Source organism: Amycolatopsis sp. cmx-4-61 (assembly GCF_046548775.1).
GTDB lineage: Bacteria > Actinomycetota > Actinomycetes > Mycobacteriales > Pseudonocardiaceae > Amycolatopsis.
Genome location: NZ_JAEBEI010000001.1, coordinates 1,455,261 through 1,565,310 on the forward strand (window position 1 = coordinate 1,455,261; position 110,050 = coordinate 1,565,310).

Annotated in this window: 113 protein-coding genes (2 of these 113 only partly in view); 54 read left to right on the forward strand and 59 right to left on the reverse strand. The window is 71.4% G+C overall.

Annotation, left to right across the window (positions count from 1 at the left end; translation table 11 throughout):
• Both ACLJOU_RS07170 and ACLJOU_RS07175 read left to right on the forward strand, forming a co-directional pair.
• Window positions 1–99, forward strand: partial view of a MarR family winged helix-turn-helix transcriptional regulator gene (locus tag ACLJOU_RS07170; RefSeq protein WP_410564292.1) — the end only. Its footprint begins 333 nt before the window's first position; the window shows 99 of its 432 coding nt (coding positions 334–432); its start codon lies beyond the left edge, outside the window; the stop codon is at window positions 97–99.
• Window positions 100–212: 113 nt separating this feature from the next.
• Window positions 213–1,469, forward strand: coding sequence for an MFS transporter (locus ACLJOU_RS07175; protein WP_410564774.1), 1,257 nt, complete (start codon window positions 213–215; stop codon window positions 1,467–1,469).
• Between the two features lie 238 nt (window positions 1,470–1,707).
• Here ACLJOU_RS07175 and ACLJOU_RS07180 read toward each other — a convergent pair whose 3' ends face one another.
• The 5 genes from ACLJOU_RS07180 to ACLJOU_RS07200 form a co-directional block, all read right to left on the reverse strand.
• Window positions 1,708–2,517 carry an arylamine N-acetyltransferase family protein gene (locus ACLJOU_RS07180; protein WP_410564294.1) on the reverse strand — a complete coding sequence of 270 codons (810 nt, stop codon included), beginning with the start codon at window positions 2,515–2,517 and terminating at the stop codon, window positions 1,708–1,710.
• A 104-nt stretch (window positions 2,518–2,621) separates the two neighbouring features.
• Complete coding sequence (locus ACLJOU_RS07185) at window positions 2,622–3,245, reverse strand: superoxide dismutase (protein ID WP_003088226.1); 624 nt, start codon at window positions 3,243–3,245, stop codon at window positions 2,622–2,624.
• A 189-nt stretch (window positions 3,246–3,434) separates the two neighbouring features.
• The gene (locus ACLJOU_RS07190; protein WP_410564297.1) at window positions 3,435–4,094 is read right to left on the reverse strand and encodes a heme oxygenase (biliverdin-producing); all 660 of its coding nucleotides are present in this window, start codon (window positions 4,092–4,094) and stop codon (window positions 3,435–3,437) included.
• A gap of 73 nt (window positions 4,095–4,167) precedes the next feature.
• Window positions 4,168–4,764, reverse strand: coding sequence for a TetR/AcrR family transcriptional regulator (locus ACLJOU_RS07195; RefSeq protein WP_410564299.1), 597 nt, complete (start codon window positions 4,762–4,764; stop codon window positions 4,168–4,170).
• A gap of 21 nt (window positions 4,765–4,785) precedes the next feature.
• The gene (locus tag ACLJOU_RS07200) at window positions 4,786–6,285 is read right to left on the reverse strand and encodes a glutamate-cysteine ligase family protein (protein WP_410564300.1); all 1,500 of its coding nucleotides are present in this window, start codon (window positions 6,283–6,285) and stop codon (window positions 4,786–4,788) included.
• A 210-nt stretch (window positions 6,286–6,495) separates the two neighbouring features.
• Between ACLJOU_RS07200 and ACLJOU_RS07205 the strand changes: the two genes are divergently transcribed.
• Both ACLJOU_RS07205 and ACLJOU_RS07210 read left to right on the forward strand, forming a co-directional pair.
• Window positions 6,496–7,305, forward strand: coding sequence for a TrmH family RNA methyltransferase (locus ACLJOU_RS07205; RefSeq protein ID WP_410564302.1), 810 nt, complete (start codon window positions 6,496–6,498; stop codon window positions 7,303–7,305).
• Window positions 7,306–7,334: 29 nt separating this feature from the next.
• Window positions 7,335–7,946, forward strand: coding sequence for a DUF2537 domain-containing protein (locus ACLJOU_RS07210; RefSeq protein WP_410564304.1), 612 nt, complete (start codon window positions 7,335–7,337; stop codon window positions 7,944–7,946).
• 35 nt (window positions 7,947–7,981) lie between these two features.
• Here ACLJOU_RS07210 and ACLJOU_RS07215 read toward each other — a convergent pair whose 3' ends face one another.
• Window positions 7,982–8,119 carry a hypothetical protein gene (locus ACLJOU_RS07215; protein ID WP_410564306.1) on the reverse strand — a complete coding sequence of 46 codons (138 nt, stop codon included), beginning with the start codon at window positions 8,117–8,119 and terminating at the stop codon, window positions 7,982–7,984.
• Window positions 8,116–9,414 (reverse strand): hypothetical protein, encoded by a 1,299-nt coding sequence (locus tag ACLJOU_RS07220; protein ID WP_410564308.1) that lies wholly within the window; start codon window positions 9,412–9,414, stop codon window positions 8,116–8,118. The genes ACLJOU_RS07215 and ACLJOU_RS07220 overlap by 4 nt, the downstream gene beginning before the upstream one ends.
• Window positions 9,415–9,454: 40 nt before the next feature.
• Here ACLJOU_RS07220 and ACLJOU_RS07225 point away from each other — a divergent pair, with 40 nt between their 5' ends.
• Window positions 9,455–9,808 (forward strand): MmcQ/YjbR family DNA-binding protein, encoded by a 354-nt coding sequence (locus tag ACLJOU_RS07225; RefSeq protein WP_410564310.1) that lies wholly within the window; start codon window positions 9,455–9,457, stop codon window positions 9,806–9,808.
• Here ACLJOU_RS07225 and sepH read toward each other — a convergent pair.
• The 3 genes from sepH to ACLJOU_RS07240 form a co-directional block, all read right to left on the reverse strand.
• Entirely contained in the window at window positions 9,805–10,650 is an 846-nt protein-coding gene (gene sepH, locus ACLJOU_RS07230) for a septation protein SepH (protein ID WP_410564776.1), read from the reverse strand. The two genes, ACLJOU_RS07225 and sepH, sit on opposite strands and share 4 nt — an antisense overlap.
• 236 nt (window positions 10,651–10,886) lie before the next feature.
• Complete coding sequence (locus ACLJOU_RS07235) at window positions 10,887–12,035, reverse strand: sensor histidine kinase (RefSeq protein WP_410564312.1); 1,149 nt, start codon at window positions 12,033–12,035, stop codon at window positions 10,887–10,889.
• Window positions 12,032–12,694, reverse strand: coding sequence for a response regulator transcription factor (locus tag ACLJOU_RS07240; RefSeq protein ID WP_410564314.1), 663 nt, complete (start codon window positions 12,692–12,694; stop codon window positions 12,032–12,034). Before ACLJOU_RS07240 ends, ACLJOU_RS07235 begins: the two co-directional genes overlap by 4 nt.
• A 112-nt stretch (window positions 12,695–12,806) precedes the next feature.
• Between ACLJOU_RS07240 and ACLJOU_RS07245 the strand changes: the two genes are divergently transcribed.
• The 6 genes from ACLJOU_RS07245 to ACLJOU_RS07270 all read left to right on the forward strand — a co-directional run bounded on the left by ACLJOU_RS07245 (window position 12,807) and on the right by ACLJOU_RS07270 (window position 19,336).
• Complete coding sequence (locus ACLJOU_RS07245; protein ID WP_410564315.1) at window positions 12,807–13,349, forward strand: hypothetical protein; 543 nt, start codon at window positions 12,807–12,809, stop codon at window positions 13,347–13,349.
• The gene (locus ACLJOU_RS07250) at window positions 13,346–14,440 is read left to right on the forward strand and encodes a peptidoglycan-binding protein (RefSeq protein WP_410564317.1); all 1,095 of its coding nucleotides are present in this window, start codon (window positions 13,346–13,348) and stop codon (window positions 14,438–14,440) included. The genes ACLJOU_RS07245 and ACLJOU_RS07250 overlap by 4 nt, the downstream gene beginning before the upstream one ends.
• On the forward strand, window positions 14,437–15,123 hold the full coding sequence (locus ACLJOU_RS07255) for an ABC transporter ATP-binding protein (RefSeq protein ID WP_410564318.1): 687 nt from the start codon (window positions 14,437–14,439) through the stop codon (window positions 15,121–15,123). Before ACLJOU_RS07250 ends, ACLJOU_RS07255 begins: the two co-directional genes overlap by 4 nt.
• 71 nt (window positions 15,124–15,194) lie before the next feature.
• Window positions 15,195–16,391 carry an ABC transporter permease gene (locus tag ACLJOU_RS07260; RefSeq protein ID WP_410564778.1) on the forward strand — a complete coding sequence of 399 codons (1,197 nt, stop codon included), beginning with the start codon at window positions 15,195–15,197 and terminating at the stop codon, window positions 16,389–16,391.
• 141 nt (window positions 16,392–16,532) lie between these two features.
• Window positions 16,533–18,053: an amidohydrolase family protein gene (locus ACLJOU_RS07265; protein ID WP_410564320.1), complete on the forward strand. Its 1,521-nt coding sequence runs from the start codon at window positions 16,533–16,535 to the stop codon at window positions 18,051–18,053.
• A gap of 47 nt (window positions 18,054–18,100) precedes the next feature.
• A complete protein-coding gene (locus ACLJOU_RS07270; RefSeq protein ID WP_410564322.1) occupies window positions 18,101–19,336 on the forward strand; it encodes a glycosyltransferase 87 family protein in 1,236 nt (411 codons plus the stop codon).
• On the opposite strand, the gene serC is transcribed toward ACLJOU_RS07270, so the two are convergent.
• Window positions 19,329–20,453, reverse strand: a complete 1,125-nt coding sequence (serC, locus tag ACLJOU_RS07275) for a phosphoserine transaminase (protein ID WP_410564324.1) — start codon at window positions 20,451–20,453, stop codon at window positions 19,329–19,331. The two genes, ACLJOU_RS07270 and serC, sit on opposite strands and share 8 nt — an antisense overlap.
• 68 nt (window positions 20,454–20,521) lie before the next feature.
• Here serC and ACLJOU_RS07280 point away from each other — a divergent pair, with 68 nt between their 5' ends.
• Both ACLJOU_RS07280 and ACLJOU_RS07285 read left to right on the forward strand, forming a co-directional pair.
• The gene (locus ACLJOU_RS07280; RefSeq protein WP_410564325.1) at window positions 20,522–21,406 is read left to right on the forward strand and encodes a hypothetical protein; all 885 of its coding nucleotides are present in this window, start codon (window positions 20,522–20,524) and stop codon (window positions 21,404–21,406) included.
• 92 nt (window positions 21,407–21,498) lie between these two features.
• Entirely contained in the window at window positions 21,499–21,816 is a 318-nt protein-coding gene (locus tag ACLJOU_RS07285; RefSeq protein WP_410564326.1) for a hypothetical protein, read from the forward strand.
• Window positions 21,817–21,856: 40 nt separating this feature from the next.
• Here the strand turns inward: ACLJOU_RS07285 and ACLJOU_RS07290 are convergent, their stop codons facing one another.
• From ACLJOU_RS07290 to ACLJOU_RS07310, 5 genes are all read right to left on the reverse strand, one after another.
• Window positions 21,857–23,197 carry a serine hydrolase domain-containing protein gene (locus ACLJOU_RS07290; protein ID WP_410564327.1) on the reverse strand — a complete coding sequence of 447 codons (1,341 nt, stop codon included), beginning with the start codon at window positions 23,195–23,197 and terminating at the stop codon, window positions 21,857–21,859.
• Window positions 23,198–23,388: 191 nt separating this feature from the next.
• Complete coding sequence (locus ACLJOU_RS07295) at window positions 23,389–24,009, reverse strand: response regulator (RefSeq protein ID WP_410564329.1); 621 nt, start codon at window positions 24,007–24,009, stop codon at window positions 23,389–23,391.
• Complete coding sequence (locus ACLJOU_RS07300) at window positions 24,006–25,163, reverse strand: sensor histidine kinase (protein ID WP_410564330.1); 1,158 nt, start codon at window positions 25,161–25,163, stop codon at window positions 24,006–24,008. Before ACLJOU_RS07300 ends, ACLJOU_RS07295 begins: the two co-directional genes overlap by 4 nt.
• Window positions 25,160–26,026 (reverse strand): ABC transporter permease, encoded by an 867-nt coding sequence (locus ACLJOU_RS07305; RefSeq protein ID WP_410564332.1) that lies wholly within the window; start codon window positions 26,024–26,026, stop codon window positions 25,160–25,162. The genes ACLJOU_RS07300 and ACLJOU_RS07305 overlap by 4 nt, the downstream gene beginning before the upstream one ends.
• Window positions 26,023–26,859 (reverse strand): ABC transporter ATP-binding protein, encoded by an 837-nt coding sequence (locus tag ACLJOU_RS07310; protein WP_410564334.1) that lies wholly within the window; start codon window positions 26,857–26,859, stop codon window positions 26,023–26,025. Before ACLJOU_RS07310 ends, ACLJOU_RS07305 begins: the two co-directional genes overlap by 4 nt.
• A gap of 216 nt (window positions 26,860–27,075) precedes the next feature.
• On the opposite strand from ACLJOU_RS07310, the gene ACLJOU_RS07315 reads away from it, so the two are divergent.
• Both ACLJOU_RS07315 and ACLJOU_RS07320 read left to right on the forward strand, forming a co-directional pair.
• A complete protein-coding gene (locus tag ACLJOU_RS07315; protein ID WP_410564779.1) occupies window positions 27,076–28,473 on the forward strand; it encodes an SDR family oxidoreductase in 1,398 nt (465 codons plus the stop codon).
• A 23-nt stretch (window positions 28,474–28,496) separates the two neighbouring features.
• Entirely contained in the window at window positions 28,497–29,099 is a 603-nt protein-coding gene (locus tag ACLJOU_RS07320; RefSeq protein ID WP_410564781.1) for a TetR/AcrR family transcriptional regulator, read from the forward strand.
• 7 nt (window positions 29,100–29,106) lie between these two features.
• Here the strand turns inward: ACLJOU_RS07320 and ACLJOU_RS07325 are convergent, their stop codons facing one another.
• Window positions 29,107–30,255, reverse strand: coding sequence for a citrate synthase 2 (locus ACLJOU_RS07325; RefSeq protein ID WP_410564335.1), 1,149 nt, complete (start codon window positions 30,253–30,255; stop codon window positions 29,107–29,109).
• Window positions 30,256–30,544: 289 nt separating this feature from the next.
• On the opposite strand from ACLJOU_RS07325, the gene ACLJOU_RS07330 reads away from it, so the two are divergent.
• Genes ACLJOU_RS07330 through ACLJOU_RS07355 form a run of 6 tightly spaced genes read left to right on the forward strand, consistent with a single transcriptional unit; the run spans window position 30,545 to window position 34,945 of the window.
• Window positions 30,545–30,847: an urease subunit gamma gene (locus tag ACLJOU_RS07330; RefSeq protein ID WP_020641633.1), complete on the forward strand. Its 303-nt coding sequence runs from the start codon at window positions 30,545–30,547 to the stop codon at window positions 30,845–30,847.
• A gap of 11 nt (window positions 30,848–30,858) precedes the next feature.
• Window positions 30,859–31,164 (forward strand): urease subunit beta, encoded by a 306-nt coding sequence (locus ACLJOU_RS07335; RefSeq protein WP_410564336.1) that lies wholly within the window; start codon window positions 30,859–30,861, stop codon window positions 31,162–31,164.
• Window positions 31,164–32,879 (forward strand): urease subunit alpha, encoded by a 1,716-nt coding sequence (locus tag ACLJOU_RS07340; protein ID WP_410564337.1) that lies wholly within the window; start codon window positions 31,164–31,166, stop codon window positions 32,877–32,879. Before ACLJOU_RS07335 ends, ACLJOU_RS07340 begins: the two co-directional genes overlap by 1 nt.
• 14 nt (window positions 32,880–32,893) lie before the next feature.
• Window positions 32,894–33,565 (forward strand): urease accessory protein UreF, encoded by a 672-nt coding sequence (locus tag ACLJOU_RS07345; RefSeq protein ID WP_410564338.1) that lies wholly within the window; start codon window positions 32,894–32,896, stop codon window positions 33,563–33,565.
• Complete coding sequence (gene ureG / locus ACLJOU_RS07350; RefSeq protein ID WP_410564340.1) at window positions 33,555–34,241, forward strand: urease accessory protein UreG; 687 nt, start codon at window positions 33,555–33,557, stop codon at window positions 34,239–34,241. Before ACLJOU_RS07345 ends, ureG begins: the two co-directional genes overlap by 11 nt.
• Complete coding sequence (locus ACLJOU_RS07355; protein ID WP_410564342.1) at window positions 34,238–34,945, forward strand: urease accessory protein UreD; 708 nt, start codon at window positions 34,238–34,240, stop codon at window positions 34,943–34,945. Before ureG ends, ACLJOU_RS07355 begins: the two co-directional genes overlap by 4 nt.
• 92 nt (window positions 34,946–35,037) lie before the next feature.
• On the opposite strand, the gene ACLJOU_RS07360 is transcribed toward ACLJOU_RS07355, so the two are convergent.
• Window positions 35,038–36,138, reverse strand: a complete 1,101-nt coding sequence (locus ACLJOU_RS07360; RefSeq protein ID WP_410564344.1) for a lipase family protein — start codon at window positions 36,136–36,138, stop codon at window positions 35,038–35,040.
• A gap of 88 nt (window positions 36,139–36,226) precedes the next feature.
• Between ACLJOU_RS07360 and ACLJOU_RS07365 the strand changes: the two genes are divergently transcribed.
• On the forward strand, window positions 36,227–36,931 hold the full coding sequence (locus ACLJOU_RS07365) for a TetR/AcrR family transcriptional regulator (RefSeq protein WP_410564345.1): 705 nt from the start codon (window positions 36,227–36,229) through the stop codon (window positions 36,929–36,931).
• A 52-nt stretch (window positions 36,932–36,983) separates the two neighbouring features.
• Here ACLJOU_RS07365 and ACLJOU_RS07370 read toward each other — a convergent pair whose 3' ends face one another.
• On the reverse strand, window positions 36,984–38,651 hold the full coding sequence (locus ACLJOU_RS07370) for a purine-cytosine permease family protein (protein WP_410564347.1): 1,668 nt from the start codon (window positions 38,649–38,651) through the stop codon (window positions 36,984–36,986).
• Between the two features lie 229 nt (window positions 38,652–38,880).
• On the opposite strand from ACLJOU_RS07370, the gene pdxH reads away from it, so the two are divergent.
• From pdxH to ACLJOU_RS07385, 3 genes are all read left to right on the forward strand, one after another.
• On the forward strand, window positions 38,881–39,558 hold the full coding sequence (gene pdxH / locus ACLJOU_RS07375) for a pyridoxamine 5'-phosphate oxidase (RefSeq protein WP_410564348.1): 678 nt from the start codon (window positions 38,881–38,883) through the stop codon (window positions 39,556–39,558).
• Window positions 39,559–39,730: 172 nt separating this feature from the next.
• Window positions 39,731–40,999, forward strand: coding sequence for an MFS transporter (locus ACLJOU_RS07380; RefSeq protein ID WP_410564783.1), 1,269 nt, complete (start codon window positions 39,731–39,733; stop codon window positions 40,997–40,999).
• Window positions 41,000–41,022: 23 nt separating this feature from the next.
• The gene (locus ACLJOU_RS07385) at window positions 41,023–41,568 is read left to right on the forward strand and encodes a DUF3558 family protein (RefSeq protein WP_410564349.1); all 546 of its coding nucleotides are present in this window, start codon (window positions 41,023–41,025) and stop codon (window positions 41,566–41,568) included.
• A gap of 32 nt (window positions 41,569–41,600) precedes the next feature.
• Here ACLJOU_RS07385 and ACLJOU_RS07390 read toward each other — a convergent pair whose 3' ends face one another.
• From ACLJOU_RS07390 to ACLJOU_RS07405, 4 genes are read right to left on the reverse strand one after another with little or no spacing between them, the layout of a single operon-like run.
• Window positions 41,601–41,987 carry a DUF5958 family protein gene (locus tag ACLJOU_RS07390; protein WP_410564350.1) on the reverse strand — a complete coding sequence of 129 codons (387 nt, stop codon included), beginning with the start codon at window positions 41,985–41,987 and terminating at the stop codon, window positions 41,601–41,603.
• Window positions 41,984–42,808 carry an MBL fold metallo-hydrolase gene (locus ACLJOU_RS07395; protein WP_410564351.1) on the reverse strand — a complete coding sequence of 275 codons (825 nt, stop codon included), beginning with the start codon at window positions 42,806–42,808 and terminating at the stop codon, window positions 41,984–41,986. The genes ACLJOU_RS07390 and ACLJOU_RS07395 overlap by 4 nt, the downstream gene beginning before the upstream one ends.
• Window positions 42,805–43,641, reverse strand: a complete 837-nt coding sequence (locus tag ACLJOU_RS07400; RefSeq protein ID WP_410564352.1) for an MBL fold metallo-hydrolase — start codon at window positions 43,639–43,641, stop codon at window positions 42,805–42,807. The genes ACLJOU_RS07395 and ACLJOU_RS07400 overlap by 4 nt, the downstream gene beginning before the upstream one ends.
• Entirely contained in the window at window positions 43,641–44,219 is a 579-nt protein-coding gene (locus tag ACLJOU_RS07405; protein ID WP_410564354.1) for a TetR/AcrR family transcriptional regulator, read from the reverse strand. The genes ACLJOU_RS07400 and ACLJOU_RS07405 overlap by 1 nt, the downstream gene beginning before the upstream one ends.
• A gap of 66 nt (window positions 44,220–44,285) precedes the next feature.
• Between ACLJOU_RS07405 and ACLJOU_RS07410 the strand changes: the two genes are divergently transcribed.
• From ACLJOU_RS07410 to ACLJOU_RS07420, 3 genes are read left to right on the forward strand one after another with little or no spacing between them, the layout of a single operon-like run.
• Complete coding sequence (locus tag ACLJOU_RS07410) at window positions 44,286–45,191, forward strand: aldose 1-epimerase family protein (protein ID WP_410564355.1); 906 nt, start codon at window positions 44,286–44,288, stop codon at window positions 45,189–45,191.
• Entirely contained in the window at window positions 45,158–45,652 is a 495-nt protein-coding gene (locus ACLJOU_RS07415; protein ID WP_410564357.1) for a GNAT family N-acetyltransferase, read from the forward strand. The genes ACLJOU_RS07410 and ACLJOU_RS07415 overlap by 34 nt, the downstream gene beginning before the upstream one ends.
• A gap of 20 nt (window positions 45,653–45,672) precedes the next feature.
• Window positions 45,673–46,890, forward strand: coding sequence for an amidohydrolase (locus ACLJOU_RS07420; protein WP_410564358.1), 1,218 nt, complete (start codon window positions 45,673–45,675; stop codon window positions 46,888–46,890).
• A 52-nt stretch (window positions 46,891–46,942) separates the two neighbouring features.
• Here ACLJOU_RS07420 and ACLJOU_RS07425 read toward each other — a convergent pair whose 3' ends face one another.
• Together ACLJOU_RS07425 and ACLJOU_RS07430 are read right to left on the reverse strand one after the other, a co-directional pair.
• A complete protein-coding gene (locus tag ACLJOU_RS07425; RefSeq protein ID WP_410564359.1) occupies window positions 46,943–47,488 on the reverse strand; it encodes a Uma2 family endonuclease in 546 nt (181 codons plus the stop codon).
• Between the two features lie 49 nt (window positions 47,489–47,537).
• Window positions 47,538–48,674 carry an acyl-CoA dehydrogenase family protein gene (locus ACLJOU_RS07430; protein ID WP_410564360.1) on the reverse strand — a complete coding sequence of 379 codons (1,137 nt, stop codon included), beginning with the start codon at window positions 48,672–48,674 and terminating at the stop codon, window positions 47,538–47,540.
• Between the two features lie 165 nt (window positions 48,675–48,839).
• Here ACLJOU_RS07430 and ACLJOU_RS07435 point away from each other — a divergent pair, with 165 nt between their 5' ends.
• From ACLJOU_RS07435 to ACLJOU_RS07450, 4 genes are all read left to right on the forward strand, one after another.
• Window positions 48,840–49,421 (forward strand): TetR/AcrR family transcriptional regulator, encoded by a 582-nt coding sequence (locus tag ACLJOU_RS07435; RefSeq protein ID WP_410564362.1) that lies wholly within the window; start codon window positions 48,840–48,842, stop codon window positions 49,419–49,421.
• A 41-nt stretch (window positions 49,422–49,462) separates the two neighbouring features.
• On the forward strand, window positions 49,463–50,404 hold the full coding sequence (locus ACLJOU_RS07440; protein ID WP_410564364.1) for a carbohydrate kinase family protein: 942 nt from the start codon (window positions 49,463–49,465) through the stop codon (window positions 50,402–50,404).
• Window positions 50,405–50,601: 197 nt separating this feature from the next.
• A complete protein-coding gene (locus tag ACLJOU_RS07445; RefSeq protein WP_410564366.1) occupies window positions 50,602–51,918 on the forward strand; it encodes a citrate synthase in 1,317 nt (438 codons plus the stop codon).
• Between the two features lie 60 nt (window positions 51,919–51,978).
• Window positions 51,979–53,325 (forward strand): cryptochrome/photolyase family protein, encoded by a 1,347-nt coding sequence (locus tag ACLJOU_RS07450; protein WP_410564368.1) that lies wholly within the window; start codon window positions 51,979–51,981, stop codon window positions 53,323–53,325.
• Here ACLJOU_RS07450 and ACLJOU_RS07455 read toward each other — a convergent pair.
• The 7 genes from ACLJOU_RS07455 to ACLJOU_RS07485 all read right to left on the reverse strand — a co-directional run bounded on the left by ACLJOU_RS07455 (window position 53,315) and on the right by ACLJOU_RS07485 (window position 59,105).
• Window positions 53,315–53,803, reverse strand: a complete 489-nt coding sequence (locus tag ACLJOU_RS07455) for a GNAT family N-acetyltransferase (protein ID WP_410564370.1) — start codon at window positions 53,801–53,803, stop codon at window positions 53,315–53,317. The genes ACLJOU_RS07450 and ACLJOU_RS07455 overlap by 11 nt on opposite strands.
• Entirely contained in the window at window positions 53,796–54,986 is a 1,191-nt protein-coding gene (locus ACLJOU_RS07460) for an ABC transporter permease (RefSeq protein ID WP_410564372.1), read from the reverse strand. The genes ACLJOU_RS07455 and ACLJOU_RS07460 overlap by 8 nt, the downstream gene beginning before the upstream one ends.
• Complete coding sequence (locus ACLJOU_RS07465) at window positions 54,983–55,897, reverse strand: ABC transporter ATP-binding protein (protein WP_410564374.1); 915 nt, start codon at window positions 55,895–55,897, stop codon at window positions 54,983–54,985. The genes ACLJOU_RS07460 and ACLJOU_RS07465 overlap by 4 nt, the downstream gene beginning before the upstream one ends.
• On the reverse strand, window positions 55,890–56,438 hold the full coding sequence (locus tag ACLJOU_RS07470; RefSeq protein ID WP_410564376.1) for a hypothetical protein: 549 nt from the start codon (window positions 56,436–56,438) through the stop codon (window positions 55,890–55,892). The genes ACLJOU_RS07465 and ACLJOU_RS07470 overlap by 8 nt, the downstream gene beginning before the upstream one ends.
• Window positions 56,435–56,704: a helix-turn-helix transcriptional regulator gene (locus ACLJOU_RS07475; RefSeq protein WP_410564378.1), complete on the reverse strand. Its 270-nt coding sequence runs from the start codon at window positions 56,702–56,704 to the stop codon at window positions 56,435–56,437. The genes ACLJOU_RS07470 and ACLJOU_RS07475 overlap by 4 nt, the downstream gene beginning before the upstream one ends.
• A gap of 302 nt (window positions 56,705–57,006) precedes the next feature.
• Window positions 57,007–58,545 (reverse strand): glycerol-3-phosphate dehydrogenase/oxidase, encoded by a 1,539-nt coding sequence (locus ACLJOU_RS07480; RefSeq protein ID WP_410564380.1) that lies wholly within the window; start codon window positions 58,543–58,545, stop codon window positions 57,007–57,009.
• Window positions 58,542–59,105: a TetR/AcrR family transcriptional regulator gene (locus ACLJOU_RS07485; protein WP_410564784.1), complete on the reverse strand. Its 564-nt coding sequence runs from the start codon at window positions 59,103–59,105 to the stop codon at window positions 58,542–58,544. The genes ACLJOU_RS07480 and ACLJOU_RS07485 overlap by 4 nt, the downstream gene beginning before the upstream one ends.
• 97 nt (window positions 59,106–59,202) lie before the next feature.
• Here ACLJOU_RS07485 and ACLJOU_RS07490 point away from each other — a divergent pair, with 97 nt between their 5' ends.
• Window positions 59,203–60,822, forward strand: a complete 1,620-nt coding sequence (locus ACLJOU_RS07490) for an FAD-binding oxidoreductase (protein ID WP_410564382.1) — start codon at window positions 59,203–59,205, stop codon at window positions 60,820–60,822.
• Here the strand turns inward: ACLJOU_RS07490 and ACLJOU_RS07495 are convergent.
• The 3 genes from ACLJOU_RS07495 to ACLJOU_RS07505 form a co-directional block, all read right to left on the reverse strand.
• A complete protein-coding gene (locus tag ACLJOU_RS07495) occupies window positions 60,800–61,354 on the reverse strand; it encodes a gamma-glutamylcyclotransferase family protein (protein ID WP_410564383.1) in 555 nt (184 codons plus the stop codon). The genes ACLJOU_RS07490 and ACLJOU_RS07495 overlap by 23 nt on opposite strands.
• Before the next feature lie 65 nt (window positions 61,355–61,419).
• A complete protein-coding gene (locus ACLJOU_RS07500; protein WP_410564385.1) occupies window positions 61,420–62,517 on the reverse strand; it encodes an S-(hydroxymethyl)mycothiol dehydrogenase in 1,098 nt (365 codons plus the stop codon).
• Window positions 62,518–62,726: 209 nt separating this feature from the next.
• Window positions 62,727–63,587 carry a sigma-70 family RNA polymerase sigma factor gene (locus ACLJOU_RS07505; RefSeq protein WP_410564387.1) on the reverse strand — a complete coding sequence of 287 codons (861 nt, stop codon included), beginning with the start codon at window positions 63,585–63,587 and terminating at the stop codon, window positions 62,727–62,729.
• 77 nt (window positions 63,588–63,664) lie between these two features.
• On the opposite strand from ACLJOU_RS07505, the gene ACLJOU_RS07510 reads away from it, so the two are divergent.
• On the forward strand, window positions 63,665–64,114 hold the full coding sequence (locus ACLJOU_RS07510; protein ID WP_410564389.1) for a carboxymuconolactone decarboxylase family protein: 450 nt from the start codon (window positions 63,665–63,667) through the stop codon (window positions 64,112–64,114).
• 37 nt (window positions 64,115–64,151) lie between these two features.
• Here ACLJOU_RS07510 and ACLJOU_RS07515 read toward each other — a convergent pair whose 3' ends face one another.
• From ACLJOU_RS07515 to ACLJOU_RS07540, 6 genes are all read right to left on the reverse strand, one after another.
• A complete protein-coding gene (locus ACLJOU_RS07515) occupies window positions 64,152–65,414 on the reverse strand; it encodes a peptidase C39 family protein (RefSeq protein ID WP_410564390.1) in 1,263 nt (420 codons plus the stop codon).
• A gap of 169 nt (window positions 65,415–65,583) precedes the next feature.
• Complete coding sequence (locus ACLJOU_RS07520; protein ID WP_410564391.1) at window positions 65,584–67,308, reverse strand: TIGR03767 family metallophosphoesterase; 1,725 nt, start codon at window positions 67,306–67,308, stop codon at window positions 65,584–65,586.
• Between the two features lie 160 nt (window positions 67,309–67,468).
• Window positions 67,469–68,251, reverse strand: a complete 783-nt coding sequence (locus ACLJOU_RS07525) for a carbohydrate ABC transporter permease (protein WP_410564786.1) — start codon at window positions 68,249–68,251, stop codon at window positions 67,469–67,471.
• Between the two features lie 29 nt (window positions 68,252–68,280).
• Window positions 68,281–69,180: a carbohydrate ABC transporter permease gene (locus ACLJOU_RS07530; protein ID WP_410564393.1), complete on the reverse strand. Its 900-nt coding sequence runs from the start codon at window positions 69,178–69,180 to the stop codon at window positions 68,281–68,283.
• Complete coding sequence (locus ACLJOU_RS07535; RefSeq protein WP_410564394.1) at window positions 69,177–70,466, reverse strand: ABC transporter substrate-binding protein; 1,290 nt, start codon at window positions 70,464–70,466, stop codon at window positions 69,177–69,179. The genes ACLJOU_RS07530 and ACLJOU_RS07535 overlap by 4 nt, the downstream gene beginning before the upstream one ends.
• A 100-nt stretch (window positions 70,467–70,566) precedes the next feature.
• Window positions 70,567–72,195 (reverse strand): long-chain fatty acid--CoA ligase, encoded by a 1,629-nt coding sequence (locus ACLJOU_RS07540; protein ID WP_410564396.1) that lies wholly within the window; start codon window positions 72,193–72,195, stop codon window positions 70,567–70,569.
• A 444-nt stretch (window positions 72,196–72,639) separates the two neighbouring features.
• Between ACLJOU_RS07540 and mihF the strand changes: the two genes are divergently transcribed.
• Together mihF and ACLJOU_RS07550 are read left to right on the forward strand one after the other, a co-directional pair.
• The gene (mihF, locus tag ACLJOU_RS07545) at window positions 72,640–72,951 is read left to right on the forward strand and encodes an integration host factor, actinobacterial type (RefSeq protein WP_051767699.1); all 312 of its coding nucleotides are present in this window, start codon (window positions 72,640–72,642) and stop codon (window positions 72,949–72,951) included.
• 141 nt (window positions 72,952–73,092) lie between these two features.
• Window positions 73,093–74,250 (forward strand): isochorismate synthase, encoded by a 1,158-nt coding sequence (locus ACLJOU_RS07550; RefSeq protein ID WP_410564787.1) that lies wholly within the window; start codon window positions 73,093–73,095, stop codon window positions 74,248–74,250.
• Here ACLJOU_RS07550 and ACLJOU_RS07555 read toward each other — a convergent pair.
• Complete coding sequence (locus ACLJOU_RS07555) at window positions 74,247–74,933, reverse strand: 4'-phosphopantetheinyl transferase family protein (protein ID WP_410564397.1); 687 nt, start codon at window positions 74,931–74,933, stop codon at window positions 74,247–74,249. The two genes, ACLJOU_RS07550 and ACLJOU_RS07555, sit on opposite strands and share 4 nt — an antisense overlap.
• A 196-nt stretch (window positions 74,934–75,129) precedes the next feature.
• Between ACLJOU_RS07555 and ACLJOU_RS07560 the strand changes: the two genes are divergently transcribed.
• On the forward strand, window positions 75,130–76,299 hold the full coding sequence (locus ACLJOU_RS07560; protein WP_410564398.1) for an acyl-CoA dehydrogenase family protein: 1,170 nt from the start codon (window positions 75,130–75,132) through the stop codon (window positions 76,297–76,299).
• 124 nt (window positions 76,300–76,423) lie between these two features.
• Here the strand turns inward: ACLJOU_RS07560 and ACLJOU_RS07565 are convergent, their stop codons facing one another.
• From ACLJOU_RS07565 to ACLJOU_RS07580, 4 genes are read right to left on the reverse strand one after another with little or no spacing between them, the layout of a single operon-like run.
• A complete protein-coding gene (locus ACLJOU_RS07565) occupies window positions 76,424–76,744 on the reverse strand; it encodes a hypothetical protein (RefSeq protein WP_043789177.1) in 321 nt (106 codons plus the stop codon).
• A gap of 58 nt (window positions 76,745–76,802) precedes the next feature.
• A complete protein-coding gene (locus ACLJOU_RS07570) occupies window positions 76,803–77,438 on the reverse strand; it encodes a TetR/AcrR family transcriptional regulator (protein WP_410564789.1) in 636 nt (211 codons plus the stop codon).
• Window positions 77,435–78,958, reverse strand: coding sequence for an ATP-dependent acyl-CoA ligase (locus ACLJOU_RS07575; RefSeq protein ID WP_410564399.1), 1,524 nt, complete (start codon window positions 78,956–78,958; stop codon window positions 77,435–77,437). The genes ACLJOU_RS07570 and ACLJOU_RS07575 overlap by 4 nt, the downstream gene beginning before the upstream one ends.
• The gene (locus ACLJOU_RS07580) at window positions 78,955–79,692 is read right to left on the reverse strand and encodes an enoyl-CoA hydratase/isomerase family protein (RefSeq protein WP_410564400.1); all 738 of its coding nucleotides are present in this window, start codon (window positions 79,690–79,692) and stop codon (window positions 78,955–78,957) included. The genes ACLJOU_RS07575 and ACLJOU_RS07580 overlap by 4 nt, the downstream gene beginning before the upstream one ends.
• A 48-nt stretch (window positions 79,693–79,740) precedes the next feature.
• On the opposite strand from ACLJOU_RS07580, the gene ACLJOU_RS07585 reads away from it, so the two are divergent.
• A complete protein-coding gene (locus ACLJOU_RS07585; protein WP_410564401.1) occupies window positions 79,741–81,372 on the forward strand; it encodes an amidohydrolase in 1,632 nt (543 codons plus the stop codon).
• A 4-nt stretch (window positions 81,373–81,376) separates the two neighbouring features.
• On the opposite strand, the gene ACLJOU_RS07590 is transcribed toward ACLJOU_RS07585, so the two are convergent.
• Entirely contained in the window at window positions 81,377–81,544 is a 168-nt protein-coding gene (locus ACLJOU_RS07590; RefSeq protein WP_410564402.1) for a hypothetical protein, read from the reverse strand.
• 55 nt (window positions 81,545–81,599) lie between these two features.
• Between ACLJOU_RS07590 and ACLJOU_RS07595 the strand changes: the two genes are divergently transcribed.
• The 6 genes from ACLJOU_RS07595 to ACLJOU_RS07620 all read left to right on the forward strand — a co-directional run bounded on the left by ACLJOU_RS07595 (window position 81,600) and on the right by ACLJOU_RS07620 (window position 86,081).
• Window positions 81,600–82,040, forward strand: coding sequence for a GNAT family N-acetyltransferase (locus tag ACLJOU_RS07595; RefSeq protein ID WP_410564403.1), 441 nt, complete (start codon window positions 81,600–81,602; stop codon window positions 82,038–82,040).
• Window positions 82,041–82,080: 40 nt separating this feature from the next.
• The gene (locus ACLJOU_RS07600) at window positions 82,081–82,764 is read left to right on the forward strand and encodes a metal-dependent transcriptional regulator (RefSeq protein WP_410564405.1); all 684 of its coding nucleotides are present in this window, start codon (window positions 82,081–82,083) and stop codon (window positions 82,762–82,764) included.
• A gap of 68 nt (window positions 82,765–82,832) precedes the next feature.
• Entirely contained in the window at window positions 82,833–83,651 is an 819-nt protein-coding gene (locus tag ACLJOU_RS07605) for an LLM class flavin-dependent oxidoreductase (protein ID WP_410564406.1), read from the forward strand.
• 72 nt (window positions 83,652–83,723) lie between these two features.
• Window positions 83,724–84,056 carry a transcriptional regulator gene (locus ACLJOU_RS07610; RefSeq protein WP_410564408.1) on the forward strand — a complete coding sequence of 111 codons (333 nt, stop codon included), beginning with the start codon at window positions 83,724–83,726 and terminating at the stop codon, window positions 84,054–84,056.
• A gap of 91 nt (window positions 84,057–84,147) precedes the next feature.
• Window positions 84,148–85,206 carry a zinc-binding dehydrogenase gene (locus ACLJOU_RS07615; RefSeq protein ID WP_410564409.1) on the forward strand — a complete coding sequence of 353 codons (1,059 nt, stop codon included), beginning with the start codon at window positions 84,148–84,150 and terminating at the stop codon, window positions 85,204–85,206.
• A 248-nt stretch (window positions 85,207–85,454) separates the two neighbouring features.
• Window positions 85,455–86,081, forward strand: a complete 627-nt coding sequence (locus tag ACLJOU_RS07620) for an alpha-ketoglutarate-dependent dioxygenase AlkB family protein (RefSeq protein WP_410564411.1) — start codon at window positions 85,455–85,457, stop codon at window positions 86,079–86,081.
• Here the strand turns inward: ACLJOU_RS07620 and ACLJOU_RS07625 are convergent.
• Window positions 86,078–86,656 (reverse strand): ArsR/SmtB family transcription factor, encoded by a 579-nt coding sequence (locus ACLJOU_RS07625; RefSeq protein ID WP_410564413.1) that lies wholly within the window; start codon window positions 86,654–86,656, stop codon window positions 86,078–86,080. The genes ACLJOU_RS07620 and ACLJOU_RS07625 overlap by 4 nt on opposite strands.
• 81 nt (window positions 86,657–86,737) lie before the next feature.
• Between ACLJOU_RS07625 and ACLJOU_RS07630 the strand changes: the two genes are divergently transcribed.
• Entirely contained in the window at window positions 86,738–87,091 is a 354-nt protein-coding gene (locus ACLJOU_RS07630; RefSeq protein ID WP_410564414.1) for a hypothetical protein, read from the forward strand.
• Window positions 87,084–87,323 carry a hypothetical protein gene (locus tag ACLJOU_RS07635; RefSeq protein WP_410564415.1) on the forward strand — a complete coding sequence of 80 codons (240 nt, stop codon included), beginning with the start codon at window positions 87,084–87,086 and terminating at the stop codon, window positions 87,321–87,323. Before ACLJOU_RS07630 ends, ACLJOU_RS07635 begins: the two co-directional genes overlap by 8 nt.
• A gap of 15 nt (window positions 87,324–87,338) precedes the next feature.
• On the opposite strand, the gene ACLJOU_RS07640 is transcribed toward ACLJOU_RS07635, so the two are convergent.
• The 5 genes from ACLJOU_RS07640 to ACLJOU_RS07660 are packed head-to-tail and all read right to left on the reverse strand — an operon-like array spanning window position 87,339 to window position 91,582.
• A complete protein-coding gene (locus ACLJOU_RS07640; RefSeq protein ID WP_410564416.1) occupies window positions 87,339–88,175 on the reverse strand; it encodes a biotin-dependent carboxyltransferase family protein in 837 nt (278 codons plus the stop codon).
• Complete coding sequence (locus ACLJOU_RS07645) at window positions 88,172–88,783, reverse strand: 5-oxoprolinase subunit B family protein (RefSeq protein WP_410564418.1); 612 nt, start codon at window positions 88,781–88,783, stop codon at window positions 88,172–88,174. The genes ACLJOU_RS07640 and ACLJOU_RS07645 overlap by 4 nt, the downstream gene beginning before the upstream one ends.
• Entirely contained in the window at window positions 88,780–89,532 is a 753-nt protein-coding gene (locus ACLJOU_RS07650; RefSeq protein WP_410564419.1) for a LamB/YcsF family protein, read from the reverse strand. Before ACLJOU_RS07650 ends, ACLJOU_RS07645 begins: the two co-directional genes overlap by 4 nt.
• A gap of 1 nt (window position 89,533) precedes the next feature.
• A complete protein-coding gene (locus ACLJOU_RS07655) occupies window positions 89,534–90,328 on the reverse strand; it encodes a putative hydro-lyase (RefSeq protein ID WP_410564421.1) in 795 nt (264 codons plus the stop codon).
• Between the two features lie 9 nt (window positions 90,329–90,337).
• The gene (locus ACLJOU_RS07660) at window positions 90,338–91,582 is read right to left on the reverse strand and encodes an MFS transporter (protein WP_410564422.1); all 1,245 of its coding nucleotides are present in this window, start codon (window positions 91,580–91,582) and stop codon (window positions 90,338–90,340) included.
• A gap of 105 nt (window positions 91,583–91,687) precedes the next feature.
• Between ACLJOU_RS07660 and ACLJOU_RS07665 the strand changes: the two genes are divergently transcribed.
• The gene (locus ACLJOU_RS07665) at window positions 91,688–92,422 is read left to right on the forward strand and encodes a GntR family transcriptional regulator (RefSeq protein ID WP_410564791.1); all 735 of its coding nucleotides are present in this window, start codon (window positions 91,688–91,690) and stop codon (window positions 92,420–92,422) included.
• A gap of 270 nt (window positions 92,423–92,692) precedes the next feature.
• Here ACLJOU_RS07665 and ACLJOU_RS07670 read toward each other — a convergent pair whose 3' ends face one another.
• The 5 genes from ACLJOU_RS07670 to ACLJOU_RS07690 form a co-directional block, all read right to left on the reverse strand.
• The gene (locus tag ACLJOU_RS07670; RefSeq protein WP_410564424.1) at window positions 92,693–94,051 is read right to left on the reverse strand and encodes a ricin-type beta-trefoil lectin domain protein; all 1,359 of its coding nucleotides are present in this window, start codon (window positions 94,049–94,051) and stop codon (window positions 92,693–92,695) included.
• The gene (locus tag ACLJOU_RS07675) at window positions 94,048–95,907 is read right to left on the reverse strand and encodes a ricin-type beta-trefoil lectin domain protein (protein WP_410564425.1); all 1,860 of its coding nucleotides are present in this window, start codon (window positions 95,905–95,907) and stop codon (window positions 94,048–94,050) included. The genes ACLJOU_RS07670 and ACLJOU_RS07675 overlap by 4 nt, the downstream gene beginning before the upstream one ends.
• Entirely contained in the window at window positions 95,904–96,971 is a 1,068-nt protein-coding gene (locus ACLJOU_RS07680; protein WP_410564426.1) for an RICIN domain-containing protein, read from the reverse strand. The genes ACLJOU_RS07675 and ACLJOU_RS07680 overlap by 4 nt, the downstream gene beginning before the upstream one ends.
• Before the next feature lie 56 nt (window positions 96,972–97,027).
• Window positions 97,028–98,239 carry a family 16 glycosylhydrolase gene (locus ACLJOU_RS07685; protein WP_410564427.1) on the reverse strand — a complete coding sequence of 404 codons (1,212 nt, stop codon included), beginning with the start codon at window positions 98,237–98,239 and terminating at the stop codon, window positions 97,028–97,030.
• A gap of 836 nt (window positions 98,240–99,075) precedes the next feature.
• Window positions 99,076–100,311 (reverse strand): ROK family protein, encoded by a 1,236-nt coding sequence (locus ACLJOU_RS07690; RefSeq protein ID WP_410564428.1) that lies wholly within the window; start codon window positions 100,309–100,311, stop codon window positions 99,076–99,078.
• A 133-nt stretch (window positions 100,312–100,444) separates the two neighbouring features.
• Between ACLJOU_RS07690 and ACLJOU_RS07695 the strand changes: the two genes are divergently transcribed.
• From ACLJOU_RS07695 to ACLJOU_RS07725, 7 genes are all read left to right on the forward strand, one after another.
• Entirely contained in the window at window positions 100,445–101,701 is a 1,257-nt protein-coding gene (locus tag ACLJOU_RS07695) for an ROK family protein (RefSeq protein WP_410564430.1), read from the forward strand.
• Between the two features lie 205 nt (window positions 101,702–101,906).
• Window positions 101,907–103,577: an ABC transporter substrate-binding protein gene (locus tag ACLJOU_RS07700; RefSeq protein WP_410564432.1), complete on the forward strand. Its 1,671-nt coding sequence runs from the start codon at window positions 101,907–101,909 to the stop codon at window positions 103,575–103,577.
• Between the two features lie 17 nt (window positions 103,578–103,594).
• Window positions 103,595–104,662 carry an ABC transporter ATP-binding protein gene (locus ACLJOU_RS07705; RefSeq protein ID WP_410564434.1) on the forward strand — a complete coding sequence of 356 codons (1,068 nt, stop codon included), beginning with the start codon at window positions 103,595–103,597 and terminating at the stop codon, window positions 104,660–104,662.
• Window positions 104,659–105,639, forward strand: a complete 981-nt coding sequence (locus tag ACLJOU_RS07710; protein WP_410564435.1) for an ABC transporter permease — start codon at window positions 104,659–104,661, stop codon at window positions 105,637–105,639. Before ACLJOU_RS07705 ends, ACLJOU_RS07710 begins: the two co-directional genes overlap by 4 nt.
• Before the next feature lies 1 nt (window position 105,640).
• Window positions 105,641–106,627, forward strand: coding sequence for an ABC transporter permease (locus tag ACLJOU_RS07715; protein ID WP_410564436.1), 987 nt, complete (start codon window positions 105,641–105,643; stop codon window positions 106,625–106,627).
• Window positions 106,627–107,616 carry an ABC transporter ATP-binding protein gene (locus tag ACLJOU_RS07720; RefSeq protein WP_410564793.1) on the forward strand — a complete coding sequence of 330 codons (990 nt, stop codon included), beginning with the start codon at window positions 106,627–106,629 and terminating at the stop codon, window positions 107,614–107,616. Before ACLJOU_RS07715 ends, ACLJOU_RS07720 begins: the two co-directional genes overlap by 1 nt.
• Before the next feature lie 35 nt (window positions 107,617–107,651).
• The gene (locus tag ACLJOU_RS07725; protein ID WP_410564437.1) at window positions 107,652–109,055 is read left to right on the forward strand and encodes a GH1 family beta-glucosidase; all 1,404 of its coding nucleotides are present in this window, start codon (window positions 107,652–107,654) and stop codon (window positions 109,053–109,055) included.
• A 444-nt stretch (window positions 109,056–109,499) separates the two neighbouring features.
• Here ACLJOU_RS07725 and ACLJOU_RS07730 read toward each other — a convergent pair whose 3' ends face one another.
• Window positions 109,500–110,050: the 3' portion of an acyl-CoA dehydrogenase family protein gene (locus ACLJOU_RS07730; protein WP_410564439.1), read on the reverse strand. 610 nt of this gene lie beyond the right edge of the window; the window shows 551 of its 1,161 coding nt (coding positions 611–1,161); its start codon lies beyond the right edge, outside the window — the gene reads right to left on this strand; it ends in the stop codon at window positions 109,500–109,502.

A 110,050-nucleotide genomic window follows, 5' to 3' on the forward strand; every position in this document is an offset into this window, starting at 1 on the left:
GAGGCCTGGCTGGACCGGCAATTGGCGGAACTCGGCGACGAAGAGCGGGAAGTGCTCTCGAAAGCCGCCGAAATCATCGACAGGATGGCGGGGAACTAACCACGGTGACGACCACGGGTAGCGAAACCAAGCGTTCGATCCAGACCACTGCTACCCGGGAAACGGCCTCACCGCCGTCGGCGTCACCCCCTTCCGAAGCCAAGCGCGGCAGCATGTTCGCCTCGCTGCGCGTCCGCAACTACCGGCTGTTCTTCACCGGCCAGGTCATCTCGAACATCGGCACCTGGATGCAGCGCATCGCCCAGGACTGGCTGGTGTTCACCCTCAGCGGCAACAACCCGATCGCCCTCGGGGTCGCGGTCGCGCTGCAGTTCACGCCGACGCTCTTCCTCTCACTGTGGGCCGGTGTCCTCGCCGACCGCGTCGACAAGCGGCGGCTGCTCACCTGGATCCAGGTGGCGGCGTGTTCGCAGGCCGTGCTCCTCGGCGTGCTCGACCTGAGCGGGATCGCCGCGTTGTGGCACGTCTACGTCCTGTGCTTCACGCTCGGCGTGACGGCGGCGCTGGAAGTCCCGACGCGGCAGTCGTTCGTCGCCGAGATGGTGGGCCGCGACCAGGTGGCCAACGCCGTCGCGCTCAACTCCTCGATCTTCAACATGGCGCGGATCGTCGGCCCGGCGATCGCCGGGTTCGCGATCACCTGGATCGGCACCGGCTGGCTCTTCATCGCGAACGCGCTGAGCACGGTCGCGGTGATCACCGGGCTGATCCTGATGAACCCGGACAAGCTGTTCCGCGTCGCGGCCGTGCCGCGCGAGAAGGGCCAGCTGGCCGAGGGCCTGCGGTACGTCCGCCGCCGGTCGGACCTGATGACGGTGATGGTGCTCGTGCTCTTCGTCAGCACGTTCGGCATCACGTACTTCAGCTCGCTCCCGATCGTCGCGGCGAACGTCTTCCACACCGCGGCCGACGGCTACGGCCTGCTCTCGACGCTGGTCGCGGTCGGCACGTTCACTGGCGCGCTGATGTCCGCCCGCCGCGGCACCAAGGGACGTCCGCGGGTGCGGCTGATGCTGGTGTCGGCGTTCTTCCTCGGCGTGTTCGAGCTGCTCACGGCGTTCATGCCGACGTACCTGACGTTCGGCCTCGGCCTGATCCCGCTCGGCTTCGCCACGATGACCTTCCTCAACACGGCGAACGCGCTGGTGCAGACGTCGGTCAGCCCGGAGATGCGGGGACGCGTGATGGGCCTGTACGTCCTGGTGCTGATCGGGGGGAACCCGATCGGCGGGCCGATGGTCGGGTGGATGGCCCAGGAGTTCGGCGGGCGGTCTCCGTTCTACATCGGCGGGGCGGTCTCGGCGGTGGCCGCGGTGGTGTGCGCCCTGGTGCTGATCCGGCGGGGCGGGGTGTCGTGGCCGGTGAAGCGGGGATTCGGGCTGCGAGTGCTGAAGCGGGCGAAGGCCTGACGAGTGGTAGCGGGTCGTGTTCATAGGGCGACAGTAGCGACGGCCACCGACAGAAACCGGCCGTTCAGGACCCGGATGTCACCCGCAAGAGTGAGATCGGGGTCTCCCAGCCGAATCTCTTGCCCGAGCAGATGAGGTTAGGCTAACCTCATGCATGTCCGCTTCGTGGTGGGAGCGGCAGTCAGTTCGGGAACGGACGGAGCCTCGGTCCTGGGAAAACCCCAGGCCGGGGCTCCGTTCATGTCAGCGCAGTGTCCGGCTGCGGCGCACCGCTGGTCAAGGGGCTCCCGCCCGGTGGTACCGGCAGTTTCGTCAACGTCATCCCGAAGTACACGCGGTACGCCGTGCGGATCGCCTCCGGGGACGCCAAGCGGACCTCGTTCCGCACCCCGTCCACCGTCTCGATCAACCGGTCGCCCGACAACGTCACCCGGCCCTGGGAGGTCGGGCGGGAGCACGTCAGGGACTGCGTGAAGTGGGATTCCGGGGACGTCGTCTGCCACCACGCCATCGGGACGAAGTCGGTCAGTGGGCGCGGGCGGCGCTCCAGGCGGTACTGCGGCTTGCCGTCCAGGAGCACGTCGAAGTCGCCGTGCGGGGCGTCGAGCACCAGGAACTCGCCGTCCGGGTCCGGCTGGGCGTCCACCGCGGACAGCCGCAACGGGTGCCGGGAGAACCGGCCGAAACCGACGTCCACCAGCCAGTCGTCCGCCAGGGAAACCACGATCGCCGCGTGGTCGAGGGGCGGACCCGGCGTGCCGTCGGCGTCGAACACCTGCGCCGCGTGCAGTGAAGCGTCGTACCCCAGCGCGCGCAGCAGCGCCGCGAACAGGCCGTTGAGCTCGTAGCAGAACCCGCCCCGCCGGCGGTGCACGATCTTGGCGAACAGCGCGTCCTCGTCCAGGACGACGGGCTCGCCGAGATGGCTGCTCAGGTTCTCGAACGGCACCGCGGCCAGGTGGCGTTCCTGCAGGTGGCGCAGCGTCGCGAGGTCGGGCGCCGCCGGGCGGCCGACGCCGAGGCGGTCCAGGTACGCGTCGATGTCCATGCGCCCACTCAAACACCTCGACCGCGCTCGAGGTCAAGGGATTTTCACCCGGCGACGAAAAACGGGGCCCTCCGGGAGGAGGACCCCGTTCGACGAGGAACGGCTCAGCCGAGCAGCAGGCCGTTGCCGCCCGCGACGGCGTTGTCGAAGCGCTTGCTGATCTCCGCCCAGTTGAAGATGTTCCACAGGGCCTTGACGTAGTCCGGCTTCACGTTCTTGTAGTCCAGGTAGAACGCGTGCTCCCAGACGTCGACCAGCAGGATCGGCACGGTCGGCAGGATCAGGTTGTTGTGGTGGTCGCGCAGCTGCTGGGTGATCAGCGTCTTGCCGATCGGGTCCCAGGACAGCGCGCCCCAGCCGTTGCCCTGGATCGTGGTCGAGACGGCGGTGAACTGCGCCTTGAACTTGTCGAAGGAGCCGAACGCCTCGTCGATCGCCGCGGCCAGCTCGCCGGTCGGCTTGTCGCCGCCTTCCGGCGACAGGATCTTCCACCACACGACGTGGTTGGCGTGGCCGGCCAGGTTGAAGGCCAGCGTGGTCTCCAGGCCGACGATCGAGCCGAAGTCGTTCGCTTCGCGGGCGGCTTCGAGCTTGTCGAGCGTGTCGTTCGCGCCCTTGACGTAGGTCGCGTGGTGCTTGCTGTGGTGCAGCTCGTTGATCTCGCCGGAGATGTGCGGCGCGAGGGCGCCGTAGTCGTAGTCGAGATCGGGCAGCTCGTAGCGGGCCATTGGCCCTCCTTCTGTCTTCGACACAAGTTTCCGGTACCGAACCTAGTAGCACACGCTCCTCCGCGGCGAGCGGGGGCGTGTCGTGATCACCGCCTGGGATGACCGGCTCGTGGGTGGCGTACCCGGGGGTCCGGCACCCGAAACCGAGCCTGCAACCTGCAGTTAACTGGAGGTCAACGGCCTGTGAGATCAGGCACGGAACTCGTCCAGCCGGGCCGCCAGCTCGTCGAAGACGGCGACGTTGCACTCGAAGGCCACCACGGTCTCGTCGATCACGCGGGCGCGCTCGGCCTCGTCCCAGGGCGCGTTGTCCAGCTTCGCCCGGTACTGATCGCGGAACCGGGGCGCGCTGCCGATGCCGTCGAAGTGGTAGAAGAGCGCGCCCGCCTCGGCGAGGTCGTACTGGCGCTCCAGCAACCGCCGGATCGCCTGACCGCCGGCGATGTCGCCCAGGTAGCGCGTGTAGTGGTGCGCCACGTACCCGCCGGCCCACGTCGACGCTTCGCGCACTCGATCCACGTACGCCTGCGTCGAAGCGAGCGGCGTGACCGTCGAGCGCCAGTTCGGGCCGACGAGGTGGGCCAGGTCGCGTTCGAGGTTCGGCAGCCGGCGCAGCTCGTCGAAGACGAACTCGCCCCCGACCGGGTCGCCGGCCATCGCGTCGCTCGCCGCCTCGATCGCGCCGTAGACGAAGTAGTACTGGACGGCCAGCTGGGCGTAGCCCTCCTGCGTCAGCTCGCCGCCGAGCAGGGCGCGCATGTACGTCGAGTAGTTCGCCTTCTCGTGCACCTCGAGCGTCGAGGCGCGCAGGGTCGCCGAGAACGGGCGGGCGTCCGTGGTCACCGACATGGGCAGGCCTCCCGGCGATCGATCTGACACGCTGTCAGAAAGATCGTAGGGCATGATCGGGACTTAGGCCACCCTAAACTGTCGCGCCCACCGCCCGCAGGACGAACCGCACCGCCGCTTCGACGACGTCTTCGAGCCGGCCGGCGGGCCCGTCGACCAGCGCCCGGTTGCCCAGGGCCGCGGTGATCATCGGGATCAGGACGTCCGGGTCCTCGGCCGGCCAGCGGCCCAGGTCGACACCGCCGGTGAGGATCGCGCGCAGCCGGTCGGTGATCGGGTCCGCGTGCGCGCTGATCCGCCGGTACGCCGCGGGCGCCAGCGCCGACGCGAGGGCCGTGCCCGGCGGCATGTGGTATTCGGCCAGCACCCGCAGCTGCAGCCGGACGAAGGTGGCCAGCTGGTCGACCGGGTCGGCCTGGGCCTCGACGGCTTCGGTCAGCCGCTTGACGTACTGCGCCGCTTCGTCCTCGACGAAGGCGACGAGCAGGCTTTCCTTGTCCGGGAAGTGGTTGTACAGCGCCGTCCGGCCCACCCCGGCCGCCGACGCGACCCCGGCGAGGGTGATCGCGTCGAAGCCGCGCTCGTAGAGCTGCGCACGCAGGACGTCGAAGACCCGGGCCCGCACCTCACGCCGGTGCGCCTCCAGCGACTCACCGAGAATCTTCGGCATCCACCCAGGCTAGCGGGAAGCTCAGTCCGCCACCGGCCACGTGTGCACCGGCTCGCCGGACTCCGACAGCTCGAGGTAGCGCCCCAGCATCAGGCTGAGCGCCGCCTCGCGGTCCAGCCCGCGGTCCTGCGCCCGCACGACGTAGTCACGCTGCCAGGTCGCTCCGGTCCGCCGCGCGAGGCACCGGCGCTCGATGATCCCGAGGTAGCGCTCGCGAGCCTCGTCGGACACGTCGGAACGGCGCAGGCCCTCGTGGGCGAGCGGCAGCAGCACGCGCAGCGCCAGCTCGTCCGGCGGGATCCACCCGATGCCCGGCCAGTACAGCTGCCCGTCGAAGCCCCGCCGCGCGCCCGCGTAGAGGTTTTCCTCGGCGGCCTGGAACGACATCTGGCTCCACACCGGGCGTTCCGCCTCGGCCAGGGCGCGCTGGGCACCGTAGAAGAAGGCGGCGTTCGCCACCGTGTCGACCACCGTCGGGCCGGCCGGCAGCACCCGGTTCTCGATGCGCAGGTGCGGCAGGCCGTCGACGACGTCGTACACCGGCCGGTTCCAGCGCCAGATCGTGCCGTTGTGCATGCGCAGCTCGGTGAGCTTCGGCGCCTGGCCCGCGTCGAGCGCCTCGATCGGGTCCTCGGCGTCGGTTTCCGGGAGCAGGCCGGGGAAGTAGCGGACGTTCTCCTCGAACAGGTCGAAGATCGACGTGATCCAGCGCTCGCCGAACCACACCCGCGGCCGCACGCCCTGGTTCTTCAGCTCCTCCGGCCGCGTGTCGGTCGCCTGCAGGAACAGCGGGATCCGCGTCTCGTGCCAGAGCGCCTTGCCGAGCAGGAACGGCGAATTCGACGCGAGGGCGATCTGCAGCCCGGCCAGGCACTGCGCCGCGTTCCAGTGCGCGGCGAACTCCTCGGGCGCGACCTGCAGGTGCAGCTGCACGCTGGTGCACGCGGCCTCCGGCAGGATCGACTCCGCGTAGCTGCGCAGGCGCTCGGGCTGCTGGCCCGGCAGCCCCGAGCCTTCCATGGCGAGCACCGTGCGCTCGCCGCGCGCGGCGAAGATCTGGTCGTTCAGCGTGGAGTACCGGGTCTTGTTCGTGAGCCACTTCTGGTCGAAGTGCTCGTGCTTCAGCGTCGGCAGGATGCCGATCATCGCCAGCGACGACCCGGTGTCGCGGGCTTTCGTCGCCGCGGTGTCGAGGTAGGCGCGCAGGTCGTCTTCGAGCTGAAGCGCGGAATCGCCGGCCAGCGGCCGCGGCGGGACGTTCAGCTCGATGTTGTGCTGGCCCAGTTCGGTGGTGAACGAGGGGTCGTCGAGCGCCTCCAGCACCGCGGTGTTCGTCATCGACGGGCGCAGCTCGCGGTCGACGAGGTTCAGCTCGACTTCGAGGCCGATGTTCTTGCGGGGGAACGAAAAACTGCCGTCGGTGAGCATCCGGGCCAGCGTGTCCAGACAACGCTGCACCTTGCGGCGGTACCTCCCTCGGTCCAGCGTGTTGAACGACTGAGCCTCGAGGTCCATCCCCATGACCATCCCTGCTTCGTGTCGGCGTGGACTAGGACGTGTTTCAGGCCCCGGCGGACAACCGTTACACAGCCGATGCACCCGGGCTAGCGGCCAAACTGGTGCTCTCCGTCACTGGCGGTTAACCGAAAGCAAAATGGCCCCGTTCGTACCACCCGGGGGTGGACGTTCGGACGAGTGAAGCACCCGGCAAGCGGATGACAGACTGACCGGATGGGCGTGATCCACATCGACCACTCCGGCGATCCCCGCGTCGACGATTTCCGCGACCTGTCCACTGCGGACCGTCGGCCCGACCGGCCCGGCGGACGGGGGCTCGTCATCGCCGAAGGCACCGTCGTGGTGGCCCGGCTGCTGGCGTCCCGCTATCCGGTACGGGCGCTGCTGGGCGTGTCGCGGCGGTTCGCCGAACTGGCCGGTGACCTGGCCGGATTCGAAGACGTGCCCCAGTACGTCGCCTCCGCGGAGACGATGGCCGACGTCGTCGGGTTCCACCTCAACCGCGGGATCCTCGCCGTCGCCGACCGGCCCGCACCGCTGACGGTTTCCGAAGTGACCGGCGGCACCGGGCCGATCGCCGTGCTGGAAGGCGTGGGGGACCACGAAAACCTCGGCGCGCTGTTCCGCAACGCGGCGGCGCTCGGCGTCGGCGGCGTGCTGCTCGGCCCCGGCTGTTCCGACCCGCTGTACCGGCGCAGCGTGCGCGTGTCGATGGGCCACGTCCTGCGCGTGCCGTTCGGGCACCTGGCGGACTGGCCGGGCGGCCTCCACGACCTCCGGGCGCGCGGGTTCACCGTTGCGGCGTTCACCCCGCGGCCGGGCTCGATCCCGCTGCCCGCGCTGCGCGAGCACGCGCCCGGGCGCGTGGCGTTGCTGTTCGGCGCGGAAGGTCCCGGACTGACCGAGACGGCGCTCGCGGCGGCGGATCATGCCGTCCGGATACCCATGCCGGCCGGAGTCGATTCACTGAACATCGCCACAGCCGCCGCCGTTGCCTTCTACGAACTGGCCCGGGGCGGCTAAAGTTCTGCTTTCGAGGTGGGGAGGGACACATGGAGCTGCGGATCCGCGGCGAGCGCGCCGTGCTGGCCGGACCGGGCGGGGAGCACGCGCGCGAGGTGGACCCGCACAAGCTCGCGATCGGCGCCGACCTGGCCCAGGCCCTGCACGAGTGGGCGCGCGTGGCGTCCGCGGTCACCGCCGATCCCGGCGCGGAGGCGGGCGCGGTCGTCTCGCAGCGCGGCCGCCAGCTGGCCGGCCGGCTGGCGGCGGTGATGGGCACCGCCGTGCGGTTCGTGGACCCGGTGACCGGGGCCGACACGGTGGTCGAGCCGCCCGCGCCGTCCACCGAACCCGGCCAGCGGTTCCTCCGCTCGGTGCTCGGGCCGCCCGGCCCGCCCGGCGAGCCGACGCCGTGGCTGACCGGCCTGACCGTCTCGGCGTTCATGGCGGCCGTGGTCGTCGTGGCCATGCTGGCGCTGGCGTCCACGCTGGCGCGCGAAACCAGCGGCTGGCTGGCGCTGGTGGCCTCGGTGATCGTGACGGCCGGGATCACGCCGTCGCTGTGGCTGATCCGCCGCACCCCGATCCTGCGCTGGGCCGCCTACGGCGCGGCGGGCGGTGTCGTCGTCGCGTGGATCGGCGTGCTGGTCATTGCCTTTTGACACAGCTTTCTGACACAGCTTTCTGACACAGGCTGCTAGCGCAGCCGGGCGTACGTCACGAGCGTCCCCTGGGCCCTGGTCGCCGTCTGACCGCGGAAGAAGTAGCCGTGGAACGCGGCGATCTGGCGGGTCAGTTCCGGGGAGACGTCGAACTGGCCGGAGAAGAACGTCACGCTGGCGCTGCCGTCGAACTCCTGCGCGAGCCAGCCGACGCGCGTGGACCGCGGAAGGCCCGCAGCACCCACAGCAGCGGGGGGACTCCCAGCACGGTCAGGCCGAACCCGATCGCGGCGAGGCGTTCCTCGCCGGTCGACGCCGCGGTGATGACGCCACCGCCCAAGCACAGCACCGCCCACACCGCGGGCGCGACGAAGCCGGTGAACGACATCCGGAACTTCCGCGCGGGGACGGGCGAATCGCCGCGCAGCAGCAGGATCCGGTCCGTGCGGTCGGCGAAGTCCGCCGCGGGGCGCAGCCCCTCGCCGCTCGCGATCTCGACGATCCGGGCCGGGGTCAGCTTCGCGTGCCGGACGCTGACCCAGAGCTCGTGGCGGCCGTCGAGGTGGTTGCGCAGCCACTGTTCCCGGTCCGGCGAGCCGGCCGGAACCTCGAAGGACGGCGGGGTCCGCGGCGCCGGCGTGCCGAAAACCAGGCCGGGGCGGGTTTTCCGGAACAACAGGTCGCGCCGGTCGCGGGTCGATTCGCAGGGGCCGGCGCAGAAGTAGCCGTAGCACGAGGCGACTTCGCCCAGCAGCTCGGCGGACACCGACGGCGGCGGCACCACGATCACCTGGGGACTGCCGTCGAACGGCTCGTCCAGCCACGGCATGCGCGGCGACCGGCCGGCGATCGCGCGGACCAGCAACGGCAACGCGACCACGGCGACCACCGCGACCGGGAGGAGCAGGACCGGCCACGTCCGCTCGGCCGTGGCCGCGAACCAGGCGCCCACGACCACCGCGGCGAGGCCGAGGCCGGCGGCCAAGCCCTGCATGGTGCCCAGGCCCGGCCGGCGTCCGGCCGCGCGGGGCCGCAGCTCCTCGTCGGGCAGGCCGGTGCGGCGCAGCAGCAGGAGCCGGTCGGTCACGTCGGCGGTTTCGGCGACCACGGTCATCCCGGCCGCCGCCGCGGCTTTGCCGATGTCGTCACGGCCAAGCCGCAGCCGCCGCGAGCTCGCCCAGAACTGCTCGTGTTCGCCGAGCAGCTTCGCGAGCCGGCGGCGGTCGGCGTCCGTGCCCGGGCCGCGGTCGAACTGCGGCGGGAACACCCCGGGTGCGAACTCGAACCGCAGCGAATCCGGCCGGTCCGGGACGGTTTCGCGGTACCGGCGCGCGTGTGCGGCCTGCCGGATGGTCGCCGGGTCGAGGCCCCACTGCGCCGGCGCCACCTCCGCCACCGGTGCGCCGGCGAAGGCGCGGTACCGCAGTTCGTTGAAGCGCACGAGCCAGGCCTGCTGGTCACGCCGCATGATCGATCCCTCCCACAGCGTGACATCGTAGCCTGACGGGATGGAGCAGCTGGACGCTTTGCGGAAGTTGTGCCTCGCCCTGCCGGAGGCGACCGAGCGGCTGAGCCACGGGTCGCCGGCGTGGTTCGTGCGCGGCAAGAAGACGTTCGTGATGTTCGCCGACGACCACCACGGCGACGGCAGGCTCGCCTTCTGGTGCCCGGCACCGCCCGGAGCGCAGGAGGAGCTGGTGCGCACGGAGCCCACCCGGTTCTTCCGGCCGGCGTACGTGGGGCACCGCGGCTGGATCGGCGTGCGGCTGGACGTCGACGTCGACTGGGCGGAGGTCGACCGGATCGTGCGCGAGGCGTACCGGCAGGTGGCGCCGAAGACGCTCGCGGCGCGGGTGGATTAGCCGCGCTGCGAGCGGACCCCGAGCAGCACGTCCTCCCAGGACGGCACGATCGGGTGGTTCTTCTTGGCCTTCGGCCGCGGTTCCGGCACCGCCGCGTCCTCGTCCGGCTCCGTCGGCACGCGCGGGATCTCGCGGGTGTCGTCGTCCGGATCCGGCTCGGCCGAGGGCAGCTCGGCGCGCTCCGGCTCGACCGAGTCCAGCGTCGGCTGGAACTCCGTTTCGCGGGCCGGCGGGAGGGCGCGGACCGTGCGGGGCGCGCGGTAGGCGTTCGGGTCGAGGAGGACCTCGGCGTTCTCGTCGAGCGCCGTCACCGTGCCGCCGTGCGCACCCGGCGAGAAGGCCCAGTGCGCGCGGTTGTCCGACCGGCCGGCCTTCCACCGGAGCACGACGACCCAGCGGCCGTCGTCGCCCTTCCAGGAGTCCCAGGTGGCCTGCGAGTAGTCGTGCCCGCGGACGCCGAAGCTGTACGCGACGACCTCGCCGAGCGTCTGCACGTCGGGGCCGTCCTCGCGGACCGGGTGGGCGCTCTGCGCCAGTTCGGCGGTCCGGGACCGCTCGAGCAGCACGGGGTAGGCGTAGCGCTCGACGCGCTGCGTCGAGACACCGGCGCTCGCGGCGACCTGCTCGACGGACTCGCCGGCCCGGATGCGCTGCTGGATCTCGCGTGGCCGCATCTGGCTCTCCAACTCGATTTCGATCTGGCCGAGGCGGGTGATGTCACCCCGCGCCGCCGCGCGCAGTCGTTCATCAGCCGGGAGCAGGAAACGAGTACGGCTCGCCGGGTCTTCGAGCACGATGGACTTCCCGTCCTCGTGCAGTCCGACGACTCGCAGCGCCCGCATTGTTCTCGCCTCCCCGATCTTCTTCACCGTTGTGGGTGCCCACGTTAGAACGGCGCGTCGGCTTGACGTGCGAGGCGCGCCGAGTCCGCACCGAACTGCTCACTGTTCATGTTGTGTCCTCCGCATCCTCACCGACCCAGGTCAGCGGCGAAGGGGTGACACGCCGGGCACGCAAAGTCACGATCGAGTGGATCAAGGCGGTTGTTCCTGCCGAGGCGCGGGTTCCGGGCGCTCGGTCAAGACGGCGCGAGCCGCACCGTCACCGCGAGGCCGCCCCGCCGGCCGGGCTGGGCCTCCGCGCGGCCGCCGTGGGCCTGGGCCACCGAGCGGACGATCGACAACCCCAGCCCCGCATTGCGCGGGTCACCAGTCCGCTCCGCGCCGCCCAGCCGGCGGAACGGCTCGAACAGCGTCGGGACCGCTTCGGGCGGGACCACCGGACCCGAGTTCCGCACCTCCAGCGCCGGGTCGCCGCGCACCTCCACGTACACCCAGCCGCCGGAAGCGTTGTACGTGATCGCGTTGACCAGCAGGTTCGTCACCAGGCGCTCGAGCAGCACCGGGTCGCCCGCCACCGTCCGGGGCCGCAGCCGCGTCTCCACCGTCACCCCCGCCGCCTCGGCCTGGGCCGCCGTGGCCCGGACGACCGAAGCCGCGATTTCGTCGAGGCGCACCGGTGTGCGCGCGTGCAGCCCGCGGTCGCTGCGGGCCAGGACCAGCAGGCCCTCGATCATCCGCTCGCTGCGCTCGTTCGTGTGGAGCAGGTGCGTGCCCAGCTTCTTCAGCTCCGCGGGGACGTCGGGGTCGGCCATCGCCACCTCGATCAGCGTCCGCTGCACCGCCAGCGGCGTCCGGAGCTCGTGGGACGCGTTCGCGACGAACCGCTTCTGGCTGTCGAACGACTCCGCGAGCCGGTCGAGCATGCCGTCGAACGTGTCCGCCAGCTCCTTCAGCTCGTCCGGTGGCCCGTCGAGGTTGATCCGCCGGTCGAGCTTGCCCGCCTCCAGCCGCCGGGCGGTGGCGGTGATGTCGTGCAGCGGCCGCAGCGCGCGACCCGCCATCAGCCAGCCGAACAGGACCGCCAGCGCCGCCGTCGCCACCAGCGCGATCGCCGAACCGACCACCAGCGTCGACAGCGTCGAGGAGCGGTACTCGTCGAGCGAGCCGCTGAGCAGCTGCACCGCGGCACCCGGGGACGCGATCGCCTGGGCCGCGACGCCGAAGGTCACGTCGGCGGAGTCGATCGTCGTCGAGGCGACCCGCACCGGGTCCGGGAGCGAGCTCTGCACCAGCAGGTAGTCGATGACGACCAGCGCCAGGCCCGCGAGCAGGAAGAGCGCGCCGTACCAGGCGGTCAGCTTGGTCCGGACGGACAGGCCGGTCACAGCGTGCCGAACCGGTAGCCGGCGCCCGGCACGGTCTCGATCACCGGCGGATCACCCAGCTTGCGCCGCAGCGTCATCACCGCGACCCGCACCGCGTTGGTGAACGGGTCCGCGTGCTCGTCCCACGCCTTCTCCAGCAGGTCTTCGGCGCTGACCACGGCGCCTTCCGCCCGCATGAGCACTTCCAGCACGGCGAACTCCTTCGGCGAGAGCAGCAGGAACCGCCCGTCGCGGGCGGCCTGGTGGCGGGGCAGGTCCAGCACGACGCCGTCGCGCTCCAGCACCGGCGGCAACGCCGGCCGCGCGCGCCGCGACAGCGCCTGCACCCGGGCGACCAGCTCGGCGAACGCGAACGGTTTCGTCAGGTAGTCGTCGGCGCCGAGGCCCAGGCCGGCGACCCGGTCGGTGACGTCGGCGGCCGCGGTCAGCATCAGCACGCGGGCCTCGCCGCCCGCACGGACCACGGCGGCGCAGACGTCGTCGCCGTGCACCTTGGGCAGGTCGCGGTCGAGCACCACGACGTCGTAGCCGTGCACGCCGACGCGTTCCATGGCCTGCTCGCCGTCGTAGCAGACGTCGACGGCCATCGAGAAGCGCCGCAGTCCCTCCGCGACCGAGTCGGCCAGCAACCGCTCGTCCTCCACCACCAGCACCCGCACCGGCCCAGTCTGCGCAGGCAGGCCATAAGGACCGCATAAGCGACGTCGCTTAGCGCGCCCGAATCCCCCGATCCGTAGACCTGGTCCCCATCCGGACGAAAGGAATCGAGCCATGCGGACACGGATCGCCGTCGCGGCGCTCGGGACGGCGCTGCTGCTCGGCGGCTGCGGGGCGAAGGCCGACGACGGGTCGAAGGTCGCCTCGATCTCGACGCCGCCCAAGACGGGCGGCCCCAGCGCCGCCGACAACAGCGGCAAGAGCGACGAGGACAAGATGCGCGACTTCGCCAAGTGCATGCGTGAGCACGGCGTCGACATGCCCGACCCGAAGCCGGCCGGTGACGGCAAGGGCATGGCCATCACGCTGGGCGGGGAGGGCGTCGACACCTCGAAGCTCGACGCCGCGCAGAACGCGTGCAGGCACTTCATGCCCAACGGCGGCGAGATGAAGCCGCCGAGCGCCGAGGAACTCGACAAGATGCGCAAGGACGCCAAGTGCATGCGGGAGCACGGCATCGACATGCCCGACCCGGACCCGAGCGGCAAGGGCGGGATGCGGATCGGCGGGCCGGGCGACGACCCGAAGAAGTTCGAAGCGGCCGCCAAGGCGTGCGGGATGGGCGCGAGCGTGAGTGCCCGAGGGGCGGACAAGTGAACGACGTGACCCACCTGAAGCCACGGCGCCGCGGCCGGACGCGCTGGCTCGTCGCGGCCGCCGTCCTGGTCGTGGTGCTGGGCACCGGCTCCGTCGTCATCCTGACGCGGGTGTCGAGCGCGACCCCCGTCAAGGAGGCCGCGCCGCCCGCGGTCGAGACCGCGGAGGTGGCCAAGACCGACGTGAGCGAAGAAGAAGAGGCCGACGGCACGCTCGGCTACGGCGACGAATCGGTCGTCCAGGGCCGCAAGCCGGGCACGATCACGTCGCTGCCGGCCGCCGGCGCCACCCTGACCCGCTGCCAGGCGGTGTACGGCGTGGACGCGAAACCGGTGCCGCTGTTCCACGGCACGCTGCCGTTCTACCGCGACCTCGCGCTCGGCGTGGACGACGGTGCCGACGTCAAGCAGCTGGAGGAGAACCTCAAGGCGTGCGGCTTCGGCGGGTTCGGGACACCGGACAAGAAGTTCACCGCCGCGACGGCGGCCGCGCTGAAGAAGTGGCAGAAGTCCCTCGGCCTGGCGCAGACCGGCGCGTTCGGCCAGGGCGACGTCGTGCTGACCGCGGGCGAAGTCCGCGTGTCGGCACTGGCGGCCAAGCCGGGCGCGCCCGCGCAGGGCGAGATCCTCAAGACGACCGGCACCGTCCGGTCGGTGCAGGTGAAGCTCGACGCGGCCAAGCAGAGCCTCGCCCAGCCGGGCGCGAAGGCGTCGGTGACGATCAACGGGAAGACGACGCCGGGCACGATCACCGACGTCGGCCGGACCGCCGTCGAGGGCAAGGACCAGGCGGGCCAGGACGACGGCAAGCCCAAGATCACCGTGACCGTCCGGCTCGACGACCCGGCCGCGGCCGGCAGCCTCGACTCGGCTCCCGCGAGCGTCCGGTTCACCAAGGACGTCCACTCCGGCGTGCTCGCGGTCCCGGTCGGCGCGCTGCTCGCGCTCGCCGAAGGCGGGTACGCGGTCGAGGTCGACGACAACGGGCAGCGACGGCTGGTCGCGGTCCGAACGGGACTGTTCAGCGGCGGGAAGGTCGAGGTCAGCGGCACCGGGCTGGCCGCGGGCATGCGGGTGGTGACGACGTCGTGACGCCCGTGCTGCGCGTGCACGAGGTCACGCGCACCTACCCCGGCGGGGTCGCCGCGCTGGACGGCGTCTCCCTCGCCCTGGAAGACGGCGAAATGGTGGGGATCGTCGGGCCGTCCGGGTCCGGCAAGTCCACCCTGCTGCACCTGATGGGCACGCTCGACCGGCCGTCGTCGGGCCGGGTGGAGCTGCGCGGCCACGACGTCGCCGCGCTGCCGGACCGCAAGGTCTCGGCGCTGCGCTCCCGCTGGATCGGGTTCGTGTTCCAGCAGTTCTTCCTCGACGAAGGGATGAGTGCCGTGGACAACGTGTGCACCGGCCTGCTCTACGCCGGGGTGCCGCGGCGACGGCGGCGTGCGCGGGCCTTGGCCGCGCTCGACCGGGTCAAGCTCGGGCACCGGGCGTGGCACCGGCCCGGCGAGCTCTCCGGCGGCGAACGCCAGCGCGTCGCGATCGCCAGGGCCGTGGTCAACGACCCGGCGATCCTGCTGGCCGACGAGCCGACCGGCAACCTCGACACCGGGACCGGCGCGTCCGTGCTCTCGCTGCTGGGGGAGCTGTCCGCCGGCGGCACCACGATCGTCGTGATCACCCACGACCGCGAGATCGCCGCGGGCATGCCCCGCCGGATCGAGCTGCTCGACGGCCACCTGCGGCTCGACACGGGCCTGGCGGGTGTGCGGTGACCGCGGCGGTGAAGCTCCCGGAACCGGCCCGGCTCAAGCCGCCGGACGTCGTCGCGCTCGGCGCGCACGGCATGCGCACGCGACCGGTGCGGGCGGTGCTCTCGGCGCTGGGCATCGCGATCGGCGTCGCCGCGATGGTGGCGGTGCTGGCGATCCCGGCGTCGGGCGCGCAGGCCCTGCACGACCGGCTGGCCGCGCTCGGCCCCAACCTGCTCACCGCCGGGCCGGGGCAGACCCTGTTCGGCGCCAACGCGACGCTGCCGGACGACGCCGTCGCGATGGCCAAGCGGATCGGCCCGGTGCGGGCGGCCGCGGGTACCGGGACGACGTCGGCGAGCGTCCGCCGCAGCGACAAGATCGCCCCGGACGACACGTCCGGGCTGGCGGTGTACGCGGCGCGGCCGGACCTGCTCGCCGTGCTGGGCGGCAAGGTGCGGGCCGGCGCGTTCCTCGCCGCGGGCAACCAGGACTACCCGGTGGCGGTGCTCGGGTCACAGGCGGCGGCCCGCTTGGGCATCGACCACTGTGACATCGGGGGCTTCGCCCCCGGCCGGGGGCTCCGCCACCCGGAACCCCCGAAATGCATCGGTGACCCCGCCCGGCCCCCGCAAGTGCTCATCGGGACCCAGTGGTTCACCGTCGTCGGCATCCTCGCGCCGATGCCGCTCGCGCCGGAGGTCGAGCGTTCGGCGCTGGTCGGCTGGGACGTCGCCAAGCGGCTCCTCGGGTTCGACGGCCATCCGTCCACTGTGTACGTGCGCGCCGAGGAGTCCCAAGTGGACGGTGTGCGGTCGGTGCTGGCCGCGACGCTGAACCCGCAGGCGCCGAACGAGGTCCAGGTGCGCCGTCCGTCGGACGCCCTCGCGGCGCAGAAGCTGACGGACACGACCTACAGCGCGTTGTTCCTCGGCCTCGGCGGGGTCGCACTCCTGGTCGGCGGGGTCGGGGTGGCGAACACGATGGTGATTTCGGTGCTGGAACGGCGGCGTGAGATCGGCCTGCGCCGGGCGCTCGGGGCGACGAAACGGCAGATCCGGGGCCAGTTCCTGGCCGAGTCGGTGCTGTTGTCCGGGCTCGGCGGGCTGGCGGGGGTGCTCGCCGGCGTCCTGGTGACGGCGGGCTACGCGCTCAGCCAGGGCTGGCCCGCGGTCCTGCCGGTGGGGACGCTGGCGGGCGGCGTGGGGGTCGCGGCGCTGGTGGGTGCGGTGGCGGGGGCGTATCCGGCGGTCCGGGCGGCCCGCCTGGCCCCCACCCAGGCCCTCGCCTGAGGAGTTCGCGCGCGTGAGGATGCACTGCTGCCGGGTGGGGAGTTGCTCCTCACCCGGCAGTCAGCACGTTCGAAGATTCCCCACCGCCTCCGCCCGGGTGTTGGATGACCGCAAGGGAGCCGATCGAAGGGCGGAGCGGCTGTGCGAGTCGAGGCGAACCGGCGTGAATTCCTGCGGTGGCTCACGACAGCGGGCGCGGGGCTCGCCGCCGCCGGGGTGGCCCCCGCCCTCTTCGCCCAGGAGGCCGCGGCGGCCGGCAGTGACGTCGTCGTCGTGACCGGGGCGACCGTGGTCGACGGGACCGACGGCCCGGCCCGGCCGGGCTCGGCCGTCGTGCTCGTCGGGGACCGGATCGCCTGGGTGGGACCCGCCGCCGAGCTGCCGCGCTGCGCGGGTGCGCGGGTCGTCGACGGCCGTGGCCGGTTCCTCGTGCCCGGCCTCTGGGACATGCACGCCCACGGCATCGACTACGAAGACATCTGGCCGCCGCTGTTCCTCGCCAACGGCGTCACCGGCATCCGCGAAATGCAGGGTTACGAAGAAAACCGCGTCACCCGCGACAAGATCGCCCGCGGCGAGCTGCTCGGTCCGCGGGTGGTGCTGGCCAGCACCATCCTCGACGGTCCGGTGTCGCTGCTCGGGCCGTCGACCACCAGGGTCGGCACCGTCGCGGAGGCACGGGCCGCGGTCCGGACCGCCATCGCCCAGCGCTCGGACTTCGTGAAGGTGTACTTCTACCTGCCGCGGGACGTGTTCGCCGCGATCGCCGACGAATGCCGCCGCCACCGCCTGCCGTTCGCCGGGCACTGGCCCTACCGGATCCGCCAGCTCGACGCCGCCCGGGCCGGGCAGCGCAGCTTCGAGCACTCCTTCGGGCTGCCGATCGCCACCTCGCGGTACCGGGACGAGTTCCTCGGCCGGCTCGACGCGGAGCCGTTCGACCCGAAGGCCCCGCGCGACTTCTTCAACCTGGCCCGCGAGCTCGACCGGCAGGCCGCGCAGGCCTACGACCCGGCCGCGGCCGCCCGCCACTTCGCCGGTCTCACCGCCCACGGCAGCTGGCTCAGCCCGACCTTCGCGGTCAACCGCGTCATCTCCAAGCCGGCCGGCGCGTTCGCGCACGACCCGCGGAACAAGTACGTCCCGCGGGAGGTCCTCGACCTGTGGGCCGACCGGCTGCCGCTGCTCGCGCCGGCCACGCCCGAGCAGGCCGCCCAGCAAGACGTCTACTTCGAGGCCCAGCTGCGGCTCGCCGGGGAAGCGCACCGCGCCGGAGTCGGGCTCCTCGGCGGGACCGACTGCCTGAACCCGTACGTCTACCCGGGGTTCAGCCTGCACGACGAGCTCGACTTCCTGGTCGCGGCCGGGCTCGGCCCGCGGAAGGCGCTGCAGACGGTGACCCGGGACGCGGCCGCGTTCCTCGGCCGGGCGGACGCCGGGACCATCGCCCCCGGCAAGGCCGCCGACCTGGTGCTGCTCGACGCCGACCCGCTCGCCGACATCCGCGCGGTCCGGCGGATCGACACGGTCGTCACCGCCGGCCGGGTGCTCGACCGGGCCGCGCTCGACAAGCTGCTCGCCGCCGCCGAAGCCGCCGCGAACCGGCGCGCCGGGGCGGCGAACGCCAGGTCAGTGCGGTTGCCGGTGCACGGCTGCTGCTGAGCGCCCGGTAATCTCGGCCGGTCGAAGACCTGGTTCGAGGGGGACGCGTGGCGCTGGCGGGGTGGTCCGGGCGGAAGCTCGCGGGAGCGCTGGTCGTCCTCGAGGTCGCCGCCGTCGTCCTGGTCCTCGTGCTGAAGCGCTTCGACGGCCTCGACCTCGAGGTCTACCTGGGCGGCGCGAAGGCGCTGGCCGAGCAGGGCTCGCCGTACGACGCCTGGGTGCCGACCACGCACCACATCCTGCTGCCCTTCACCTACACGCCGTTCGCCGCCGCGATGTTCCTGCCCGGGACGTTGCTGCCCTTCGCGGTGACGATGAAGCTGCTCAGCATCGCGTCGATCCTCGCGACCGGCGTCGTCGCCTACCTCTACGTCGCGACGCTCAACGGCTCGCTCACCGACGCCACGAAGGTCCGCGGCCGGGCGGTGGCCGCGCTGGTCGCCATCGGCGCCCAGCTCGCCGGGGCCCTGCTCGAGCCGGTGCGCTCGACGCTCGGCTTCGGCCAGATCAACGCGCTGCTCATGGTGCTGGTGGTGCTCGACGTCCTGCTGCCTGGCGAGCGGAAGCGGACGAAGGGCCTGCTCATCGGCGTGGCGGCGGCGATCAAGCTGACGCCGGCCGTCTTCGTCGTGTACTTCCTGTTCCGCCGCGACTTCCGGTCGGCCGCGCGGGTGGTCGCCGGGTTCGTCGTCGCGGGGGCGCTGCTGTGGCTGCTCCGGCCGTCGGCGTCCTTCACGTACTGGACGAAGCTCGTCTTCGACGCGGGCCGCATCGGCGGCGTCGACTACGTCGGCAACCAGTCGCTGCACGGCCTGGTCACCCGGGCGGCGCTGCCGGAGATCGGGTGGGTGCTGGCCGCGCTCGTCGTGATGGCCGTGGTCGCGGTGGTCATCGTGCGCGCCGCCGAGCCGGTGCTCGGGCTCACCGCGTGTGCGCTCGGCGGGCTGCTGGTCTCGCCGATCTCGTGGACCCACCACTGGACGTGGTGCGTGCCGGTCCTCGTCCTCGCCGGGTGGTACGCGTGGCGCTGCGACCGGGCGGTCCGCTGGGTGGCGGCCGCGGTCGTCGTCGCGGGACTGGCGTTGTTCATCGCCGGCCCGATGTGGTTCGCCCCGCGCCCGGCGCCGTCCCTCGGCTGGTGGCTGGCGACGGAGTCCTACGAGCTGTTCGGGCTGCTCCTGCTGGCCCTGGCCGCGTTCGGCGCCCGCCGCCTGACCACGAAGAAGGGGGCCTCCGCCACCGAAGCGGCGAAGGCCCCCGCCAAGGAGCCCCAGGTCAGCTGAGCCGCTCGACCACGTACTCGACGGCCTGCGTCAGCTTGGTGACGTCGTCCGGGTCGATGGCCGGGAACAGGCCGACGCGCAGCTGGTTGCGGCCCAGCTTGCGGTACGGCTCGGTGTCGACGATCCCGTTGGCGCGCAGCACCTTCGCCACCGCGGCGGCGTCGACGTCGTCGGCGAAGTCCACCGTGCCGACGACCTGCGAGCGCAGCTCCGGGTCCTTCACGAACGGCGTGGTGTAGCTCGCCTTCTCGGCCCACTCGTACAGCCGCGACGAGGAGTCCTTCGTGCGCGAGGTCGTCCAGGCGAGGCCGCCCTGGCCGTTCATCCACTCGATCTGCTCGGCGAGCAGGAACAGCGTGGCCACGGCCGGGGTGTTGTACGTCTGGTCCTTGCGGGAGTTGTCCAGCGCGGTGGTCAGCGACAGGAACTCGGGGATCCAGCGGTCGCCGCCGCCGATCTCGCCGATCCGCTCGACCGCGGCCGGGGAGGCCAGCGCGATCCACAGGCCGCCGTCCGCGGCGAACGACTTCTGCGGCGCGAAGTAGTAGACGTCGAAGTCCTCGGCCTTGACCGGGAGGCCGCCGGCGCCGGAGGTGGCGTCGATCGCGACCAGGGCGCCTTCGCTGCCCTCGGGGCGGCGGACCGGCACGGCCACGCCGGTGGACGTCTCGTTGTGGGCCCAGCCGACCAGGTCGGCGCCGGCTTCGTAGGCGATGTCCGGGGCGCTGCCCGGCTCGGCCTTGACGACGATCGGGTCGGCCAGGAACGGCGCGCCCTTGGTCACGGTGGCGAACTTCGAGGAGAACTCGCCGTAGGTGAAGTGCTGCGCGCGCTCGCGGACCAGGCCGAAGGCGGCCGCGTCCCAGAACGCCGTGGTGCCGCCGTTGCCGAGGATCACCTCGTAGCCCTCGGGCAGGGAGAACAGCTCGGACAGACCCGCACGGACGCGCCCGACGAGGGACTTGACCGGCTTCTGCCGGTGCGACGTGCCGAGGTAGGTGGAGCCGGACTCCGCCAGCGCACTCAGCTGCTCGGCGCGGACCTTCGACGGGCCGCAGCCGAAGCGGCCGTCGGCCGGCTTGAGGTCGGCGGGGATGGTCAACTCAGCGTCGGTCATGTGGCCAGTCTCTCAGGTCGGGACGAGGCAGCTAACGCAGGTGGTGCGGGTTCCGACATGTGGAACCGATGAAACCTCGTTGGTACTTCTTCGCGTGGTTCGCCGTGGTGGCCGCGGCGCACCTCGCGGTCCAGGGCTGGACGGACACGACCGCGATCGGGTTGCCGGTCGGGTTAGCCGTGACGCTCGTGCTGGTTTTCGTCCGCCCCCTGCCGTGGTGGGCGACCGGCGAGGCCCGCACCGGCGCGCCGCGCCGCCGCCCGAAGGTGGCCGTCTTCGCGGTGCTGTGGCTGCTGGTGGCCGCCGCGATCCTCGACGGGCTCGTCGAGCACCCGCCGCACGGCGCCGACGTCGTGTACGCCGGGGTGTTCGTCGCCCTCTTCCTCGGCGGGTCGGTGTACGGCCTGGCCAAGCTGCTGCCGAAGCGGCCGGTGACGCGGCGGACCGTCCTGCGGCGACGGCTCGTGTTCGCCACCGCGTCGGTGTGGGCGGTCGGCGTCTTCGCGCTCGCGGCCGAGGTCGCGGCCGTCGTCGTGACCGGTGGCTGGCTGCCGTGGTTCCTGCCGGTGCCCGGCGTGGTCGCCGTGGTGGCGCTCGCGCTGTGGCGCTCGGACCTCCTCTTCGCGGCCCGGCCCCTGGCGAGCGGCACCTGGACACCGGTCACGGCCGCGGCCTTCGACGTGCGGGCGGACGAGCCGGTCGACGGCTGGGCCGTGCTGCCCGGGGACGTGCGGATCAAGTTCCACCTGCCCGCGGTGCCCGCCGACATCGCCGCCGAGCTGCGGGACCGGCGCCGGCTCTGGCTCGCCGGCTGGCCTTCCCCGGGGTTGATCGTCGGCCTGCCGGACGGTGACAGCTACGCCATCGGGCTCATCGGCGAACACCGCCGTGGCGGTACTGCGCCGACCTTTGCCGGTCCCGCCGGCAGCCACGGCGGAACAAGGCGCCGGTAAGCGGGCCGGCTCCGGATCGCGTCCGCCTGCCCTCGGCCGGACCGGCAAAAATACGGTTACCGACCCGGTCGGCCACCGGTAGCCTCCCGGCCGTGACGACTGTGCAGCAAAGGTTCCCCGTACCGCCGCAAGTGCTCTGGAACGCGCTCCCGGCCGGGGTCGCGGCGATCGGCGGGCAGCAGCCGGTGTACGACGGGCCCCGCGCGTTCGCCACCTGCCGCACCGGGATGTCGCTCCTGAGCTGGGGCCAGCACGTGAACGTGACCGTGTCGCACGCCGACGGCGGCTCGGCCCTCACGATCATGACGGTGCTCAAGCTCGGCGTCTGGGACTGGGGCGAGGGCAAGCGCATCGCCAACCGGTTCGCCGCCGCCGTCGCGTACGCGGCGGGCACGGCCGCCCTGAACTGAGGGTCCCGCTCGCCACCCTGGGGGTGCGAGCGGGGCCCGGTCAGCGCCAGTCTTCGACGCCGCCCGGCACCGGCGCGGCCGGGTCGTACGGCGTGCGGGTGAAGACGAACGTCGCCAGGTCGAGGTGGGTGGCGACGCCGTCGGCGTTCCGGCCCACCCGGAGCGTCTCGCCGGCGTAGTAGCCGTCGAGGCCGACGTAGGTGTCCTCGCCGGTGGCGCGGAAGCGCGAGCTGCGCCCGGCGCTCTCGACCGGCGCGAGCTGCAGCAGCCCGTCGCCCTGGATGCGCAGGTGGTACGGCGTCGGCCCCCAGTGCCAGAGCCCGGTCAGCGCGAGCAGCCCGGAGCCGACCGGCGACGGCAGCCACTCGGCGGGCAGCCGCGGCTCCAGCTCGTCGGTCATCGTGACGAGGTCGAGGCAGAGCTGCGTGATGCCGACGCCGGACGTCGAGTTGGTGAACACGAGCGCGCCGGTCTGCGCGGCCGGGTCGACCAGCGTCACGGCGAGGAACCCGGGCATCGAACCGGTGTGCCCGGCGAACCGGCGGCCCTGGTAGCGCACGAGCATCAGGCCGAGCCCGAACCCGGTCGTCCAGACGTCGGTGTCGTCGACGGTGACCATGGTCCGCATCTCGGCGACGGTCTCCGGCGCGAGCACACCACCGGTGTCGCCGCCGAGGAACGCCGTCCAGCGGCCGAGGTCCTGCGCGGTCGACCACAGCTGCCCGGCGGGGGCCATCGCCCCGGCGTCCGGGCTGGGCTCGGGGAGCAGGACGTCGGCGAAGGGGTGCACGGCGAAGCCTTCGGCGTGCGCGCCGGCCGGGTGCGGGGTCGTGCGGGTCATCCCGAGCGGGCCGAGGACCTCTTCGTCGAGCACGGAAAGCCAGCCCTTGCCGCGGTGGCGGGAGAGCAGCTCGCCGAGGACGCCGTAGCCGACGTTCGAGTAGTGGAACCGCGCGCCCGGCCGGTGCTTGGTCGCGCCTTCGGCGAGGCTGCCGACGAGGGTGTCCCAGTCGGCGCCGGGGGTGCGCTCCCACCACAGGCCCGGCGACTCGGACGTCAGGCCGGAGGTGTGGGACAGCAGCTGGGCGACGGTGGCGGCCCCGAACGGCGTGCCGGGGACGTGCTTCTCGAGCGGGTCGTTGAGGTCGAGGACGCCTTCGTCGCGCAGCCGCATGACGGCGGTGGCGACGAGGGTCTTGGTGATCGAGCCGAGCCGGTACTGGGTGTCGGTGCCCGGGGTCTCGCCGCCGACGCGTCCCCGGCCACCGGACCAGACGATCCCCCCGTCCCGCACGACGGCGGCGACCAGCGACGGAGCCCGGCAGACGGCCTGCTCGTGGGCGATCCGGCGGAGCAGGGCGAGTTCGGTCGAGGCAAGCATGGGGGCATTCTGCCGCGCCCAGCCGGCCCAAGCAGGTCCTGGCCCGTGCAGGAGAGGTCGACACGCGTGATTGGAGGGTCGACACGCGTGATTGGAGGGTCGACACGGCGGATGCCCGGGGTGTGGCCGTGTCGGCTGCCCAATCACGCGTGTCGGCTGCCCAATCACGCGTGTCGACCCTTCCGACACGGTCAGCCGAGCAGGTTGCGGGCCATTGCTGTCGTCACCGCGGCGGTGCGGTCCGAGACGCCGAGCTTGCCGAAGACCCGCAGCAGGTGGGTCTTCACCGTCGCTTCGCTGATGTGCAGTGCGCGGCCGATGTCCGCGTTCGTGCCGCCCTTCGCGACCAGCCGGAGCACTTCCACCTCGCGGGCCGACAGTCCTTGCGGCTCCGGGTTGCGGACCCGGTTGACCAGCTTCCCGGCCACCGACGGCGCCAGCACCGTCTCCCCGCGGGCCGCCGCGCGGATCGCGTTCGCCAGCTCCGCGCGGGACGCGTCCTTCAGCAAGTACCCCGACGCGCCGGCCTCGACCGCGCGCAGGATGTCCGCGTCCGTCTCGTACGTCGTCAGCACCACGATCCGGCGCCCGGGCCGCTCGCGCAGGATCCGCTTGGTCGCGCCGACGCCGTCGAGACCGGGCATCCGCAGGTCCATCAGCACGACGTCGGGGAGCGCGACCCGGTCGAGCGCGACCGCCTCGTCGCCGGACCCGGCTTCGCCGACCACCGTCAGGTCCGGTTCCGCTTCGAGCATGCCGCGGAGGCCTTCGCGGACGACCGGGTGGTCGTCGACGAGCATGACGCGGATCAAGCCGGCACCTCCAGGGTGAGTTCGGTGCCGCTCGGGCCACTCCGGACGCTCAGTCTGCCACCGACCTGCTCGGCCCGGGACCGCATGCCGCGCAACCCGAACCCGGTGGCGCGATCCGGGGCGAAGCCGGTGCCGTCGTCGCGCACCGACAGCCGCACCGCACCGTCCACAGCGGACAGCCGCACCGAGACGGCCGACGCGGCCGCGTGCCGCCGCACGTTGTTCAGCGCCTCCTGCGCGCCGCGCAGCAGGACGACTTCCCCGGCCATGCCGAGCGCGGGCAGCGGACCGTCCACTTCGTACCGGACCACCACGTCGGACGAATCGGCCAGCCGGTCGGCCTGCCGCCGGACGGCGTCCACCAGCGAGCCGGTGGCGAGGTCCGCCGGGGCCAGCGCGGCCACCATCGCGCGGGCCTCCGTGAGGTTGTCGCGCGCGGTGCGGGCGGCCAGTTCCGCGTGCCGCCGCGCCGCGGCGGGATCGGTGTCCAGTTCGGACTCGATGGCCTGGGCGAGGGTGACGATGCTGGTGAACCCCTGCGCGAGCGTGTCGTGGATTTCGCGGGCGAGCCGTTCGCGCTCGGCCGCGGTGCCCGCCTCCCGGGAGAGCCGGGCGACTTCCGCCTGGCTCGCTTCGAGCTGCGTGATCAGGCCCGCCCGCGCCCGGCTCTCCTCGACGACGTGCAGGATGAACTTCCCGGACAGCACGCCGAAGACGACGAGGATCGCGGTCATCGGCAGCAGGATGTGCAGGGCCGGCCCGCGCAGGCCCTCGTTGGCGATCGACGACGTGGGGCTCAGCAGGATCGCCACGGTGGTCAGCACCGCGGCCGGCCGGAACTCCAGCGTCGAGAACACGAGCGGGCAGACCATGAACAGGATGAAACTCGAGGTCGTGTTGGCGAACATCGCCACCGCGACCAGCGCCAGCACGACGAGGGAGAGGGCCCACCGCGCCCGCACGTGCCCGTCGTCGCGGACGATCCGGCGGCCCCACAACAGGTAGGTCAGCGCCAGCCCGGTCAGCGCCCCGACCGCGACCGCCGTGCGCACCGGGTTCTTTTCGTCCAGCACCACCAGCAGCGTCGTGGCCAGGTACGCCACCGCGAAGAGGATTTCCCAGAGCCAGTTGAACCGGTCCCAGGCGTCGGTCACTTCGCGTCGGTCCACCGGAAGGTCAGCCGCGCCAGCACCGCGCCCACCACGCACCAGATCGCCAGCACCAGCGCCACCCGCGGAAGCTCCCATGACCCGGCCATCTCCATCCTCACGGCGCCGTCCGGCAGGAAGACCGACCGGAAACCCTGGCAGATCCACTTCAGCGGGAAGAACGACGCGATGTCCACCATAACTTTCGGCAGGTTCGTGATCGGGGAGACGAACACGCCGGAGATGAACTGCAGCACCAGGTACAGCATCTGCACGATGGCGACGGCGCCGTTGGTGGACTTCGCGAGCGAGCTGACCGCGATCCCGAGCAGGGTGCACGAGACGATGCCGAGCGCGAACACCCACAGCAGCGTCAGCCACTTCGCCGGGGCGGACGGCAGCCGCAGCCCGAACAGCAGCACGGCGACCGTGGCCATCAGCACGGTCTGGGCCAGGCTGGACACCGCGACCAGCGCCATCTTGCCGACGAAGTACGACGCCGGCGACATCGGCGTACCGCGCAGGCGCTTGAGGGCCCCGGTTTCGCGGTCGGCCGAGACGCCGGTCGCGATGCTGTTGAACGACGTCGAGACGATGCCGGAGCCGATCATCCCGGCCGCCAGCAGCTGGCCGGACGTGACGCCGTCGAGCCGGGTCGGACCGTCCAGGATGGACCCGAGCAGGATCATCAGCACCGCGGGCAGGGAGAAGGTGAAGACCACCTGTTCCCGGCTGCGGAAGAACTGCCGCAGCTCGGTGCCGCCGCGAGCCAGCCCGAGCGCCAGCGGGCCGGGCAGCGTCGCGGTTGCTCTTCGGGGGTTCCGGGTGGCGGAGCCGGCCTGGGGCGAAGCCCCGGATGGCGCAGTCATGCCTTGTCTCCGATCAGGTCGAGGTAGATGTCTTCCAGGCTCGGCCTGGTCACGGTCAGCCCGGCGAGCTCTCCACCCCCAGCGGAGAGCTCGGTGACGAGCTTGGTCGGGTACGCCGTGCGCTCGACGTGCTCGCCGCGTTCGTCGACCCAGCGCACGGTGGCCTCGGCGGCCGCCCGGCCGCCCAGGTTCTGCGGGGTGCCCTGGGCGACGATCTCGCCGCGCGCGATCACCGCGACCCGGCCGGCGAGCGCTTCGGCCTCGTCGAGGTAGTGGGTGGTCAGCAGGATGGTGGTGCCCTCGGCGGCGAGGTCGCTGATCAGCGTCCAGAACTGCCGCCGCGCCTCGGGGTCGAAGCCGGTGGTCGGCTCGTCGAGGAAGAGCAGTTCGGGCCGCCCGATGACGCCGAGCGCGACGTCGACGCGGCGGCGCTGCCCGCCGGAGAGCGCCTTGATGCGCGTCCCGGCCTTCTCGGTGAGCCCGACCTTCTCAATCACTTCGTCGGGGTCGCGGGGATCGGGGTAGTACTTCGCGAAGTGCCGGACGGTCTCGGCGACGCTCAGCTCGGCGGCGTCGGTCGCCGTCTGCAGGACGATGCCCAGGCGCGCCCGCCACGCGCGGCCGGCCCTGCCGGGGTCCTCGCCGAGGACACTGACCTCGCCGTCCGTCCGCGGCCGGTGCCCTTCGAGGATCTCGACGGTCGTGGTCTTCCCGGCGCCGTTCGGGCCGAGCAGGGCGAAGACCTCGCCCTGTTCGATCTCCAGATCGAGCCCGGCCACCGCGAGGTGACCCGGGTACTGCTTGCGCAGGCCGCGCACGCTCACTGCTGTCATGGCCCCAGCCTGGCGGCTCGAGGCGCCGGAACCGACCAACAGGCGGCTGAATCCGGCTGTCCACCGTTCGGTGGACACGAGGTGCCTTGGTTCCACGGGAAACCACGAAAACGCTGTCATGCCAGCAAAAATCCGAACATCCACGCTCGCGGAACCGCCGCGCGGGTGAACCATTGTTGACAACTTGTCTAACATGACAGAATGTCTCACAAGTGGGTGACCGCCAGCGACGGTGTCCGTCTCTCCGTCACCATCGACGGCCGGAGCGACGGGCCCACGGTCGTGCTCGTGCACGGCTACCCGGACAACAGCTCGATGTGGGGCGGGGTAGCCGCGTCGCTCGAGGTGAAACACCGGGTCGTCACCTACGACGTCCGCGGAGCAGGACAGTCGGACAAGCCGCCGGGACGCGCGTCCTACCGGCTGGACCAGCTGGCCGACGACCTGCGGGCGGTCGTCGACGCCGTGCAGCCCACCGGCCGGGTGCACCTGGTCGCCCACGACTGGGGCTCGATCCAGACCTGGCACGCCGTCACCGGCGACGGCCTGCGCGGGCGGATCGCCTCCTACACATCCCTCTCCGGCCCGAGCCTCGACCACGCCGGCGCGTGGTTCCGCGCCCAGCTGCGGCGTCCGACGCCGAAGCGGCTCAAGAACGCGCTGAGCCAGTTCCTGCACTCGTGGTACATCCTCGCGTTCCAGGTGCCGCTGATCCCGGACCTGCTGTGGCGCACCGGTTTGCTGGGCAAGCAGATCCAGCGGATGGAACCGGACGCGGCGCCGCCGGAGAAGTCCGACGGGCTGCACGGCCTCCAGCTCTACCGGGCCAACATGTTCACCCGGCTTTCGCGGCCCGCGCCGCGGCCCGCCGGCATCCCGGTGCAGGTGCTCGCCCCGACCGGCGACGCCTACGTCACGACGCCGCTGCAGACCGAGGTCGCCCGCTGGGTGCCCGACCTGCGGATCCGGCGGATCGTCGGCACGCACTGGGTGACCAGGGCGCGGCCGGAGGTGGTGGCCGCCGCGGCCGCCGAGCTGATCGACTACGCCGAGACCGGCGCCGAAAGCCGCGCGCTGCGCCGGACCCGGGTCGGCGCCGGGCCGTTCGAACACAGGCTCGTCGTCGTCACCGAAGCGGGCAGCGGGATCGGCCGCGCCACCGCGCTCGCCTTCGCCGAGCAGGGTGCCGACGTCATCGTCACCGACACCGACGCGTCCAGCGCCGCGAAAACGCTGGAACTGCTGGGAGATCACGGCCTTGCCGAGTACACAGTGGACCCCGCGGACGGCGAGGCCGTGCACCGCTTCGCCGACCGGGTCCGCGCCGAGCACGGCGTCCCGGACATCGTGGTCAACAACGCGGGCATCGAGCCGCCCGGCTCGAACCTCGACACAACCTTCACGGCTTGTGAGCGCGTGGTCCACAGCTGCCGGGCGTTCGTGCCGATGCTCGTCGCGCGGGCCGAGGGCGGCCGGATCGTCAACCTCGGTTCGGCGGCGGTGCGGATGCTGAGCGCCGGCCTGCGGGCCGAGCTGGCTGCGCACCACATCGGTGTCACGGCGGTGGGCCGGGGCGGCGCGCGAGATGTCCTGCGTGCCGCGGAAACCCCGTGACCACCGGCCGCCGGCCGCGGCGGATGTCGCCGCAGGCCCGCCGCGACGACCTGATCCGCGCCGCGCTCGACCTGTTCGGGTCGCGGGCACCGGAGCTGGTCACCGTGGACGACATCGTCGGGCGCGCCGAGGTGTCGCGGCCGTTGTTCTACCGGTACTTCGCCAACCTGCGGGAGCTGCAGGTCGAGGCGCTGCGCACGGTCACCGACGGGCTGATCGACGGGCTGGCCGGGCTCGAGGAGGGCCCGCCGGAGGTGCGGCTGCGCGCGGCCGTCCGCGGCCTGATCGACGTCGCCGACCACTATCGCGCGGGGTACATCGCCCTGCTGCGCAGCGGGTCGGTGATCGCGACGTCCGAAACGGACGCGGCGATCGACGAGGTCCGCAACCGCGCGGTGGCCCTCATCGTGGACGCCCTCGGCGTCACCGAGCCCTCACCGCTGCTGTCGTTGACCCTGCGCTGCTGGACGGCGGTGGTCGAAGGCGCCCTGCTGAGCTGGCTGCAGGAACGCACGGTGCCACGCGAGTCCCTGGACGGCTGGCTGGTCGACCAGCTCACGGCCATGCTCGGCGCCACCGCCCAGCACGAACCGGCCGGTACCACGGGGGTAACGGCCGGTTCGTGAGAAGGCGTCAGTGCTTGGTGACGAGCTCCCAGCCCTCGACGTCCTCGGGGCTGCGCGGGGCCGGGCCGACGTACTTGGCCGACGGCCGCACCAGGCGTCCGGTCCGCTTCTGCTCCAGGATGTGCGCGGCCCAGCCGGCGGTGCGGGCCGAGCTGAACATCGCGGGCATCATGTGCGGCGGAACCTGCGCGAAGTCCAGGATGACCGCGGCCCAGAACTCGACGTTGGTCTCGATCGGGTGGTCCGGACGCCGCTCGCGCAGCTCCTTCAGCGCGGCCTGTTCCAGCGAGGCGGCCGCCTCGTAGCGGGTCGCGCCGAGCTCCTGGCAGGTCCGGCGCAGCACGCGCGCCCGCGGGTCCTCGGCGCGGTAGACGCGGTGGCCGAAGCCCATCAGGCGTTCCTTGCGGTCGAGGATGCCCTTGACCAGGCCTTCGGGGTCGCCGGTGCGTTCGACCTCTTCGATCATCGGCAGCACGCGTGCCGGCGCGCCGCCGTGCAGCGGGCCCGACATGGCGCCGATGGCACCCGACATGGCCGCCGCGACGTCCGCGCCGGTGGAGGCGATGACGCGGGCGGTGAAGGTCGAGGCGTTGAGGCCGTGCTCGGCGGCCGACGCCCAGTAGGCGTCCAGGGCCTTGACGTGCGCGGGGTCCGGCTCGCCGCGCCAGCGGACGAGGAACCGCTCGGTGATCGAGTGGGCCTCGTCGACGCGGGCCTGCGGCACCGCGGGCTGGCCGATGCCGCGCGCCGACTGGGCCACGTAGGACAGCGCCATCACGGACGCGCGGGCCAGCTGCTCGCGGGCTTCTTCGTCGGTGATGTCGAGCAGCGGGCGGTAGCCCCAGATCGGGGCGAGCATGGCCAGCGCGGCCTGGACGTCCACCCGGACGTCACCGGTGTGCACCGGCAGCGGGAAGGGCTCGGCGGGCGGGAGTCCGTGCCCGAACCGGCCGTCCACGAGGAGGCCCCACACGTCACCGAAGGTCACCTTGCCGGCGAGGTCCTCGATGTCGACGCCGCGGTAGCGCAGGGCACCGCCGTCCCGGTCGGGTTCGGCGATTTCGGTGTGGAAGGCGACGACGCCCTCCAGGCCCGGTCGGAAGCCGTCGTCGGGTTGGCCGGACGGCTGAGGCTTGCTGATCGTGGAGGTAGTCACTGTTTCGCGGAACCTTTCGGTGCGCTTTTCCCCGGCTGGTTGTTGCTGGTCGCGCGGTTGGGACAGAGCGCACTGAACGCGCGCCACATCGCACGGATGGATAGACCTTGCTCTCTTGACCGGCCACTGGCAATCGAAAGAAGTGGTGGTTTCGGTCACGATTACGAGAACGATTCAGTCACACGTCCGGCCTGACCGGAGAATTTTCACCACTCAGTGTGACGAGGCGCAGGTAAATCCTGTGTTTCCGATCCCGGCGCCCCCGGGTTTCGGGTGATAGACCTAGCGGATGCACCTCAGCCCGCAGGAGCGCGACAAGCTGCTCATCCACGTGGCGGCCGACGTCGCGCGGAAGCGGCTGGACCGCGGCGTCCGGCTCAACTACCCGGAAGCGGTCGCGCTGATCACCGACCACGTCCTCGAGGGCGCCCGCGACGGCCGCACGGTCAGCGAGCTGGTGGCGAGCGGCCGGACCGTGCTCTCCCGGGCGCAGGTGCTCGACGGCGTCCCCGAAATGGTGGACTCCGTGCAGGTCGAGGCCACTTTCCCGGACGGCACCAAGCTGGTGACCGTGCACGACCCGATCGTGTGAGGAGCCGCGGCATGCGCCCTGGCGAGATCATCCCCGGCGACGAGCCGGTCGAGCTGAACCCCGGCCGCGCCCGCGTCCGGCTGCTGGTGCGCAACCTCGGCGACCGGCCGGTCCAGGTCGGCTCGCACTACCACTTCGCCGCGGTCAACCCCGGCCTCGAGTTCGACCGGGACGCCGCCCGCGGCCACCGGCTCGACGTGCCGGCCGGGACGTCGGTCCGGTTCGAGCCGGGGGTCGAACGCGAGGTCGACCTGGTCCCGCTGGCCGGCGCGCGGCGCGTCCCGGGCCTGCGGTCCGGATTCGCGGGGGACTTCTGATGCCGCAGATCGACCGCGAGCGCTACGCCGAGCTGTTCGGCCCGACCACCGGCGACCGGATCCGGCTCGCCGACACCGACCTGCTGATCGAGGTCACCGAGGACCGCTCGATGGGGCCCGGCGGCTCCGGCGACGAGGTGCTCTTCGGCGGCGGCAAGGTGATCCGCGAGTCCATGGGCCAGGGGATGGCGACCCGCGCCGAGGGCGCCCCCGACCTGGTCATCACCGGTGCGGTGATCCTCGACCACTGGGGTGTCGTGAAGGCCGACGTCGGCGTGCGCGACGGCCGGATCGTCGGCATCGGCAAAGCGGGCAACCCGGACACGATGGACGGCGTGGACCCGGCCCTGGTGATCGGGCCGTCCACCGAGGTGCTTTCCGGCAACGGCAAGATCCTCACCGCGGGCGGCATCGACTGCCACGTCCACTTCATCTGCCCGCAGCTCGTCGACACGGCGCTGGCGGCCGGACTGACCACTTTGGTCGGTGGCGGCACCGGGCCCAACGAGGGCACGAAGGCCACCACCGTCACGCCCGGTGCGTGGAACCTGGGCCGGATGCTGTCCGCCATGGACGGTTATCCGGTGAACGTCCTGCTGCTGGGCAAGGGGAACACCGTCCGGCACGAGGCCCTGCGCGAGCAGCTCGCCGCGGGCGCGGGCGGGTTCAAGCTCCACGAGGACTGGGGCACCACGCCGGCCGCCATCGACGCCTGCTTGACGGTCGCCGACGAGGCCGGGGTCCAGGTGGCCATCCACACGGACACGCTGAACGAGGCCGGCTTCCTGGAATCCACTGTGGACGCCATCGGCGGCCGCTCGATCAACGCCTACCACACCGAAGGCGCCGGCGGCGGGCACGCGCCGGACATCATCCAGGTCGTCTCGCTGCCGAACGTGCTGCCGTCGTCGACCAACCCGACGCGGCCGCACACGGCCAACACCCTCGACGAGCACCTCGACATGCTGGTGGTCTGCCACCACCTCAACCCCTCGGTGCCCGAGGACCTCGCCTTCGCCGAGAGCCGGATCCGGCCGACGACGATCGCCGCCGAGGACGTGCTGCACGACATGGGCGCGATCTCGATGATGAGCTCCGATTCGCAGGCGATGGGCCGGATCGGCGAGGTGATCATCCGGACCTGGCAGACCGCGCACGTGATGAAACGCCGCCGCGGCGCCCTGCCCGGCGACGGCGCGGCCGACAACCTGCGCGCGCGTCGCTATGTCGCCAAATACACGATCAACCCGGCCATCGCGCACGGCATGGAGACCGAAATCGGCTCGGTCGAGGTCGGCAAGCTCGCGGACCTCGTGTTGTGGGAGCCGAAGTTCTTCGGCGTCCGCCCGCACGTGGTCCTCAAGGGCGGCTTCCCGGCGTGGGCGGCGATGGGCGACGCGAACGCGTCCATCCCGACGCCGCAGCCGGTGCTGGCCCGGCCGATGTTCGGCGCGTCGATCGGGGCCGCGCTGAGCCTGCACTTCGTCGCTCCGTCCGCTTTGGACAGTGGGCTGCGCGAGACGTTCGGCATCACGCGCCCGCTGGTCGCCGTGTCGAACATGCGCGCGCGGACCAAGGCGGACATGGTGCTCAACGACACCACGCCGGACGTCCGCGTCGAGCCGGACAGCTTCGCGGTGCACGTCGACGGCGAGCTGATCGAGCCGCAGCCGGTGACGGAACTGCCGATGGCCCAACGGTACTTCCTGTTCTGATGGAGCCTGTTCCGATGGACCTTTCGGCGCTGATCCTCGCGGACTCCCGCTTCCCCGGCGGTGGTCACGTCCACAGTGGCGGGATGGAGGAAGTCGTGTCCCGTCGCTCGGTGACTTCCGTGCGCGATCTTCCGGGCTTCCTTTCCGGACGGTTGCGGACGGCGGGCTTCCTGGCGGCGGTTTTCGCGGCGGCATCCGCGCACGCGGCTGTCGCGCACGGGAATTGGTCGCTGTTGGACAGTGAGCTGGACGCGCGCACCCCGTCGCTCGCGCAGCGCGAGGCGTCCCGCGCGCAAGGCCGCGGGACCGCGCGGGCCGGGCGGATCGCCTGGCCGTCGCCGGTTCTCGATGCGTTGCTGGCCGAGACCCCGCGGCCGCACCACCCGATCGTGCTGGGTGCGCTGGTCGGCGTCGCGGGCGGCTCGCCGTACGACGCCGCGATGGCGGCCGCGTACCTGTCGGTCAGCGGGCCCGCGAGCGCGGCCGTGCGGCTGCTGGGACTGGATCCCTTCGCGGTCAACGCCGTCGTGGCGCGGCTGGATCTCGCCGCTGTCTGTTCGGAAGCGGCCGCCGTGGCGGGGGACGACCCGGCGTCGCTGCCGTCGCCGGGGTCGCCCGCGTTGGATCTGTTCGCCGAGGCGCACGCCCGGCACCACCAGGAAGAGGTGCGTCTCTTTGCCAGCTGAGCACGGTCATGGACACTTCCACGCCGTCAACTTCGACCCGACGGCCAGCGAACCGGACCACTACGACGCGGCGCCGTCCGCGGGGCGCGCGTACCGGATCGGCATCGGCGGCCCGGTCGGCTCCGGCAAGACGGCGCTGACCGCGGCGCTGTGCCGCGCGCTCGGCGACGAGCTCCGGCTCGCCGTGGTCACGAACGACATCTACACGACGGAGGACGCGGACTTCCTGCGCCGCGCGGGAGTCCTCGACCCCGAGCGGATCGAGGCGGTGCAGACCGGGGCGTGCCCGCACACGGCGATCCGCGACGACATCACGGCGAACCTCGACGCGGTCGAGCGGCTGGAGGAGAAGTTCCCCGGGCTCGACCTGGTGATCATCGAGAGCGGCGGCGACAACCTCACGGCGGTGTTCAGCCGCGGCCTGGCCGACAGCCAGATCTTCGTGGTCGACGTCGCGGGCGGCGACAAGGTGCCGCGCAAGGGCGGCCCCGGCGTCACGACGGCGGACCTGCTGGTGATCAACAAGATCGACATCGCGCACCTGGTCGGCGCGGACATGGCGGTGATGACGTCGGACGCGCACCGGATGCGGGGGTCGCTGCCGGTGATCACCCAGTCCCTGGTGGACACCCCGGACGCACCGGCGGTCGCCGACTGGGTCCGTTCCCTGCTGTGAAGGCCCACGCACGGCTGACGGCGTGCTTCGACGGTTCGCGGACGGTGTTGCGCGAGCTGCGGTCGATGGCGCCGCTGACGTTGTTCCCCCGCCGCGGTTCCGGTGCGACGGCGGTGGTGCACCTGGTCAACTCGGCGACGTCGCCGCTGGGCGGGGACGATCTCCTGCTGTCCATCCACGTCGGCCCCGGGGCGTCGCTCCGGGTGTCCGGCGTGGCGGCGACCCTGGCCCTGCCCGGTCTGCACGGTGAAGTTTCGCTGTCCACCGTGGATGTCGTGGTCGAATCGGGTGGCGCGCTGGAGTACCTGCCCGAGCCGACGGTGGTGACCGCGCGGGCGCGGCACCGGGCGGTTTTCCGGGCGTCGCTGGCGTCCGATGCGTATCTGCACACGCGTGAGGTGCTGGTGCTGGGACGGGCCGGCGAAAGCCCGGGTTCTCTGGTGACCACTTCGGACGTGGTGCGGGCCGGGACTCCCGTGCTCCGGCAGACCCTGCCGGTCGGGGACTCCGCCTTGGACGGCAGCCTGGCGGTGCTGGCGGGCCGCCGGGTGCTGGCCACGGACCTGGAGGTCGGCGGCCCCGAGCGCCCGGCGGCCTCGGGTGAGTGGTGGTCCCGCAGCCCCCTCGCCGCGGGCGGCACCCTGGTGACTTCCCTGGCACCGGACGCCGTCACGGCGATGAAGGGGCTGGCCGAGGCGTCCTGAGCGGCCCCCGTTTGCCACGCGCCCGGCGGGGACCGACAGTTCCGGGTGACTCGGCCCGCTCGCCGGGGCGGCTCCCCGGCGAGCGGAACGCTTCAGAACTTCGTGCCCAGCCAGGTCATCGCCGCCGGGCCGCCGATCGAGACGCCCGCGATGTGCTCCAGCAGCGGGAACTCCTGCCACGTCACCTTCGCCCCGAGGGCCGTCCAGCGGTCGCGCAGCCCCGCTCCCACGCTGAACGGGATCAGCTCGTCCAGCGTTCCGTGGTACAGGTACACCGGGGCCTTCGGAGCCGTCGTGCCCAGGTAGTTCTCCGTCAAGCGCGCCTGCCAGTGCGGCTCGTGGATCGGGTCCGGCACCGTCACGAAGTCCCGCAGGTGCGCGAACGGCGCCGCCGCGCCCAGTTCCACCGTGCACGCCTGGGACACGCGGGCCACCGCTTCGCGGCCGCGGTCGTTCAGGATCGACGCGAACGGCACGTCGGGGTACGCCGCCGCGAAGCCGGTCGCCGCGCCGAGGACCAGGCCGAACGCGGCGCCGCCGTCGTTGGACGCGAACACCGCGTTCAGGTCCGCCGGGACCCCGCCGGCCGCCACCCCGACCACGTTCAGCGAAGGCGCGTACGTCGCTTGCAGCTCGGCCGCCCACGCCGCCGCCTGGCCACCCTGCGAGTAGCCGAACACGCCCACCGGGGCCGACGGCGACAGGCCCGCGCCGGTCACCTCGGCGGCGGCGCGCGCCGCGTCGAGCACCGCGCGGCCTTCGGACTGCCCGACCGCGTACGTGTGCGTGCCCGGCGTGCCGAGCCCTTCGTAGTCCGTGACGACGACCGCCCAGCCCTGCGTCAGCGCCTGCGCCAGCAGCGCGCTTTCGTTCTCGATGCCGTGGGCCAGCAGGTTCGACGGCGCGCACTGGTCGCCGAGGCCGTGCGTCCCGACCGCGTACGTGACCAGCGGACGCGAACCGCCGCGCAGCCACGGTGTGGGCGGCACCAACAGCGTGCCGGACACCGCGTTCGGCTGCCCGGTCGCCGACGTCGAGCGGTAGAGGAGGTGCCAGGCTTTCACCGGCGCCGGGAAGGGGCCGACGAACACCGTCGTCGGCTGCTGCTGCAGGAGCGCGCCCGGTTCCGCGTGCGCCGCGGGGGCGGCTGTCACGAACAGGAGCGCGACGGCGACCAGTAACCGACGAAGCATCGTTGCCTCCGGTGTTTGGTAATCGAGGTTTTCACAATTTAGCCAGACCGGTAGGATCCGGCAATCCCTCAGAAGGAGGAGTCAACCGTTGGCTCGCACGTACGGCGGCGTCGCACCCGAGCAACGCCGCGCCGACCGCCGCGAGCGGCTGCTCACGGCCGGTCTCGAGCTGTTCACCACCACCGGTTTCCGGCAGACGAAGATCACCGATGTGTGCGCCCGCGCCGGCGTGTCGACGCGGAACTTCTACGAGGAGTTCACCGGCAAGGAGGACGTGCTGCGCACCCTCCACGACCGGATCAACGGCCTCGCGCTGGAGCACGTCACCGCCGCGCTGGACAAGGTGGCCGAGTCCGACGCGATGACCCGCATCGCCACGCTGCTCGACGTCTTCATCGACACGGTCACCGTGGACCCCCGGCTGCCGCGGCTGAACTACGTCGAGGCCGTCGGCGTCAGCGCGGAGCTGGAGGAGCAGCACCAGGTGTGGGTCGACCGCTGGGCGACCTTCATCGAGACGGAGGCGCGCCGCGCGGCCGAGCACGGCGCCGCGCCCGACCGCGACTACCGGCTGACGGCGATCGCCCTGGTCGGCGCGGCCACCGGCCTGCTGCGCGAGTGGCAGGCGCACGAGCCGCCGCTGCCGGTGGAGGACGTCGGCGCGGAGCTGCGGGCGCTGATGCTGGCGGCCATCATGCGGCCGGCGAAAATCCCGGAGATCCGAGGCAACCTCGGCGCGCCCCCCGGCGTGGAACAGTCGAGCCGGGTGGGGGAGCAGGGGGGAACCCGGTGAACGTGGGGGCCCTTTCCCGGCTGCGGACGCCGGGAAAGGGCCCTCACGGACTCTACGTCGTCCGGATCGACGGCAGGCCGAGCGCGACCGGGCCGGCCGTCCGGCACACGTCGTGACAGGTGCTGTCGAGCGTGCAGCACAGCGAGCAGATCGGGCCGTCCTGCTTGGCGCAGTCGGCGACGTCCGGCAGTTCGTACGGGTCGCCGCAGACCGAGCAGGTGTGCGTCGCCCGGAGGTCGGCTCCCGGGGTCAGCACCGTGTTCGGCCGCGCCAGGTAGTACTTGCCGCGGGTCGCCACGGCCAGCGTCGGCACGCCCACGATCGCGATGACCAGCGCGAGCAGCGGGCTGAACGCGGCCAGGAACGGCCCGAACGCGCCGAAGTACGCCACGATCGACACCGCCGACGCGACGACCATCGAACCGAACCCGACCGGGTTGATCTTGTGCAGGTAGGCCCGTTTGAACTCGATGTGGCGCGGTGACAGGCCCAGCGGCTTGGCGATCACCAGGTCGGCGCAGACGGCGCCGATCCAGGCGATCGCGACGTTCGAGTAGAAGCCGAGGATCTTGTTCAGGAAGCCGAACGCGCCGAACTCCATCAGCGCGAGTGCGATCCCGCAGTTGACCAGCACGTACCAGACCCTGCCGGGGTGGCGGTGCAGCACACGGGAGAAGAAGTTGGCGAACGACAGTGAGCCGGAGTAGGCGTTCGTCGTGTTGATCTTGATCTGCGACACGACGACGAACAGCGCGGCGAACGTCAGCGCCACCGGGCCGAGCGCCGGTTTGACCGCTTCGAGGTACGGCGCGATCGGCTCCAGCGCGTGCGTCTTCCCGACGACGCCGAGAGCGAGGAACGCCAGCAATGCCCCGCCGATCTGCTTCGCGGCCCCGAGGATCACCCAGCCGGGACCGGCGGCGAGCACCGCGGCCCACCACGCCCGCTTGTTCTCCGCGGTCTTCTCCGGCATGAACCGTAGGTAGTCGGCCTGCTCCCCGATCTGCCCGATCAGCGACAGCGCGACACCCATCCCGAAGCCGAACCCGATCGCGGAGAACCCGGCGCCGGCGCCCTCGGTACCTCCGAAGTGGGTGAATTCGGCGAACCGGCCGGGCTCCCGGACCAGCACGACGACGAACGGCAGCACCAGGCCCGCGATCCACAGCGGCTGCGTCCAGGTCTGCATCTTCGCCACCGCGCCCATGCCGTAGAGCGCGAAGGGCAGCACGATGAGTGTGGCGAGGAGGTAGCCGATCGGCAGGGGGATGCCGAGGGCGAGCTCGAACGCTTGGCCCATGATCGAGCCTTCGAGCGAGAAGAAGATGACGGTGAAGCTCGCGTACACGAGCGACGTCAGCGTCGACCCGAAGTAGCCGAAGCCGGCTCCGCGGGTCAGCAGGTCCATGTCCACTCCGGACTTCGCGCAGGCGGCCGCGATGGGCACGCCGGTCACGAAGATGACGACGGCGGCGGCGAGGATCGCCAGGACGCCGGAGGTGAAGCCGTAGGAGAGGACGATGCTGGCGCCGATCGCGAAGTCGGCGAGGTAGGCGATGCCGCCCAGCGCCGTCGTCGCGACCACGAACGGGGACCATTTCCGGAACGAATGGGCGGCGAAGCGGAGTGAGTAGTCCTCGCGGTTCTCGTTCGCCGCGAGCGGGGCGTAGCGACGTTTCGGCGGAGCGCTCTTTTCTGCGTCGGACAGGGTCTCGGTCATGCCTGCCTCCGGAGTGGTGGGGAACGGGCCGAAGGTAGGTGCGTCCTGTATCGATCCTGGTCCGGCGGGTAACGCACGGGTTACGGCTTGCTGTCCTGCGGTTACGGCCGGATGGCGAAAAAGGGGTGTCGGGTGTCACCGTTAGGTGGGTTCCGCTGCCGGTCGCGAAGCCCTAACGTGCCTAGAGCCGAAGTCGACTGATGCCCCGACCGGGCGTGGAGGTTTGGCGATGATGCCGGAGATCGAGGACCAGGTGGAAGACGCCGTGGTACGGCTTCCCGGAATGCGCGTGGCCTACGACGGCGCGGCGTTCGACGAATCGGCTCTCGCCGCCACCTGGACCGATCAGCTGCAGGGCTGGCTGAACCAGGCGGTCGCGGCGGGCATCCCCGAGCCGAACGCGATGGTGCTGGCAACGGCGGACGCCGAAGGCCGCCCGTCGTCCCGCACGGTGCTGTGCAAGGGCCTCGACGACCGCGGCGTGGTGTTCTACACGAACTACACGTCGTCGAAGAGCCACGACCTCACGGCGACGCGCTACGCGTCGGTGACGTTCCCCTGGTACGGGCTGCACCGCCAGGTCCACGTCCGCGGCGAGGTCGAGAAGGTCGGCGTCAAGGAGACGGCGGAGTACTGGGCCCAGCGCCCGCGCGGATCGCAGCTGGGCGCGTGGGCGTCTCCGCAGTCCCGCGTGGTGGACGGCCGCCGGGCGTTGGACAACGCCCTGCACGGCATCGAGCGCCGGTTCGCGGACGTGGAGCAGATCCCGGCACCCCCGCACTGGGGCGGCTGGCGGATCCGGCCGGACATGGTCGAGTTCTGGCAGGGCCGCGAGGACCGCATGCACGACCGGCTCCGGTACGTGCGCAACGACGACGGCTGGGGCATCGAGCGCGTCGCTCCCTGAGTCCCGAGCGCCCCAAGGCGGCCTTGGTTGCGTCTGACGCACCGAAGGCCGCCTTGGTTGCGTCTGACGCACCGAAGGCCGCCTTGGGGCGCTTGCGTCGCGACGTAAATCACCTGCGCGGAGATAGTTAGCCCCGCTAAGCTGATGTGTCGTGACTTCCGAACCGGAGACCGTGCCGCCCCGCGCGGGCGGCGTGCGCGGGCTCCTCGGCCGCATCATCGTCGACACGCGGCCGCTCAAGATTCCCGCGTTCCGGCGGCTGTGGCTGTCCACTGTGGTCACCGCCGTCGGGACGCAGCTGACCGCCGTCGCCGTGCCCAAGCAGGTCTTCGACCTCACCGGGTCCTCCGCCTACGTCGGCCTCACCGGGCTCGTCGCCCTCGTTCCGCTCCTGATCTTCGGGCTCTGGGGCGGTGCCGTCGCCGACGCCGTCGATCGGCGGAAGCTGCTCGTCGTCACCAACGTCCTCGTCGCGATCACCTCCGCGCTGCTGTGGCTGCAGGCGTTCGTCAACTTCGGGTCGGTGTGGCTCGTGCTCGGCCTGCTGGCCGTCAACCAGGCGCTCTTCGCGATCAACATGCCCACCCGCGGCGCCGTCGTCGCGCGGCTCGTGCCCGACGAACTGCTTCCCTCGGCCAACGCCCTCAACTCCACCATGTCCACCTTCGGCGCCGTCTTCGGACCGCTGCTCGCCGGTGCGCTGATCCCCGTCCTCGGGCTGTCCACCCTCTACCTGATCGACGTCGTCGCCCTGACGATCACGCTCTTCGCCGTCTGGCGGCTGCCGTCGATCCCGCCGCTCAACGGGCCGTCGCGCCGCGCCGGTCTCGGTGACGTCGTCGACGGCTTCAGGTACCTCGCCGGGCAGAAGATCCTGCTGGCCTCCTTCGTCGCCGACATCATCGCCATGGTCTTCGGGATGCCGCGCGCGCTGATCCCGGAGATGGCCGAGCGCACGTTCGGCGACCCGCCCGGCGGCGGCCCCGCGCTCGGCTGGCTCTACGCCGCCCTGCCCGCCGGCGCCATGCTGATCGGGCTCTTCTCGGGCTGGCTGACGCGCATCCACCGCCAAGGCGTCGCGGTCGTCGTGGCGATCTGCGCGTGGGGTGCGGCGGTGGCCGCGTTCGGGCTCGCGCACTCGCTCTGGCTCGCCGTCGTCTTCATGGCGCTGGCCGGCGCCGCGGACATGGTCAGCGCCGTCTACCGGATGGCGATCCTGCAGGTCGCGACCACCGACGAGATGCGCGGACGCCTCCAGGGCGTCTTCACGGTCGTCGTCGCCGGCGGCCCGCGGATCGCCGACCTCACCCACGGCTGGGGCGCCGCCGCCTTCGGCACGACGGCCGCCGCGACCGTCGGCGGCCTGCTGGTCATCGTGCTCGTCTGCGCGTCGATGTTCCTGCTCCCGGCCTTCTGGCGCTACCGGGCGCCCACGGCCTGACCGATCCGGGCTAGGGTGCGGACATGCGTACCCTGGTTGTCGCTTTTGTCGCCTTCGCCGCGCTGACCGCCTGCTCGTCGGGGGACAAACCCGCACCTTCGACGTCCGCGGCGCCGAAGCCCGCCCCGAGCACGAACGCCGCGGCCGCGTCGCTTGACCCGTGCCAGCTGCTGCCCGCGGAGGCCGTGTCGAAGGCGTTGTTCCTCGACAACCTCAAGGCGGTCCCGGGCCCGGTCCAGGACACCGCGGCCAACGGCGGCAAGGCGCGCAGCTGCGAGTACCAGCACGACGGCAAGGCGGCGGGCGCGCTCGCGGTGACTCGCTACGAGGGCAAGCAGGGCAAGCCCGCCGAGATCGTCGCGTCGATCAAGAAGGCCAAGCCGGGCGCGAAGGACGTCCCGGGCTTCCCGGCCGGCGCCGTCTACTACGTGGACGAGCAGAAGACGGCGACGCTCGCCTCGGCCGAACTGGTGGCGGGCACGCCGGTGGTGGTCAACTACACCGGCCCGGCGAAGCTGACGCCGGAACAGCTCGCCCCGCTCGTCAAGCAGGTCCTCGCGGCGGGCTGATCACGTCCGGTCGGCGGTCGCGCCGGGCCCGGTCACAGGTGGTGCCACCCGTGCGTGCACTGTCCCGCGCACTGCACGCGCCGCCGGTCGTCCGCGACTCCGAACAGCGCGGCGAGCAGGCGGAACGCGGGCACTTGCTGGTAGCCGGGCAGGGCACAGATCTTTCGGAGCTGGGTGTGCGGTGGGCCGGCCCGGAGCAGGACCGCCGCCGTGTCGCCGGGCTTGATGCCGGCGCGGAGGATCGCCGCTTCCCGATCCTCTTCGCCTGCTCTCGCCTGCGACGCGTAGAAAGCCAGTTCGTCGAGCACGTCCCGCCGGCCGGCCGGGTCCAGCCCCTCGAACCAGCGGGTCTCGTCCTCGACCGACCGCGTCCCCTGGGCGAGCTGGTTCAGCCGGACCGCGTGCCCGTCAAGGCTCACCGGCGGAGGGCGGCCAGCTCGACCGGGCTGTGCGCCGAAAACACCGTGACCTCGTCCTGGTGGTCCCGCGCCAGCTCGTGCAGCCTCGCCAGGTTCTCCAGCCGGGGTCCGCGCAGCGCCTGGACGATGTTCTGGAACGCCGTCAGACCCGGGGGGCAGTGCGGGGCCACCGGGTCCAGCTGGCCGTGGAAGAAGTACGCGTCGCCGGCGTGCAGGAGCCAGCCGGTGCCCGTGTCGATCGCCACGCCCGTGTGGCCACGCGTGTGGCCCGTCAGCGGGACCAGCAGAATCTCCTCCGGCAGGCCCTTCAGCGACCGGACGGCCTCGAAGCCGAACCACGGCTCGCCCGGCTCGTCGTACGTGCTCCACAGCGGACGGTGCGCGAACTGCGCCGCGCGGTAGCGGTTCTTCTCCGCCGCGTTCGCCGGGGCCGTCGCCGCGCGGTGCTCCTCGGCGCGGACGTGGACGACGGCGTTCGGGAAGTCCGCCAGGCCGCCCGCGTGGTCGACGTCCAGGTGCGTCGCCACGACGTGCCGGACGTCGGCCGGGTCCAGGCCGAGCGCCTTGATCTGCGCCACGGCCGTCTCGGCGGCCTCGACCCGGGCGCCGACCATCGCCATGAACGGGCGGCCCAGCCACTCGCCGGGCCGCGCCACGCCCTGGGTGCCGAACCCGGTGTCGACCAGCACCAGGCTGTCGCCGGTCTCGATCAGCAGGCAGTGGGCGACCAGCTCCGCCCGCCGCAGCAGGCCGGGCTCGCCGTCGAGCAGCTTGCCACCCGTCGGGCGCATAGTTCCGCAGTTCAGGTGGTGCACCTTCATACGCTGCTCCTGGTGCTCAGCCGGAGGAATTGGGTCTCGTCGTGCGCGGCGAAGACGCTCACCTCCCCGCCGTGCTCCTGAACAAGCTGGCGCAGGCGGCGGTGATTGTCCAGCCGGGCGCGCGGCACCGTCTCCATGCGCCCCTCGAACCACTTCAGCCCGGGCGGGCAGTGCGGCGCGGCGGGATCGACCTGCCCGTGGAAGAAGTACGAATCACCGGCGTTGAACAGCCAGCCGTGGCCGGTGTCGACGGCGACCCCGGCGTGCCCGCGCGTGTGGCCCGACAGCGGGACCAGCAGGATCTCCGGCGGCAGGCCGTCGAGCTGCCGGACGGCGTCGAAGCCGAACCACGGCTCGCCGGTGTCCGCGTAGGACGTCCACTGTGGACCGTGCGCGAACTGGATCCGGCGGTACCGGCCGCGCTCGGCGGCGTCCCGCGGCGACTGGAACGCCCGCAGTTCTTCGGCGTAGACGTGCACGCGGGCCCACGGGAAGTCGATGAGCCCGCCGGCGTGGTCCAGGTCGAGGTGGGTGAGCACGATGTCCCGGACGTCCGCCGGGTCGAAGCCGAGCGCGCGGACCTGGGCGATCGCCGTCTGCGCCGGATCCGCGATCGGGTTGGACTGGCGGACGAACCCGGCGCCCAGCCAGGCGGTCCGGTCGATCGCGGCCGGCGTGCCCATGCCGGTCTCGACGAGCACGAGGCCGGTCTCCGTCTCGAGCAGCAGGCAGTGGCAGACCATGGTGGCGCGCCGGAACAGGCCCGGCCTGCCGTCGACGAGCTTGCCGCCCAGTGGGCGCAGGGTGCCGCAGTTGAGGTGGTGGACGCGCATCAGGTGAACTCCCGGTCGAGGGTGGTGTGCAGGTGGATGGCGACGGCGCGCAGCGGCGCGAGGTCGCGGCGGGTGCGGGCCAGCAGCAGCCCGCCTTCGAGCGCGGCGAGCACGATGGTGGCGAGCTCGTCGGCGCGGTCCGGCGAAAGGCCCTGTGCGGCCAGGTAAACCCGGAGGACTTCGTGCCAGGACGCGTAACCGTCCATGCAGGCTTCGCGGATGGGTTCGCTTGTCCCGGCGGCGTCGAGCGCCACCGTCGCCAGTGGACAGCCGCGCTGGAAGTCCGATCCGGTCAGGAAACCCGCGAGCGCGTCGACCGCGCGGTCGATCGCCGTCGCGGGGTCGGGGGCGTCGTTCAGGATGGCCTCGAGGAGCGCGCCGGTGCGCTCGCCGGACAGCCGGACGGCTTCGGCGGCCAGCTGCTCCTTGCCGCCGGGGAAGTGGAAGTAGAGCGACCCCTTGGGCGCGCCGCCGGCCGTCGTCAGCTGGGTGAGGCCGGTGGCGTGGTAGCCCTGCGTCTGGAACAGGTCGGCGGCGGTGTCGAGCATCCGCTGCCGCGTGTCGGTGCGGCGAACCATGAGCAGACCATAACGCAAACTATGACGACCGGTCTAGTGAGTTCGGCGATCGGTAAGGTCGTGCGCATGGGCAACCCGACCGGTCAGCAGTTCGAGATCACCCGCGGCAACGCGCGCGCCGTCGTCACCGAAATCGGTGCCGGGTTGCGTGCGTTCGAAGTCGGCGGCGTGCCGTACGTCGAGGAGTTCCCCGAGGACGCGAAGCCGCCGTTGGGCGCCGGGCAGGTGCTGCTGCCCTGGCCGAACCGGACCAAGGGCGGCCAGTGGACGTTCCAGGGGGAGCAGCAGCAGCTCGAGATCACCGAAGAGGCGCGGGGCAACGCCATCCACGGCCTCACCCGCCACCTCGAGTGGGAGCTGGTGGAGCACGCCGAATCGTCGATCACCCTGGCCGTCGACGTCGCGGTCCAGCCCGGCTGGCCGGTGCCGCTGCGCGCGAGCGTCACCTACGAGCTCGCGCCGCGCGAGCTGACCGTCACCCACGAAATCCGCAACGAAGGCGAGCAGGCGATCGGCGTCGGCGTCGGCACGCACCCGTACTTCCGGATCGGTGACGTCCCGACCGACGAGCTGACGCTGACGCTGCCCGCGAGCCGCGTCCGGCCGTCGCTGCCGGACGAGCAGATGCCGTACGCGCCGGAGCAGGACGTCGAAGGCACGGAGTACGACTTCCGCGCCGGCCGCGTGCTGGCGGGGGTCAACCTGGACACGGCGTTCGGCGGCCTCGCCGCGGCCGAGGACGGCACGCACCACATCGTCCTGAGCCACGAGGGCCAGGAGCTGCTGGTCTGGACCGGCCCGGACTTCCACTGGGCGCAAGTGTTCACCCCGGACGACCTGAACGGCCGCGGCCGCGCGGTCGCCATCGAGCCGATGACCTGCCCGGCCGACGCGCTCAACACCGGCACCGACCTCGTCGAGCTGGCGCCGTCGGCGTCGTGGTCGGGCAGCTGGGGCATCCGGGTCCGGTGACGCCGCTGCGCCTGGGCGTCTCCGACGCGGGCGAAGTCCTGACGTTGCAACGGGCCGCGTACGTGACGGAGGCTCGCGCGCACGGCGATCTGGACCTGCCACCGCTGCTGGAGACCCTGGAGCAGACCCGGGCGGCGCTGGCCGGACTGTCCTGGGGGATCCGCGAGGCGGGCCGCCTGGTGGCGTCGGTGCGGCTGACGGTGACCTGGCCGGTCGGGGTGATCGGCCGCCTGGTCGTCGCCCCGGACCGGCAGGGCGCCGGGCTGGGCGGCGGCCTCCTGCGGTTCGCGGAGTCGGCGGCCCCGGCCGGGGTGACGCTGTTCCGGCTGTTCACCGGCTCGAAGAGCTTCGGGCCGCTGCACCTCTACGCGAAGAACGGCTACCGGGAGACGCACCGGACTCCGGAGAACAACCACGAGCTGGTGCACTTGGAGAAGGCCCGCGTGCGCGTCACCGGGTGAGTTCGTTAGCGTGGCGAACTATGGCGAAGGCAATTGTCGGGGGCTACGTCGTCCCCATCGACGGTGATCCCATCGACGGCGGCACGGTCCTGATCGACGGCGGCAAGATCGTCGCGGTCGGGACCGAGATGGACGTCGACATCCCGGAGGACGCCGAACTGGTCGACGCGGCCGGCACCTGGGTGCTGCCCGGCTTCTTCGACGCCCACGCCCACCTCGGCGTCCACGAGGACGGTGAGGGCTGGGCCGGCAACGACACCAACGAGATGACCGACCCGAACGGCGCCCGGTTCCGCGCCGTCGACGGCATCGACCCGTACGAGCCCGGCTTCGACGACGCGCTGGCCGGCGGGGTCACGAGCGTCGTCATCAAGCCCGGCTCGGGCAACCCGATCGGCGGCCAGACGATCGGCGTCAAGACCTGGGGCCGCAGCATCCTGGACATGACGTTCGCCGAGCAGGTCAGCGTGAAGAGCGCGCTCGGCGAAAACCCGAAGCGCGTGTACGGCGACAAGAAGCAGACGCCGTCGACACGCCTGGGCGTGGCGGCGATCCTGCGCGAGGCGTTCACGAAGGCCCGCAACTACCAGGCCAAGCGCGCGCACGCGGAGTCCGAGGGCAAGCCGCACGAGGTCGACCTGACGCTGGAGACGCTGTCGAAGGTCCTCGACGGCGAGCTGTACTGGGACCAGGACGTCCACCGCGCGGACGACATCGTCACGGCGATCCGGCTGGCCGACGAGTTCGGCTACAAGCTGGTGATCAACCACGGCACCGAGGGCCACCTGATCGCGGACCTGCTGGCCGAGCGGGACGTCCCGGTCATCCTGGGCCCGCTGTTCACCACGAAGTCCAAGGTCGAGCTGCGCAACCGGACGCTGCGTTCGGCGGGCATCCTGGCCCGCGCGGGTGTCCGGATCGCCATCACCACGGACCACCCGGTGATCCCGATCAACTTCCTCGTGTACCAGGCGGCCCTGGCGGTCAAGGACGGCCTCGACCCGGCGACGGCCCTGCGGTCGCTGACGATCAACCCGGCGTCGATGCTGGGCCTCGACGGGCAGATCGGCTCCCTGAAGCCGGGTCTGGACGCCGACGTGGTGCTGTGGTCGGGCGACCCGCTGGACGTCATGAACCGGGCGCTGCGCGTGTTCGTGCGCGGCGACGAGGTTTACCACTTCGACGAGTCACTGGGCGAGGGCGTGTCGAAGGACCGCCGGTACCGGGAGACTCGCTGAGGTTCGGGCGGCACGCCGGTGACCGGGCGGTTCCGGCGTGCTGCCCGTCTGTTCAGCCGAGGAGCGCGTTCAGGTCGAGCACGACCGGGAACGGGACGTCGGCGGTGAAGGTGCCCGTGACCGCCGGCGCGTCGCGGTAGCCGGACGGCCCGGCCCGGCACGCGACCAAGGACACCGGCTCCGCGATGTCGACGATCCAGTAGTGCGGGATGCCCGCGTCGGCGTACTCGTCGTGCTTGACCTGGTAGTCGGTGCGCTTCGAGTCCGGGGCGACGACCTCGGCGACCAGCAGGACCTCGTCGGCGCGGAACAGGCCGTCGCCGCGGGTGGTCGCGGCCCGGCCGACGATCAGCAGGTCCGGCCGCCGGGCGAAGCCGGGTTCCCCGCGCGGCGCCAGGCACAGGTCCAGGTCGTTGCGGACGACGAACGCGAGCCCGCGCGGCAGCTGCCGCTCGAGCTGGCCGGCCAGCAGGCACACGGCCACGTCGTGGCGGCGGCCGGAGCCGGGCGAGGTCACCAGGCGGCCTTCCACCAGCTCCGTGAAACCGGCGCCGCCGAGTGCCGCGTACTCCTCGATGGTCAGCAGATGACCGGTCATCACCCCACGTTAACCGTCGCGCGCGGGGGACAGCCCTCGCTGGATCGGGTCATGCCTGCTTCAGCTCCCGCGCGATGACCACCCGCTGGATCTGGTTCGTCCCCTCGAAGATCTGCGGCACCTTCGCCTCGCGCATGTACCGCTCCACCGGGAAGTCCCGCGTGTACCCGGCCCCGCCGAGGACCTGCACGGCGTCCGTCGTCACCTTCATCGCGCCGTCCGTCGCCACCAGCTTCGCGATCGACGCCTGGCGCTTGAACGGCATCCCGCGGTCCCGCCGCCGGGCCGCGTCCAGGTACAGCGCGCGGGAGGCCTCCACCGTCGCCGCCATGTCCGCCAGCAGGAACTCGACGCCCTGGAACTCGATGATCGGACGGCCGAACTGCGAGCGCCCCTTCGCGTACGCCACCGCTTCGTCCAGTGCCGCCTGGGCCAGGCCGACCGCGCAGGCGGCGATGCCGAGCCGTCCCGAACTCAGCGACGACAGCGCGATCCGCAGCCCGTCGCCGGGCGAGCCCAGGAGCCGCTCGGCCGGGACCCGGGCGCCGTCGAAGACCAGCTGGGCCGTCGGCGAGCCGGTCAGGCCCATCTTCCGCTCGCGGGGAGCCGCCGAGAGGCCTTCGGTGGCGCCGTCGACCAGCAGGCAGGAGATCTCCCGCTCGCCCGTCCGGACCATGGTCGTGTAGAAGTCCGCCACCCCCGCGTGGGTGATCCACGCCTTGGTGCCGTTGACGACGTAGTCCGGGCCGTCGAGCCGCGCTCGCGTCGAGATCGCCGCCGCGTCCGAGCCCGCCTGCGTCTCAGACAGCGCGTACGCGCCCAGAAGCGATCCTTCGAGCATGTCCGGCAGCCACCGGTCGCGCTGCTCGTCGGTGCCGTACTCGGCCAGGCCGTAGCAGGACATCGTGTGCACCGACAGGCCGACGCCGACCGTCATCCACGCCGCCGCGATCTCCTCGAGGACCTGCAGGTAGACCTCGTACGGCACTCCGCCGCCACCCCAGCGCTCGGGGTACGGCAGGCCCAGGAGCCCGGACTTGCCCAGCAGGCGGAACTGCTCCCGCGGGAACTGCTCGGCTTCCTCGGCCGCCGCCGCGCGGGGCGCGAGCTCTTCGCGCGCGATTTCCCTGGTCAGCGCGACGAGGTCCTCGGCTTCCGGAGACGGCAGCAAGCGTTCGGCGGGCATCGTTGTCCTCCAGACCCAGGTCTTTCGGGGGTTCCGGGTGGTGGAGCCCCCGGCCCGGGGCGGAGCCCCGGAGTACTTCAGTACTGAAAACAGTACTGTGGGTCGATTCAGAGTACAGTACAACTGACTTGGGGTGGCCGGAAAGACGTAGGAGATAGTGAGCCGATGCGTCCCGAACCCCGCCGACGGCCGACCGCTCGCCAGCGCGCCCTGCTCGCCGACCTCGAGGCGCTCTTCCTGGCCGAGGGCTTCGCCGCCTTCACCCTCGACGACCTCGCCGGCCGCCTGCGCTGCTCGAAGTCGACGCTCTACGCGCTCGCGCCCAGCAAGGAGCAGCTCGCCGTCAAGGTCGTCACCCAGTTCTTCCGCGGCGCCGCGGAGCGGATCGAGGAGCGCATCGCCGGGATCGACGACGCCCGGAAGCTCATCGGCGAGTACCTGGCCGGCGTCGCCGAGCACCTCAACCGGGCGTCCGCGGTCTTCATGCGGGACCTCGCCGAGTTCGGGCCCGCCCGGGACGCCTACCAGCTGAACAGCCGGTTCGCTGCGAACCGGCTCCGGCAGTTCATCGACAAGGGGGTCGCCGAGGGGGTGTTCCGGGACGTCCACGCCCGGCTGGTGGCCGAGATGACCGGGCTGATCATCGAGGGCATCCAGACCGGGGTGCTCGCCCAGCGGACCGACGTCTCCGACGCCGACGCGTTCACCGCTTTGGGGGAACTGCTGCTCGGGGGGCTCGACAAATAGCGGACAGGAATTGTCAGCCCCGCGTCAATTAAACTCCCCGCGTGATCGTCGTAGGCGGAGAAGCTCTGGTCGACCTGGTTCCCGGCGACCCCCTGGATTCCACTGTGGACGGTGGGCTGCGCGCGCTGCTGCCGCGGCTCGGTGGCGGCCCGTACAACGTCGCGCTGGCCGCCGGGCGGCTCGGCGTGCCGGCCGCGTTCCTCTCGCGTGTCTCGACCGACCGCTTCGGTGAAGCGATGATCGAGCGGCTGCACGCCTCCGCCGTCGACACTTCGCTGCTGCAGCGCGGCGACGAGCCGACGACGCTGGCCGTCGTGGCGCTCGACGCGAAGGGCGCCGCGCGCTACACCTTCTACGTCGAGGGCACCGCCGACCGGCTGGTCGCCGATCCGGGGCCGCTGGCCGAAGATGTGACAGCGCTCTCACTCGGCACGCTCGGCATGGTGCTCGAGCCCGGCGCGTCGGCGTACGAGGCGATGCTGCGGCGCGAAGCGGCCCGTGGCGTGCTGACCGTGCTCGACCCCAACATCCGCGAGGCGCTGATCACCGACCCGGCCGCCTACCGGGCCCGGTTCGCGTCCTGGCTGCCGGACGTCCGGCTGCTGAAGGTCTCCGACGACGACGCCGCGTGGCTCACCGGGGGCGCGGATCCGGTGGCCGCCGCGAAGACGTGGATCGAGTCCGGTGTGGACGCCGTGGTGCTGACCCGGGGCGCCGACGGGCTCTCGGTGATCACCGCCGCAGGTGAGCTGGCCCACGTGCCGTCGCGCAAGGTCACCGTGGTCGACACCATCGGCGCGGGCGACACCGTGCACGGCGCGCTGCTGGCCTGGCTGCACACCCACGAGACCACCGACCTGGCGTCCCTCGACGCCGGCGCCTGGCGCGAGGCGCTCACCTTCGCGGCGAAAGCAGCGTCGATCACCGTGTCGCGCAGCGGGGCAGAACCGCCCACGTCCGCCGATCTGGCGGCCACCGTGTGAACCTGGTCCCAAAGGGGGCCCCAGGAGCAACGTCACCGCTGCGCGAAGGCAGGTTTCTCGACTAACGTTGAGGGGCATTCTTCATACCCCAGCGGGGCGGTGTGCAGCGAGGCGCCAGTGTTTCCTCGCGTGAACACGTGGCTACCTGTGAAACGTACAGGCGCCGCCGGCCCGTGCCCAACGTGAGAGGGACTTGCATGTCCGACGCGACGACTGCGGGGCAGTCCGGCGGCGAAACCGCGAAGCTGACCCTGCCGAGTGGCGAGCACGAGTTCAAGATCGTTCACCCGGTCGAGGGCGCGCCCGGGATCGAGCTGGGCAAGCTGCTGGCGCAGACGGGGTACATCACCTACGACCCCGGTTTCGTCAACACCGGTGCCGCGTCGTCCGCCATCGCCTACATCGACGGCGACGCCGGCATCCTCCGGTACCGCGGGTACCCGATCGAGCAGCTGGCCGAGAAGTCGACCTTCGTCGAGGTCTCCTACCTGCTGATCTACGGCGAGCTGCCGACCGAGACCCAGCTGGCCGACTTCACCGAGAAGATCCAGCGCCACACGCTGCTGCACGAGGACCTCAAGGCGTTCTTCAGCGGCTTCCCGCGCGACGCGCACCCGATGCCGGTGCTGTCCAGCGCGGTGTCCGCGCTGTCTACCTTCTACCAGGACTCGCTCGACCCGTTCGACGAGCCGAACGTCGAGCTGTCGACCATCCGCCTGCTGGCCAAGGTCCCGACCCTGGCCGCGTACGCGTACAAGAAGTCCGTCGGCCAGCCGCTGCTGTACCCGGACAACTCGCTCGGCCTGGTCGAGAACTTCCTCCGGATGACCTTCGGCTTCCCGGCCGAGCCGTACGACGTCGACCCGGACGTCGTCAAGGCGCTCGACCTGCTGTTCATCCTGCACGCCGACCACGAGCAGAACTGCTCGACCTCGACCGTGCGCCTGGTCGGCTCGTCCGAGGCGAACTTGTTCGCCTCGATTTCGGCCGGCATCAACGCGCTGTTCGGCCCGCTGCACGGCGGCGCGAACGCGGCCGTGCTGGACATGCTCGAGGGCATCCAGGCCGACGGCGGCGACGTCGCCAAGTTCGTCGAGCGCGTGAAGAACAAGGAAAAGGGCGTGAAGCTGATGGGCTTCGGGCACCGGGTCTACAAGAACTACGACCCGCGCGCGAAGATCATCAAGAGCACCGCGGACGAAATCCTCGGCAAGCTGAAGGGCGGCGACCAGCTGCTCGACATCGCCAAGAAGCTCGAGGAAACCGCGCTTTCCGACGACTACTTCGTCGAGCGGAAGCTGTACCCGAACGTGGACTTCTACACCGGCCTGATCTACCGGGCGCTGGGCTTCCCGACGAAGTTCTTCACGGTGCTGTTCGCGCTGGGCCGGCTCCCGGGCTGGATCGCGCACTGGCGCGAAATGATCAACGACCCGGCCACCAAGATCGGCCGCCCGCGGCAGATCTACACCGGCCACGCGTCGCGGGATTACGTCCCGATGTCCGACCGCTGATTCGTTTCAGGCGAACGTCCCGCCGTGCACCCGCACGGCGGGACGTTTACGTTTACCGTCGTGACTCGAGAAGCGCCGGTCGTCCTGTGGTTCCGCCGTGACCTGCGGCTGGGCGACCACGCCGCCCTGCTGGAGGCCTCCCGCCACAGCAAGCACGTGCTCGCGCTGTACGTCCTCGACGACGCGTTGCTCAAGCCCGGCGGTGCCCCGCGTGCGGCGTTCATGTACGGGTGCTTGGCGAAGCTGAACGAGCAGCTGGGCGGGCGGCTGATGCTCGTGCACGGCGAGCCGGCGGCCGAGGTCGTCCGCGCGGCGCGCGAGATCGGGGCGGCCGCGGTGCACGTCAGCGCCGACGCCGGGCCGTACGGCCGCCGCCGGGACGCCGCGGTGGCGAAAGCGTTGGCGGAGGAGAACATCGGCTGGGTCGAGACGGGTTCTCCGTACGCCGTGACGCCGGGCCGCGTCACCAAGCCGGACGGCAGCCCGTACCGCGTCTTCACGCCGTTCTTCCGCGCCTGGACCGCCCACGGGTGGCACTCGCCCGCGGACACCGGACCGTCCCTTGTGGACTGGGTCTCGCCGCCGCGGTCCTCGGACATCCCCCGTGCGCCCGAGGTTTCCGCGGTGCTGCCCGAGCCCGGCGAGCGAGCCGCGCTCGACGTCTGGCACGCGTTCCTCCGCGACGGCATCGAGTCCTACGACGAGGACCGCGACCGGCCGGACCGCGACGGGACCACACGGCTTTCGCCGTACCTGCGCTGGGGCTGCATCCACCCGCGGACGGTCCTGGCCGACCTTTCCGGCGACGACCGCGCGGGTGCGAAATCCCTGCGCGGCGAGATCTGCTGGCGCGAATTCCACGCCGACGTCCTGTGGCACCGCCCGGAAACGGCGCGCGAGAACTACGACAAGCGTTTCGACGCGATGCCGCACGACGACGACCGCGAAGCCTTCGAGCGGTGGTGCGCGGGCCAGACGGGCTACCCGATCGTGGACGCCGGGATGCGGCAGCTGCTGGCCGAGGGCTGGATGCACAACCGGGTGCGGATGGTCGTCGCGAGCTTCCTGGTCAAGGACCTGCACCTGCCGTGGTGGCTGGGCGCCCGCCACTTCATGAAGCACCTGGTGGACGCCGATCTGGCGTCGAACCAGCTGAACTGGCAGTGGGTCGCGGGCTGCGGCACCGACGCGGCCCCGTACTTCCGCGTCTTCAACCCGACGACCCAGGGCGAGAAGTTCGACCCGAACGGCGACTACGTGCGCAAGTACGTGCCGGAGCTGCGTTCGGTGCCGGGGAAGGCGGTGCACAAACCGGCGGCCCGCCCGGCGGAGTACCCGGAGCCGATGGTCGACCACGCCCACGAGCGCCGGGTGTCGTTGGAGCGGTACGCCAAGATCACGACGTGACGAGTGCTTTGACCCGCCACACGACCGCCAGCGCCGGGTCACCGGTGGAGCTGGGCTCGATCCGCTCGACGGCGAAGCCCTCGCGCTCGTAGAACGCGCCGGCCCGTTCGTTGGCCGCGAAGTGCTCGATGTACAGCCGTCCGGCGTCGGCGGGCAGCTGCGCGGCCAGGGCGTCGAGCAGCCGCGGGCCGAGCCCGCGGCCGCGCTGCCCGGGGTGGACGTACAGCTTGTAGACGACGTGGTCGGCGCCGCTGCGGCCGCGCTGCCCGACGCCGAGGAGTTCCCCGCCGGCCTCGGCGACGACCACCAGCCCGGCCGCCACCGCCGCGCCGACGTGCGTCTCGTTCCACCAGTCGCGGACCTGCGCGTCCGCGGCGGCCGCGCCGATCAGCGGCGCGTAGTGGGCCCGGACGTGCGTCTCGCCGAACCGGCGGATCGCGGCCACGTCGCCGGGCCCCGCCGCCCGCACCTCAGCCACGCAGGGCCTCCGACAGCTTGATCCGGCTGCCGATCCGCAGCACGCTGTTGCCGTAGATCTTCCCGCCGACCCAGGTGAGCAGGGCGATGAGCGCCACGGTCAGCGCCAGCGACAGCCCGATCTCCCAGCCCGCCGCCGCGCCGGTCGAGATGCGGGCCGGCATGAGGATCGGCGACAGCAGGGGGATCAGCGAGACGATCCTCGTCGCCGAGCCCGCCGGGTTCTGGACCAGCAGGTTGAACCCCGCGATGAACCCGACCACCAGGATGATGTTCAACGGCCCGACCACCGACTGGGTGTCCTCCTGCCGCGACACCAGCGACCCGAGCGCCCCGTAGACGGTGGCGTACAACAGGAAACCCAGCAGGTACCAGAGCAGGCCCCACAGCGCCGCGCCCGTCGCGAAGCCGGACAGCGTGAACACGCCGGTCACCGACGCGGCGCCCAGCCCGACCACCGCGAGGACCACCAGCTGCGTCAGGCCGACCAGACCGAGCCCGATCACCTTTCCCAGCAGCAACTGCCACGGCCGCACGCTGGCGAGCAGGATCTCCACGACCCGGCTCGACTTCTCCTCGACGACACCCTGGGCCACCATCATCCCGTAGGTGATGATGCTCATGTACAGCAGGAACGCCACCATCAGCCCGACGACGAGCCGCTGCGTTCCGTCCGCCGGCTGCGGCGAGAGCGGGTCGTCCTGGACGTGGGTGCCGTGCACCCTGGCCATCACCTCGGCCGGTTCGAGCTGCGCGGACGACAGGACGCCGTCGAGCACCTGCTGCTGGGCGACCTGGTCGAGCACCCGGCGCAGCTGCTCGTCCAAAGAGGACTTGTAGGTGGCGGTCAGCTGCGCCGCGCCGCCGGAGACGAGCGCGTCGATGTCGCCGTTTTCGACCTGCTGCCTGCCTTCGGCCGGGTCGGTGACGACGACCGTGCTGATCTTGCGGCCGGACAGCGCCGCTTCGGTCTCCAGCTGGCGAGCGATCCCGATGGCCTGGCCGGTCAGCCCGACGGTGTTCTTGTCCGACGACCCGGCCAGCGACGTCTGGAAGAAGACGTACCCCAGCAGCAGCACCAGCAGCACACCGGTGCCGACCACGAACGACCTCGTGCGCAGCCGCGTGTTCAGCTCGCGCTTCGTCACGAGCCAGACGGCCCGGCGGCCGCTCAGCGTCCTCATCGCGGTTCCCCCTTCTCGGACACGGCGTCGCGGAACAGCTCCGTGAGCGACCGGCGACGGCGGCTGAACTCGGTGACCGGCCCGGTCGCCAGCGCGGCGGCGAGCACGGCCTGGTCGTCCGCGCCCGGGTCGAGGTCGAGCACGGTGGTGGTGCCGTGCTGCTCCAGCACGCGCACGCCGGGCAGGCCGACGGCCCAGCCGTGGTGCGCGGCCGGCGCCGTCACGACGAGCTTGCTGCGCGCGCCGGCGGTCAGTTCGGCGACCGTGCCGACGGCGACCATGCGGCCGCCGCGGATGATCCCGACCCGGTCGCACAGCCGCTCGACGAGGTCGAGCTGGTGGCTGGAGAAGACGACCGGCACCCCCGCGGCGGCCTTCTCCCGCAGGACGCCGCTCATCACGTCGACGGCGAGCGGATCGAGGCCGGAGAAGGGTTCGTCGAGCACCAGCACCGCGGGGTCGTGCACCAGCGCGGCGGCGAGCTGGACGCGCTGCTGGTTGCCGAGGGACAGCTTCTGCACCTCGTCCTTGCGGCGTTCGGCCAGCCCGAGCCGGGTGATCCAGTTCTCGGCGTTGCGGTGGGCTTCGTTCGCGCTCAGGCCGTGCAGCTCGGCGAGGTAGACGAGCTGGTCGAGCACCTTCATCTTCGGGTACAGCCCGCGTTCCTCCGGCATGTAGCCGATCCGCGTGCGGGTCTCGTGCGTGATCGGTTCGCCGTCGAAGCGCACCTGACCACCGTCGGCGGCCAGTACCCCCAGTGCGATCCGCATGGTGGTGGTCTTGCCGGCGCCGTTGCTGCCGACGAACCCGAACAGCTCGCCGGCGCGGACGTCGAAGGTGACGCCGTCCAGCGCGACCTTGGCGCCGTAGCGCTTGGAGATCCGGTCGATCTCCAGCGTTCCCTCAGGCATGCCCGATCGCCTCCTCGAAGTCCTCGGGGTCGTCGTCGGGCAGCGACCAGCCCAGGAGGACGGACGGGACGGTCGTGCCGGTGACGAGCAGTGCGGCCAGCATCATCGCCCCGCGCGCGCCGCCGTCCTGGGCCTGGGCGATCAGCAGGCAGTAGAGGACGGCGATGATCATCAGGTAGCTGAGGATCTGGTACGCCGTGTAGGTGACGCGGTGGCGCCATTCCCGCTCGCGCTCGTCCAGCAGGCGGGAGAAGCCCCCGCACATCAGCCCGGTCAGGGTGCGCAGCAGCACGAACGCGCTCCCGCCGACGACGATCCCGCCCAGCCACAGCACGGGGAAGACCCAGGCGTCCCCGACGGCGAAGTTGGCGGCGCCGGCGACCAGCACGAGGTCGCCGGCGACCAGCACGACCGCGAGCGGCCGCCGGTGCCGCCGGTTGCGCCACCCGGGCAGCTGCTGAGCCCGGCGGCGTTCCTTTTCTTCCAGCTTGTCGAGCCGGCGTTCCCAGTAGGCCGAGAACCGGCCGGTCGGTACGGTCATGCTCCCCCCTCGCGGTAGACCTGGGTCGAAAGCGGCGCGAACGGTTCGCGGCTGAAGACGGCCTCGACGGGCAGCCCGAACACCGCGCAGATCCGGAACGCCAGATCCAGGCTCGGATAGTGGTCACCCCGCTCGAGGGCGCCGATGGTCTGCGGATTGACCTCAACGGCCCCGGCCAGGGCGGCCCGGGTCATCCCACGCTCGGCCCGGAGCACGGGAAGCCGGTTGTAGATCGGCAGCTCCTTGCCGCGTCTGACCGGACTCATGAACGTACTGTTACAAAAACCCAACGAGACGTCAACTTAAGAGAACATCTAGGCGGGTTGTGCACAGGGTGGGGCGGTTGTGGACAGAACGGGGCGGCGGGCGGCTGAGCGGGGGTTTTGTGGGTGGGCGCCGGTAGAATGGACTTGGGGACGCCCCCCTGGGAGTGGCGGGGGCTGTGCTGGCTGGCGGGGGCTGTGCTGGCTGGCGGGGGCTGTGCTGGCTGGCGGGGGCTGTGCTGGCTGGCGGGGGCTGTGCTGGCTGGCGGGGGCTGTGCTGGCTGGCGGGGGCTGTGCCGGCCGGGTCAGACCAAACCCGCCAGCGATTTGTCGACAAGCTCCGCCACCCGTGCCCGCGCGGCATCCGCGTCCGCGGGGATCAGCGCCAGCCGGGTCCGGCGCTCCAGTACGTCGTCCACGTCGAGTGCTCCCTCGTTCCGGACCGCCCACACCACCTCGGCCGCCGTGATCTCCGTTCCCGGGCCCACCGGCGCCGCGAACTCCGCGTCCAGTTCGCCCAGCGCCGCCACCCGCGGCGCCTCCGTGCCGTAGCGGGCCACCATCCGGGCCGGGGCGTCCACCAGGGACAACTCCGGCCGGGGCGCCGCTCCCAGCAACGGCAACCGCGCCGTCCGGCAGGGTGTGGCGGGAAGTCCCGCCAAGCGCACCGCCGCGTCCACCGCGTCCTCGGCCATGCGGCGGTACGTCGTCAGCTTGCCGCCGACCACCGTCAGCAGCCCGTCCGCTCCCGCCAGCACCGCGTGCTTGCGCGACAGGTCCGCCGACCGGCCCCCGCCTTCGACCAGCGGACGCAACCCCGCATACGAGCCGGCGACGTCGGCCCGGGTCAACGGCCGGGCGAGCACCGACGACGCCAGTGACAGCAGGAAGTCCACATCGGACGGCGGAACGTCCGGCACCGGCGGGATCGGGCCGGAGACCGGCTCGTCCGTGAGTCCCAAGTAGACACGGCCGTCCGGCTGGGGCAGCAGGAAGACGAACCGGTTCGTCTCCCCGGGCACGCCGATGTTCACCGACGACGTCCCCATCGGCACCGTCCCCGGCGCCAGCACCAGGTGCGAGCCCAGCGACGGTCGCAGCCGCACCGCGCCCGTCAGCGTTCCCGCCCACACTCCCGTCGCGTTGACCACCTGGCGCGCGTGGATGTCCACAGTGGAACCGGAGACGGCGTCGCGCGCCGTGACCCGGTCCGCCGACAGCGAAGACGCCGACAGTCGCGTGAGGATTCGCGCGCCGAACGACGCCGCCGTGCGGGCGAGGGTGACCACCAATCGAGCGTCGTCGACCAAAGCGCCGTCGTACGCCAGCAGCGCGCCGCGCAAACCCGCGGCCGAAAGTCCCGGTGCCAGGGCCAAGGCGAGCGCGGGCGGGATCGAACGCGGCCGCGGCAGCACCGAAGACGGCGTGCGCGCCGCCCGCCGCAGCGCGTCGCCCGCGTGCAGGCCGGCCGCGATCACCCGCTCCTGGACGCGGGAAGTGCCGGGGTACAACGGGAACAGCTGCGGCATCGCGCGCGTGAGGTGCGGGGCCGTGCGCGTCATCATGATGCCGCGCTCCACCGCGCTCTCGCGCGCCAAGCCCAGTTCGCCGTGCGCCAGGTACCGCAGGCCGCCGTGCACCAGCTTCGACGACCAGCGGGACGTCCCGAACGCCAGGTCGTGCGCCTCCACCAGCGCCACCGACAGGCCCCGCGAAGCCGCGTCCAGCGCGATGCCCGTGCCGGTGACGCCGCCGCCGACCACGACGATGTCCACGCGCTCGCCCGAGGCCAGGTCCGCGAGCTCGCGTTCGCGGCGCAGCGCGTTGAGCGAGCCGGGTGTCATGGCCGCAACGCCGCGTCGAGCACGTGCGTGAACTCGGCCATCAGTGCCGCCTCGTCGACGTCCGCCGTGGCCGGCCGCAGCGAAAACGCGAAGGACTGCACCACCAGCAGGACCGAACGGGACTGCGCCGCGACCGGTGCCCGCCGGATCGAGCCGTCCTGGTGGCCGGCCTCCAGGAGCTGGTGCAGTGCCTGCTCGGCGAACTTCTGCGTCGCGCCGAGCCGCTCCACGATGTACGGGAGCACCAGTTCGGGGTCGACGTCGAGCAGCGTGCGGAACAGCGGGTCGGTCGACAGCGCGCGGACGCCGGCCGCCGCGATGAGGACCAGCCGGTCGCGGCTGTGCGCCGCGTCCGCGCCGCCTTCGCTCGCCGTGCGCAGCAGCCCGCTGAACTCGCGGGTCATCAGGGCGGCGAGCACGCTGCGGACGTCGGGGAACCGGCGGTACACCGTCATCCGGCTGACGCGCGCGGTACGGGCGATTTCGGCGAGTGTGGTGCGGCGCACACCGACGGCCAGCACGCACGAGCGCGCGGCGTCGAGCAGCACGTCATCGGCCACCCGGGTCGCCGTCTGGCGGCTGCGGGTGTCCGCGAGCGCGGAGGAGCCCGCCGTCTGCGTGGTGTGACGTTTAACGTCCATGTGTCACACTGTAGTCGTGAACGCTCTCATTGACCACCGCCTCCGCCGGTCCTGGACCGCGGAAGCCGCCGGCGCCGCGCCCCTGCCCGCGCGCGCGGCCAAGTGGCTCGACCAGCGTATCGGTCCGATCACCCCAGCCGCCGCCCCCGCGGGGGAAATGCCGGTGGAAATACCGTCCCCGAAACTGGTGAAACCTGCCGAGGAAGCGCTTGCGAAGGTGGTCGGCGCGGAAAACGTGCTGGTGGACGACGTGGCCCGGCTGGAGCGCGCGACCGGACTGTCCTACCTCGACCTGCTGCGGCGCCGTTCGCCGTCGGCGGACTTCCCGGTGCCCGACGCCGTCGTGCTGCCCGCGGACCCGGACGAGGTCCAGGCGGTGCTCGACGTCTGCGTCCAGCACGACGTCGGGGTCGTGCCCTTCGGCGGTGGCACGTCGGTCGTCGGCGGCGTCGCCGCGCTGAGCGGCGAAAAGACGTCGGTGATCGCGCTCGACCTGGTCCGGCTCGACGCGCTGGTGTCGGTGGACGCCGGGTCGCGCATCGCCGTCCTGCAGGCGGGCGTCCGCGGGCCCGAGGCCGAGCGGCTCCTCGGCGAGCACGGCCTGACGCTGGGGCACGTCCCGCAGTCGTACGAGCGCGCCACCATCGGCGGCTTCGCGGCGACGCGCTCGGCCGGCCAGGCGTCGTCGGGCTACGGGCGCTTCGAGGACATGGTGACCGGCGTGCGGCTGGCCACCCCGCGCGGCGAGTGGAAGCTCGGTGTCGCCCCGGCGTCCGCGGCCGGGCCGGACCTGCGCCAGCTCGCGATCGGCAGCGAGGGGACGCTCGGCGTCATCACCGAAGTCGCGTTGCGCGTGCGGCCGGCGCCGCAGGTGCGGCGGTACGAGGGGTACGCGCTGCCCGGCTGGACGGCCGGCACCGACGCGGTGCGGGACCTCGCGCAGCACCACGCACTCGCCGACGTCACCCGGCTGTCCGATGTGGACGAGACCGAGGTTTCCCTCGCGTTGAACGCCGGCTTCAAGACGGCGGCGCTGCGCCGCTACCTGGCCGCGCGGGGCGTACGGCGTCCGTGTTTCCTCATCGTGGGCTGGGAAGGCACCGCACGCGACGTGGCGCGGCGCCGCCGCGAGACGACCCGGCGGCTGAAGGCGGCGGGAGCCGTCCGCGTCGGCAAGGCGCTCGGCGAGTCGTGGCGGCACGGCCGGTTCGCCGGACCGCGGCAGCGGGACACGTTGCTGGACAGGGGTGTCTGCGTCGAAACGCTCGAAACCGCCGCGTACTGGTCCAATGTGGACGAGTTGCGCGACGACGTCCGCGCGGCGCTGACGGCCGCACTGGGCCGGGCGATCATCATGTGCCACATCTCGCACGCCTACGAGACGGGAGCGTCGCTGTACTTCACCGTGCTGACGGCCCGCGACGGGACCGACCCGGTCGGCCAGTGGCAGCGCGCGAAGGCGGCGGCCTGCGAGGCGATCACCGGACTGGGCACGATCTCGCACCACCACGCCGTCGGCGTCGACCACGCGCCCTACCTGAGCGCGGAAATCGGCTCGCTGGGCGTCGAAGTGCTGCGGGCGGCCAAGTCCGCGGTGGACCCGACCGGGATCCTCAACCCGGGAAAGCTGGTGTGACGACTTCACAGGGCACGCCGTGGCCGTCGGCCGCGACGCCTCGAAGCCCGGCCGCTTCGGCCTGCGGGACGGCGGAGGTGCGCACGGGCGCGCCGTCGACCAGCAACGGGTAGCGGATCGGCGCGGCGCCGACGTAGGTGTGCACGTCGGTCAGCCGGGTGCCGTCTTCGAGCGTGATGTCGGGTTCGGTGAGCCGGGCCAGGTGGTAGCGGGTGCCGCGGCCTTCGCAGCGGTCCAGGACCGCCAGCTGCTCCGGCGTCACGAACCAGACGGCGTGGTCCTCGACGCCGTCGAGCGCGGTGAGGGTGGCCGGGCGCTGGTCGTCGACCACCCGGAAACCGGCCGCCCACACGGCGGCGAGCCCGGCGCAGCGCGCGTGCGCCACGACGACCGGGCCTTCCAGGCCGAGCCGGGCGCGCAGCCAGGTGATCTTCGACGGGTTCGCGTTCGAGCCGTAGGCCAGCACGGCCAGCCGGTCACGCCAGCCCTCGGGCGCGCTTTCGAGGGGGTGCCCGACGCCGTCGACGTGCACGAACGAGTAACCCGGCCGGGTGCCCGGGTAGGGCTCGGCCGGGTACTCGTCGTCGGTGAACAGGGTCAGAACGTCACCACGCTGCGCAGGACGTCACCGTGGTGCATGCGCGCGAAGGCCTGCTCGACGCCGTCGACGCCGATCCGCTCGGTGACGAACTTGTCCAGCGGCAGCCGGCCCTGCAGGTAGAGGTCGACGAGCATCGGGAAGTCCCGGCTCGGCAGGCAGTCGCCGTACCACGACGACTTGAGCGAGCCGCCGCGCGAGAAGAAGTCGATCAGCGGCAGGTCGTTCAGCCGCATTTCCGGCGTCGGGACGCCGACGAGCACGACCGTGCCGGCCAGGTCGCGCCCGTAGAACGCCTGCCGCCAGGTCTCGGGGCGGCCGACGGCGTCGATGACGACGTCGGGACCGAACCCGCTGGTGGCGTCCTGCATGGCCTCGACGACCTGCGCTTCGCTGAGGCCCTTGCTGTTGACGGTGTGCGTCGCGCCGAAGTCCTTCGCCCAAGTGAGCTTCCGGTCGTCCATGTCGATCGCGACGATCGTGGTGGCGCCGGCCAGCTTCGCGCCGGCGATGGCGGCGTCCCCGACCCCGCCGCAGCCGATGACGGCGACCGAGTCCCCGCGCGTGACGGCGCCGGTGTTGATGGCGGCGCCGAGCCCGGCCATGACGCCGCAGCCGAGCAGCCCGGCGACGGCGGGTTCGGCGGCCCGGTCGACCTTCGTGCACTGTCCGCTGTGGACGAGCGTCTTCTCGAGGAAGGCGCCGATGCCGAGTGCGGGCGAGAGCTTGGTGCCGTCCTGGAGCGTCATGGGCTGGGCGGCGTTGAAGGTCGAGAAGCAGTACCACGGCTTGCCGCGCCTGCAGGCCCGGCAGGTGCCGCAGACGGCGCGCCAGTTGAGGACGACGTAGTCGCCCGGTTCGAGATCGGTGACGCCTTCGCCGACGGCCTCGACGACCCCGGCGGCCTCGTGACCGAGCAGGAACGGGAAGTCGTCGTTGATCCCGCCTTCGCGGTAGTGCAGGTCGGTGTGGCAGACCCCGCAGGCCTGGACGTCCACGACGGCTTCGCCGGGACCGGGATCGGGCACGAGGACGGTCTCCAGCGAGACGGGCTCGCCCTTCGCCCGCGAAACGACCCCCTGGACCTCGTACGGCATTCGAACCACCTTCCGGCTGCGCTGCTGGTCGACCGCAGCTAATCACGGATCACGCGGGGATGGCGACATCCGCATGAGTGAGGTTTGTGCAACGTGTTGCGCTTTACGCAACTGGCCGGCGTTGAGAGGGCTGGTCTCGGGGTCGGCACGGCGCCGGAACTGTCGGTGCCGTCCGGTGGCGTGGAAAACGGGGGCGCCCGGTATCGAGCTTACCGAGCACCACCGACGGTTCCGGGCGGCTCCGGGAGCTCCATCGACGCCAGCTTCACCGGGTCCGCCACCGACGCGATGCTCACGATCCGTCCCCCCGCCACCGTGAACGCCACCACCGACATCGGTGTCCCGTCCTCGCGCCACGCCACCACTCCCGGCAGGCCGCCCACGAACACGGCCCGGCCGCCGGCCGCCGCGCCGATGCGGGCGCCCGCGGCCACGTTCGTCGCCCCGAGGACCACCACCACGCCGTCCGGGGTGTCGACCGTCAGCCGGACCTCGGGGTCGAGTACCCGCAGCAACCCCTCGAAGTCGCCGTCGCGGGCGGCCGTCAGGAACGCCTGGACCACCTCTCGCTGCGAGGGCCCGGCCGGCGGCGAGGGGGTCCGCACCTTCCGGCGGGCGCGGCTGGCCAGCATCTTGGCCGCCGCCGTGGACTTGCCCAGGATGCGGGCGATCTCCTCGAACGGCACCGCGAACAGGTCGTGCAGCACGAACGCCAGCCGCTCGCTCGGGCCGAGGGACTCCAAGACCACCAGCAACGCCAGCCCCACCGAATCGGCCAGCTCCGCGTCCTCGGCCGGGGAGGCGCCGTCGTCCACCGTCACCACGATCTCCTCGTACGCCGCCTCGGGCCGGGAGCGGCGCGACCGCAGCGCGTCCAGGCTGAGCCGGCCGACCACCGTCGTGAGCCAGCCGTCGAGGTTCTCGATCGTCGCCGCGTCCTGGCGCGACAGCCGCAGCCACGCCTCCTGGACCACGTCCTCGGCGTCCGCGTGCGAGCCGAGCACGCGGTGGGCCACCGCGCGCAGCCGGTCACGCTGCGCTTCGAACGCCGAAGCCAACCCGTCGGTCATGGTCGTTACCTTCCTCGCTCCCGCTCCGTCGTGGACATGACGGGCCCGGAGGGGCACAGGTAACCGATGGAGGAACGATGGAACCACGGCTGACGACCCAGGCGGGTCCCGAGGTGACCGGAGCGGTCCAGCAGCTGTTCAAGGTCGTGCACGGCGCCGGCGTCGACCCGCTGCTGCTCGAGCTGGTCCACCTGCGGGCCAGCCAGATCAACGGCTGCGCCCCGTGCACCTACGCGGGCGTCCAGGCGGCGAAGAAGCAGGGCGAGACCGACGACCGGCTGCACAGCGTCGTCGCCTGGCGCGAGACGCCGTTCTTCACCGAGCCGGAACGGGCCGCGCTCGCGCTGACCGAAGCCGCCACGCGGATCGAGGACGGCCAGTCCGGCGTGACCGACGAAATCTGGGCGGCCGCCGCCGAGCACTTCGACGACACGCAGTTGTCCGCGATCGTCACGCACATCGCCCTCACCGGCTTCTTCAACCGGATCAACCGCGCGATCCGGGAGCAGGCCGGCAAGACCTGGTGAGCCCGGTGGGGCGCCGGACCGGCGCCCCACCGGAGTGTCAGGCCGGCGTGATGATGTAGGCGATGCCGCCCGGGCCGCCCGCCACGGTGCCGTCCGCGCGGTAGCGCTTCGTCCGCTGCCAGATCTTCTCGAACTGGTCACGTTTATAGACGTTGCGCACCCGGTCGTTGCTGCTCGACGCCGGGTCGTTCGCGATCACGTCGCCGTCCTTCGTGAAGCCGACGACGACCATGATGTGCCCCGAGGTCCCGTAGCCGGCGCCGTCCAGCTCCGAGGACAGGAACGACTGCGACGTGATCACCGGGATGCCGCGGACGATGTAGTCCTCGAGCTCGTTCAGCGAGTGCAGCCGCGTGATGTGGCCGCGCAGCCCGCGCGACGCCGCGTAGGCGGTGTTGAACGGCCAGTTCCCGGTGCCGTCGTAGGCGTGGTCGTAGGTGTAGCGCGCCGCGAACGCCACCTGCGGGTCGACGTAGTCCGCCGGGATCCAGGACATCTCCTCGGCGGACGGCTTCTTGCCCCAGTACTCGGCCACCATCTCCGTCGACGTCGGGCTGCACCAGGCTTCGCCGCCCCCGCCGTACTGCGGGAACTGTCCCTTGTGGAGGTTCTGCGCGTACGCGGGCACCTTGAGCTCGATGCCGCTGGCGCGGCCGGGCTTCGTCGGCTGCACCTCGAAGCGGTCCGGGACGGCGGACGTCATCGCGCCCAGCAGGCTCACCGACGGGGTCGCACCCGAGCCGGCTTCGCGGTAGAGGGTGATCCGCAACTGGTACGACTTCAGTGTCACGCCGGTCTTCATCTCCAGCGTGTCGACGTCGACCACGGCGTTCGCGTCGTCCTGGCCGTCGACGCTGGTGCGCAGGATGTCGGCGTCGCCGCTGGCCCAGCGACCCATCACGTACCACGCGGTTTCGGTGCCCGCCGACGTCCGGCCGTGCGCCTCGACCTGCAGCCAGGTCTTCGCGGGCGTCTTCGCGTTCCAGGACGCGACCAGCTGCGTCGCGCCGAAGCCGAGCCGGTACTGCGGCGAGGTCCACTGGCCGTACTCGTACGTTCTCGTCGTCCCGAGCTCCGGTTCGGTGTGCTCGACCGTGCCGGCGGGGTGGGTGATGCGCAGGCCGTCGCGGCCGAGCGCCAGCCCCGCGAAGCCGCCTTCGTGGAAGCGGCCGCCGGTCCATTCGTGGTAGTCGATCGCCTCGTCGTCGCGGGGCCGAACGGGTCCGGCCTCGGCGACCTGGGCGGTTACCGCGGACAACACAACCACTGACAATAAGGTGAACAACTTGCGTACGCGCATCCCGGCTCCCTGATCGGCCCACCCAGTAGGCAGGGATTTTCGCCGCTCAAGCCGGGTATGTAAACAGGTACCTACCGGACGGCCTGCGTCTGTGTCACTTTCGCGACCAACGGCGTAGCCCGAACGCGCCGCACGCAGGAAGTTCGTCCACCCGGCGCGTGCTGCCCGCTCAGCTCAGCGGGTTCACCAGCAGCAGCTCGGTGTTGTGGTCCCCGGCCGCACCGACCCGGCCGAGGTCGACGTGGATGTCGTTGTACGACAGTTCGCGGTAAAGCGACGCAAGCGCTTGCGGCGTCCGGGCGTCGTAGTCCACGGCGTACGGCGCTTCGGCCTCGATCAACGTCGTGAACAGCGACAACGTGCCGTCCGCGTTGTCCGCGACCTCGACGATCCGGGCGTGCTGCGGGAAGTCGACGTGCGACGCGGTGTTGATCTCCCAGAAGCCCTGCTGCGGCGTGTTCCCCGTGTGCGGCGTGATCTTGTTGAGGTGGGTGTGGCCGTTGACCCAGGCCAGCACGTTCGGGAACCGCTTGAGCAGCGCGACGAACGCGTCGCCGTTCAGCCGCGGGTCGAGCAGGTGGCGGGAGTCCGGCAGCAGGTTGGTCATCGTGTCGCTGGTGTGGTGGCTGAACAGGATGAACAGCTCGTCGGTGACGGCGTGGGTGACCTTGCGGCCGAAGAAGTCGTAGTAGGTGGAGCTGTTGCGCTTGAGCGTCGACTCGACCCACGAGTACTGCGCGAGCCCGATCGAGCCGTCGGCGAACCCGGCGTCGGTGGTGGTGTCGAGGCTGATCCCGGTGATGCCCGGCGCGATCCGGAACGTGTAGTAGACGTTCTGGCCGTCGGCGTTGGCGCTGGTGAAGCCGTGGCCGACCGGGCCGGGGCCGGTGTTGGCCGCGTCGAGGTGGGCGCGGACGAACTCGCCGGTGCTGAACGGGCGCCGCCGCGCGTCCGGGGTCACCTCGCGGATGGTGCCGCTGCCGCCGAACAGCTCGCCGATCGGCACGCTCGAGCGGCTTTTGATGGCGTCGGCGAGCTTCTTCGCGGTCGTTTCGTCCTTGCCGATGACCTTGTACTTCCCGGTGTACCAGGCGTCGATGCCGGGGATCTGTGCCGGCAGCGAGCCGACGATGCTGTCGTCGTGGTTGCCGAAGGTGCAGAACCACGGGACGTCGAGGCCGGGCGCGGTGAAGGTCCGCATGCCCGCTTCGAGCAGGCCGGGCAGCTGCGGGAAGCCCTTGGCCGAGTACTTGTCGCCGACGCCGGGGATCGACGGGTTCCAGTACTCGGCGTTGCCGGAGCTCTGGACGCCCTCGTAGGCGTTCACGTCGCCGGAGTTCGGGGTGACCGTGCCGCCGTTGAGGACCTTGAGGAACCAGTCGAGCTCGATCAGCTCGTGGTTGTCGGTGTTGTCGCCGGTGGTGACCATGAGGTCGAAGGGGCGCCCGGTGAACGGGCCCTGCCGCACGCTGTTGACGCGCTCGACGAGCGCGCTGGTGGCGACGGTGCCGAGCGCCTCCTGCGGCCGGTGCGCGGAGCCGATGAAGGGGTGCAGGTACTCGAACCGGGCGGGGCTTTCGGTGTCGGTGATGTGCAGGTCGGTGAACTGGACGAACGAGCTGAGGGCCCGCCGCCGGTCGTCGCGCCCGCTCTTCGGCGTGGCCAGGTCGCTCCGGACGACGAGCGGCCACCCGGGGCCGGCGGACAGGCGGGAGTAGGTGGCGGTGCTGCCGCCCGTGGCGACCTGCTCGAGCGTGGTGCCGGCGGTGGTGAGCGACCGGGTGCCCGTCAGGCGGAGGGCGCGGTCGAGGGCGTTCGCGGTGGGCGTGCAGAGCAGCAGCCCGACACCGGCGGCGCCCGCCGTGGCGAAGGTGCGCCGCGTGAGTTCGGCCATGTGTTCGCTCCCCAGTCTTCTCGGTTGCCCGGCACGCTGCCGGACTCGGGTGGACGCGGGGTGAACGTGAAAAACATTCACCGTGACAGTTCAGTTCACCCTGTCACAGGTACGGCGGCGGGGAGTACCGCCGAAGGTTGTGGTCATTTCGGCCGCGGGGCTAGCCCGTCAGGCCCGACTCCGTCACCCCGCGCACCAGGTACCGCTGCAGGAACGCGAACAGCAGCACGATCGGCAGGATCGACACCACCGCCGCCAGGAACAGCAGGTTCAGCTGCGGGTTCTGCGCCGTCAGCAGGCCCGACAGCGCCACCTGGACCGTCCACGAATCCGGGGACTGGGCGATGATCAGCGGCCACAGGAACGCGTTCCAGCTGCCGATCACCGTGATCACCGCGATCGCCGCGAAGAAGCCGCGGGAGTTGGGCACCACTATCCGCCAGAACACGCCCCAGCGGCTCAGCCCGTCCATGCGGCCCGCTTCCTCCAGTTCGCGCGGGAAGTCGAGGAAGTACTGCCGGAACAGGAACACGCTGAACGCGCTGAACAGCCCCGGGATCACCAGGCCGCGGAAGTCCGACAGCCAGCCCAGTGACGAGACCACCACGAAGCTCGGCACGAACGTCACCGACGTCGGGATCATCAGGGTCGCCAGCACCGCGTAGAACACGATCCCGGAATGCCGGTACGGGATGCGCGCCAGGCCATAGCCCGCCAGCGAGCAGATCACCAGCAGGCCGACCGTCTGCAGGGCCGCGACCAGCGCCGAGTTCAGCAGGCTGCGGCCGAAGGGGACGTCCGAAAGCGTGAACAGCCGCGAGAAGTTCTCCCAGTGCACTGTGGACGGGAAGAACGTCCACTGTGGAGACGTGATGTCCGAACGGGACGCCAGGCCGTTGCGCAGCAGCAGGTAGAACGGCAGCAGAAAGAGGATCGCGGCCACCGAAAGGCAGGTCCACCGCAGGAATGCCTTCACGCCGTCGCCCTCCCGAAGCGGAACACCCGGCCCTGCAGCAACGTCACCAGCGCGATGATCAGGGCGAGGATCACCGCGCCCGCGCTGCCGCGGCCGAGGTCCTGGCCGCCCGACCCCAGGGACGTGTAGTACAAGTACACCAACGGCGGCCGGGCGAACGGCGGGTAGCCCCGTGCGTCGCCCATGATGTTGTAGAACTCGTCGAACGCCTGGTACGCGTTGATCAGGTTCAGCAGCAGCACCGCCACCGCCGTCGCGCGCAGCTGCGGCAGGGTGATGTACCGGAACACCTGCCAGCCCGGCTTGGCGCCGTCGAGCCACGCCGCTTCGTACAGTTGCGCCGGAATCCGCTGCAGGGCCGCGATGAACAGGATCATGTAGAACCCCAGCTGCAGCCACAGCCGGGCCGTCACCAGCACGATCCAGTACAGCGGCGGGTGCACCGTGCCCGTCCACGCCACCGGCTCGAGGCCGAACGCGGAAAGCACGGTGTTCGCCAGTCCGTAGCGGACACCGGAGAACAACGACGTCTTCCAGATCAGCGACGCCACCACGTACGAGCACGCGAACGGCAGGAAGAACACCGACCGGAAGAACGCCCGCGCGAACCGCAGCTGGTTCACGCCGAGGGCCAGCGCCAGCGACAACGCGAACGTCAGCGGCACGATGAACAGCGCGAACACGCTGAACGTCCCGAGGCTCGACAGGAACGGCTCGTCGGTGAGCATGTGCGCGTAGTTGTCCAGCCCGACGAACTCCGTCGGCGTCACCGTGTTGCGCGCGTCGAAGAACGACAGGTACGCACTCCAGCCGATCGGCAGGTACGCGAAGATCGCGAGCCCGATCAGGAACGGCCCGACGAACAGCCAGAACGCGCGCGCATCGCGCCGTTTCATCCGAAGAGGCGCTTCAGCTCGGCGCGCGCCACCTCGACGGCCGTCTTCACCTGCGCCGCGGGGTCCGCGCCCTCCTTCGCGATCTTCGCGACCGCGTCCGACAGCGCCGTGTTCGACTGCTGTGTCCACACCGGACCGCCGACGAGGTGGCTGTTCTCCTTGACGAACCGGGCCGCGTCGGCGGCCGGACCGGACTTCAGGTTGTCCGCGCGGTCGACCAGGCTCTGCCGGGCCGGCACGTGGAAGCCGAACTTCGTCGCGAACTCCAGCTGGTCCTGCGTCTGGTCGACCCACAGCCACTTCACGAAGGCCTTGGCCTCGGCAACGTGCTCGCTCTTGGCGTTCACCATCGCGCCGTACGCGCCGACCGGCACCGACGGCGCGCCGCTGCCGTCCAGCTTCGGGAACGGCAGGACGCCGAAGTCGTCGTCGAACGCCTGCCGGATCTTCGGCACGTTCCACAGCCCGGTCCACTGCATCGCCGTCAGCCCGTCGATGAACGCGCCCGGGTCCGACCAGTCGGCCGGCGCGCCGAGCAGCAGCGACCCGTTGGCGTTGAGCGCGTGCAGCTTGGCCAGCGCCGTCGCGGCGCGCGGGTCGTCGAAGCCGACCTCGCGGTTGCCGTTCTTCAGGTAGTCGAGCCCGGCGGACCACAGCAGCGGGCCGGTGAGCACGCCGACGCCGCCGTCGTTGCCCGCGAAGAACCCCTTGACGCCGTCCTTCGTCAGCTTCGCCGCGGCGTCGATCAGCTCGTCGACCGTCTGCGGCGGCTGCACACCCGCGGCCTGCAGCAGGCTCTTGCGGTAGAAGAGCACCTGCGTGTCGATGGCCTGCGGGACGCCGTAGACCCGGCCTTCGACGGTCTGCGCGGCCAGCACGGCCGGGCTGAAATCGCCCTTCACCGGCGCGACGACGTCGTCGAGCGGGACGACCTGGTTCTGCCGCACCCAGTCGATCTTGACCTGGGCCTCGAAGACGTCCGGCACCTTGCTGTTCTGCAGCGCGGTGACGATCTTCGAGTCGTAGTCGCCCGGGTTCCACTGCACGTTCACGGCCGCGCCGGGGTAGGTCGCGGCGTACCGCTTGACGGCGTCCTGGACGCCCTCCTCGCCGTACGCGTGGTACCACTGCTGGAGCGTGACCTTCGAGGCGTTCGACGGCGGCGGCCCCGCCGAGTACGCCGTGGAAGGCGGCGGCTCACCCTGCCGCCCGGTGTTCGAACCGCACGCCGTCGCCAGCGCGCCCAGCCCCGCGAGCGCGAGGAAACTCCGCCTGTTTCGCTGCATCCCCAGAACCTCTCCGACGTGCTCCGAAGGCCACCATGGAGGAGGTAGGTTCCCCCACGGTGACCTTTCGAAGCGTGCAGACTCGCCGGAGATTTACCCGTTAGAGCTGGGCGATGTCGAGCTTTCCCTCGGAGTAGGACGCGCGGATGCGCTTCTTGTCGAACTTGCCGACGCTGGTCTTGGGAACTTCGTCCACGAACGTCCAGTTCTCCGGCAGCTGCCACTTCGCGACCTTGTCGCTCAGGTAGTCCCGCAGCTCCTCCGGTGTGACGCTCTTGCCTTCCTTGAGCACGACGGCGACCAGCGGCCGCTCGTCCCACTTCTCGTCGGGGATGCCGACGACCGCGGCCTCGGCCACCGCCGGGTGGCCCATCACCTGGTTCTCCAGGTCGACCGAGGAGATCCACTCGCCGCCGGACTTGATGACGTCCTTGGCGCGGTCGGTCAGCGTCAGGTAGCCGTCGGCGCTGATCTTGCCGACGTCGCCGGTGCGCAGCCAGCCGTCGTGGAACTTGTCCGGGTCGACCTGCGAGCCGCCGTAGTAGGAGCCGGCGATCCACGGGCCCTGGACCTCGAGCTCGCCGACGGCCTCGTTGTCCCACGGCAGCGCCTCGCCGGAGTCGCCGATCAGCCGCGCCCGCACGGACGCCGGGAACCGGCCCTGCGTGTAGCGGTACTTCCAGGCCTCCTCGCCGGTCACGCCGGCCGGCGGGCGGGCGACGCTGCCCAGTGGTGACGTCTCCGTCATGCCCCAGGCGTGCAGGATCGAGACGTGGTGGCGCTCCTCGAACGCGTGCATCAGCGACGGCGGCACCGCCGACCCGCCGACGACGACGTCACGCAGGTGCGAGATGTCCTGCGGGTGCGCTTCGAGGTGGGCGAGCAGGCCCTGCCAGACGGTCGGGACCGCGCCCGCGAAGGTCGGCTTCTCCGCGGCCAGCATCGCCGAGATCGGCGCCGGCTGGAGGAACCGGTCCGGCATCAGCAGCGACGCGCCGACCATCAGCGCCGCGTACGGCAGGCCCCACGCCATGGCGTGGAACATCGGCACGATGGCCAGCGCCTTGTCGCTCTGCGCGAGGTTCATGCTGTCGCTCATGCACACCTGCATCGAGTGCAGCCAGATCGACCGGTGTGAATACGCGACGCCCTTGGGGTCACCGGTCGTGCCCGACGTGTAACACATCGCGGCGGCCGAGCGCTCGTCGACCTCGGGCCAGTCGAAGGTGTCCGGCTGGGCGGCCAGCAGGTCGGCGTAGGAGTGCACCTCGACGCCGTCGGGGGCTTGAAGGGCCGCGGCGTCGCCGTTGGCCACGATGACGTGCCGGACCGTCTTGAACTCCGGCAGGTGCTTCGCCAGCAGCGGGACGAGGGTGCCGTCGACGATGACGACGTGGTCCTCGGCGTGGTTGGCGACGAACACGAGCTGCTCCGGGAACAGCCGGATGTTCAGCGTGTGCAGCACGGCGCCCATGGCCGGAACGGCCAGGTAGGCGGCCATGTGCTCGGCGTTGTTCCACATGAACGTGCCGACGCGCTGGTCGCCTGTCACGCCGAGGCGGCGGAGCGCGTTCGCGAGGCGGGCGGCGTGGCGGCCGAGGTCGCCGTAGGTCTCGCGACGGGCTTCTGAACCGGTCCAGGTGATGACTTCGCTCGCCGAGTGCACCGACGTGCCGTGGCGGAGCAGGTTCGCCAGCGACAGCTGCCCGTCCTGCATGGTGCTCAACATGGTCGCTCCCGGGGGTCGTTCGCCGGTGGGCTGGGGTTGGGCCGACTCTAATGCGGATCGGGTGAAGCGGGCATGGTCGACAACGGCTCCGTTCGGTCACGGTCGTCGCGCGATCGGGCGACGACCGGACGATGATCAAGATCATCAATTTTTCGGCTTTTCCTTATGGGCAAGGAAATGTGCGCGAGAACAGCGCGTAGTGGAAGCTTCACTTCCGGGTGAGAGAGGCCACGCGGGACGGTTCTTGGGAGCGTTTCCGCAGGCCGGAGCGGGTTGCCCGGTATCACCTCCGGGGGTAATAAGTGCGTGTCGGTTGCACGGCCACGAAGCGGGTGGCGTTTACTGGGCCCGTGGCAAGAGACGGCTGAGCAGCGCTTGCAGGAGCAAGCACTCACAAAAGCTGTCGGCCGCGAAAGCGGAGACCTGAGAGGAAAGGACACTACGTTGGCTCTGCCTACGTTGACTCCGGAGCAGCGCGCCGAGGCCCTGGCCAAGGCCGCCGAGGCTCGCAAGGCGCGTTCGGAGCTGCTCGCGTCGATCAAGTCCGGCAAGGAGAGCATCGAGAAGGTGCTCAAGCAGGCCAAGGAGAACAAGACCATCGGGAAGACGAAGGTCACCCAGCTGCTGAAGGCCGTCCCCGGCCTCGGCGCGGTGAAGGTCGCCGCCCTGCTCGAGCAGGCCGGCATCGACCCGGACCGGCGTGCGGCCGGCCTGGGCGAGCGCCAGCGCGAGGCGCTCATCGACGCGCTCAAGTAGCTCGTCACCCGGAGCTGACCGCGAGGGGAGTGTCGCTGGCGACACTTCCCTCGCGGATCTCCGGCAGCCTGGGACCCTGGGCTTGTGAGTTCTCTGTCCTCTGGGGCCGAGCCCCGGACCCCAGCCGGGGGGCAAGCCCCCCTGGACCCCCCAGGAGCGGTCAGGCCGGCGACCCCGGCTGACCTCGCCGCCCGCTACCGGCGAGGCGACTTCCTCTTCACCACGGCCCAGCGCGCACTCCTCGCGCAGGGCGCGATCCGGACCGTCACCGAGACGGACCCCCGGCGGCTCGCCTCGGCGATCCCCGGCGTCCTGGCGGCGACCGGCGCCCCGCTGGCGGTCGGCGTCCTGCCGTTCGACACCGGGCCCGACACGAAGGTGCCCGGCCACCTCGTCGTGCCCCGGACCGTCCACCGGTCGTCCGGGACGCCTTCGCTCGCGCGGGAGGCGCTGCCGGCGCCCCTGCGGGTCCGCGCGGTGCCTTCTCCGGAACAGCACATGGCCGCGGTCCGCGCGGCGGTGGCCGCGTTGGGTGCGCGTGACCTGCGCAAAGCCGTCCTGGCCCGTGCGCTGGACCTCGAGTTCGACGCGCCGGTGCCCGCCGAGAGCGTCGTGCGGAACCTGGCCGCCGGGAACCCCCGGCACTTCACGTACGCGGCCGAGCTGCCCGGCGGCCGGTCACTGGTGGGGGCCACGCCGGAGCTGCTGCTGCGCCGCACCGGCCGGACGGTGTTCTCCTCCCCGCACGCCGGGTCGATGCCGCGGTCGGCCGACCCGGTCACCGACCGTGCGAACGGCGAGGCCCTGCGGACGTCCCGCAAGGACCAGCTCGAGCACGCGGTGGTGATCGACTACGTGGTCGAGGCCCTGCGGCCGTTCTGCCGGACGCTCGACGTCCCGGCCGGGCCGGAGCTGGTCACCACGCCGGCGATCTGGCACCTGCGCACCCCGATCACGGGCGAGCTGGCGGACCCGGACATCACGGCCCTGGACCTGGCGGCGGCGCTGCACCCCACCCCGGCGATCTGCGGCACGCCGACCGAGGGAGCGCGCGAGCTGGTGCAGGAGCTGGAGCCGTTCGACCGCGACTACTACGCGGGTGCGGTCGGCTGGGTCGACGCGGCGGGCGACGGCGAGTGGGCCGTGGCGATCCGCTGCGCGGAGATCGCCTCGACGTCGATGCGGCTGTACGCGGGCGGCGGCATCGTGCCGGCGTCGGACCCGCAGTCGGAACTGGACGAGACGACGGCGAAGTTCCGCACCCTCCTGACGGCGATGGGCCTGGAGGACGTCGCTTAGGGGACCCAGTGCTCCTCGGTCACCGACAGCTCCTCGGTGGTCAGCACCGCGATGGCCGCGCGGTAGCCGTCCGCGGCCTTCAGGTCCGCCAGCCGGGTCGTCGCCGGGTCCAGGGCCGGGTCGCCCGACGCGGCCAGGCGCGCCGGTTCGTCGTAGCGGGAGAACGTGATGCTCTGCAGCGGGATGCGCAGGCCCTTGCCGGTCGCCTTCATCACCGCCTCCTTGCGGGTCCAGTAGACGAAGAAGGCCGCGGCCTTCTCCGCCGGGGCCAGGCCCGCCAGGTGCCCGGCCTCCGCCGGGCTCAGCGCGTATTCGATCAGGCCGTCGTCCGCGCGGCGGGTGGCCGTTTCGACGTCGAGGCCCACCGGGACCGACGGCGTCGCCGCGAGGCCGATCAGCTCGCCCGAATGCGAGATCGACAGCGTCAGGTCCGCACCCGGGATCCGCGGCCGCCCGTGCGGCTTGCCGCAGTCTTCGCAGGTGGCGTCGAACTTCACGGCTTCGACGGCCAGGCCGAGCCGCTCGGCCGCGACCGTCTTCGCCAGGACCCGGCCGGTGAGGAAGCGCCGCTTGTCCGCCTCCTGCCGGTACGCCGCGAACCGTCCTTGCTCTACGTCGTCGAGCAGGCGCATGAAGCGATCTTCGGTGGGCAACGGCGACGACCAGCGGACCTCGATCTCCATCACCCCCCCGATCCTTCCGGGCCCGGCGGCCGTTGTCACGAATTCCGGCCGAGGTCTGGGGTTATCCACGCCTCAAGAGGTACCCTTGGGTAAGCAAGCGCTTAGCCAGTGCAGTGTTTTCTGGGGCCGCGCCCCAGACCCCGGCCGGGGGCGCGCCCCCTGGACCCCCGAAAGCGTCGCAAGGAGCAGCTACCCCATGGACTTTTCACTCAGCACCGAAGAACGGGAAGTGCGCGACTGGGTCCGCACGTTCGTCCAGCGGGAGCTGATCCCGCTCGAGCAGGAAGTCCTCCGGCGCGAGCGCGCCCACCAGCCGGGGCTGACCGGCGAGGAGCTCAAGGACCTCCAGCTCAAGGCGAAGGAGTCCGGCTTCTGGGGCGTGCTGACCCCGGAGGAGTACGGCGGCATGGGCCTGTCCGCCGTGATGGCCGCGCTGCTGGAGGCCGAGCTCGGCCGCACCTTCGTGCCGTTCCGCTTCGGCGGGGCCGCCGACAACATCCTGTTCCACGCCAACGAAGAGCAGAAGCAGACCTACCTGCTGCCGACGATCTCGGGCGAGCGCAAGTCCTGCTTCGCGATCACCGAGCCGGGGGCCGGGTCCGACGCCAAGGCCATCCGGACCACCGCCCGCAAGGACGGCACGGACTGGATCATCAACGGCGAGAAGACCTTCATCACCGGCGGCAACGAAGCCGACTTCACCATGGTCTTCGCCATCACCGACCCCGAGAAGGGGGCGAACGGCGGCGTCACCTGCTTCCTCGTCGACCGCGAAGCCGGCTGGAAGTCCGAATACATCGACACCATGGGCGAGTGGGGCCCGGCGTCGCTGATCTTCCAGGACGTCCGCGTGCCCGAGACGCAGATCCTCGGCGAGGAGGGCCGCGGCTTCGAGCTGGCCATGCAGTGGATCGGCCAGGGCCGCTACCTGCTGCCCGCCCGCGCGATCGGCTCGTGCGAGCGGCTGATCTCGATGGCCATCGAGCACGCCAACACGCGTGAGACGTTCGGCCAGAAGATCGCCGAGCGGCAGGCCATCCAGTGGATGATCGCCGACTCCGGCGTCGAGCTCGAGGCGCTGCGCTGGCTGGTGCTGCACGCCGCCTGGCAGGTCGACCAGGGCCTGGATTCCCGGCACGCGCAGTCGATGGCGAAGCTGTACGGCGGCCAGAAGGCCAACGAAATCGTCGATCGCGTCCTGCAGATCCACGGCGGCATGGGCTACACGCGGGAGCTGCCGGTCGAGCGGTGGTACCGCGAGCTGCGGCTGCTGCGCATCTACGAGGGCACCGACGAGATCCAGCGCCGGACCATCGCCCGCAACCTGCTCAAGGGGCACGTCAAGGTCGGCGGCACGCTGGGCTGAGGGGCCCCGGAACGCGAGAGGGTTCCCGGGGGTCCGGGTGGCGGAGCCCCCGGCCGGGGCGACGCCCCGAAAGACACAGCCGTCAAGGCCGCCTTCCCGGCGGCCTTGACGGCTGTCCGGCTTCCTACTTCTTGTTGCGGATGGCGATCGGGACGCCTGCGAGGTCCTCTTCGTTGCACAGGAGCTTCACGTCGTAGTACGGCGAACCCTGACGGTCGTCGTAGTCGAGGTGGATGGCCAGGACGTCAAGCGGCTCGCCGAGCCATTCCTGTGCCTGCCGTAGCCAGGCGGAGCACCGTTCCAGGGCGGTGGGGAGATCGTCATCGCGGAACTCGACGGGGCGATAGGGCACATCCTGCACCTGATCGCGGGGGTTTTCCGGCGCCGGGAGGCCCGGCGCGAGACCCGAGTCGTCCAGTTCCAGTTGGATCGTTTCCTCAGTCACCCTTCGAGCGTCCCCCACGCACGCCGTCTGGGCAAGGCGTACACAGGTAAAAGCGCCGCTAAACGGACACGCCCCACTCTTTCGCGACGATTTCGCGGCACCGTCCCAAGTCGGTGACGCCGGGCGCGGACGTGCAGCCCAGCGCCCTCGACGCCAGCTCCGCGTAGTGCTCCGCCAGCTCGTCCAGCGCCAGCGGGCCACGTGGGGAATACCACCTCGCGACGCCGCTGCACATCTCGAGCAGGGCGAGCCGGGTCACGGCCGGGTGCTCCACACGGAACACCCCCGCCGCCACCCCTTCGTCGATCGCGGCCGCCCACAGCCGTTCGTAGGCGTCCCGCAGGGCCACGACCGGCTCGCGCGCGGCCGGGGACAGGACGTCGACTTCGTTGTCCACCACCCGGGTTTCGGCCGGCCCGACGGCGTGCGCGAGGACGTGCAGCACGACCAGCGTCCGCAGCCGGTGCACCGGGTCCCCGCCGCCCGCGGTCGCCTCGCGGGCGGCGTCGAGCAGCCGGTTCAGCGCGGTGTGCATGATCTCCGCGAGCAGATCCTCCTTGGTGCCCATGTAGTGGTAGAGGCTGGCCGAGGAGAGTTCCGCCTCCTGCGCCAGATCCCGGATGCCGGTGCCGTGGAAGCCCTTGGCCGCGAACAGCTTCACCGCCGCCGCGCGCACCCGCTCCCGGCTGCTCACAGCCATGCTGCCGCCTTCGCGTCCCAGGACCCCGCCCGCGGGTCCGCGGCCTTCCGCAGCTCGCCCTTGGCCACCCGCTCCGACGGCGTCATCGGCAGCGCGTCGGCGAAGGCCCAGAACCGCGGAACCTTGAAGTAGGCCAGTTTCCCGGCGCAGAACGCGGCGAGCTCGGCCGGGTCCGGCCGGTCGCCGTCGCACACGACGTAGGCCTTGACCTCCTCGCCGCGCAGCTCGTCCGGCACCGCGACGACGGCCGCCAGCCGCACCGCCGGGTGCAGCAGCAGCGCGCGCTCGACCTCGTCGGCGGAGATGTTCTCGCCGCTGCGGCGGATCATGTCCTTCGTCCGGCCGACGTAGTAGACGCGGCCGGCGGCGTCCATCCGGGCGAGATCACCGGTGTGGAACCAGCCGTTTTCGAACGCTTTCGCCGTCGCGTCCGGATCGTCGTGGTAGCCGTGCATCAGGCCGATCCCGCGGATCAGCAGCTGCCCGGTTTCCCCGCGCGGCACCGGCTTCCCGTCGTCGCCGGCGATCAGCACCTCGCGGTCCCGGCTCGGCCGCCCGATGCAGCCGGTGCCGACGGTCTCGTCGTGGTCGGCGAGCGTCATCCGGATGTCGCCGCCGGTCTCGGTCATCCCGAACGCCTCGTACCACGGCACGCCCCAGCGGGCCTCCAGCTCGGCGTGCAGGTCGTGCGGGATGGCGGAGGCGCAGATCGCGCGGACCCGGTGCGCGCGGTCGGCCGCGGACGGGACCTGGCGCAGCAGCAGGGCCGGCATCAGGCCGAGGCAGTAGAACCAGGTGACGCCGTGCTCGCGCACCTTCGCCCAGAACGTGCTGGGGTGGAACCGGTCCAGCACGACGAGGGTGGCGCCGCCGGCCAGTCCCAGCGCGACATTCCACTGTGGATCGATGTAGTGGAACGGCTGCGCGGTCAGGATGACGTCGTCCTCGCCGACGGCCGGGAAGTCGGTGGCCAGGCTGACCGCGAGGGTCGTCCAGTAGCGGTTCGGCAGCACGCAGCCCTTGGGGGCGCCGGTGGTGCCGGAGGTGTACTGGATGTTCACCGGCAATTCGGGCACCGGGGTGAAATCCGGCGGTTCGGCGTCGCTGCGCAGGTTGTCCGGGGTGACCACCTCGGCCACCCCGATCCGGGCGAGCAGGTCCGTGAACTCCGCGGCGGCGACGACCAGTTTCGCGCCCGAGTGCCGGAGAACGTGGGCGCCGTCGAACTCCTGGTAAGTCGTGTTGACCGGGACCAGCTGCGCGCCGATCTTCGCCAGCGCCAGCCAGGTGAGGGGGAACTCGGGCTGGTTTCGCAGCATCACCGCGACCCGGTCGCCGGGCCCGATGCCGCGTTCGGCCAGCGCCGCGGCGATCCGGGAGCTTTCGCGGTCGACCTCGGCGAACGTGAACTTCTCCTCCAGGTGGTCGAACACCCAGGCCGTGCGGTCCGGCCACAGCGCGGCAGCCCGCGTCACGAGCTGCGCGAGGGTCCCGATCTCGGCCAGGGGTGTCACGCCCGGCTCCGGAAGGCCTCGGTGGACGCGGCGACCGCGGCCGAGTGCTCGGTGATCAGGGCGTGGCTGACCTCGAGTTCGAGGGCCGGCTCGAGGTCGGTGCTCGCGTCCAGGACGCGCTTGGCCATCGCCGCGGCGGCCGGCGGGTGCTCGGCGATCCGCTTCGCCCAGCTCAGCGCCTCCGCCTGGAGCTGCTCGGCCGGCACGGCGGCGTTGACCATGCCCAGCTCGGCCGCCTTCCGGCCGTCGAAGCGCTCGCCGAGCAGCAGGAGCTCCTTCGCCTTGAGCGGACCGACCAGCAGCGGGAGCAGCCGCGATGCCGCGCCGGTGACGCTCAAGCCGAGCGAGACCTCGGGGAAGGCGAACACGGCGTCTTCGGCGGCCAGGATCAGGTCGCAGCCGAGCGCGAACTCCGCGCCGGCGCCGATCGCGTAGCCGTGCACCGCCGCGAGCACCGGCTGGCGCAGCCCGCGCAGCCGCCGCGTGACGTCCTGGAGCCGGTCCAGGCGCGCCCGCGAGTCACCCGCGGGGGTGGGTTCCTTGAGGTCGTGGCCGGCGCAGAAGGCACGCCCGTTCCCGGACAGCACGACGACACGGGCGTCGCTGCGCGCGGCCGCGTCGAGGGCGGCGAGGAAGTCGTCGACCAGCACGGCGGCGACCGCGTTCAGCCGCTCGGGCCGGTTCAGCCGGATCTGCGCGATGCCGTCCTCGACGGCGAACTCCACGGTGGGCATGCCGGCGATGCTAGACGTTCGATCGATCGATCGATAGCCTCTCGACGCATGAGGGTCGACGCGGTCTACGAGAACGCCACGGTGTGGACGGGCACGGGCATGACCAGCGCACTCGCCGTCCTGCACGGCCGCGTGGTCGCGCTCGGCGACGACGCCCGCTCGCTTTCGGCGCGCTCCCGGGTCGACCTCGCCGGCGGGTTCGTCGTGCCCGGCTTCCACGACGCGCACAACCACATGGCGTGGTTCGGCATGGGCCTCGACGACGTGCCGCTCGGCGGCTGCCGCAGCGTCGAGGAGGTCTACGACGCCGTCGCCGCGCGCGCCGCGACGCTGCCGCCCGGGAGCTGGGTGGTCGGCAGCGGGTACGACCAGAACAAGCTCGCCGGTGGCCACCCGGACTCCCGCGGCCTCGACCGCGCCGCGCCGGGCATGCTCGTGCGGCTCAAGCACACGTCCGGGCACATGACCGTGGTCAATTCGGCCGTGCTCGACCGGCTCGACCTGGCGAACGTGCCGGTCGGCGGCGACGTCGTGCTCGGCGACGACGGCTCGCCGACCGGGCTGCTGCGCGAGCAGGCCCAGCTGCTGCTGCGGCCGCTGACGTACCCGACGCCGGTCGACCGGGTCGTGCGCGGGCTCGCGCGGGCGTCCGAGCAGTACCTGGCCGAGGGCATCACCAGCGTGCAGGAGGCCGGCATCGGCGGTGGCCTGGTCGGGGAGACACCCGCCGAGCTGGCCGCCTACCAGCAGGCGCGCGACCGCGGCGTGTTGCGCGTACGCAGCACGGTGATGGTCGCCGCGAGCGTGCTGCACGACCTGCCCGACGACGCCGGCTTCGGCCTCGACCTCGGCCTGCGCACCGGCCTCGGCGACGAGTGGCTGCGCGTCGGCCCGATGAAGTTGTTCGCCGACGGCTCCCTGGTCGGGCGAACCTGCGCGATGCACGACCCGTTCGACGGTGAGCCGGGCAACCGCGGGTATTTCCAGGTGCCCGAGGACGAGCTCGCGCGCACGATCCGCCGCGCGCACGACGCCGGCTGGCAGATCGCGACGCACGCGATCGGCGACCGCGCGATCACCGTCGTCCTCGACGCCTACGAAGCCGCGCTGGCCGCGACACCGCGCACGGACCACCGGCACCGCATCGAGCACTGCGCGGTGCTCCGGCCCGCGGAGCTGTCCCGGCTCGCCTCGCTCGGGCTCATCCCGTCACCGCAGGGCCGCTTCGTCAACGAACTGGGCGACGGCATGCGCGCCGCGCTGGGCGAGGCTCGCGTCCCGTGGTGCTACCGGCTGCGCAGCGTCCTCGACGCGGGCTGCGTCCTTCCCGCGTCTTCGGACCGGCCCGTGGTGAACGGCGCACCCCTGCTCGCCCTGGCCGACATGGTGCGTCGGCGCACGGCGTCAGGCGCGCCCTTCGCACCGGAAGAGGCGCTGACGCCGGAGCAGGCGTTGCGCGCGTACACGTACGGCTCGGCCTACGCGACCTTCGCCGAGCGTGACCTGGGCACGCTCGAGCCCGGGAAGCTCGCCGACTTCGCCGTGCTGTCCGGTTCGCCCCTGGTGGAGTCCGCTTTGGACGACCTTGCTTCCGGAGACCTTGCTTCCGGAGAACTCGCATCCGGAGAACTCCGCGTGCAAGGCACGGCCGTCGGCGGCGAACTGCGTTACCAGGCCTGATGACTCACCTCCTCCCCACGAACTCGAGTGCCTCCTCCGCCAGTGCGGACCACGGTTGCGGTGACCCGGCGTCCTGGGCCAGCCACTCCCGCATCGGGGTGCGCTTGTTGGCGTCGAAACGCACCCCGTGCCCGCCGTCGACCAGGTCCTCGAACCTCTCCTCTGGTGACATCGACCACCTCCGACCCCGACCGTAACGACCACCACCGACAAAAAAGGGAGGCGAGATGCCCGTCCGCGACGCCGTCTTCGAAGACATCGAGGAAATCTGCGCGCTCATCGAGGAGCACGCCGTCTACGAGGACAACCACGACCTCAAGCTCGACCGCGCCGAAATGAGCGGCCACCTGTTCGGGCCGGACCCGAAGGCGTGGGTGCTGATCGCGACCCCGCCCGGCGACCCGGGAACGGTGGCCGGCTTCGCCTTCTGCAGCTGGAACTTCTCCACGTGGGAGGCGCGGCCGGGGATCTGGCTGGACGACCTGTTCGTCCGGCCCGCGTACCGCCGCCACGGACTCGGCGGCGAACTGCTGGACGAGCTGCGCAACCGCACGACCGGCCGCGTCGAGTGGGACATGCAGGAGGGCAACGAAAAGGGCGAGGCGTTCTACGCGCAGCTGGGAGCGGAGCCGGTCCCGGGCTGGATCCGCTACCGCTGGCGACCCTGAACTTTCACGAGAAAGTACCCGGCCCCGTATCGTATGCGGTATGGGAGATGGTTCGGTCCGGAGGTCCTCGTCGGTCGAGGACTACGTCCGGGTGATCTACGGCCTGGTCGAACGGGGTGAGGCGGTCACCAACGCGTCGCTCGCCGGCCGGCTGGAGGTCAGCCCGTCCTCGGCGTCGGGGATGGTCACGAAGCTGTCCCAGCTGGGCCTGGTCACCCACGTGCCGTACCGCGGCATCGAGCTGACGGCCGACGGCAGGCTCCTGGCGCGCTCGGTGCTCCGGCGGCACCGGCTGATCGAGACGTACCTGGTGTCCGAGCTCGGCTACACGTGGGACGAGGTCCACGCGGAGGCGGACGCGCTGGAGCACGCGGTGTCGGACAGGCTGGTCGAGCGCATCGCGGCCAAGCTGGGCAACCCGGTCCGCGACCCCCACGGCGACCCGATCCCGGCCCCGGACGGCAGCGTCGAGGAGCTGCCGGTCCGGATCCTGGACGACCTCCCGCCGGGCACGGTGGGCGAGATCGTCCGGGTCTGGGACACGGACCCGGAACTGCTGCGCTACCTGACGGAACACGCGATCAACCTGGGCGAACGCATCGAGGTCGTGGAGCGCCAGCCGTTCGGGGGGCCGATGGTGGTCAAGGTGGGCTCGCCACCGGACGCGGCCACGCACGCCATCGGCAAGGAGATCGCGCAGGCGTTGTCGGTCACCCTGCGCTGAGGGACGTACGCGCGGGTGACGTCGTGAAGCGGATGTGGTGACGGGCCCCCGCTCGCGACCATGGCCGCATGAAACCCTTCCGCTTCGGCATCGTCGCCGGTTACGCGCCCGACCTCACCTCGTGGGCCGCCCAGGCCGAGCGGGTCGAGAAGCTCGGCTTCGACACCCTGCTCGCGACCGATCCCGTCGGCACCGCCGACCCCTTCGTGCTGCTCGGAGCCGCCGCCGCGGTCACCATCGACCTCACCGTCGGCACCTTCGTCCTCGCCGACCCCTTCCGCGACGCGCGTGCGCTCGGCTGGCAGGCGCAGACCCTCCACCAGCAGACCCGCGGCCGGTTCGAGCTCGGGCTCGGCGTCGGGCGGCCCGGGGCCGACGCGCACGCCGCGAGCCTCGGCCGGGAATTCCCCTCACCGGGTGAGCGCATCACACGGATGGCCGAGACCATCGCCGTCCTCAAGGAAACCGCCGATCGGCCGCGGCTGATGCTCGCCGGCGGTGGACCGAAAATGCTGGCGCTCGCCGCGCAAGAAGCCGACACCATCACCTTCAGCTGGGCGCCGACGACCACCGAAGCCGAAGCTCAGTCCATTGTGGATCGGTTCCGGGCGCTCGCCGGGCCGCGGCTGCCGGAGATCGAGCTCGGCCTGAACCTGATGGCCGTCGGGACCGCGCCGTCGCCCGGGATCGCGCGGTGGGCCGGGGTCGACGTGCCCCAACTCGTCGCCGGCGGTGCCGTCACCGTCCTGCCCGAGGATCCCGGCCCCGCCACGGAAACCCTTCTCCGCTGGCGGGAACGGTGGGGGATTTCCTACGTCACGATCAACTCCGGCTACGCGGAACCGTTCGCGGTGATCGCCGACGAGGCGCGCAAGGCAGGTGGGTGAGGGCCCTTCCGATCTTGCGGAGCTGCGCCTACGCTCCAGTGTTCGTATCAGGGAAGGCTTCGGAGCGTTGTGATGACCGGTCAGCGAACACGCACCAACGACCGGGGGGAACAGGCGGAGCTGAGCCGGCTGCTGGCAGCCGGACCGTTCGACGTGGCCCTGCGGGCGGCGATCCGGGCCCGCGGCCTCGGCCTCGAGCGGATCCGCTATCGCTTGCGCGGCAGGGGAACCACGGTCAGCCTGGCCACCCTCAGCCACTGGCAGTCGGGACGGTGCCGGCCCGAGCGGCCGGAATCGTTGGAGGCCCTGCGGAATCTCGAGGACATCCTGAACGTGCCGGACGGCTCGCTCAGCAAGCTCCTCGGCCCGCCGCGGCACCGGACGAGGGTCCACGCGCTCAGTTGACGGACCCGGCCGGGCGGGCCGGCGTCACGGGCCTGCCGGACGACGGCTGAACGACTCTCTTCGCGACCGCAACGACGGTTAGGCTCGCGCCATGCGAGCTGTCGTGATGGAGGAGTTCTGCGTCCCGCCCGTCGTGCGGGACGTGCCGGAGCCGGTGGCCGCGCCGGGCGGGGCGGTGATCGAGGTCGACGCCACCGGTGTCTGCCGCAGTGACTGGCACACCTGGCAGGGCCACGACGCCGCCGTCACGCTGCCGCACGTCGCCGGGCACGAGCTCGCCGGCCGGGTCGTCGCGCTCGGCGAAGGCGTCCGCGGCTGGGAGCTCGGGGCCCGCGTCACCGTGCCCTTCGTCTGCGCCTGCGGCTCCTGCGCCCAGTGCGCCCGCGGTGACCAGCAGATCTGTGACCGCGAGTTCCAGCCCGGGGCCACGCATTGGGGTTCGTTCGCCGAGCGGGTCGCCATCGAGCACGCCGAGACGAACCTGGTCGCCCTGCCGGACTCGCTCGGCGCCGCCGAGGCCGCGGCGCTGGGCTGCCGGTTCGGCACGGCGTTCCGCGCGGTGCTGCGGCAGGGCCGCGTCACGGCGGGCCAGTGGGTTTCGGTGTACGGCTGCGGTGGCGTGGGGATTTCCGCGGTGCTGCTGGCCGTCGCGGCGGGGGCGAAGGTCGTCGCGGTCGACGTCTCGCCGGCCGCCCTGCAGCTCGCGGCGAAGTCGGGTGCCGCCGTCACCGTCGACTCGTCGGCCTTCGACGGTCCGGAAGCCGTCGCCGCGCACGTGCGCGAGCTGACCGGCGGCGGCACGCACGTCTCGCTCGACTGCCTCGGCGCGCCGTCGACCTGCGCGGCGTCGGTCGGCAGTCTCCGCAAGCGCGGCCGGCACGTCCAGGCCGGGCTGATGCCGCCCGCGCAGGGCGTCGCGCCGATCCCGATGCACCGGGTCATCGGGGGCGAGCTGGAGCTGGTCGGCATCCACGGGCTGCCGGCCCACGAGTACCCGGAGCTGCTGCGCGCCGTCGAGACGGCGGGCATCGACCTCGCCACGCTGATCGGCCGCCGCATCGGGCTCGACGACGTCCCGGCCGCGCTGGCCGCGATGAACGACCCCGTGCCGGCGCAGGCCGGCGTCACCGTGGTGACGTTCGGTGATTGATCGGCGGCGTCGCGGTCAAGAGACCCGTTCGTAGCTGATCCACGCTGGCTTGGGACATTCAGGTGTGGGAACGTCTATCCCATGGTGGCCCAAAGCGAGGGGATGCGGCCGCGGGACCGTCCTGTTGGTCCATCGGGGCGGCTCCTGCGGCTGTTCGCCACCGCGGGCGTCACGTTCCGCGGTCACCGCCTGGTGCCCTCGACGATCACCTACCGTGTGCGGCGGGGGATTCCGGCACAATCGAGGTGATGGACGCCCTGCTGCCGCGCCCGCGCGCCGAGCTCGCGCCCGGCGCCGTGCACCTGCCCGACTGGCTCGCCTTCGAGGAACAGCGCGAGCTCGTCGCCGCCTGCCGCGGCTGGTCCGGCTACCGCCACACCCGCTTGCCGAACGGCGGCGTGATGTCGGTGAAGTCCGTCTGCCTCGGCTGGCACTGGTACCCCTACGGCTACTCGCGCACGACCGGCGAGGGAACGCCGGTGCTGCCCTTCCCGGACTGGCTCGGCGATCTCGGCCGCCGCGCGCTCGCGGCCGCGTACGGGGAGCCGGCCGAGACGTACGCGCCGGACATCGCGCTGGTCAACTTCTACGACGCCACCGCGAAGATGGGGCTGCACCAGGACAAGGACGAGCGCAGCCTCGAGCCGGTGGTGTCGTTCAGCCTCGGTGACGCCTGCGTGTTCCGCTTCGGGAACACCGAAACCCGCGGCCGGCCGTACACCGACGTCGAGCTGCGCTCGGGTGACGTGTTCGTGTTCGGCGGCCCGTCCCGGCTCGCCTACCACGGTGTGCCGAAGACGCTGCCGGGCACGGCGGACCCGGCGCTGGGCCTCGACGGGCGGCTGAACATCACGCTGCGGGTCTCCGGTCTCTAGTCCGCTGTGGACTCCTCGTCCGGCACCACGATGAACCGGACGGCGACCGAGCGCGAGCCTTCGGGGTGCTGCCCCGGCTCGGTGGCGTACTTCCACACGAGGTTCTGGTACTCCTCGACGAAGGACTTGACCTGCTCCTTCGTCAGGTACAGCCCGGCGCGGTGGATCTGGTTCCAGCCCTCGGAGTTTTCGTAGCCCGCGTACGCCCGCGTGACCAGGCCCAGGTCGTGGCTCATCTTGAGCGCGCCGAGCTTGAGCATCGCTTCGCGCTCGTCGGGTGTCAGCTCGAGGCCGGGCGGGGTGTAGATGTCCTTGGACCGCGACTTCCACCAGCGCTCACGGCCGTCGCCGCGGTCGGTGAGCTCTTCGATCAGCTCCAGGTCGGCGAGCCGGCGGAGGTGGTAGCTGGTCGTCCCGGTGCTTTCCCCGAGCGCCTTCGCGACGCTCGTCGAGTTCGCTTCGCCGTGTTTGCCCAGGTAGGACAGGATGTCCCGGCGCACGGGGTTGGCCAGTGCCTTGTAGAAGGCCTTGAGGTCCGCGCCGGTCAGGACGCGCTTTTCGGGACGGTCGACCATGCCGCGAGCGTACTACAGAGATTGTTTGCAAAGAAGCTCTGCAATCGCTACCTTGGGTCGGGAGAGAACTCGGGGGTTCGCATGAAGAAGCTGTTCTGGGCGGCGGGGCTGGGCCTGCTGCCGTGGATCGCGGTACTGGGGACGACGCTGCCGGACGTCGTGGCGGCGCAGCACTGGCGGCTGGCCTGGACGGGCCTCGACGCGGCGGAAGCGCTCGGCCTGCTGCTCACGGCCTGGCTCCTGGGCCGAGGCCACGCGCGGACGCCGCTGGTGGCGACGGCCACGGCGACGCTGTTGCTGACCGACGCCTGGTTCGACGTCGTGACGGCGGGCGACGACGTCGTGTTTTCCCTGCTGCTGGCCGCTCTGGAGGTGCCGCTGGCGCTGGCGTGCCTGTCGGCCGCCGTGCCGCGGCCGGTGCCGGCGCATGTCTGAGCTGGACGCACGGCTGCGCGACGAAATCGACGACCAGGTCGCCGAGGCCCTGGACGCCTACCTCGCCGACCGGCGGCCGAGCCGGCCGCGGCGCGCGTGGCCCGTGGTGGTGACGGTGGCACTGGGGGTCGCCACCACCTGGGCCGCACCCGGCGTGGCGTGGGCGGCGTGGCTCGCGATCGCGGTCACGAACGTCGCCTGGCTGGTGGTCGCGAGGGGTAAGGCGGGATAGCACCCGCTTCACCCCTCACGACGCCGCACTGAAGCGGACCGTCTGGCCGGGGCGCAGCTGGGCGGCCAGGTCGAGGTCCTCCTCCTCGACGACCGCGATCACCGGATAACCCCCGGTCGTCGGGTGGTCGGCGTGGAACAGGATCGGCCGGCCCGACGGCGGGACCTGCAGCGATCCCGGTACGCACGCCTCCGACGGCAGCTCGTCGTGGCGGGCCCGGGCCAGCGCGGGCCCGGTGAACCGGATGCCGACGCGGTCCGAGTCCGGTGACACCGTGTACACAGTGGACAGCAGCTCGTCCGGCGCCGCGAACCAGTCGCGGCGCGGGCCGGGCGTCACCCGCAGCACCGGTTCCGCCGGCAGCGCCGCCCGTGGCGCGAGGTCCACGACGGGGAAAGCCCGCGGGGCCGGGCCGATCGGGAGCAGCATCCCGGCCGTCACCCGGGGCGGGCCCAGCTTGCCGAGCGTGTCCGTCGCCCGGGAGCCGAGCACCGGCGCGACGTCGATCCCGCCGCGCACCGCGACGTAACACCGCAGTCCCGACACCGCCGTGCCGAGCGCCAGTTCCTCGCCCGGCCACAACGTGATCGGCCCGTTCGAGCCGCCCTTCGAGAGCGGGCAAGCGGCACCGGTGACCGCCACCGTCGTCACGCCGGAAGCGCGCAGCACCAGCCCGCCGAGCGTGACCTCCAGGGCCGCGGCCCCGTCCGGGTTGCCGACGAGCCGGTTGGCCAGCCGGAACGAGCCGCGGTCGGCCGCGCCCGACCGGCCGACGCCGAGGGCCGCGTGGCCCGGACGGCCGAGGTCCTGCACCGTCGTCGCGAAGCCCGGCCGGACGACTTCGAGCTTCACGAGGTCACCGCCGTGAACCGCACCCGGGTACCCGGCGGCAGCAGGTTCGGCGGGTCGCGCTCGACGTCCCACACCGGCACGCCCGTCCGGCCCAGCAACCGCCAGCCGCCCGGTGACGCGCTCGGGTAGATCGCGCTGTACTCGCCCGCGATCGCCACCGAACCCGCCGGGATGCGGGTGCGCGGCGAAGACCGGCGCGGCACGTGCAGCACCGGGTCGGATCCGGTCAGGTAGGCGAATCCGGGCGCGAAGCCGCAGAACGCCGAAACGTACGTCCCCGCGGTGTGCCGCGAGATCAGGGAAGGCACGCTCAACCCCGTTTCCGCGGCGACGTCGGCCAGGTCTTCGCCGTCGTACACCACCGGGATCACCACCTCGCCCGCGTCCGCCACCACACTGTCCACGGGAGACACTTGACGCAGCAGCGCACCCAGCGACTCCGCGTTCGTCACCGCGGGGTCGAAGCGGACCAGCAGCGTCCGCGCCGCCGGGACCAGTTCTTCCACGCCGGCCAGGTCCAGGCGGGACACCGCCGCCTGGAACCCCAGGACGTCGTCCAGCTCAACCAGCACCGCGCGCCGGCCGCACGGCAGCAGCCGGACGGTCATCCGGTGAACGCGGTGAGCGGGACGTCCGCGGCGGACAGGCCGTCGCGGATCCGGCGGGCCAGTTCGACCGCGCCCGGCGTGTCGCCGTGCACGCACAGGGAATCCGGGCGCAGGTCGAGCTGGCCGCCGTCGGCCGTCAGCACGCCGCCGCCGGTCGCCATCGCCACGGCCCGTTCGGCCACGGCGGAGGCTTCATGTAGGACGGCACCCGGCTGTTTGCGCGACACGAGCCGGCCTTCCGCGGTGTAGGCCCGGTCGGCGAACGCTTCCGCGTACGCCACGACCCCGGCTTTCTCCGCCTCCCGCTGCATCTCCGAGTCCGGCAGGCAGAGCAGCGCGAGCGCCGGGTCGTACCGGCGCAGGCCCTCCACGATCGCCGCCGCCTGCTCGACGTCCACGGCCGCGGTGTTGTACAACGCGCCGTGCGGCTTCACGTACGTCACGCGGCTGCCGGCCGCGCGCGCGAACGCGTCGAGCGCGCCGATCTGGTAGAGCACCTCGTCGGCCAGGTCGTCCGGGGCGATGTCGAGCGCACGCCTGCCGAAGCCGGCCAGGTCGCGGTAGCCGACGTGCGCGCCGAGCGCGACGCCGCGCTCGGCGGCCAGCTCGCACACCCGGCGCATCACCGACGGGTCACCGGCGTGGAAGCCGCACGCGACGTTCGCGCTGGTCACGATGTCGAGCATGGCTTCGTCGTCGCCCATCTTCCAGGCGCCGAAGCCCTCGCCGAGGTCGCTGTTCAGGTCCATTTCAGCCCACCCGGTATTCGCTGTCGTGGCGGTCGGTGATGAACATGTACCCCGGTGCGTGGGTGATCGCAAAGGGAGGCCGCGACGCCATCAGCGCCGCCTGCGGGGTGACGCCGCAGGCCCAGAACACCGGCACGTCCCCGGGCCGCGCGGCCACCGGGTCGCCGAAGTCGGGCCGGGCCAGGTCCGCGATGCCCAGCGCGCGCGGGTCGCCGATGTGCACCGGGGCGCCGTGCACCGCGGGCATCGCGCGGGTGATCCGGATGGCGTCGTCGACGCGGTCCTCCGGGATCTGCCGCATCGACACCACCATCGGCCCGAACAGCCGCCCGGCGGGCTCGCACGGCCGGTTCGTCACGTACATCGCGACGTTGCGGCCCTGGTCGACGTGCCGCAGCGGAATGCCCTCGGCGGCCAGCGCCGTCTCGAAGGTGAAGCTGCAGCCGATGGAGAAGGCGACCATGTCGCTGCGCCACAGGCCGGTCGCGTCGGCCACCTCGCCGGCGAGCACGCCGTTCTGCCAGATCCGGTAACGCGGCAGGTCGGTGCGCAGGTCCGCGTCTTCGGCGAGCCGGGTGGCCGGGTCGCCGGGGTCGGTGACGTCGAGCAGCGGGCACGGCTGCGGGTTGCGGGTGCAGAACAGCAGGACGTCGTAGGCCCAGTCCTCGGGGACGGCGATCAGGTTGGTCTGGGTGAACCCGTTGGCCCAGCCCGTCGTGGGGTGGGCGGTGCCGCGGCGGAACACCGCCCGGGCCTGCGCCGGCGTGAAGGTGGCCGGTTCGTCGAAGGTCGTCATCGGTCCCCCTCAGTCGACGAGTTCGATGCCGCGGGTCTCCGGGAGGCCGAGCAGCGCGAGCACGGCGATGCCGTACCCGAGGGCGCCGAACACGATCGCGCCGCCCGCGCCGAGGAAGCCCACGACGGTCGGGAAGATCGCGCCCACCGCGCGGCCGAAGTTGTACGTGAAGCCCTGCCCGGTGCCGCGCAAGGCCGTCGGGTACAACTCGGCGAGGTACGCGCCGAAACCGCTGAAGATCGCGGACATCGAGAACCCGAGCGGGAAGCCGAGCACCAGCACGAGCCCGTTGGCGCCCTTGGGGATCTGCGTGTACGCGACGATCAGCGCGGCCGAGAGCAGCGCGAACGTCAGGAAGGTCTTCTTGCGCCCGAGCAGGTCGGTCAGGTAGCCGCCGCAGACGTACCCGACGAAGGCGCCGGTGATGAGGAACGCCAGGTAGCCGCCGGTGCCGATGACGGTCAGTTCGCGCGTCTTCTTGAGGTAGGACGGCAGCCACGTCGAGATCGTGTAGTACCCGCCCTGGACACCGGTGGCCAGCAGCGCGGCGAAGAACGTCGTGCGCAGGAGGTCGCCCTGGAAGATCCGGACGAGCGTGCCCTTCGGTCGCTCGGTCTTCAGCCGCTCTTCGGCGCGCGGCGCGTCCTGGACGCTCTTGCGGACCCACAGCACCAGCAGCGCCGGGATGACGCCGGTCCAGAACATGATCCGCCACGCCACGCCGTCGCTGGCCACGCTGAACACGACGGTGTAGACGATCACCGACAGGCCCCAGCCGACCGCCCACGCGCTCTGCACGAACGCCACGGTCCGGCCGCGGTACTTGGCCTGCGAGTACTCCGCGACCAGCGCGGCGCCGGCCGCCCACTCGCCGCCGAAGCCGAGGCCCTGCAGCGCGCGGAAGACCAGCAGCGTCTCGAAGTTGGGCGCGAAGCCGCAGAGCACGGTGAAGACCGTGTACATCGCGATGGTGATCTGCAGGGTGCGGACGCGGCCGATCCGGTCGGCCAGCATGCCCGCCCCGACGCCGCCGACGGCCGAGACGACCAGCGTCGTCGTGCCGAGCAGGCCGGCCTCGCCGCTGGAAATGCCGAAGTACGCGGTGATCGCGGCCAGACCGAGCGGCAGGGTCTGGTAGTCGAACGAGTCGAGGCCGTACCCGCCGAACGCACCGGCGAAGGCGCGGCGGCCCCGTTTTCCGAGTGTGCGGAACCAGTCGAACGGCCGGGCCTCGGTAGCGGTCGTGGCAGTCATGGAGCACCTCCTGGCCAGTGTCTCTCATCGTGGCGTGCCTCACACGGTAGAGATTGTTGAACAATTCCACAAGATGGCAATTCGATCGTCCTCTGTGTGACGGGTATGATCGTCGGCGTGGTCATCGAAGACAGCGGCGCCGCGGGCTTGGCGGCCGATCGGGGCCTGGTCACGCGCAAGAGCACGGCCGAGCGGGTCGCCGGCGTCCTGCGCAACCGCATCGCGGAGGGGTTCTTCCTCCCCGGCGGGCGGCTGTCGGAGCAGGACATCGGCAACGCGCTCGGCGTCTCCCGCAACACCCTGCGCGAGGCGTTCCGGCTGCTCACCCACGAGCGGCTGCTGGCCCACGAGCTCAACCGCGGGGTCTTCGTCCGCATCCCGAGCGTCGAGGACGTCGTCGACATCTACCGGGTGCGCAAGATCATCGAATGTGCGGCGGTCCGCGGGGTGACGGCCAAGCCGCCGTCGTTCGCGCGGATCAAGGAGAAGGTCGAGATCGGCGACGAGGCCGCGCGCAGCGGCAACTGGAAGGACCTCGGCACCGCGAACGTCTGGTTCCACCAGGAGCTGGCCGCGCTTTCGGGCAGCGAGCGCGTGAACGAGCTGGTCGCCCGGCTGACCGCCGAGCTGCGGCTGGTGTTCCACATCATGGCCGAGCCGCGCCGCTTCCACGAGCGCTACCTGCCGCGCAACCACGAAATCCTCGACCGCATCGAGGCCGGCGACGGCCCGGGCGCGGAGCAGCTGCTGATGAAGTACCTCGAGGACGCAGAGGAACAACTGGTGGGCGCGTACGCCGACCGAGCCGAGGCGGCCCGCGCGGCCATCGCGGCGGAGTGACCCAAGCGCCCCAATGTGGCCTTCGGTGCGTCTGACGCACCCAATGTGGCCTTCGGTGCGTTCGGGCAGGGTTGAGCGTCCGGACGGTCCGAGCACGAGCCGGACGCGATACCCGGTCGATAACCTCGGGGGCGGTTCCGCCGCCGGAGACCCCCAGCGGCAGGCGGGACCCCTTGCTGCCGGGTCGCCGCTTCCCCAGGGCCGCGGCCCGGCAGCCCAGCACGCCGGAAGGCCCGGCCGGAACCCGGCCGGGCCTTCGTGGTGCGGGGGTCAGCCGGCGTAGCGGGCGAAGATCCTCGTGAAGTCCCACGCCTGCTGGGCGACACCGGAGCAGGTGTCGTTGTTCGGATAGCCGGCCGGGCACGGGCGGTCGCGGTTCGCCGACCAGAACGTCAGCCGGGCCAGGTGGTGGGTGTTCGCGTAGCCCAGGATGGCCGTGAAGTCGTCGAGCGTGACCGTCTCGTTGTTGTCCGTGATGCCGTTCATGGACGAGATGCCCATGTGCCGGTAGGCGGTGTCGTCGTCGTAGCCGTAGGCGCTCTTGACGACGGCCTTGAGCCCTTCGGCCGCCCGCTGCGTCAGCGTGCCCATGTTCTGGCCCGCGCCGCCGAAGTCGAACGGCATGATGACCCAGCCGTCGACCGTGAGCCCGGCTTGTGCGGCCCGGTTGACCAGGCTGTTGTCCGGCCCGGACTGGCCGGTGCCGAAGGTGACGTAGATCTTGATGCCCGGGTTGTTCGCCCGGACCGTCTTCAGCGCGTCGACCGTGCGCTGCTGCACGGCCGGGTTGCTGTAGGCGTCGGCCTCGATGTCGATGTCGATCGCCTTGAGGCCGTAGGCGCTGATCACCTTCTGGTAGCCCGCCGCCAGCTCGCCCGCGCTGCCGCAGGAGGACTCCAGCTTGTTGCCGGAATAGCCGCCGAACGACGGGATGACGTCGCCGCCGCCCGCGCGGACGGTGTTGATCGTGCTCTGGTCGACGCCGCCGGTGAGCGCCCGGCCGCCGTCCCACTGCGGGTTGCAGTAGCCGTTGGACAGGATGAACGCCAGCGTGAACCACTTGACGCCGGTGGCGTTCTGGATCGTCGCCGGGTTGGGCGGGTCACCCCAGCCGTTGTAGAGGTACGGCGCCACGGCCATCACGCCCGGCCCGGGCGGCGGGGTGGTGCCGCCGGACGGGAGCGTCCACTGCTGGTTGGCCGTGCTCGCGCAGGTCCAGATCTGCAGCCGCGTCCCGTTGGCGCTGGAGTTGCCGGTGGCGTCGAGGCACTTGCCGGACCCGGTGTTGACGAGGTTCTTCGCCGAGTTGGCCGTCCACTTCTGGGCGCCCGAGCCGTTGCAGTCCCAGAGCTGGATGGTGGTGCCGTTGGCCGTGCCCGCGCTCGTGACGTCGAGGCACTTGCCCAGCGCCTGCAGTGAACCGTCACTGCCGACCGTCCACTGTTGCGCATTGGTGCCGTTGCAGTCGTAGAGCTGGACCGCCGTGCCGTTGGCGTTGCTCGCCGCGGCAACGTCGACGCACTTGCCGGCGATGCCGGTGATCGGTCCCGTCGCCGCCTGCGCGACACCCGGGACGAGCACCATCGCCGAGGTGGCGATCAGTGCCCCGAAAATCGCTTTGAGTTTCATGCGGGCACGTTCCACTTCTGGTTGGCGGCGCCGGTGCAGGTCCAGATCTGCAGCCGGGTGCCGTTGGCGCTGGAGTTGCCGGTGGCGTCGACGCACTTGTTCGACCCCGCACCGACGATGTCCTTGGCCGCCGTGGCCGCCCATCGCTGGTTGGCTGTCCCGCCGCAGTCCCACAGCTGCAGCTGGGCCCCGTCCGCGGTGGACTGCCCGGTGACGTCGAGGCACTTGCCGAGCGCCTTCAGGGTGCCGTCGGTGCCGAGGGTCCACTGCTGGGCGCCCGAGCCGTTGCAGTCGTAGAGCTGGACCGCGGTGCCGTTGGCGCTGTTCGCGCCCGCGACGTCGATGCACTTGCCGCCGAGGCCGGTGATCGGGCCGGTCTTGCCGGTGGTGCCGCCGCTGCCCTGCGTGCCGTTCCAGGTGAACGTGGCCGACGTGTGGCCGGGCAGTGAGTAGGTGAACGACGAGCCGCCCCAGTTGACCCGCACGCTTTGGCTGCCGGTCCCGGAGTTGTAGGCGATCAGTGCCTTCGAGCCGTCCGGGTTCTTCCAGGCGACGTTGCGGACGGTCGAGCTGTCGTTCGAGTCGATCCGGTAAGCGCCCGGCTTCACGAACTTCGTCAGGTGACCCATCGTGTAGTACTCGACGGTGTAGTCGACCTGCCCGCTGCGCGAGTCTCCGTTGTGGACGGTGATCAGGCCGGTGCAGGTGCCGCAGCCGCCGTTGTGCGGGCCCATGTTCTGGTCTACGCCGAGGCTCCACTTGACGAAGCTCTTCGACCAGTTGCGCGTGTAGTCGACGATGTTGTTCATGTCCTCGGCCTGCTGGTCCGAGATCCAGGTGCCGCCGGAGTGCTCGGTCGAATAGGCGTTGACGTTCGGGTACTGGTTGTGCGTGGTCGTCTGCTGCGCGATGTCCCCGCCGTACCCGTGCCAGGCGACGCCGCCGAAGTTCGGGTGGGTGCGGATCGCCGGGTCGTCCAGCGTCGGCGCGCCGTAGGAGGCGTAGGTGTCCCAGTTCCAGTCCAGTGCCAGCACCTTGGTGGACAGGCCGGCGTTCTGGAGCGCGGGCAGCAGGTTGTTCTTCGCGAAGTACGCCAGGCCGGCGCCGTTCCAGTTGGTCGACGGGTAACTGGAGCAGCACGTGGGCTCGTTCTGCATCGAGACGTAGTCGATCGGCACCCCCGCGGCCTGGTAGGCCTGGAGGTACTTGACGAAGTACTGCGCGTAGGCGGGGTAGTACTGCGATTCGACCCAGCCCAGCAGGTAGCTGTCGTTGTCCTTCATCCACGGCGGCGCGCTCCACGGCGACGCCATCACCTTGGCCTGCGGGTTGAGCTGCTTGGCCTGCTTCGTCAGCGGCAGCACGTCGGCCTGGTCGTGGGCGATGGAGAAGTGCGTCAGGTTCGGGTCGGTCTGGCCGGCCGGCATGTCGTCGAAGGTGTAGCTGTAGCGGGCCAGGTCGGATGCGCCGAGCGGGTTGCGGATGAAGCTCAGCCCGATGCCGTTGTTCGGGTCGAACAGTTTCCGCATCGTGTCGTCGCGGGTGGCCTGGGACAGCGCGCCACTGGAGTTCATCAGCCAGGCCGCGGTGTCCGTGAAGGACGCTCCGCCGCCTTCGAACTGCTGGTAAGTGGTGTTTTCGTTGACGTTGATGGTCACGCCGCCGCTGCCGGTGCCCGCAGCGAACGTCACCGGCGTCTGCTGCTGGAGGCCGCGGGTGACCGTCCGGCCGCCGGCGTCGCTGGTCGTGGTGAGCCAGATGTTGACCGTTTCGCCGGCGGCCTGGGCCGGGCCCGCGAACGTGGCCGCGGCGACCGCGGTGACGCCGATCAGCGCCAGGAGAGAGCGTTTTCTCATGGGAGCGTCCACTTCTGGTTCGTGCCGGACCCGCAGGTCCAGATCTGGAGCCGGGTGCCGTTGGCGCTCGAGTTCCCGGTGGCGTCGAGGCACTTGCCGGAGCCGGTGTTCACGAGGTTCTTCGAACCGTTCGCCGTCCACTTCTGGGCGCCCGATCCGTTGCAGTCCCACAGTTGCGTCGTCGTGCCGTTGGCCGTGCCCGCGCTGGTGACGTCGAGGCACTTGCCGAGGGCTTTCAGTGACCCGTCACTGCCGGCTGTCCACTGTTGCGCGGTGGTGCCGTTGCAGTCGTAGAGCTGGACGGCGGTGCCGTTGGCGTTGTTCGCGCCGGCAACGTCCACGCACTTGCCGCCGATGCCGGTGATCGGCCCGGCGGTCCCGGCCGGCGGGGTCGTCGTGCCGCCCGCGAACTGCGTCGCGACCTGCTCGCCGAGGCTGACGGCGTTGGCGTGGTTCTCGATCGGGTCGACGTGCGTGTTCGGGAACACGATGTACGTCACCGGACCCTCGGTGCCGCCGTTCTTCGGGTCGGGGTTGATGCCGAGGCTCGCGGCGGTGGCGTAGGACGCCTCGCCGACGATGCTCGTCGGGCCGGTGTCGCCGACCACCGCGTAGGTGACCTGGTTGTGGTAGACCACGGCCACGACCGAGCCGCCGTCGATGCCGTAGTTGCGGTAGTCCCAAGTGGACGTCGGCTGGGGAAGGACGATGTACGGCAGTTGCGCCGCGTTCAGCGGCTGGTCGGTCGAGGTGTGGAACGCGGTGTCGGGGTAGAAGCAGCAGTCGGTGTTCTCGTTGCACTGGGTGGTGCGGACGCCGTCGCAGTCGACGTCCATGTCGGCCGTGAAGAACACCGCGCCGTTGGCCTGGCAGACGGGCACGGTCGCCGCGCCGCCTTCGTCGAAGGAGTACTTGCCGTTGGAAATCTGCTGGCAGGTCTGCGTTTTGGCGAGCAGCTGGCTCGCGGACGGACCCGCTTCGACCGCCGCCTGGGCGGAGCCGGTCGTGAGGAAAGAAAGCGCTAACAGGGCACACCCCATTAGCGCGACGAGGATTCGCCGCACCGGGTTTCTCCTTGGGAGAGCGGGGGCCGGGAGCTACGCGCTCCCGGCCCCGGGGATCAGGGCGTGGTCCACTTCTGGTTGGCGCCGCCGGTGCAGGTCCAGATCTGCAGGCGGGTGCCGTTCGCGCTCGAGTTCCCGGTGGCGTCCAGGCACTTGTTCGCGTTGGGGTTCACGATGTCCTTCGCCCCGGTCACGACCCATTGCTGAGCGCCGGTGCCGTTGCAGTCGTAAAGCTGCACTGGCGTCCCGTCCGCGGTGCCGGCGCCGCTGACGTCCATGCACTTGCCGAGGGCGCGGATGGTGCCGTCGGTGCCGACGGTCCAGTTCTGCGCGGCGTTGCCGTTGCAGTCGGTGATCTGGATCGGCGTGCTGTTCGCGGTGTTCGCGCCGGCGACGTCGACGCACTTGCCGCCGATCCCGGTGATCGTGCCGGTCCGGCCGCCGCCCTGGCTCGAGGTGTTGGTGACGTGCACGTAGTCGACGATCAGTTGCTGCGGGAACTGCGTGCTGCTGTTGGGGTCGCCGGGCCAGTAGCCGCCGACGGCGAGGTTGAGGATGATGAAGAAGTTGTGGTCGTAGACCCAGCGGTTGCCGTTGAGGTCCGACGGCGTGCGCGTCTGGTAGAGGTTGCCGTCGACGTACCACTTGATCTGGTTGGGCGCCCAGTCGATGGCGTAGGTGTGGAAGTCGTCGGAGAAGTTCGGCCCGTTGTAGGCCGCGCCGATACCGCCGGAGCCGGAGTAGCCCGGGCCGTGGATGGTGCCGTGCACGGTGTTCGGCTCGAACCCGACGTTCTCCATGATGTCGATTTCGCCGTCGGTGGGCCAGTTCCCACCGCCGAGCATCCAGAACGCCGGCCACATGCCCTGCCCGCGCGGGAGTTTCATGCGCGTTTCGAAGTGGCCGTAGGCCTGGCTGAACTTGCCGGCGGTGTTGAGCCGGGCGGAGGTGTACTCGCAGCGGCCGTACCAGCAGTTGTAGTTGCCGGGGTTTTCCTTCTTGGCCGTGATGACGAGGTGGCCCTGGCCGTCGAGCTGGGCGTTGTTGGTGCCGGAGGTGTAGTACTGCCGCTCGTGGTTGTTGACGTTGTCGCCGGTTTCCAGCTGCCACTTCGACCCGTCGACGGCGGCGCCCGCGGGGCCGTTGAAGTCATCGGTGAAGGTGGCCGCGGCTTCGGCCGGGGCGATCGTGAGGGCCTGCTGCCCGAGGAGGAGCAGTGCGCAGGCGGCGAAGAGCGCCGCCCAGCGGTTTTTCTTGGAGGTGGACATCATTGTCGCCTCTCTCACCGTGGGGACCGGCGTTCCGCGCGCAGCACGGAACGCGGGGAGGGGGAGGTGGCCGGCCCTGCCGGGGCGGCGGCAGGTGTGGCCGTGCGTGTGTCCGCCGAGACCCGGACGGCGATGCCCGGGCGGCAGCGGGGTTCCTTTGTTGTGCGTGGCAACAAAGTATGCATGGTCCAGACAAGCCGGGCAACCGTCGGACGGTCATTTTTTTTCAACCCGAATTAAGGGTTGGTCGATGGCCTCACCCGGGTGAGGGAGGCGGCTTGGGTGGTGGCCGGGCTGCGGCTCCAGTGAGTTGTCCTGCCTACCGGGCCCAGCCCGGTGCCTGCTGCCCTGCCTGCGCGGCTCGACCCGGTCCGGCCCTGCGCGGCCGCCTTGCCCAGTCCTGCCTTGCCCTGCCTGCGCGGCTCGACCCGGTCCTGCCCTGCGCGGCCGCGTTGCCCAGTCCTGCCCTGCCTGCGCGGCCGCCCGGTCCTGCCCAGCCCTGCCTGCCTTGCCCGGCCTGCGTGCCGTGCCAACCGAGCCGCCCAGTCGCCGCTTCATCCACAGCCGAGCCGTCCTGTGGATAAGTCGGCCCGGGCGGCGGTTTTGCGGGGCTTTTTGTCGGGCGGTCCCGATACGCTGGAGCGGGGACGGACCCCCAGGGAGGGTGGGTCCTGCCCGGCGCCGTCCATCGCGCTCGGATCAGCGCCCATTCGTGCCGAGTTCAGCGCCCGCAGCGCCCCAGTTCAGTCCCGCCGCCGGTCAAGCTGTGCCCTGCTCGGCCCCCCCGCGCCCAGCCCAGTGCCGCGTACGGCCCCCAGTTCACCGTCCGGCGCTGGTCAAGCCGCGTCCGACTTCGGGGATCCCGGCTTGGCCAGCCTCGACGTCGCTCCCTGGGCCAGCAGGTCCGCCACCGGCAGGGTCGCCGCTCCCGTGGCCACCGCGTCCAGGCCCAGCGAGCCCAGCTGGATCGATGTCTGGCTGAACGGGTGCCGCAGGGCGTGCTCGCCGGCCGCCGAGCGGATTCGCGGCAGGAGCTGCTCGCCCAGGGCCAGGCCCGCCCAGCCGCCGATCACGATGCGCTCCGGGTTGAACAAGTTGATCAAGTTGGCGATGCCCGCGCCCAGGTAGCCCGCCGTTTCGTCGAGCACCCGCGCCGCCGTCTTCGACTTCTCCGCCGCCGACAGCAGCGCCGAAAACTGCGCCTGCTCGTCCTCGCCCGTGATGTCCTTGCCGCGCGCGCGGCGGTACCGCGCCAGGACCGCCCCCGCGCCGATGTACGCCTCCAGGCACCCGCGCGAACCGCAGCGGCACTCCTGGCCGCCGTACGCGATCGTCGTGTGGCCCCACTCGCCCGCGCTGCTCGTCGACCCGCGGTAGGTCGTCCCGTCCGTCACCACCGCCGCCCCGACGCCCGAACCGATCAGCGCTATCACGGCGTGGCGCGCCCCGCGGCCCGCGCCGAACCACATCTCCGCCTGGCCCTGCGTCTTCGCGCCGTTGTCGACGAACAGAGGCAGCCCGACCCCCGCGTCCTGCAGCAACGCCGTCAGCGGCACCGCGTCCCAGCCGACCGTCGGCGCGTGCACCAGCACCTGCGCGCCCTGCTCGACCGTGCCCGGCACGCCGATGCCGACCCCCAGCACGCCCGATTCGTCGATGCCCGTGCTCGCGAACACCTCCCGCAGACCGGACGTCACCTGCTCGACCGCGGTCGCCGCGTCGGGCGCCTTCGGGAGGGGGTGCTCGACCGTCGCCAGCCGGTTCATCGCCAGGTCGAACAGCTCCACCTTGACGCCGGTTTCGCCGATGTCGACGCCCGCGACGTGCCCGTACGCCGGGTCCACGCGCAGCAGCACCCGGGGGCGGCCGCCGTCCGATTCGACCTGCCCGGCCTCGGTGATCAGGCGTTCTTCGCCCAGTTCGGCGGTCACGTTGCTCACCGTGGCGGCACTCAATCCGGTGAGCTGGCTCAGTTCGTGCCTCGACAGCGGGCCGTCGAAGTACAGTTTCGACAGCAGCAGGGATCGGTTGTGCCGCCGCAGATCGCGGACGGTGGTGCGCTTGCTCGCCATGGGCAACCCATCTGAACTTCTTACCGGCTCACTGACAGGATGCCCGATCACCGTAAGTTGTGGCTATGTATTAAGTGGTGAACTAAGTCCCGAACCCATGGTGGCGGGGCCGCGGTCTGGCAGAATCCTCCCGGTGACCCAGGTGGTGCGCCAGACGACCCGTGACCTCAGGCGGCACAACCGCGCGGCACTGCTCTCCTCGCTCTACCTCCGCGGTCCCGTCAGTAGACTGGAACTGGTAGCTGAATCGGGACTTTCGGCCGCCACCGTTACCAACGTCGTCTCCGAGCTCATCGCGGACGGCGTCGTGGCGGAGGCCGGATCGGTCGAATCGGACGGCGGGCGGCCGCGGACGCTGCTGGCCGTGCGGCCGGAGTTCGGGCACGTCGTGGGCGTGGACGTCAGCGAAACGCACGTCGAAGTCGGCCTCTTCGACTGCGCGCTCGGCACCCTCGGCACCGTGCGCCACCCGCTGGTCGGCACCCGGCTCGACCCGGACGAAGTGGCCGGGCTGGTGCGCACGGGCATCGCCGAAGTCCTCGACGGCGGCGAGCCGGACGCGGTGTTCGGCGTCGGCATCGGCGTGCCGGGCGCGGTCCGCGACGGCGGGATCGTGCACGCGCCCACCCTGGGCTGGCGGGGTGTGAACTTCGCCGCCCTGGTCCACCCCCACATCGAGGCGCTGTTCCCGTCGGGGCCGAGCCTCGAACCCCGGCCGGCGGGCGCACCCTCCTGGAGCTCCCGGAAGGTGCCGGTCCACCTCGACAACCGCGCCCGCACCCTCGGCCAGGCCGAGACCTGGCGCGGGGCCGGCCGCGGCGCCGAACGCGCGATCGTCGCCCTCCTCGGCGTCGGGGTCGGGGCGGCCGTCGCGACGGCCGGGCGCTCGCACCCGGGCATCACGACCAGCGAGTGGGGGCACACCGTCGTCAAGGCGGCCGGTGCGGCCTGCCGGTGCGGCTCGCACGGCTGCCTGGAGGCCTACGTCGGCACCGAGGCAGTGGTCCGCCACTATGCCGCGCGAGCGGGCGTCGAACCGGTCATCGGGGACGAAAGTGACGGGGAACTGGCCCGGATCGTCGCGGAGGCGGCCGGCGGCGGCCCGGCCGCGGACGTGCTCGCCGAGACCGGTGAGTACCTGGGCATCGGCATCGCGAACCTGATCAACCTGCTCAGCCCCGATCGGGTGGTGCTTTCCGGCTCGGCCGGGGCGATCATGGGACAGGCGATCCTCCCCGCGGTCCGGGACGCCGTGGGGCGGCACGCCCTCGGCTACCTGGCCGAGCGCACCGAGGTCGTCCTCGGCAGGCTCGGGCCGGAGGCGGTGGCGCTCGGTGCGGCGACCCTGCCGATCGCCCAACTGCTGGCGAACGGTGGCCGTACCGGCTGAAACCCTTGCGTCGCAAGGAGTACTTCGATCAAGAGGTCCAGACCGCCGGTTCTTTCATTACTTAAACTTAGACACAGAATGTTACCGCCGTGTTATTGACGTGACCCGAGTCACCCGGGTTGACTTCGGGACGTCGTTCGGTCGCCGGCGGTCGGGGCTTGCTACCAGTCGACAGCAAGCAGTCGTCGATGACCAGGAGGAACCGATGCGAGTCAAGCGCGCAGCCGTCGCGGCGCTCGTAGCCATGACGGTCTTGAGCGGCCTCACCGCGTGTGGCGGCGGCAGCACGAACGCCGCCCAGAGCAATCCGGACGCCGTGCTGAACGTCGGCAAGCCGGACGGCCCGCAGGCCGAGAACAACAACCCGTTCTTGGAGACGTCCGCCCTGTCGAACATGGGCTACCGGTGGATGATCTACGAGCCCCTGGTCATGCTGAACCGCGTCAAGCCGCAGGAGCCGGGCAAGCCGTGGCTGGCCACCAAATGGGACTGGTCGGACAACTACCGGAAACTGGTCCTGACCGTCCGTGACGGTGTCAAGTTCTCCGACGGCCGGCCGATGACCGCCGAGGACGTCGCCTACACCTTCCAGCTGCTGCGCGACAACAAGGCGCTGAACGTCGACGCGGTGCCGTACAAGGACATCACCGCGGCCGGCAACCAGGTCACGCTGGGCTTCGACAACTCGCAGTTCGTCAACCAGGTCAAGATCCTGCAGACGCTCGTCGTGCCGAAGCACGTCTGGAAGGACGTCAAGGACCCGGCGCTGGACCTCAACAAGAATCCGATCGGCACCGGCCCGTACACGCTGAAGTCGGCCACCCCGCAGACGATGATCGTCGTGCGGCGCGACAGCGGCTACTGGCAGGAAGCGCCGAAGGTGAAGGAGATCCGCTACACCTCCTACACCGACAACAACGCGCAGGTGAGCGCGCTGGTCAACGGGGCTTCCGAGTGGAGCTTCGTGTTCATCCCGAACTACAAGGCCGTCTACACGAACAAGGACCCGCAGCACTACAAGCTGTGGTTCCCCGCGCAGCTGGCCGTGCACGGCCTGTGGTTCAACACCGAAAAGGCGCCGTGGAACGACGCCAAGCTGCGCCAGGCCGTGAGCAAGGTGGTCAACCGCGACGACATCTTCAACCAGGGCGAGGCCGGCTACTTCTACCCGAAGAACGACCAGGTCACCGGCATCCCGACCCCGGCGGGCGACCCGTTCATCGCGTCGCAGTACAAGGGCCAGTCGGTCAAGGTCGACGTCCCGGGGGCGAAGGCGCTGCTGACCGGCGCGGGCTACCAGTACAACGGCGACAAGCTGGCCGACCCGAGCGGCAAGCCGGTCGCGATCAAGCTCACCGTGCCGTCCGGCTGGTCGGACTACATCACCGACCTCGAGATCATCAAGGACAACCTGGCGCAGATCGGCATCACCGCCACGGTCGACAAGATGAACCAGGACGCGTGGATGAAGTCGGTCGACACCGGTGACTTCGAAGGCCTGATGCACTGGACCAACGACGGGCAGACGCCGTACGACATGTACCGCGACGTCATGGACGGCAACCGCTACAAGCCGACCGGCCAGGGTGGCATCAACGGCAACTACGGCCGCTACAAGAACGACGAGGCGACCAAGGCGCTCGAGACCTACGCGAACGCCGAGGACGACGCCGCCCGCACCGCCGCCATGGCGACGCTGCAGAAGATCATGATCGAGCAGCAGCCGATGGTCCCGACGTCGGCGGCCAACTCCGGCGGCGAGTACAGCACGAAGAACTGGGTCGGCTGGCCCGACGACGCCAACCCGTACGCGCCGGCCCAGCCGACGCTGCGCAACGCGCTCGACATCGTCCTGCACCTCAAGCCCGCGGCCTGACGATGGCGGATTCAGCCGTGACGACCGAGCAGTCCCCCTCCGACCCCGTCGCCGTCGGGTCGGAGGGGGACCTCCCCGTGGTCCTCGAAGCCACGGGCCTCACGAAACACTTCCCGGTCCGCCGCCGGGGCCGGGCCGCGCTCACCGGAGCGCGCCGCAGCATCCAGGCCGTCGACGACGTGACCCTGACGCTCCGGCGCGGCCGGGTCACCGCGCTGGTCGGCGAGTCCGGGTCCGGCAAGTCGACGGTCGCCCGCCTGCTCGCGGGCCTCCACCCGCGCACCGGCGGCGACATCCGGCTGCACGGCGAGACGGTGGACGTCAAGCACGGCAGGGCGTTCCGCGCCTACGCGCGCCGCGTCCAGATGATCTTCCAGGACCCGTTCGCGTCGCTGAACCCGGTGCACACCGTGCGCTACCACCTGACGCGGGCGCTGAAGATCCACGGCCGGGCCGGCGAGGACCTCGAGAAGTCGCTGCACGAGCTGCTCGGGCGCGTCCAGCTGACCCCGCCGGAGCGGTACATCGACAAGTTCCCGCACGAGCTGTCCGGCGGCCAGCGCCAGCGCGTCGCGATCGCGCGGGCGCTCGGCGCCGACCCGGAGGCGCTGCTGGCCGACGAACCGGTGTCCATGCTGGACGTCTCCATCCGGCTCGGTGTGCTGAACCTGCTGCGCGACCTGAAGGAACGCCTGCACCTGGCCATCCTGTACATCACGCACGACATCGCTTCGGCGCGCTACTTCGCCGACGAGACGATGGTGATGTACGCGGGCCGGATGGTCGAAGGCGGCGACAGCGAAACCATCACGCAGCGGCCCGCGCACCCCTACACCCGGCTGCTCATCGAGTCCGCCCCCGACCCGGACCGGATCGCGGGCGGCGCCGGACCCGGCGAGACGCCGGCCGAGCGCGGGTCCGGCGAACCGCCGAGCCTGCTCGACCCGCCCTCGGGCTGCCGGTTCCACCCGCGCTGCCCGGCGGTGATGGAGCGGTGCAAGACGGAGCTGCCGCCGCGGCTCGACGTCGGCGACGCACCCGGCCACTGGGCCGCGTGCTGGCTCTACGACGGGGCCGCCCGATGAGGTTCCTGCTGCAACGGCTGGTCTTCTACGTCTTCACGGCCTGGGCCGCCGTCACCATCAACTTCTTCATCCCGCGGCTGATCCCGGGCGACCCGGTGCAGTCCCTGATCGCGAAGAACCAGGGCATGATCAGCGCGGACGCGATCCAGTCGCTGTACGTCCTGTTCGGACTGGACAAGAACGAGAGCCTGATCTCCCAGTACTTCGACTACTGGGGCCAGCTCTTCCGCGGTGACCTCGGGATCTCCTTCACGTTCTTCCCGACGCCGGTGTCCGACCTGCTCGGCGACAGTCTGCCGTGGACGATCATCCTGGTCGGCATCACCACGATCGTCGGCTTCGCGATCGGCACCGGGCTCGGCGTGGTCGCCGGCTGGAAGCGCGGCTCGTGGGTCGACGGCCTGCTGCCGGTGACGACGTTCCTCTCGTCGATCCCGTACTTCTGGCTCGGCCTGATCGCGCTGACGCTGCTGGCCGGCCCGGGCAGCTTCTTCCCGTCGTCCGGCGGCTACGACCCCGGTACCGTCCCGGGCTGGGACCCCGGGTTCATCGGCAGCGCGATCCAGCACAGCCTGCTGCCCGCCCTCACCATCCTGATCAGCTCGATGGGCAGCTGGATCCTCGGCATGCGCAACATGATGGTCACCGTCGCTTCGGAGGACTACGTGACCGTCGCGCACGCCAAGGGCCTGCCGGAACGCCGGGTGATGGTCGGGTACGCCGCCCGCAACGCGCTGCTGCCCAGCGTGTCCGGCTTCGCGCTGGCGCTGGGGTTCATCGTCGGCGGCACACTGCTGGTGGAGATCGTCTTCTCCTACCCCGGCGTCGGCTACCAGCTGTTCCAGGCCGTCGGCTCGCAGGACTACCCGCTGATGCAGGGCATCTTCCTGATCATCACGCTGTCGGTGCTGGTGGCGAACCTGTTCGCCGACGTCGCCTACCTGGCGCTCGACCCCCGCACCCGGAAGGAGGGCTGACATGGCCGTACCCGCGGCGGACGTCAAGGCCGCCCAGGCCCTCCCGCTCGAAGCGGTGGCCGCGCGCCGGCGCCGCTTCCGGTTCCTGACCGGCGGCAAGACCGCCACCGGCCTCGCCGTCATCGTCTTCTTCCTGGTGATCGCGGTCATCGGCGAGTGGATCGCACCGTACGACCCGTCGGCGCGCAGCAGCGACCTGCTCGAGGCGCCGTCGGGACGGCACTGGTTCGGCACCACCCACCTCGGCCAGGACATCTTCAGCCAGGTCGTGGTCGGCACGCGCAGCGTCATGCTGGTCGGCCTGGCCGCCGGGATCGTGGCGACGATCCTCGCGGTGATCGTCGGCGTGACCTCCGGCTACCTCGGCGGCACGCCGGGGGAAGGGCTGTCGGCACTGTCCAATGTGTTCCTGGTGATCCCGGCGCTGCCGCTGATCATCATCATCGGCAGCGCGGTGCCCACCGGCGGCGACATCCTGGTGGCGGTGATCATCGGCTTCACGTCGTGGGCCTGGGGCGCGCGGGTCCTCAGAGCCCAGACGCTGTCGTTGCGTGGCCGCGAATATGTCGAGGCGGCCCGGGCGACCGGCGAGTCGACGTGGCGGATCATCTTCTTCGAAATCCTGCCGAACCTGACCGCGGTGATCGCCTCCAGCTTCGTCGGCACGGTGATCTTCGCGGTGATGTCCGAGATCACGCTGGCGTTCGTCGGCGTCTCCGGACTGTCCAACTGGAACTGGGGCACGATCCTGTTCTGGGCGCAGAGCCAGCAGGCACTGGCCCAGGGCGCGTGGTGGTGGTTCGTGCCGGCCGGGCTGGCGATCGCCGTCCTCGGCACGGCGTTGTCCCTGCTCAACTTCGGCATCGACGAGTTCGTCAGCCCGCGGCTGCGCGGCAGCGGCAAGGCCCGCGTCCAGGGCGCCGACGGGCGGACGCATCGGATGCGCGTGGGCTTCACGCCCGTGCTCGGGCGGGAGGAACGGCCGTGATGGACCCGGTGCTGGAGATCAAGGGCCTGGACGTCGACTACGGCGTCGGCGACGAGGCCGTGCGCGCGGTCCGGGACGTGCACCTGACGCTGCACCGCGGCGAAGTCCTCGGCCTGGCGGGGGAAAGCGGCAGCGGGAAGTCCACCTTGGCGTACGGGCTGACGCGGCTGCTCGCCCCGCCGGGCGTGATCCGCGGCGGCGAGGTGATCTACCACCCCGCCGACGGCGAGCCGTACGACGTCCTCCGCCTGACGGACAACCAGCTGCGCGACTTCCGCTGGGCGGAAACGTCCATTGTGTTCCAGGGTGCGATGAACTCGCTGAACCCGGTGCACAAGGTCGTCACGCAGCTGGTCGACGTCATCAAGGCGCACGAGCCGAAATCGACGAAGGCGAGCCGGCTGGCGCGGGCGCGCGACCTGCTCAAGCTGGTCGGCATCTCGGCCGACCGGCTGGAGGCGTACCCGCACCAGCTGTCCGGCGGCATGCGGCAGCGCGTGATGATCGCGATGGCGCTGGCGCTCGAACCGCGGGTTGTCATCATGGACGAGCCGACCACCGCGCTCGACGTCGTCATGCAGCGGCAGATCCTCGGCCAGCTCGTGGAACTGCGCGAACGGCTCGGGTTCTCGGTCCTGTTCATCACGCACGACCTTTCGCTGCTGGTGGAGTTCTCGGACCGGATCGCGATCATGTACGGCGGCCGGATCGTCGAGCAGGCACCGGCGCCGGACCTCTACCGGGACGCGCTGCACCCGTACAGCCACGGCCTGCTGAACTCGTTCCCCGCCCTGCGGGGGCCGCGGCGCGAGCTGGCCGGGATCCCCGGCTCGCCGCCGGACACCCGCGGGATGCCGTCCGGCTGCGCGTTCCACCCGCGGTGCCCCAAGGCTTTCGAGCCGTGTCCCGACCGCGTGCCGCTGCTGGGTTCGCCGGGCGACCCGGCGCGCGAGGTGGCGTGCTGGCTGCACCCCGTCGCCACTTCCTGACCGCCGGTGTCCGATACCCCTGGAGGAGAGCCGCCTTGACCGAAACCACAGCCGCGACCGCCGAGCAGCAGGCGCTGATCGACACCCTGCCGCCGGACTTCCGCTGGGGCGTGGCCACCGCCGCGTACCAGATCGAAGGGGCGGTCGCGGAGGACGGCCGCACTCCGTCCATCTGGGACACTTTCTGCCGGGTGCCGTGGGCGATCGACAACAACGACACCGGTGACGTGGCGTGCGACCACTACCACCGGATGCCGTCGGACATCGAGCTGGTGCGCGAGCTCGGCGCAGACACGTACCGGTTTTCCGTGGCGTGGCCCCGGGTGCAGCCGCGCGGCCGCGGCGGCGTCAACGAGGCGGGCATCGGGTTCTACGACCGGCTCGTCGACGAAACGCTGAGCCGCGGGATCACGCCGTGGCTGACGCTGTACCACTGGGACCTCCCGCAGGAACTGGAGGACGCGGGCGGCTGGCCGGCGCGGGACACGGCGTACCGGTTCGCCGACTACGCGATGCTGGTGTTCGACCGGCTGTCCGATCGCGTGCGGCACTGGACGACGCTGAACGAGCCGTGGTGCTCGGCGATGCACGGGTACGTGCACGGCGTGATGGCACCGGGCCGGCGTGACTACGCGGCGGGGCTGCACGCGGTGCACCACCTGCTGCTCGGCCACGGGCTGGCGACGCAGCGCATGCGCGAGGTGGCCCCGGCGGACACGCAGTTCGGCATCACCCTCAACATGTGCACGGCCGACCCGGCGACGGACTCCCCGGAGGACGTCCGCGCGGCCCGCCAGGCGGACGGCCTCGGCGTGCGGATCTACCTGGACCCGCTGGTCCACGGCCGCTACCCGGCGGACGTGATGGACGACCTGGCGTCGCGCGGAGTCCGCCTCCCGGTCCAGGACGGCGACCTCGACGTGATTTCGACGCCGCTGGACTTCCTGGGCGTGAACTACTACTTCGGCCAGCAGTTCTCCGGAGTGGACGAGTCGGGTTCCACTGTGGACGCGGACGGCGTCCCCGCCTCGCGGGTGGTCCCCTTCGGCGAGCCGACGACGGCGATGGGCTGGGAGATCCTGCCGGGCAAGTTCACGGAGCTGCTGACGCGGCTGGGCCGCGACTACCCGGGCCTGCCGATGTACATCACGGAGAACGGCTCGGCGTTCGACGACGACCCGGACTCGTCCGGTTTCGTCCGTGACGACGAGCGCACGGCGTACCTGGCGTCGCACATCGCGGCGGTGGCGGCGGCCCGCCAGGCCGGGGCGGACGTGCGGGGCTACTTCGCCTGGTCGCTATTGGACAACTTCGAGTGGGCGTACGGGTACGCGAAGCGGTTCGGCCTGGTCCGGGTGGACTACGAGACGCAGCAGCGGACGATCAAGCAGAGCGGCTACTTCTACCGCGACACGGTCCGCCGGGTCCGCGGCAGCTGAACGGCGGTGGGGTGAGCCCCGCCACGGTGGTGGTGGCTCACCCCATGGCTCCTCCCGCGGGCTGTCCCTGGCGTCGGTCGGAAAGCCGACTCAGGGGGAGTCGTGACCGTTTGGACTTTCAGACCCGCACCTGCCGGAACGACGCCGAAGTGGTGGCGGCGGCCCTGGGTGGCGCCGCTCGCGCTGGTCGTCGCCGTCTTCCTCGCGTACTCCGTGCCGCCCTACCTCACGCTCGACCCCACGCGGTCGCGTGTGCCCGCGCCCGCCGGGTTCGCCGCGACGATCGGCGCGGTGAGCCCATTCGGGCCGGTCGTGGCCGCGCTGCTGTGGCTCGGCTTAACCTCGCTTCCTGCTCGTCATGCCGGGGGGCGGGGACAAGGAGACGGGATCGCCTCGACGCGGCCACGGTGTCCGGTGCGCTGAGCGTCCTTCTCCTGCTGCTGCTCAGCCAGTGGTGGCTCGACCGGCGCCCGAAGCCAGCCAGCGGGCGATGATCGTCCGCTGGATCTCCGACGCGCCTTCGTAGATCCGGGGCGCCCGGACCTCCCGGTACAGGTGCTCCAGCAGGTGCCCGCGCCGCAGTGCGCGGGCGCCGTGGAGCTGGACCGCCGAGTCGACGACGAACTGCGCCGCCTCCGTCGCGAACAGCTTCGCCATCGCCGCGCGGCCGCCGAGGTTCGGCTCTCCCGCGTCGTACGCGGCCGCCGCCGCGTAGACCAGCAGGCGGGCCGCTTCCGTGCGCGTGGCCATCTCGGCCAGCGTGTGCGCGACCGCCTGCTGCTTGAGCAACGGGCCACCGAAGGCCTCGCGCGAACCGGTGTGCGAAACCGTTGCGTCCAGCGCGGCCTGCGCCATGCCGACCGCGAACGCGCCGACGCTGGGGCGGAACAGGTCCAGCGTCCGCATCGCCACCGCGAAGCCGCGGTTCTCCTCGCCCAGCAGCTCCTCGCGCCGGACCTCGACGCCGTCGAACGTCACCGTGCCGATCGGGTGCG

Bases quoted from the DNA above. Each gene is read 5' to 3' on its own strand.
- ACLJOU_RS07175 (WP_410564774.1), top strand. From the start codon at position 213: ATGTTCGCCTCGCTGCGCGTCCGCAACTACCGGCTGTTCTTCACCGGC.
- ACLJOU_RS07180 (WP_410564294.1), bottom strand. From the start codon at position 2,517: ATGGACATCGACGCGTACCTGGACCGCCTCGGCGTCGGCCGCCCGGCG.
- ACLJOU_RS07185 (WP_003088226.1), bottom strand. From the start codon at position 3,245: ATGGCCCGCTACGAGCTGCCCGATCTCGACTACGACTACGGCGCCCTC.
- ACLJOU_RS07190 (WP_410564297.1), bottom strand. From the start codon at position 4,094: ATGTCGGTGACCACGGACGCCCGCCCGTTCTCGGCGACCCTGCGCGCC.
- ACLJOU_RS07195 (WP_410564299.1), bottom strand. From the start codon at position 4,764: ATGCCGAAGATTCTCGGTGAGTCGCTGGAGGCGCACCGGCGTGAGGTG.
- ACLJOU_RS07200 (WP_410564300.1), bottom strand. From the start codon at position 6,285: ATGGGGATGGACCTCGAGGCTCAGTCGTTCAACACGCTGGACCGAGGG.
- ACLJOU_RS07205 (WP_410564302.1), top strand. From the start codon at position 6,496: ATGGGCGTGATCCACATCGACCACTCCGGCGATCCCCGCGTCGACGAT.
- ACLJOU_RS07210 (WP_410564304.1), top strand. From the start codon at position 7,335: ATGGAGCTGCGGATCCGCGGCGAGCGCGCCGTGCTGGCCGGACCGGGC.
- ACLJOU_RS07220 (WP_410564308.1), bottom strand. From the start codon at position 9,414: ATGCGGCGTGACCAGCAGGCCTGGCTCGTGCGCTTCAACGAACTGCGG.
- ACLJOU_RS07225 (WP_410564310.1), top strand. From the start codon at position 9,455: ATGGAGCAGCTGGACGCTTTGCGGAAGTTGTGCCTCGCCCTGCCGGAG.
- sepH (WP_410564776.1), bottom strand. From the start codon at position 10,650: ATGCGGGCGCTGCGAGTCGTCGGACTGCACGAGGACGGGAAGTCCATC.
- ACLJOU_RS07245 (WP_410564315.1), top strand. From the start codon at position 12,807: ATGCGGACACGGATCGCCGTCGCGGCGCTCGGGACGGCGCTGCTGCTC.
- ACLJOU_RS07260 (WP_410564778.1), top strand. From the start codon at position 15,195: ATGCGCACGCGACCGGTGCGGGCGGTGCTCTCGGCGCTGGGCATCGCG.
- serC (WP_410564324.1), bottom strand. From the start codon at position 20,453: ATGACCGACGCTGAGTTGACCATCCCCGCCGACCTCAAGCCGGCCGAC.
- ACLJOU_RS07280 (WP_410564325.1), top strand. From the start codon at position 20,522: ATGAAACCTCGTTGGTACTTCTTCGCGTGGTTCGCCGTGGTGGCCGCG.
- ACLJOU_RS07290 (WP_410564327.1), bottom strand. From the start codon at position 23,197: ATGCTTGCCTCGACCGAACTCGCCCTGCTCCGCCGGATCGCCCACGAG.
- ACLJOU_RS07305 (WP_410564332.1), bottom strand. From the start codon at position 26,026: ATGACTGCGCCATCCGGGGCTTCGCCCCAGGCCGGCTCCGCCACCCGG.
- ACLJOU_RS07310 (WP_410564334.1), bottom strand. From the start codon at position 26,859: ATGACAGCAGTGAGCGTGCGCGGCCTGCGCAAGCAGTACCCGGGTCAC.
- ACLJOU_RS07320 (WP_410564781.1), top strand. From the start codon at position 28,497: ATGTCGCCGCAGGCCCGCCGCGACGACCTGATCCGCGCCGCGCTCGAC.
- ACLJOU_RS07330 (WP_020641633.1), top strand. From the start codon at position 30,545: ATGCACCTCAGCCCGCAGGAGCGCGACAAGCTGCTCATCCACGTGGCG.
- ACLJOU_RS07335 (WP_410564336.1), top strand. From the start codon at position 30,859: ATGCGCCCTGGCGAGATCATCCCCGGCGACGAGCCGGTCGAGCTGAAC.
- ACLJOU_RS07340 (WP_410564337.1), top strand. From the start codon at position 31,164: ATGCCGCAGATCGACCGCGAGCGCTACGCCGAGCTGTTCGGCCCGACC.
- ACLJOU_RS07345 (WP_410564338.1), top strand. From the start codon at position 32,894: ATGGACCTTTCGGCGCTGATCCTCGCGGACTCCCGCTTCCCCGGCGGT.
- ACLJOU_RS07360 (WP_410564344.1), bottom strand. From the start codon at position 36,138: ATGCTTCGTCGGTTACTGGTCGCCGTCGCGCTCCTGTTCGTGACAGCC.
- ACLJOU_RS07370 (WP_410564347.1), bottom strand. From the start codon at position 38,651: ATGACCGAGACCCTGTCCGACGCAGAAAAGAGCGCTCCGCCGAAACGT.
- pdxH (WP_410564348.1), top strand. From the start codon at position 38,881: ATGATGCCGGAGATCGAGGACCAGGTGGAAGACGCCGTGGTACGGCTT.
- ACLJOU_RS07385 (WP_410564349.1), top strand. From the start codon at position 41,023: ATGCGTACCCTGGTTGTCGCTTTTGTCGCCTTCGCCGCGCTGACCGCC.
- ACLJOU_RS07395 (WP_410564351.1), bottom strand. From the start codon at position 42,808: ATGAAGGTGCACCACCTGAACTGCGGAACTATGCGCCCGACGGGTGGC.
- ACLJOU_RS07400 (WP_410564352.1), bottom strand. From the start codon at position 43,641: ATGCGCGTCCACCACCTCAACTGCGGCACCCTGCGCCCACTGGGCGGC.
- ACLJOU_RS07405 (WP_410564354.1), bottom strand. From the start codon at position 44,219: ATGGTTCGCCGCACCGACACGCGGCAGCGGATGCTCGACACCGCCGCC.
- ACLJOU_RS07410 (WP_410564355.1), top strand. From the start codon at position 44,286: ATGGGCAACCCGACCGGTCAGCAGTTCGAGATCACCCGCGGCAACGCG.
- ACLJOU_RS07420 (WP_410564358.1), top strand. From the start codon at position 45,673: ATGGCGAAGGCAATTGTCGGGGGCTACGTCGTCCCCATCGACGGTGAT.
- ACLJOU_RS07425 (WP_410564359.1), bottom strand. From the start codon at position 47,488: ATGACCGGTCATCTGCTGACCATCGAGGAGTACGCGGCACTCGGCGGC.
- ACLJOU_RS07430 (WP_410564360.1), bottom strand. From the start codon at position 48,674: ATGCCCGCCGAACGCTTGCTGCCGTCTCCGGAAGCCGAGGACCTCGTC.
- ACLJOU_RS07435 (WP_410564362.1), top strand. From the start codon at position 48,840: ATGCGTCCCGAACCCCGCCGACGGCCGACCGCTCGCCAGCGCGCCCTG.
- ACLJOU_RS07445 (WP_410564366.1), top strand. From the start codon at position 50,602: ATGTCCGACGCGACGACTGCGGGGCAGTCCGGCGGCGAAACCGCGAAG.
- ACLJOU_RS07460 (WP_410564372.1), bottom strand. From the start codon at position 54,986: ATGAGGACGCTGAGCGGCCGCCGGGCCGTCTGGCTCGTGACGAAGCGC.
- ACLJOU_RS07465 (WP_410564374.1), bottom strand. From the start codon at position 55,897: ATGCCTGAGGGAACGCTGGAGATCGACCGGATCTCCAAGCGCTACGGC.
- ACLJOU_RS07470 (WP_410564376.1), bottom strand. From the start codon at position 56,438: ATGACCGTACCGACCGGCCGGTTCTCGGCCTACTGGGAACGCCGGCTC.
- ACLJOU_RS07475 (WP_410564378.1), bottom strand. From the start codon at position 56,704: ATGAGTCCGGTCAGACGCGGCAAGGAGCTGCCGATCTACAACCGGCTT.
- ACLJOU_RS07480 (WP_410564380.1), bottom strand. From the start codon at position 58,545: ATGACACCCGGCTCGCTCAACGCGCTGCGCCGCGAACGCGAGCTCGCG.
- ACLJOU_RS07500 (WP_410564385.1), bottom strand. From the start codon at position 62,517: ATGCCGTACGAGGTCCAGGGGGTCGTTTCGCGGGCGAAGGGCGAGCCC.
- ACLJOU_RS07505 (WP_410564387.1), bottom strand. From the start codon at position 63,587: ATGACCGACGGGTTGGCTTCGGCGTTCGAAGCGCAGCGTGACCGGCTG.
- ACLJOU_RS07510 (WP_410564389.1), top strand. From the start codon at position 63,665: ATGGAACCACGGCTGACGACCCAGGCGGGTCCCGAGGTGACCGGAGCG.
- ACLJOU_RS07515 (WP_410564390.1), bottom strand. From the start codon at position 65,414: ATGCGCGTACGCAAGTTGTTCACCTTATTGTCAGTGGTTGTGTTGTCC.
- ACLJOU_RS07520 (WP_410564391.1), bottom strand. From the start codon at position 67,308: ATGGCCGAACTCACGCGGCGCACCTTCGCCACGGCGGGCGCCGCCGGT.
- ACLJOU_RS07530 (WP_410564393.1), bottom strand. From the start codon at position 69,180: ATGAAACGGCGCGATGCGCGCGCGTTCTGGCTGTTCGTCGGGCCGTTC.
- ACLJOU_RS07535 (WP_410564394.1), bottom strand. From the start codon at position 70,466: ATGCAGCGAAACAGGCGGAGTTTCCTCGCGCTCGCGGGGCTGGGCGCG.
- ACLJOU_RS07540 (WP_410564396.1), bottom strand. From the start codon at position 72,195: ATGTTGAGCACCATGCAGGACGGGCAGCTGTCGCTGGCGAACCTGCTC.
- ACLJOU_RS07555 (WP_410564397.1), bottom strand. From the start codon at position 74,933: ATGGAGATCGAGGTCCGCTGGTCGTCGCCGTTGCCCACCGAAGATCGC.
- ACLJOU_RS07560 (WP_410564398.1), top strand. From the start codon at position 75,130: ATGGACTTTTCACTCAGCACCGAAGAACGGGAAGTGCGCGACTGGGTC.
- ACLJOU_RS07580 (WP_410564400.1), bottom strand. From the start codon at position 79,692: ATGCCCACCGTGGAGTTCGCCGTCGAGGACGGCATCGCGCAGATCCGG.
- ACLJOU_RS07585 (WP_410564401.1), top strand. From the start codon at position 79,741: ATGAGGGTCGACGCGGTCTACGAGAACGCCACGGTGTGGACGGGCACG.
- ACLJOU_RS07590 (WP_410564402.1), bottom strand. From the start codon at position 81,544: ATGTCACCAGAGGAGAGGTTCGAGGACCTGGTCGACGGCGGGCACGGG.
- ACLJOU_RS07595 (WP_410564403.1), top strand. From the start codon at position 81,600: ATGCCCGTCCGCGACGCCGTCTTCGAAGACATCGAGGAAATCTGCGCG.
- ACLJOU_RS07600 (WP_410564405.1), top strand. From the start codon at position 82,081: ATGGGAGATGGTTCGGTCCGGAGGTCCTCGTCGGTCGAGGACTACGTC.
- ACLJOU_RS07605 (WP_410564406.1), top strand. From the start codon at position 82,833: ATGAAACCCTTCCGCTTCGGCATCGTCGCCGGTTACGCGCCCGACCTC.
- ACLJOU_RS07610 (WP_410564408.1), top strand. From the start codon at position 83,724: ATGACCGGTCAGCGAACACGCACCAACGACCGGGGGGAACAGGCGGAG.
- ACLJOU_RS07615 (WP_410564409.1), top strand. From the start codon at position 84,148: ATGCGAGCTGTCGTGATGGAGGAGTTCTGCGTCCCGCCCGTCGTGCGG.
- ACLJOU_RS07620 (WP_410564411.1), top strand. From the start codon at position 85,455: ATGGACGCCCTGCTGCCGCGCCCGCGCGCCGAGCTCGCGCCCGGCGCC.
- ACLJOU_RS07625 (WP_410564413.1), bottom strand. From the start codon at position 86,656: ATGGTCGACCGTCCCGAAAAGCGCGTCCTGACCGGCGCGGACCTCAAG.
- ACLJOU_RS07630 (WP_410564414.1), top strand. From the start codon at position 86,738: ATGAAGAAGCTGTTCTGGGCGGCGGGGCTGGGCCTGCTGCCGTGGATC.
- ACLJOU_RS07635 (WP_410564415.1), top strand. From the start codon at position 87,084: ATGTCTGAGCTGGACGCACGGCTGCGCGACGAAATCGACGACCAGGTC.
- ACLJOU_RS07645 (WP_410564418.1), bottom strand. From the start codon at position 88,783: ATGACCGTCCGGCTGCTGCCGTGCGGCCGGCGCGCGGTGCTGGTTGAG.
- ACLJOU_RS07650 (WP_410564419.1), bottom strand. From the start codon at position 89,532: ATGGACCTGAACAGCGACCTCGGCGAGGGCTTCGGCGCCTGGAAGATG.
- ACLJOU_RS07655 (WP_410564421.1), bottom strand. From the start codon at position 90,328: ATGACGACCTTCGACGAACCGGCCACCTTCACGCCGGCGCAGGCCCGG.
- ACLJOU_RS07660 (WP_410564422.1), bottom strand. From the start codon at position 91,582: ATGACTGCCACGACCGCTACCGAGGCCCGGCCGTTCGACTGGTTCCGC.
- ACLJOU_RS07665 (WP_410564791.1), top strand. From the start codon at position 91,688: ATGATCGTCGGCGTGGTCATCGAAGACAGCGGCGCCGCGGGCTTGGCG.
- ACLJOU_RS07670 (WP_410564424.1), bottom strand. From the start codon at position 94,051: ATGAAACTCAAAGCGATTTTCGGGGCACTGATCGCCACCTCGGCGATG.
- ACLJOU_RS07675 (WP_410564425.1), bottom strand. From the start codon at position 95,907: ATGAGAAAACGCTCTCTCCTGGCGCTGATCGGCGTCACCGCGGTCGCC.
- ACLJOU_RS07685 (WP_410564427.1), bottom strand. From the start codon at position 98,239: ATGTCCACCTCCAAGAAAAACCGCTGGGCGGCGCTCTTCGCCGCCTGC.
- ACLJOU_RS07690 (WP_410564428.1), bottom strand. From the start codon at position 100,311: ATGGCGAGCAAGCGCACCACCGTCCGCGATCTGCGGCGGCACAACCGA.
- ACLJOU_RS07700 (WP_410564432.1), top strand. From the start codon at position 101,907: ATGCGAGTCAAGCGCGCAGCCGTCGCGGCGCTCGTAGCCATGACGGTC.
- ACLJOU_RS07710 (WP_410564435.1), top strand. From the start codon at position 104,659: ATGAGGTTCCTGCTGCAACGGCTGGTCTTCTACGTCTTCACGGCCTGG.
- ACLJOU_RS07715 (WP_410564436.1), top strand. From the start codon at position 105,641: ATGGCCGTACCCGCGGCGGACGTCAAGGCCGCCCAGGCCCTCCCGCTC.
- ACLJOU_RS07720 (WP_410564793.1), top strand. From the start codon at position 106,627: ATGGACCCGGTGCTGGAGATCAAGGGCCTGGACGTCGACTACGGCGTC.